The organism is Parabacteroides sp. merdae-related_45_40 (assembly GCF_001915675.1).
Genome location: NZ_MNQY01000044.1, coordinates 1 through 113282 on the forward strand (window position 1 = coordinate 1; position 113282 = coordinate 113282).

At 48.1% G+C, this 113282-nt stretch carries 101 protein-coding genes and 3 pseudogenes; 80 read left to right on the forward strand and 24 right to left on the reverse strand.

From position 1 onward, the window contains the following. From BHV83_RS04990 to BHV83_RS05000, 3 genes are all read left to right on the forward strand, one after another. A partial coding sequence (locus tag BHV83_RS04990) for a sugar nucleotide-binding protein (protein ID WP_286756600.1) occupies positions 1-598 on the forward strand: 598 nt, incomplete at its 5' end. Positions 599-601: 3 nt separating this feature from the next. Beyond that, positions 602-1588, forward strand: coding sequence for an MraY family glycosyltransferase (locus tag BHV83_RS04995; protein ID WP_022322711.1), 987 nt, complete (start codon positions 602-604; stop codon positions 1586-1588). Positions 1589-1615: 27 nt separating this feature from the next. Further along, the gene (locus BHV83_RS05000; protein ID WP_286756603.1) at positions 1616-2032 is read left to right on the forward strand and encodes a WbuC family cupin fold metalloprotein; all 417 of its coding nucleotides are present in this window, start codon (positions 1616-1618) and stop codon (positions 2030-2032) included. Positions 2033-2049: 17 nt separating this feature from the next. On the opposite strand, the gene BHV83_RS05005 is transcribed toward BHV83_RS05000, so the two are convergent. The 3 genes from BHV83_RS05005 to BHV83_RS05015 all read right to left on the reverse strand — a co-directional run bounded on the left by BHV83_RS05005 (position 2050) and on the right by BHV83_RS05015 (position 3371). After that, positions 2050-2340: a hypothetical protein gene (locus tag BHV83_RS05005; protein ID WP_082430206.1), complete on the reverse strand. Its 291-nt coding sequence runs from the start codon at positions 2338-2340 to the stop codon at positions 2050-2052. Positions 2341-2343: 3 nt separating this feature from the next. Beyond that, the gene (locus BHV83_RS05010; RefSeq protein ID WP_005642864.1) at positions 2344-2811 is read right to left on the reverse strand and encodes a glycoside hydrolase family 73 protein; all 468 of its coding nucleotides are present in this window, start codon (positions 2809-2811) and stop codon (positions 2344-2346) included. A 101-nt stretch (positions 2812-2912) separates the two neighbouring features. After that, positions 2913-3371: an HU family DNA-binding protein gene (locus BHV83_RS05015; RefSeq protein WP_055284502.1), complete on the reverse strand. Its 459-nt coding sequence runs from the start codon at positions 3369-3371 to the stop codon at positions 2913-2915. Positions 3372-3734: 363 nt separating this feature from the next. Between BHV83_RS05015 and BHV83_RS05020 the strand changes: the two genes are divergently transcribed. The 27 genes from BHV83_RS05020 to dapA all read left to right on the forward strand — a co-directional run bounded on the left by BHV83_RS05020 (position 3735) and on the right by dapA (position 32909). Further along, positions 3735-4202, forward strand: a complete 468-nt coding sequence (locus BHV83_RS05020) for a hypothetical protein (RefSeq protein WP_005638265.1) — start codon at positions 3735-3737, stop codon at positions 4200-4202. A 325-nt stretch (positions 4203-4527) separates the two neighbouring features. Next, positions 4528-5034 (forward strand): hypothetical protein, encoded by a 507-nt coding sequence (locus BHV83_RS05025; RefSeq protein WP_055284504.1) that lies wholly within the window; start codon positions 4528-4530, stop codon positions 5032-5034. Next, positions 5031-6422, forward strand: a complete 1392-nt coding sequence (locus BHV83_RS05030; protein ID WP_005642867.1) for a replicative DNA helicase — start codon at positions 5031-5033, stop codon at positions 6420-6422. The genes BHV83_RS05025 and BHV83_RS05030 overlap by 4 nt, the downstream gene beginning before the upstream one ends. After that, positions 6419-7630 carry a DNA primase gene (locus BHV83_RS05035; RefSeq protein ID WP_195528133.1) on the forward strand — a complete coding sequence of 404 codons (1212 nt, stop codon included), beginning with the start codon at positions 6419-6421 and terminating at the stop codon, positions 7628-7630. The genes BHV83_RS05030 and BHV83_RS05035 overlap by 4 nt, the downstream gene beginning before the upstream one ends. After that, the gene (locus BHV83_RS05040) at positions 7627-7869 is read left to right on the forward strand and encodes a DUF4248 domain-containing protein (RefSeq protein WP_005638259.1); all 243 of its coding nucleotides are present in this window, start codon (positions 7627-7629) and stop codon (positions 7867-7869) included. Before BHV83_RS05035 ends, BHV83_RS05040 begins: the two co-directional genes overlap by 4 nt. Before the next feature lie 9 nt (positions 7870-7878). Beyond that, complete coding sequence (locus tag BHV83_RS05045; protein WP_005638258.1) at positions 7879-9423, forward strand: YjbH domain-containing protein; 1545 nt, start codon at positions 7879-7881, stop codon at positions 9421-9423. Positions 9424-9502: 79 nt separating this feature from the next. After that, positions 9503-10741, forward strand: coding sequence for a carboxypeptidase-like regulatory domain-containing protein (locus tag BHV83_RS05050; protein ID WP_286756613.1), 1239 nt, complete (start codon positions 9503-9505; stop codon positions 10739-10741). Between the two features lie 51 nt (positions 10742-10792). Next, complete coding sequence (locus BHV83_RS05055) at positions 10793-11566, forward strand: polysaccharide biosynthesis/export family protein (RefSeq protein ID WP_005638256.1); 774 nt, start codon at positions 10793-10795, stop codon at positions 11564-11566. Between the two features lie 13 nt (positions 11567-11579). After that, positions 11580-13952, forward strand: a complete 2373-nt coding sequence (locus BHV83_RS05060) for a GumC family protein (protein ID WP_286756615.1) — start codon at positions 11580-11582, stop codon at positions 13950-13952. Positions 13953-13961: 9 nt separating this feature from the next. After that, positions 13962-14684: a tyrosine-protein phosphatase gene (locus BHV83_RS05065; RefSeq protein ID WP_055284515.1), complete on the forward strand. Its 723-nt coding sequence runs from the start codon at positions 13962-13964 to the stop codon at positions 14682-14684. 102 nt (positions 14685-14786) lie between these two features. After that, positions 14787-16166 (forward strand): cytochrome c peroxidase, encoded by a 1380-nt coding sequence (locus BHV83_RS05070; RefSeq protein WP_122204540.1) that lies wholly within the window; start codon positions 14787-14789, stop codon positions 16164-16166. A 62-nt stretch (positions 16167-16228) separates the two neighbouring features. After that, entirely contained in the window at positions 16229-16690 is a 462-nt protein-coding gene (locus tag BHV83_RS05075; protein WP_005638250.1) for a septal ring lytic transglycosylase RlpA family protein, read from the forward strand. A 49-nt stretch (positions 16691-16739) separates the two neighbouring features. Beyond that, on the forward strand, positions 16740-17417 hold the full coding sequence (locus BHV83_RS05080; protein WP_216953752.1) for a response regulator transcription factor: 678 nt from the start codon (positions 16740-16742) through the stop codon (positions 17415-17417). Then, positions 17414-18592, forward strand: coding sequence for a sensor histidine kinase (locus BHV83_RS05085; RefSeq protein ID WP_022322181.1), 1179 nt, complete (start codon positions 17414-17416; stop codon positions 18590-18592). The genes BHV83_RS05080 and BHV83_RS05085 overlap by 4 nt, the downstream gene beginning before the upstream one ends. Positions 18593-18959: 367 nt before the next feature. Beyond that, positions 18960-19958 carry a 2-hydroxyacid dehydrogenase gene (locus BHV83_RS05090; protein WP_122131401.1) on the forward strand — a complete coding sequence of 333 codons (999 nt, stop codon included), beginning with the start codon at positions 18960-18962 and terminating at the stop codon, positions 19956-19958. A gap of 93 nt (positions 19959-20051) precedes the next feature. Then, positions 20052-20918, forward strand: a complete 867-nt coding sequence (locus BHV83_RS05095) for a patatin-like phospholipase family protein (protein ID WP_005638241.1) — start codon at positions 20052-20054, stop codon at positions 20916-20918. Between the two features lie 134 nt (positions 20919-21052). Continuing rightward, positions 21053-21868 (forward strand): 3'(2'),5'-bisphosphate nucleotidase CysQ, encoded by an 816-nt coding sequence (cysQ, locus tag BHV83_RS05100; RefSeq protein ID WP_005642898.1) that lies wholly within the window; start codon positions 21053-21055, stop codon positions 21866-21868. 189 nt (positions 21869-22057) lie between these two features. Further along, positions 22058-23611 carry an SLC13 family permease gene (locus BHV83_RS05105; RefSeq protein WP_005638239.1) on the forward strand — a complete coding sequence of 518 codons (1554 nt, stop codon included), beginning with the start codon at positions 22058-22060 and terminating at the stop codon, positions 23609-23611. Positions 23612-23645: 34 nt separating this feature from the next. Then, the gene (locus BHV83_RS05110) at positions 23646-24011 is read left to right on the forward strand and encodes a four helix bundle protein (RefSeq protein WP_005638238.1); all 366 of its coding nucleotides are present in this window, start codon (positions 23646-23648) and stop codon (positions 24009-24011) included. Further along, positions 23995-24660 carry an adenylyl-sulfate kinase gene (cysC, locus tag BHV83_RS05115; RefSeq protein ID WP_005638237.1) on the forward strand — a complete coding sequence of 222 codons (666 nt, stop codon included), beginning with the start codon at positions 23995-23997 and terminating at the stop codon, positions 24658-24660. The genes BHV83_RS05110 and cysC overlap by 17 nt, the downstream gene beginning before the upstream one ends. Before the next feature lie 110 nt (positions 24661-24770). Further along, complete coding sequence (cysD, locus tag BHV83_RS05120) at positions 24771-25679, forward strand: sulfate adenylyltransferase subunit CysD (RefSeq protein WP_005642903.1); 909 nt, start codon at positions 24771-24773, stop codon at positions 25677-25679. Between the two features lie 93 nt (positions 25680-25772). Next, positions 25773-27236, forward strand: coding sequence for a sulfate adenylyltransferase subunit CysN (gene cysN, locus BHV83_RS05125; RefSeq protein ID WP_005638235.1), 1464 nt, complete (start codon positions 25773-25775; stop codon positions 27234-27236). 3 nt (positions 27237-27239) lie between these two features. Beyond that, the gene (locus BHV83_RS05130; protein WP_005638233.1) at positions 27240-28343 is read left to right on the forward strand and encodes a cholesterol-responsive sulfotransferase; all 1104 of its coding nucleotides are present in this window, start codon (positions 27240-27242) and stop codon (positions 28341-28343) included. A gap of 63 nt (positions 28344-28406) precedes the next feature. Continuing rightward, positions 28407-29369, forward strand: coding sequence for a PCMD domain-containing protein (locus BHV83_RS05135; protein ID WP_005642906.1), 963 nt, complete (start codon positions 28407-28409; stop codon positions 29367-29369). Positions 29370-29453: 84 nt separating this feature from the next. After that, positions 29454-31454: an NAD-dependent DNA ligase LigA gene (ligA, locus tag BHV83_RS05140; protein WP_005642908.1), complete on the forward strand. Its 2001-nt coding sequence runs from the start codon at positions 29454-29456 to the stop codon at positions 31452-31454. Beyond that, complete coding sequence (locus BHV83_RS05145) at positions 31451-31966, forward strand: DUF6913 domain-containing protein (RefSeq protein ID WP_005638228.1); 516 nt, start codon at positions 31451-31453, stop codon at positions 31964-31966. The genes ligA and BHV83_RS05145 overlap by 4 nt, the downstream gene beginning before the upstream one ends. Before the next feature lie 49 nt (positions 31967-32015). Further along, complete coding sequence (gene dapA / locus BHV83_RS05150; protein WP_005638226.1) at positions 32016-32909, forward strand: 4-hydroxy-tetrahydrodipicolinate synthase; 894 nt, start codon at positions 32016-32018, stop codon at positions 32907-32909. Here the strand turns inward: dapA and BHV83_RS05155 are convergent. Beyond that, complete coding sequence (locus BHV83_RS05155; protein ID WP_005638224.1) at positions 32906-33457, reverse strand: TlpA family protein disulfide reductase; 552 nt, start codon at positions 33455-33457, stop codon at positions 32906-32908. The genes dapA and BHV83_RS05155 overlap by 4 nt on opposite strands. Positions 33458-33583: 126 nt before the next feature. Between BHV83_RS05155 and BHV83_RS05160 the strand changes: the two genes are divergently transcribed. Continuing rightward, positions 33584-33949 (forward strand): GtrA family protein, encoded by a 366-nt coding sequence (locus BHV83_RS05160; RefSeq protein WP_005642918.1) that lies wholly within the window; start codon positions 33584-33586, stop codon positions 33947-33949. An 18-nt stretch (positions 33950-33967) separates the two neighbouring features. On the opposite strand, the gene BHV83_RS05165 is transcribed toward BHV83_RS05160, so the two are convergent. After that, a complete protein-coding gene (locus BHV83_RS05165) occupies positions 33968-34855 on the reverse strand; it encodes an AraC family transcriptional regulator (RefSeq protein ID WP_036657699.1) in 888 nt (295 codons plus the stop codon). A gap of 101 nt (positions 34856-34956) precedes the next feature. On the opposite strand from BHV83_RS05165, the gene BHV83_RS05170 reads away from it, so the two are divergent. The 7 genes from BHV83_RS05170 to BHV83_RS05200 all read left to right on the forward strand — a co-directional run bounded on the left by BHV83_RS05170 (position 34957) and on the right by BHV83_RS05200 (position 46418). Further along, positions 34957-36435 carry a rhamnulokinase gene (locus BHV83_RS05170; protein ID WP_286756629.1) on the forward strand — a complete coding sequence of 493 codons (1479 nt, stop codon included), beginning with the start codon at positions 34957-34959 and terminating at the stop codon, positions 36433-36435. A 4-nt stretch (positions 36436-36439) separates the two neighbouring features. Beyond that, a complete protein-coding gene (locus tag BHV83_RS05175; RefSeq protein WP_022322174.1) occupies positions 36440-37696 on the forward strand; it encodes an L-rhamnose isomerase in 1257 nt (418 codons plus the stop codon). A gap of 44 nt (positions 37697-37740) precedes the next feature. Beyond that, positions 37741-38766 (forward strand): L-rhamnose/proton symporter RhaT, encoded by a 1026-nt coding sequence (gene rhaT / locus BHV83_RS05180; protein WP_022322173.1) that lies wholly within the window; start codon positions 37741-37743, stop codon positions 38764-38766. Between the two features lie 167 nt (positions 38767-38933). Continuing rightward, complete coding sequence (gene rhaD, locus BHV83_RS05185) at positions 38934-39734, forward strand: rhamnulose-1-phosphate aldolase (RefSeq protein WP_005638209.1); 801 nt, start codon at positions 38934-38936, stop codon at positions 39732-39734. Positions 39735-39841: 107 nt separating this feature from the next. Then, the gene (locus BHV83_RS05190; protein ID WP_286756633.1) at positions 39842-41593 is read left to right on the forward strand and encodes an alpha-L-rhamnosidase-related protein; all 1752 of its coding nucleotides are present in this window, start codon (positions 39842-39844) and stop codon (positions 41591-41593) included. A gap of 17 nt (positions 41594-41610) precedes the next feature. Continuing rightward, the gene (locus BHV83_RS05195; RefSeq protein ID WP_005638205.1) at positions 41611-44190 is read left to right on the forward strand and encodes a family 78 glycoside hydrolase catalytic domain; all 2580 of its coding nucleotides are present in this window, start codon (positions 41611-41613) and stop codon (positions 44188-44190) included. A gap of 11 nt (positions 44191-44201) precedes the next feature. Further along, positions 44202-46418 carry an alpha-L-rhamnosidase-related protein gene (locus tag BHV83_RS05200; RefSeq protein WP_005638203.1) on the forward strand — a complete coding sequence of 739 codons (2217 nt, stop codon included), beginning with the start codon at positions 44202-44204 and terminating at the stop codon, positions 46416-46418. Positions 46419-46593: 175 nt separating this feature from the next. Here the strand turns inward: BHV83_RS05200 and BHV83_RS05205 are convergent, their stop codons facing one another. Both BHV83_RS05205 and BHV83_RS05210 read right to left on the reverse strand, forming a co-directional pair. Continuing rightward, entirely contained in the window at positions 46594-47913 is a 1320-nt protein-coding gene (locus tag BHV83_RS05205; RefSeq protein ID WP_122205584.1) for a M56 family metallopeptidase, read from the reverse strand. A 20-nt stretch (positions 47914-47933) separates the two neighbouring features. Beyond that, on the reverse strand, positions 47934-48293 hold the full coding sequence (locus BHV83_RS05210) for a BlaI/MecI/CopY family transcriptional regulator (protein WP_122205583.1): 360 nt from the start codon (positions 48291-48293) through the stop codon (positions 47934-47936). 288 nt (positions 48294-48581) lie between these two features. Here BHV83_RS05210 and nspC point away from each other — a divergent pair, with 288 nt between their 5' ends. From nspC to BHV83_RS05295, 17 genes and pseudogenes are all read left to right on the forward strand, one after another. After that, positions 48582-49721, forward strand: a complete 1140-nt coding sequence (gene nspC / locus BHV83_RS05215) for a carboxynorspermidine decarboxylase (protein ID WP_122205582.1) — start codon at positions 48582-48584, stop codon at positions 49719-49721. A gap of 149 nt (positions 49722-49870) precedes the next feature. After that, entirely contained in the window at positions 49871-50824 is a 954-nt protein-coding gene (ftsY, locus tag BHV83_RS05220; RefSeq protein WP_005638194.1) for a signal recognition particle-docking protein FtsY, read from the forward strand. Positions 50825-50844: 20 nt separating this feature from the next. After that, positions 50845-52140 carry a 30S ribosomal protein S12 methylthiotransferase RimO gene (gene rimO / locus BHV83_RS05225; protein WP_122205581.1) on the forward strand — a complete coding sequence of 432 codons (1296 nt, stop codon included), beginning with the start codon at positions 50845-50847 and terminating at the stop codon, positions 52138-52140. A gap of 83 nt (positions 52141-52223) precedes the next feature. After that, positions 52224-52514: an HU family DNA-binding protein gene (locus BHV83_RS05230; RefSeq protein ID WP_119215884.1), complete on the forward strand. Its 291-nt coding sequence runs from the start codon at positions 52224-52226 to the stop codon at positions 52512-52514. After that, on the forward strand, positions 52507-53613 hold the full coding sequence (locus tag BHV83_RS05235; protein WP_122205580.1) for an HU family DNA-binding protein: 1107 nt from the start codon (positions 52507-52509) through the stop codon (positions 53611-53613). Before BHV83_RS05230 ends, BHV83_RS05235 begins: the two co-directional genes overlap by 8 nt. Positions 53614-53771: 158 nt before the next feature. Next, positions 53772-54767, forward strand: a complete 996-nt coding sequence (locus BHV83_RS05240) for an AAA family ATPase (RefSeq protein ID WP_005638186.1) — start codon at positions 53772-53774, stop codon at positions 54765-54767. A 105-nt stretch (positions 54768-54872) separates the two neighbouring features. After that, positions 54873-55727, forward strand: a pseudogene (locus tag BHV83_RS05245) (DUF58 domain-containing protein); the annotation flags it as partial. Positions 55728-55753: 26 nt separating this feature from the next. Continuing rightward, positions 55754-56716, forward strand: coding sequence for a hypothetical protein (locus tag BHV83_RS05250; RefSeq protein WP_502687957.1), 963 nt, complete (start codon positions 55754-55756; stop codon positions 56714-56716). Position 56717: 1 nt separating this feature from the next. After that, a complete protein-coding gene (locus tag BHV83_RS05255) occupies positions 56718-57704 on the forward strand; it encodes a vWA domain-containing protein (protein WP_055284523.1) in 987 nt (328 codons plus the stop codon). Between the two features lie 13 nt (positions 57705-57717). Next, entirely contained in the window at positions 57718-58737 is a 1020-nt protein-coding gene (locus BHV83_RS05260) for a VWA domain-containing protein (RefSeq protein ID WP_005638177.1), read from the forward strand. Between the two features lie 15 nt (positions 58738-58752). Continuing rightward, positions 58753-59505, forward strand: coding sequence for a tetratricopeptide repeat protein (locus tag BHV83_RS05265; RefSeq protein ID WP_005642944.1), 753 nt, complete (start codon positions 58753-58755; stop codon positions 59503-59505). 55 nt (positions 59506-59560) lie between these two features. Further along, positions 59561-61375 carry a BatD family protein gene (locus BHV83_RS05270; RefSeq protein WP_022322161.1) on the forward strand — a complete coding sequence of 605 codons (1815 nt, stop codon included), beginning with the start codon at positions 59561-59563 and terminating at the stop codon, positions 61373-61375. A 4-nt stretch (positions 61376-61379) separates the two neighbouring features. Beyond that, positions 61380-62147 carry a tetratricopeptide repeat protein gene (locus tag BHV83_RS05275; protein WP_005648908.1) on the forward strand — a complete coding sequence of 256 codons (768 nt, stop codon included), beginning with the start codon at positions 61380-61382 and terminating at the stop codon, positions 62145-62147. A gap of 75 nt (positions 62148-62222) precedes the next feature. Next, positions 62223-62915, forward strand: coding sequence for a phosphatase PAP2 family protein (locus BHV83_RS05280; protein WP_122342865.1), 693 nt, complete (start codon positions 62223-62225; stop codon positions 62913-62915). Positions 62916-63030: 115 nt separating this feature from the next. Then, entirely contained in the window at positions 63031-63306 is a 276-nt protein-coding gene (locus tag BHV83_RS05285; protein WP_008153583.1) for a hypothetical protein, read from the forward strand. 113 nt (positions 63307-63419) lie between these two features. Beyond that, entirely contained in the window at positions 63420-64535 is a 1116-nt protein-coding gene (locus BHV83_RS05290) for a universal stress protein (RefSeq protein ID WP_005638168.1), read from the forward strand. A gap of 317 nt (positions 64536-64852) precedes the next feature. After that, positions 64853-65038, forward strand: coding sequence for a hypothetical protein (locus BHV83_RS05295; protein WP_055284529.1), 186 nt, complete (start codon positions 64853-64855; stop codon positions 65036-65038). A 30-nt stretch (positions 65039-65068) separates the two neighbouring features. Here BHV83_RS05295 and BHV83_RS05300 read toward each other — a convergent pair whose 3' ends face one another. After that, complete coding sequence (locus BHV83_RS05300) at positions 65069-65521, reverse strand: NanQ anomerase/TabA/YiaL family protein (RefSeq protein WP_005638166.1); 453 nt, start codon at positions 65519-65521, stop codon at positions 65069-65071. 187 nt (positions 65522-65708) lie between these two features. On the opposite strand from BHV83_RS05300, the gene BHV83_RS05305 reads away from it, so the two are divergent. The 7 genes from BHV83_RS05305 (at position 65709) to BHV83_RS05335 (ending at position 75577) form a co-directional block, all read left to right on the forward strand. After that, positions 65709-67919: a heavy metal translocating P-type ATPase gene (locus BHV83_RS05305; protein WP_005638165.1), complete on the forward strand. Its 2211-nt coding sequence runs from the start codon at positions 65709-65711 to the stop codon at positions 67917-67919. A gap of 79 nt (positions 67920-67998) precedes the next feature. Continuing rightward, positions 67999-68205, forward strand: coding sequence for a heavy-metal-associated domain-containing protein (locus BHV83_RS05310; RefSeq protein ID WP_005638164.1), 207 nt, complete (start codon positions 67999-68001; stop codon positions 68203-68205). Between the two features lie 4 nt (positions 68206-68209). Further along, complete coding sequence (gene trhA / locus BHV83_RS05315) at positions 68210-68863, forward strand: PAQR family membrane homeostasis protein TrhA (protein ID WP_195286052.1); 654 nt, start codon at positions 68210-68212, stop codon at positions 68861-68863. A gap of 172 nt (positions 68864-69035) precedes the next feature. Beyond that, the gene (locus tag BHV83_RS05320; protein ID WP_046452111.1) at positions 69036-70028 is read left to right on the forward strand and encodes a DNA/RNA non-specific endonuclease; all 993 of its coding nucleotides are present in this window, start codon (positions 69036-69038) and stop codon (positions 70026-70028) included. Positions 70029-70176: 148 nt separating this feature from the next. After that, complete coding sequence (locus BHV83_RS05325; RefSeq protein WP_036723672.1) at positions 70177-71226, forward strand: efflux RND transporter periplasmic adaptor subunit; 1050 nt, start codon at positions 70177-70179, stop codon at positions 71224-71226. A gap of 11 nt (positions 71227-71237) precedes the next feature. After that, positions 71238-74279, forward strand: coding sequence for an efflux RND transporter permease subunit (locus tag BHV83_RS05330; protein WP_278662600.1), 3042 nt, complete (start codon positions 71238-71240; stop codon positions 74277-74279). Positions 74280-74284: 5 nt separating this feature from the next. Continuing rightward, positions 74285-75577, forward strand: coding sequence for a TolC family protein (locus tag BHV83_RS05335; protein WP_036723673.1), 1293 nt, complete (start codon positions 74285-74287; stop codon positions 75575-75577). Between the two features lie 170 nt (positions 75578-75747). Here the strand turns inward: BHV83_RS05335 and BHV83_RS05340 are convergent, their stop codons facing one another. The 6 genes from BHV83_RS05340 to BHV83_RS05365 form a co-directional block, all read right to left on the reverse strand. Beyond that, complete coding sequence (locus tag BHV83_RS05340) at positions 75748-76254, reverse strand: flavodoxin (protein ID WP_005642969.1); 507 nt, start codon at positions 76252-76254, stop codon at positions 75748-75750. Between the two features lie 162 nt (positions 76255-76416). Beyond that, a complete protein-coding gene (locus BHV83_RS05345; RefSeq protein WP_286756661.1) occupies positions 76417-78453 on the reverse strand; it encodes an alpha-ketoacid dehydrogenase subunit alpha/beta in 2037 nt (678 codons plus the stop codon). Positions 78454-78986: 533 nt separating this feature from the next. Further along, entirely contained in the window at positions 78987-80348 is a 1362-nt protein-coding gene (locus BHV83_RS05350; protein ID WP_005648928.1) for a dihydrolipoamide acetyltransferase family protein, read from the reverse strand. A 16-nt stretch (positions 80349-80364) separates the two neighbouring features. Continuing rightward, positions 80365-81105: a lipoate--protein ligase family protein gene (locus tag BHV83_RS05355; protein WP_122203152.1), complete on the reverse strand. Its 741-nt coding sequence runs from the start codon at positions 81103-81105 to the stop codon at positions 80365-80367. A gap of 2 nt (positions 81106-81107) precedes the next feature. Further along, on the reverse strand, positions 81108-82457 hold the full coding sequence (gene lpdA / locus BHV83_RS05360; protein WP_286756664.1) for a dihydrolipoyl dehydrogenase: 1350 nt from the start codon (positions 82455-82457) through the stop codon (positions 81108-81110). A 12-nt stretch (positions 82458-82469) separates the two neighbouring features. Beyond that, complete coding sequence (locus BHV83_RS05365; RefSeq protein ID WP_022322673.1) at positions 82470-83072, reverse strand: nitroreductase family protein; 603 nt, start codon at positions 83070-83072, stop codon at positions 82470-82472. A 168-nt stretch (positions 83073-83240) separates the two neighbouring features. Here BHV83_RS05365 and BHV83_RS05370 point away from each other — a divergent pair, with 168 nt between their 5' ends. From BHV83_RS05370 to BHV83_RS05435, 14 genes and pseudogenes are all read left to right on the forward strand, one after another. Next, positions 83241-84503 carry a glycosyltransferase family protein gene (locus BHV83_RS05370; RefSeq protein ID WP_286756667.1) on the forward strand — a complete coding sequence of 421 codons (1263 nt, stop codon included), beginning with the start codon at positions 83241-83243 and terminating at the stop codon, positions 84501-84503. Between the two features lie 170 nt (positions 84504-84673). Continuing rightward, the gene (gene rpmB, locus BHV83_RS05375) at positions 84674-84913 is read left to right on the forward strand and encodes a 50S ribosomal protein L28 (protein WP_005638129.1); all 240 of its coding nucleotides are present in this window, start codon (positions 84674-84676) and stop codon (positions 84911-84913) included. A gap of 19 nt (positions 84914-84932) precedes the next feature. Next, entirely contained in the window at positions 84933-85121 is a 189-nt protein-coding gene (rpmG, locus tag BHV83_RS05380; RefSeq protein ID WP_005638127.1) for a 50S ribosomal protein L33, read from the forward strand. Between the two features lie 14 nt (positions 85122-85135). Then, the gene (locus BHV83_RS05385; RefSeq protein WP_005638125.1) at positions 85136-85288 is read left to right on the forward strand and encodes a DUF4295 domain-containing protein; all 153 of its coding nucleotides are present in this window, start codon (positions 85136-85138) and stop codon (positions 85286-85288) included. A gap of 205 nt (positions 85289-85493) precedes the next feature. Then, positions 85494-86618 (forward strand): DNA polymerase III subunit beta, encoded by a 1125-nt coding sequence (gene dnaN, locus BHV83_RS05390; protein ID WP_005638111.1) that lies wholly within the window; start codon positions 85494-85496, stop codon positions 86616-86618. A 10-nt stretch (positions 86619-86628) separates the two neighbouring features. Beyond that, positions 86629-87399 (forward strand): 3'-5' exonuclease, encoded by a 771-nt coding sequence (locus tag BHV83_RS05395; protein ID WP_005638110.1) that lies wholly within the window; start codon positions 86629-86631, stop codon positions 87397-87399. Between the two features lie 5 nt (positions 87400-87404). Further along, positions 87405-88556: an iron-containing alcohol dehydrogenase gene (locus BHV83_RS05400; protein WP_286756711.1), complete on the forward strand. Its 1152-nt coding sequence runs from the start codon at positions 87405-87407 to the stop codon at positions 88554-88556. A 117-nt stretch (positions 88557-88673) separates the two neighbouring features. Continuing rightward, positions 88674-89876, forward strand: coding sequence for a bifunctional phosphopantothenoylcysteine decarboxylase/phosphopantothenate--cysteine ligase CoaBC (gene coaBC / locus BHV83_RS05405; RefSeq protein WP_122205574.1), 1203 nt, complete (start codon positions 88674-88676; stop codon positions 89874-89876). Beyond that, positions 89873-90778 (forward strand): type IX secretion system protein PorD, encoded by a 906-nt coding sequence (gene porD / locus BHV83_RS05410; protein ID WP_036657359.1) that lies wholly within the window; start codon positions 89873-89875, stop codon positions 90776-90778. The genes coaBC and porD overlap by 4 nt, the downstream gene beginning before the upstream one ends. 12 nt (positions 90779-90790) lie before the next feature. Beyond that, entirely contained in the window at positions 90791-92455 is a 1665-nt protein-coding gene (recN, locus tag BHV83_RS05415; RefSeq protein ID WP_122205573.1) for a DNA repair protein RecN, read from the forward strand. Positions 92456-92520: 65 nt separating this feature from the next. Beyond that, positions 92521-93297: a hypothetical protein gene (locus tag BHV83_RS05420; protein ID WP_005638104.1), complete on the forward strand. Its 777-nt coding sequence runs from the start codon at positions 92521-92523 to the stop codon at positions 93295-93297. Between the two features lie 2 nt (positions 93298-93299). Then, on the forward strand, positions 93300-93740 hold the full coding sequence (locus BHV83_RS05425) for a hypothetical protein (RefSeq protein ID WP_122205572.1): 441 nt from the start codon (positions 93300-93302) through the stop codon (positions 93738-93740). Between the two features lie 108 nt (positions 93741-93848). Next, a complete protein-coding gene (gene rlmB, locus BHV83_RS05430; protein WP_022322679.1) occupies positions 93849-94598 on the forward strand; it encodes a 23S rRNA (guanosine(2251)-2'-O)-methyltransferase RlmB in 750 nt (249 codons plus the stop codon). Between the two features lie 21 nt (positions 94599-94619). After that, a pseudogene (locus BHV83_RS05435) lies at positions 94620-94983 on the forward strand (RidA family protein). 146 nt (positions 94984-95129) lie between these two features. Here the strand turns inward: BHV83_RS05435 and BHV83_RS05440 are convergent. Then, positions 95130-96944, reverse strand: a complete 1815-nt coding sequence (locus BHV83_RS05440; protein WP_122205005.1) for a YgiQ family radical SAM protein — start codon at positions 96942-96944, stop codon at positions 95130-95132. 205 nt (positions 96945-97149) lie between these two features. Here BHV83_RS05440 and BHV83_RS05445 point away from each other — a divergent pair, with 205 nt between their 5' ends. Next, positions 97150-98151 carry a malate dehydrogenase gene (locus BHV83_RS05445; protein WP_122205004.1) on the forward strand — a complete coding sequence of 334 codons (1002 nt, stop codon included), beginning with the start codon at positions 97150-97152 and terminating at the stop codon, positions 98149-98151. 103 nt (positions 98152-98254) lie between these two features. On the opposite strand, the gene BHV83_RS05450 is transcribed toward BHV83_RS05445, so the two are convergent. From BHV83_RS05450 to ispE, 4 genes and pseudogenes are all read right to left on the reverse strand, one after another. Continuing rightward, a complete protein-coding gene (locus BHV83_RS05450; RefSeq protein ID WP_122205016.1) occupies positions 98255-98887 on the reverse strand; it encodes a chloramphenicol acetyltransferase in 633 nt (210 codons plus the stop codon). A gap of 11 nt (positions 98888-98898) precedes the next feature. Continuing rightward, positions 98899-101391, reverse strand: a complete 2493-nt coding sequence (locus BHV83_RS05455; protein ID WP_122205003.1) for a S9 family peptidase — start codon at positions 101389-101391, stop codon at positions 98899-98901. Positions 101392-101404: 13 nt separating this feature from the next. Next, the gene (locus BHV83_RS05460; RefSeq protein ID WP_122205002.1) at positions 101405-101989 is read right to left on the reverse strand and encodes a class I SAM-dependent DNA methyltransferase; all 585 of its coding nucleotides are present in this window, start codon (positions 101987-101989) and stop codon (positions 101405-101407) included. Beyond that, positions 101986-102766, reverse strand: a pseudogene (ispE, locus tag BHV83_RS05465) (4-(cytidine 5'-diphospho)-2-C-methyl-D-erythritol kinase). Before ispE ends, BHV83_RS05460 begins: the two are co-directional and overlap by 4 nt. A 412-nt stretch (positions 102767-103178) precedes the next feature. Here ispE and BHV83_RS05470 point away from each other — a divergent pair. Continuing rightward, positions 103179-103616: a DNA-binding domain-containing protein gene (locus tag BHV83_RS05470; RefSeq protein WP_122205570.1), complete on the forward strand. Its 438-nt coding sequence runs from the start codon at positions 103179-103181 to the stop codon at positions 103614-103616. Positions 103617-103728: 112 nt separating this feature from the next. Next, the gene (locus BHV83_RS05475) at positions 103729-107082 is read left to right on the forward strand and encodes a T9SS type A sorting domain-containing protein (RefSeq protein ID WP_286756718.1); all 3354 of its coding nucleotides are present in this window, start codon (positions 103729-103731) and stop codon (positions 107080-107082) included. Positions 107083-107141: 59 nt separating this feature from the next. Here BHV83_RS05475 and BHV83_RS05480 read toward each other — a convergent pair whose 3' ends face one another. From BHV83_RS05480 to rbp, 3 genes are all read right to left on the reverse strand, one after another. Then, positions 107142-108584, reverse strand: a complete 1443-nt coding sequence (locus BHV83_RS05480) for an MFS transporter (RefSeq protein WP_122204999.1) — start codon at positions 108582-108584, stop codon at positions 107142-107144. A gap of 21 nt (positions 108585-108605) precedes the next feature. Beyond that, a complete protein-coding gene (locus BHV83_RS05485) occupies positions 108606-109913 on the reverse strand; it encodes a bifunctional folylpolyglutamate synthase/dihydrofolate synthase (RefSeq protein WP_122115743.1) in 1308 nt (435 codons plus the stop codon). A gap of 142 nt (positions 109914-110055) precedes the next feature. Beyond that, positions 110056-110301 carry an RNA-binding regulator gene (gene rbp / locus BHV83_RS05490; protein ID WP_119216047.1) on the reverse strand — a complete coding sequence of 82 codons (246 nt, stop codon included), beginning with the start codon at positions 110299-110301 and terminating at the stop codon, positions 110056-110058. A gap of 301 nt (positions 110302-110602) precedes the next feature. Between rbp and BHV83_RS05495 the strand changes: the two genes are divergently transcribed. Beyond that, complete coding sequence (locus BHV83_RS05495; protein WP_005648949.1) at positions 110603-110860, forward strand: TIGR03905 family TSCPD domain-containing protein; 258 nt, start codon at positions 110603-110605, stop codon at positions 110858-110860. On the opposite strand, the gene BHV83_RS05500 is transcribed toward BHV83_RS05495, so the two are convergent. Continuing rightward, positions 110850-111533 (reverse strand): response regulator transcription factor, encoded by a 684-nt coding sequence (locus BHV83_RS05500; protein WP_005638078.1) that lies wholly within the window; start codon positions 111531-111533, stop codon positions 110850-110852. The genes BHV83_RS05495 and BHV83_RS05500 overlap by 11 nt on opposite strands. Before the next feature lie 5 nt (positions 111534-111538). Further along, complete coding sequence (locus BHV83_RS05505) at positions 111539-112975, reverse strand: sensor histidine kinase (protein WP_270758394.1); 1437 nt, start codon at positions 112973-112975, stop codon at positions 111539-111541. Between the last annotated feature and the right edge of the window lie 307 nt (positions 112976-113282).

Genomic DNA, 113282 nt, shown 5'->3' on the forward strand with positions numbered 1-113282 from the left:
TGCCGATCAGGTGGAGGGGGATATCCTGACCGAAGAGGTTGTGCCTTCGCCCAAAGGACCTTATGGCGAGAGCAAGATCAAGGCCGAGGAATATATTCAGGAAAAATGGCCGGCTGACAAATCAGTCTATATATTGCGTCCCTGTATGATTCACGGGCCGGGAAACAAAGGAAATCTGAATTTGCTCTATAATGTGGTGAAGAAAGGAATCCCATGGCCGTTGGGGGCTTTTGAGAATAAACGGACGTTTACTTCTATCGATAATTTGTGCTATGTTGTGGAAGGTCTGTTGACCAAAGAGGTGGCTTCGGGAGTCTATCATATGGCTGATGATGAAGCCTTGTCGACTAACGAACTGATCGCTGTGATTTGTGAGGCTATGGGACGGAGGGCGCATATCTGGCATTTGAACAAGAAGATGATGGAGATGGTGGCGAGTGCCGGAGGTTGTCTGCATCTGCCCTTGAACAGGGAGCGTCTGGCCAAGTTGACTGAAAATTATGTCGTTTCCAACCGGAAGATAAAGTCGGCTTTGGGAGTAGATAAGATGCCGGTCAGGGCTAAGGAAGGTTTGATCAAGACGATTAAAAGTTTTTGATATATGTTGTATCTGTTGATTTTTGTGGTTCTGCTTATGGCAGAGCTGATTTATTTCCGTATTGCCGACAAATGCAATATCATTGATAAGCCGAACCAGCGCAGTTCTCATTCAAAGGTGGTGTTGCGTGGGGGAGGAGTCATCTTTCTGGTCGGTACATGGGTGTGGAGTTGTCTCTATGGTTTCCAGTATCCGTGGATGTTGGCAGCGGTGACTTTAGCTGCTGGAATATCGTTTGTGGATGATATTCACAGTTTGCCGGACAGTTTGCGCCTTGTGGCACAATTTGTGGCGATGGGATTGATGTTCTATCAGTTGGATATCCTGCATTTGGATATGTGGTGGATCGTGCTTCTTGCATTGATCGTATGCGTGGGAGCGACGAACATCATCAATTTTATGGATGGGGTGAATGGAATCACGGGGGGATATTCGTTGGCGGTGCTTGTTCCGCTGCTGTTGATGAACCGGAAGATCCAGTTTATGGAGAGTTCGTTTTTGATTGTCGCGATCTTGTCCGTAGTGGTGTTTTGCCTGTTCAATTTCCGTCCGAAAAACCGGGCGAAATGTTTTGCCGGGGATGTCGGAAGTATCGGAATTGCTTTTATCTTATTGTTCTCTATCGGGAAATTGGTGATACAGACCGGAGATATAACATGGCTGTCTTTTCTTGTTGTGTACGGGGTGGACGGTTGTCTTACGATCTGCCATCGGATTATGCTTCATGAAAACTTGGGAGAGGCACACCGTAAACATGCATACCAGTTGATGGCGAATGAATTGAACATGTCTCATCCGGTGGTCAGCCTTGTTTATATGGTCTTGCAGTTGGCCGTTTCTTTGGTCATGGTGTATGCGTTACCGGATCGGGTGCTTGTTCATTGGGTTTATTTGGGAATAGTGATCGCTTTGTTGGCTGTGGTTTATCTCTTGTTCATGAGGAAATATTATCATCTTCATGAGAGATATCTTGAGTCATTGAAGAAGTAGGATGGTTGTTGAATAATCAAAGAAAGGATGGATATACAAACAATAGATAAGAATCTGCTTTCCGATCTTCATCGGAAAGCAGTTGCGAATGAGCGGAAGCGGATGAATTTTGATTTGCGTACTTCTGCTTTGGATCAGAGTCAGCGTATGCTGAATGCGTTGGAGCCGGGGACACAAGTACCTGTTCACCGGCATATGGAGACGGCGGAGACGACGATCTGTATAGAGGGATATTTGGAGGTTGTTCTATATGCCGAGGCTTCCGGTCTGGATGAAACGGGCGGGGAAAGGAAGTTCGTGGAGGTTTCCCGTGTTACGCTTTGTCCGCGCGAAGGCAAATATGGGGTACAGATCCCGTTAGGTGTGTGGCATAGCGTGGATGTGAAAGAACCAAGCACCATCTTTGAGGCCAAAGATGGTGCTTATGTGAGCGCAAGCAGATAGATTTTACCGAGGAGCTTTTATCCCGCCAGTACCTTATAAAGACTCCCGATCCCTCCTGCCAGCATCAGGGTGTAGCCGGAGAGGCCGAGCCAGTCGGCTTCGGGGGGCGGGGAGAGAGGAGGGAGAGAATCGCTCCGAGAGCGGCGAGGGTTACTTCCGTTTCCCCTTTCCACAGGGAGAGGAGGGATAGGAGGCTCAGGCAGAGGACAAGGACAAAGGTCGTCACCGGCAACCGGGCGTTTGCGCCGGGGAAAGATGATCCGGGCGAGGGTGGTGAGGAAGCTGAGGATGGTTTCAAGGACGTTCATGATTTATGAATTATGATTTATGGGGTGGGGAATGAGTTTACTGATTTTTCTGCAAACCTTGACCAACAACGCTTGATAGGCGGCACGGTTGTCGCCGTTGACTTCGCTGATGTATTTGCTGTAGGCGATCTTGCGGGCGAAGGCTTTCGGGTCGTCGCTGACGTCGGCGGCGAACGGGTAGACCGAACGGATCAGGCGGGCGTAGTCCATGAACGAGTCTCCGGGACTGTCGTAGGTACGGAAACGGAGGGAATGGGCGCCCAACTCGATGCTTGCGCCTTTCCACCAGACGTTGGAGCGGCCGTAGGCAGTGAGGCCGAAATAGTTGTGATGCTCGCTGGCGAGATCACTTTGTCCCCAGCCCGACTCGATAGCCGCTTGTGCCAGGATAACCGCCGGATTGATCCGGAATGCTTCCCCCGCCTTTCGGGCGAGGGGAAGGAGGGAGGAAAAAAATTCGCTTTGCTTCATTTTTTTTAGTTGAAAGGTGAAAGTTGAAAGTTGAAAGTTGAAAGTTGAAAGTTGAAAAATAGCAACGTGGAGTTACTTCCACCTTTCAACTTTCACTTGATTTACAGTTCTCCCGGGCGATCATCCGTGCCACCGCCACTGCCGGCCGATTCGCTGGAGGCGTCCTTTTTCGGTACGTAGCGTTCGAAGGAGACGTTGTTGACGAGGTTGATCAGCATCGTGCCGGGGTAAAAGACGATGTGGGCACGGTTGAACAGGGCGGTGGTGAAACCGTCGACGGTGGCCGAACCTTTGCTGCCGGCAACCATACGGAAGCTGCCGAATTCGCCCAAGTGAACCGATTCGCCGTCGGAAAGGGCTTCGTTCATGACTTTGATCAGGCCGTCGAGCACCAAGATGATCTCACCGCGGCTGGCGGTACAGATGTTTTCGATACGGGTACAGATCTTGTTCAGCGTCAGTTTTTTCGTGATGCTGGTCTGTGCATGATAAAGAGTTGCGCCTGAGGCTGCGTCTTTGCTCATGTCTTTGCGTTTGACGAGAGTGTAAATTAATGGCATGGGGATTGAAAAATTAAAAGTTAAAAATTAAAAATTAAAAGATTGAAAATTAGGGAGATGTCCCTTTTGACTATACAAAGATACGGCAGGGAAAAAACGCAAAGTCGATTAGAGTCGATTAGAGTCGAATAGAGTCGATTAATCTTTCGTATATTTGCATCCGATTGTTCAGTTTCAAAACACCGGTGTTTTGAAAACGAAACATAGGTGTTTTAAAATCAAAACATATATGTTTTGAAAGGAAGGGAAAAAAGGAAGAATGTCATATAATACTACGGTCTGAAAAACATTAGAATTAATGAAAGATCAAAAAAACAAAAGGGAAAATTTCATGAAGGATTTCCTAAGATGTGATAAAAAAAAGTGAGGGCGATAACGGGTAAATATCTGTCTTTTCCGCTTCTGCAGGATTATATCGCCAACTTGAAGGCGGACCGGGAGGTGGAGTTGTTTGCGCTCGCTTTCCTGTTCAAAGGGTTGAGGGGTGAGAAAAACGAATCGTGGAATCGTTTGGCGGATCGTTTTTTCAAAGTTTACAGTGACGAGTTGTACCGCTATTGCGGCTACGAGACGGAAACTCCGGGGTTTGCCCGGGTATGGGTGGCCCGTCCCGACTTGTTCATGGTCTATATGGGGGCGATGATGAGGGCCGGCATTATCGAGGACTGCTCGTTCGCCCGGATGGCCGGTCATGTGGACCGCATCTTCGACACGGGAAATACGGAAAACACCGTTTTGAACAAGTTGAAGGAGCAACTTCCGGAGGCCGATTCGATCGTGGACGGAATGAAAGCGGAATTTAAGAATTTCAAATCACGTAATAAAAAATAAACCGATCGGCGGTATTATATGGCTTCTTTTTAAAGGGTGAAAGGAATTGAAATTCTGCATAAAATAGTTTTTTTTAATAATGGATTTGACTCTACCTTTGTGATGGCTGAAAGTTGAAGATCGCTCTTCTGAAAAAAATGCGAAAATCGCTTTTTATAATTAGTTATAAGAAGTATGTTTTAGTTATTATATATTAGGGAACGGACAGGGCAAATGGACACCTGCTGTCTATTTGCTGTCGTAAATATTTGTTTATTAATCCGTTCGGACCGATTTGCAAAACGACAAGCCATAACAAATTTATTCATTATTAAATCCATCTATTATGGATCAGAATTTAAACAACGAAAGGATTGTGGGATTCCTGGGACAGTCATATGTCCTCATTCCGCGAAAAGTGTTGGAGATGTTATTTCGTGGCGAAGGCCGGGAAAGATCGGTCGGCATGGTGTACTTGGCTTTGTTCTCGGAAGTGTTTTTCAAGGACGGGAAGGTTTTTTTGAACAAGCGTTATTATGTCTGTAAGCGCGGCGAGTTTGTCGGACAATGTGAAGAACTGGCGAAAAGATGCGGGATGTGTACGAAAACTCTGAACCGAAGTCTTGTTTGGTTGCAAGAAAAGGATTTGATCGGACTGAAGCGACTTAACGGCGGGATTCGTGTTTGTGTCTGCGGATACGATTCGATCATGGGGATCCGTCGTAAGGAAGCAGGGAAGGATGCGCCGGAGCAATCCGCTTTCCTCGCCCTGGAAGAGGCCGAACGCCGTATGGGCGGACGAAGCATGCAGTTCGATTGTTGTACCGCAGACGGGGAAGGAGGCTTGCAATGATGAACGGTGAAGAAACGGACGGAGGAATCTCTTTGGGCGATATGGAAAAGGCGTTGGTCTGCCTGTTGATGACCTCGATGGAAGCGCCGGTGCAGGCGGAGTCTGCAGGGCTGACTCAGGAAATGTTTGCGGATGCTTCGTTGGGATTCGTCTATGAAGTGATCATGAAAATTTATGCAACGGGGGTACGGCCGGACATGGTGCTGGTGGAACGCGGAATGCGCGAAGCGGACGAGGAACTGGCTGCCAAGCTGGGCGGTTTGTCGTTCCTGTTGCCCTACATGCTGAATGTGCGCCACGACGGGAACGTGGCGGCCTATGTGGAAGGAATCAAGAAACAATATAAGCTGAGATGCCTCGTCACGTTGTTCGGGACGATGGCGTTCAAGGCAGGTAAGGTATCGTCCGTCCCGGAGGAACTGGTCGACGAGGCGGAGCGCCTTCTGATGCAGTTCCGCCAGAAGACGGCCGAGGGCGCTCCGGTGCGTACGATCGGCGAACTGGCTGCCGAGGCGGTGTCCTGGCATTATCGCCGCTTTGGCGGTGAGCTGGAGGCCGAACAGGTGAAGAGCGGGCTTGCCGAGTTCGATTATGTGACCGGAGGGTTCCACAATACGGAGCTGACGATCGTCGCCGGACGGCCGAGCGACGGGAAGACGGCGGTGACGTTGCAGATGGCCCTGAATGCGGCGCGTGCCGGGAAATCGGTCTGCTTCTTCAGCCTGGAGATGTCGAGCCTGCAAATGTTGAACCGTGTGCTGGCAGGGATGACGGACGTGAACCCGGATCACCTGCGCATCAACAAGCCGACCGGACGCGAGTTGGGACAGTTGGAAGAGGCTGCCCTCCGGTTGAAGGACTTGCCTTTCTATCTCGACTATACGGTAGGGGCTACCGTCGAGCAGATACGGGCGAAAGTGCTGCTGCAATGCCGCCTGGGAAAATGCGACCTGGTGGTCGTGGACTACCTGCACCTTCTCGGCGGCGACCGCCGGAAGGGGGAGACACAGGAACAGATGGTGGGACGGAATGTAAGGGCGTTGAAGCAACTGGCGTTGGACAGCAATTGTCCGGTGCTGACGGTTTCGCAGATGAATCGTGCCTGCGAGGCGCGTGCCGACAAAGCGTATCTGCCGGTGATGAGCGACCTGCGCGATTCGGGGACGATCGAGCAGGTGGCGGATTGCGTGGCGTTCATCTACCGTCCCGAACGCTATGGCTTCACCCGCGACGAAAAGACGGGGCATAGCCTGGTGGGGGTCGGCAAGATCTATATCGCGAAGAACCGTAACGGTTCGACGGGGATCGCCCGTTTCCGGTACAACCCTTCGTTCACCCGTATCACGGACTATATACAGCCTGGTACGCAAACCTCTTTAGGGTTATGACGAAGCAAGAGATACAAGAACTGAAAGCCTCCCTGTCGATCAGGGAGGTGATCGGGCGTTATACGAAACTGAACCGTGTCGGTCGCCGGTGGATGGGGCTTTGCCCGTTCCACGGGGACCGGCATCCTTCCCTTTCCGTCAATGAGGAGAAGGGGAGCTTTGTTTGCTATGCTTGCGGAGAGAGGGGAGATGTGTTCGCCTTTGTCAGCAAGATCGAGAACGTCGGCTTTGTCGAGGCGGCGAACAAATTGTCGATTGACAGTGGACAGTTGGCTATTGAAGGGAAAGACAATAAGGAGGCGAGGTTGTTGCCGGAACGGTTGGCAATCAAGGAGAAAAAAGAAAATAGCGACGCGGAGCAATTGCCCGTTGTCAATTCTCAATTGTCAATTGAAAACGAAGCTTTCCTGGCTTTGTTGCTGCCCGCGGGTAGCGGATGTTCGGAACTGACGCCTACCTGGTTGGATTTCGGGGTGGGGCAGTCGCCCTGCCTGGTTCCCGAACGCTGGAAAGCGATGCGGAACCGGCTGGTGTTCCCTGTGCGCGATGAGGAGGGCCGGTTGGCCGGGTTTGCCGCGCGGAGGTTGTCGGACGAAGATCGGGATAAACCGAAATATGTCAATTCGGAAACGAGCGGGCTGTATCGGAAGAGCGAACTGTTGTACGGGTTGTATGAGGCACGGGAGGCGATCCGCCGGGAGGGGAGCGTCTTTCTGGTGGAAGGATATAAGGATGTGCTGGCGATGCATGCGGCGGGGTTCAGGCATACGGTGGCGTTGTGCGGGACGGCGCTTTGTACGGGGCACATTGCTTTGTTGAAACGATATACGACATCTGTCCGCGTGATGCTGGATGCCGACAAGGCGGGGCGCAAGGCGGCGGATGCGATTGTCCCGGTACTTGCTGGCGAAGGGATGGATGCGGTGAGGATCGGGCTGCCGGAAGGGGACGATCCGGACTCGCTCTTTCGCCGGCTGGGGAGAGAGGCGTTTGCCGCTTACGTCCGTGAGGCGGTGCGGCAGACCCGGCCTTCGGAAGAACAGGTGTTGCTCGGACGCATTCGGAAAGGCATCGGGCTTTTGTCCGGTGTGGCGGAAGCGGAGAAACGGGAACGCTTGTTACGGGTGCTGGAGGATTGCCTGACGCAGTTGAAGGGCTTGTCCGTCGGTGCTTGCCGTCCGGCGACAATGGACTGGAGGTGGGTATGACCGGGACGTCGGATGATGAAGAAGGAAAATGGAAAAACCGTTCCACCACGCTCCGGAGGCTGGGACGGCAATATAGCCCGGATGTCACGCCCGAAGTGGCTTCCAGGCGATTGAAACAGTGGATCGTCGGTAATCCCGTCCTGCTCGGACTCTTGCACGAGAACGGTTGGACGGCTTCGCGGCGGGTGCTGACGCCAAAGCAGGTGGAACAGATTGTGCGGGTCCTTGGGGAACCTTGAAAACAGAATATGAAACATAAAATAATAAAGAAAACCCTATTGACAATCGGCATTTCATTGTCGATTGTCAATTCTCATTTGTCAATTGCCCAACGCTCGTTGGGTGTCTCTGGTCTGCTGAACATCCCTTCGGCCGATATGCAGGAGGACGGTACGTTCATGGCAGGAGGCAATTACCTGCCTCAGGAGATGCTGCCTCAGGAGTGGGGATATAATTCGGGAAACTATTTCGTGAACCTGACGTTCCTGCCGTTTATGGAGGTGGCCTACCGGTGCACGTTGCTGAAGGTCGAGAGTACCGGCAAATGGAACCAGGACCGTTCGGTCTCCCTGCGTCTGCGTCCGTTGAAGGAGGGGAAATGGTGGCCGTCGGTCGTGATCGGTTCGAATGACTTGCTGACGACCGGCGAATTGAATCCTTTCCTGGATTCGGGCGGAAATCGTTATTTCTCTTCCGTCTATGCGGTCGGGACGAAACATTTCGGTTTCTACGGCCATGATATCGGCGTGACGGTGGGAGGGCATGTGCCGTTTCGCAGCAGGAGCGAGAACAAGGGGGTGTTCGGCGGGGTGAGCTACCGTCCGGCGTTCCTGAAGCCGCTTGAGGTGATGGCGGAATATGACTCGAAGGTGGTGAACATGGGAGTGTCGGCACGGCTGTTCGACCATTTTTCCTTGTATGCCTATTGCTACGATTTCAAGACGGTGGCGGGTGGAATCCGGTATGAGCTGACGCCCCGTCAGCGTGTGTTTAACCCCGACGAGGTCCGTATGCCCTGGGACGGACGGGTGGAGCTGGTGCTGTATCCGCAGATCTCGCTGAGCAATTCGTGGCTGGACAAGATATACGGGGCGGTGATCAATATCGCTCCGGCGGTGGAGGCGCGGCTTTGGAAAGGGGCGGCTTTCACGGGGCAGGTGATCCTGCCGGTTTGGAACAATATGGTCGGGCAGATGGACTATATCCGGGCCGGGGTGCTGACCTTGAGTCAAGAGTTCGGATTGCCCGGAGGGGCGTTCGGACGGGTGACGGTCGGCAACTTCACGAACAACCGGATGGGGGCGGACCTGAAACTGCGCTATGCGACGCCGGACGACCGTTGGATGTTCGGCTTGGAAGGCGGTGTGACCGGATCGTCCACCTTCTACGAGGGCAAATGGCAGGTGTCGAATTGGAAGCGGGTGAGCGGGGCGGCGGAGGTTCGTTTCCGCGAAAGGCATTTCAATATGGATTTCAACTTGGGCGTGCACCGGTATATCTATGGCGACTATGGGGTGCGGGTGGACTGCATCCGCCATTTCGGACGGACGACGGCCGGCTTGTATGCCATGTACACGGGGGGCGAGGCGAACGGCGGTTTCCATTTTGCCGTCCCGTTGCCGCAATGGGGCAAGTCGCGCAAGGTGAGGGTGCGCCTGCCGGAATATTACCAGATGGAATATTCGGGACAGAGCGGCCTTGAATATTTCCGCCGGAAACTCGGACAGGACTACGAGACTCGGCCGGATGAGAGCAATAGTGTTCCTTATGATAGGAGGAGGGATGATTTATAATTTATGAATTATTGCTGAAAAGAGAGATGGGGGATGAATATTGTATAATAAATAATATAATGTTTTATTTTTAATGAGTATGAAAAAGAAAAATTTCTGGAGCGCAGTGCTGGCTATGGGCTTGGCTGCGACATTGAGTGTGGGATTTGTAGGATGTAGCGATGATGACGAACCGACACCTGAAATCGTGACCGATAATCCATTGGATAAGGAGGTCTACTATATCGCAGGTAAGGTGACGGAAGGAGGCAAGTCGCTGGAAGGTGTCGAGGTCAGCACGTCGGGCAAATCGGTCAAGACGGCTGCCGACGGGACGTACCAGTTGGCGATGGACAAGGTCGGAACCTATGTTGTGACGTTTGCAAAGGATGGATATGTGACAGTTACAGCCGATGCGGTAATCCTTTCGGGCACGCCGAAACATGGCAGTGTGGCTTTGTCGCAGACATTGACATCTTTGGCTGCTTCGGTGACCGTATCGGCTGATAAGGACGCGGTCGTATATGATGAACGTACTCATGTGGCCGAACTGCATATCCCGGCCGGGGCAGTTCCGGAAGATACCGATATCACGATGACCGAGTATGTGAAAGGGGTAAAAGTGGAAGGCGATCATGCCAGTCTGTCGACTATCAACTGCACGCCTGACGGTCTGGAGTTTGGAAAGGATGTGGAAGTGGTGATCAAGAACACGACCAGCAATGCGATCAGCTTCGCCGACGTGAAGCATTTCGTGGAAGAAGGCAATGACTGGAAAGAAATAGGAACGGCTGATTTTGATGCGGACCGCAACGCTTATGTCTGCTCGTTGGACGGTTTCTCTAACCACTCTTTCGGAACGGTTTATTCGGAATCCGCTGCCGGAAGCTCGACGGAAAACTTGTCTACCGTCACAATCGACAACCTGGGCAAGATGGAAGCTGCCGAGCAGGAAGTGAACGGTAAGCAGAAGATCGGTTGGGAGATCGAAGGTGACCTGAAACAGCAGTTGGGCAGCACGTTCTCTGCTTTGAGCAGTTCTGATGTTGACAAACTGGCAAGCCAGCTGAACGCGGCTATCACGTCTACCAAAGGTTCGACTGCCGGTGTGGAAGAAATTCCTTTCTCTTTAGGTACGGCCAAGGCTGATGGCGACCAGAAAGTGACGATCGACATGAAGGCCAAGAAGAACCTCTCTTCCTTCTCTGTCAACTTCAACTACCAGGGCCGCGTCGTTCCGTTTAGCGTGAAGGTGGCAACTTATGCCGGTGTAAGCACGACGATCACCAAGGAAGGAGGCGCAAGCCATCCGGGACATTCCGGCGGTGTTATCCAATAAACCGTAATTACTTATTTTAATCAGGAAAGAAGAGTGAAAATCTGGAATTATATGTTGATGTGCGTGGTGGTACTCTGTACCTCCTGCGCATCTTCGAAGAAAGTGGTTTACTTGCAGGATGTCGTCCCGCTGAAGCAGCAGGATATCGAGCAGAAGTACGAGGTGTATGTCCATAACGACGATTTGCTGGCGATCATGGTGAACAGCAAGAACCCGGAACTGGCGTTGCCGTTCAATATGCCGATGGTATCGTATCAGTTGGGAAGTGGTTCGACCAATTCTGGAAGCCAGCGTGTGTTAGGCTATCTGGTGGATGGTAATGGGGATATCGATTTCCCGATCCTCGGCAAGTTGCATGTGGCGGGACTGACGCGTATGCAGTTGACGGAAATGATCAAGCAACGCCTGATAGAGGGAGACTTGATCAAAGACCCGATCGTGACGGTACAGTTCCTGAACTACAAGGTGTCGGTGATGGGTGAAGTGAACCGTCCGGGATCGTTCAATATCTCCGGCGACCGTATCACCCTGTTGGAGGCCTTGAGTATGGCGGGCGACCTGACGATCTACGGACGACGCGACCGGGTGGCCGTGATCCGCGAGAAGGACGGGAAGCGGACGATCCTGATGCATGATCTCCGTTCGTCCGATATATTCAATTCTCCTTGCTATTATTTGCAGCAGAACGATATCGTGTATGTCGAACCGAATAAGGCGAAGGCCGAGCAGACGGATATCAACCAGAACAAATCGTTGGGTGTCTGGTTTGGCGCGATTTCCGCTTTGGTTTCCATCGCGTCTCTGATTGTGACATTAACAAAGTAAAAAAAGAGAACCTATGAACACAGAACAAGAAACGAACATCCGCATGGAAGAGAACGAATTGAACCTGGGGGACATCCTGCAAACGGTGTTGGCTAACTGGTATTGGTTTGTTCTGTCCGTCGTGGTATGTGCCGGGACGGCGTTCCTCTATCTGAAGTGGGCGCCCAAGGTATATACCCGGACGGCTTCGGTACTGATCAAAGATGATGCGAAGGGCGGTGCGATGAGCGAGTCGGCCGCTTTCGAGGATCTGGGGCTTTTCGGTTCGAAGCGGAATGTGGATAACGAGGTGCTGGTATTCAAGTCTAGGCGGTTGATGACCGAAGTGGCGCGTAACCTGCATCTGGATGTGAGCTACACGGTAAAAGACGGGCTGCGGATGGTGGAACTGTACACTCAGTCGCCCGTACAGCTCTCTTTCCCGGATGCGGAAGAGGCACAGGCTTTTTCGTTGAAGGCGGTTCCTGTCTCCGGAAAGGAGGTGGTATTGTCCGGATTCACCCTCGGCGGGCAGGAGGTGGCGGACGGCAAGCCGGTGAAGGTGGCGCTGAACGACACGGTTACGACGCCTGTCGGTCGGGTGGTGGTGGTCCCGTCGCTTTATTACGGCGACAAGTATTTCAATACGGTCGTGCAGGTGACGAAATCGCCGTTGCAGGATGTGGCGCTCCGCTTCCAGGGAGGCTTGCAGGCTACTTTGGCGAACAAGGCATCGACGATCATCAACCTGACGCTTCAGGATGTCTCCATCCCGCGTGCGGAGGATGTGATCAACACGCTGATCTCCGTCTACAACACAGACGCGATCAACGACAAGAACCAGATCGTGATGAACACTTCCAACTTCATCAACGACCGTCTGATTGTGATCGAGAAGGAATTGGGGGATGTGGATTCGGATATCGAGTCGTACAAGCGGGAACACCAGCTGACGGATATCTCGTCCGAGACGGGCATGTACCTGCAGACTTCCAGCCAATATCGCCAGGAGGGATTGAGTCTGGAGAACCAGTTGAGCCTGGCGAAATACATCAAGAACTACCTGACGGACCCCGGCAAGAGTTCGGACCTGATCCCGGCGAACACGGGCATATCGGATGTGAACATCGAGTCGCAGATCGGGGAGTTCAACGAGATGTTGCTGAAACGCGACAAGCTGATCAGCAACAGCAGTAGCAAGAACCCGGTGGTGCAGGACTTGAACAATTCGCTGATCGCGATGAAGCAGACCATCATCCGTTCGGTGGATAACCTGATCGTCGGGCTGAACATCAAGATCAAGAATATCCGGGCGCAGGAGGAACAGACGAGCCGCCGTATCTCGGCTGTGCCGACCCAGCAGAAGGAGGTCCTTTCGGTGGAACGCCGCCAGAAGATCAAAGAGGAACTGTATCTCTACCTGTTGAACAAGCGTGAGGAGAACGAGTTGACGCAGCGGATGACGGAAAGCAACGCACGTATCATCGACCCGGCGGCGGGAAGCAATGCCCCGGTGGCTCCGAAGTCGATGATGATCCTGTTGGCTTCCATCGTGCTGGGATGTGCGATACCGGCAGGTGTCTTGTGGCTGTTGGCGGTCAGCGACACGAAGGTGCGCTCGCGGAAGGATGTGGAGGGGGTACTCTCCGTGCCGTTCCTGGGCGAGATCCCGATGCGCGACAAGAAGGACAAGAGCGAGGTGGTGGTGCATGAGAACGGCCGCGACTCGGTTTCGGAGGCGTTCCGTATCGTGCGTACCAATATGGACTTCATGCGGGTGAAGGATAAGAAGATGCAGGTGGTGATGTTCACCTCGTTCAATCCGGGAGCCGGCAAGACGTTCGTCTCCATGAACCTGGCGATGAGTTTCGCCCTTACGCACAAGAAGGTCGTTTTGGTCGACCTCGATATCCGCAAGGGAACGCTCAGTTCGCATGTCCATGTATCGGACAAGGGTGTCACCAATTATCTGTCCGGTCGTATCGACAATGTCGATGAGATCATCCGGCAGAACGAGTTGTGCGACAAGCTGGATATCATCCATGCCGGTCCTGTTCCGCCTAACCCGGCTGAACTCTTGCTGGGGGACAGGTTGGAGACTTTGATCGCCGAGCTGCGTAAGCGGTATGATTATATCATCCTGGACAACGTACCGGCCGGTGTGGTTGCCGATGCAGTGATCGTCAACCGGGTGGCCGACCTGACGATCTATGTCGTCCGTGCGGGCAGAATGGACCGCCGTGCCCTTCCCGAAGTGGAGAAACTCTACCAGGAAGGCAAGCTGCGTAACATGAGCCTGATCCTGAACGGGACGGTTTACAAGCATGGCGCGTACGGCTACCGTTACGGGTATGGCTACGGTTATTCCTACGGCTATGGGTATGGTTACGGACAACATAAAAAATAAATAGAAAAGATGTTTTCCCTACTTTTTCCAAAGAAGAACGCGGTTCACACCGATTTGTTGAGGGGGACGGCAGATGTGCATTCACATCTGCTGCCCGGTGTGGATGACGGTGTGCAGAGCGCCGATGATATGCAGGCGGCTCTGAATGCGATGCAGGAGGCTGGTGTGGAACGTGTTTTCCTGACTCCTCATGTAATGGCGGACCTGCCTGACAACCGGCGCAGTTACTTGCAGGATCGTTTTGCTTGTATGAAACAGTTTGCCCCGGAAGGGATCGAGTTGAGGCTGGCGGCGGAGTATATGCTGGATGCCGGTTTCCGTTTGCAGATGGCGGACGGCCTCTTGACGTATGCGGACAGGCAAGTCCTGGTCGAGACTTCCTATCTCTCGCCTCCTCCCGACTATCTGAACTTGCTTTACGAACTGAGCTTGGAGGGCTACACGCCTGTCTTGGCTCACCCGGAACGGTATATGTATATGACGAAGGAGGATTATTTCCGGCTGAAGGACAAGGGGTACAAGTTCCAGCTGAACCTGTTCTCACTTGCCGGCGTGTATGGCGCCCGTCCTGCCAAATATGCCGCATACCTGATGAAGGAAGGCTTCTACGATTATGCCGGTTCCGACCTGCATCATCCCGACGATTACAAGAGAAACCTTGCTCGCCTGAAACTTTCGGGCAAAATGCTCGACGGTCTCAGAGAGGTGCTGGAGAATAACAAGGGACTATAGTTTTTATTTATCATGCCATAGATAAAACTGATGAGCTTTCTACATGCCTCTTGATAATTCTGCATACCTTTGCATTTAACAAATCTAAATAAACCAATAATTATGCTTAACACTATTCTTTGTAAGAGGACGGCATTACCTTTAGGGCTGCTTTCATTGGCTCTGGTTCTGCCTTCGTGTGGTTCCTCCGAATACAAGAAGTATGCGGACAATCAGGCAAAACAGGTTGCTTCCATCCTTCGTGAGAACGGATGCATGCAGTGTCACTCGGCTACGGCGGCGACTCCTTTCTACGGTAATCTTCCTCTGATCGGTCCGACTGTCAAGGCGGATATGCGGGAAGGTACGCGTTATCTGGATCTGACGGCGATGCTGGAGGCGCTCGACAATGGCAAACTCGTTTCCGAAGCCGACCTGGCCAAGGTGGAAGATGCCGCTCTCTCAGGTTCCATGCCTCCCGCCAAGTATTCGCACATGCCGATGCACTGGGGGACAAACCTCGATAGCGACGAAAAGGCGGTCTTGCTTTCCTGGGCGAAGGATGTCCGTAAGAAGAACTATTCGACACCTACCGTCGCCGAAGAATTTGCCAATGAGCCTGTGCAACCGTTGATGGCTTCCATCCCGACCGATTCGGCCAAGGTAGCGTTGGGGTTCGATCTTTATCATGACACCCGTCTTTCCGGCGATAACACGATCTCGTGTGCTACCTGCCACGGGTTGGCGACTGCCGGTGTGGACCGCAAACAATATTCCGAGGGGATAGACGGACAGTTCGGCGGCGTGAATGCTCCGACTGTGTATAACTCGGCTTTGAATATCCTGCAGTTTTGGGACGGACGTGCTGCCGACCTGAAGGAACAGGCTGCCGGGCCTCCTTTGAACCCGGTTGAAATGGGCAGCCACTCGTTTGACGAGATTTCGGCCAAGCTGGCGGAAGACAAGGAGTTGAGCAAACGTTTCCTCGAAGTGTATCCGGAAGGTTTCAACCAGTCTACGATTACCGATGCTATCGCCGAGTTTGAAAAGACGTTGCTCACGCCGAGCCGCTTCGACAAGTATCTGATGGGTGATAAGACGGCTCTGACTGCCGAGGAGGTCGCAGGCTACGAATTGTTTAAGGAGAATAAATGCGCTACTTGCCATACGGGGGTGAACCTGGGTGGACAGTCTTTCGAATACATGGGTATCAAGGATAATTATTTCGATTATCGCGGCACAGGGCTGACGGATGGTGACAACGGACGTTATTCCGTCACGAAGAACGAACAGGATCGCCATCGTTTCAAGACGCCGACTCTGCGTAACGTGATGCTTACCCCGCCGTATATGCACGACGGTTCGATCGCGACGGTCGAAGATGCCATCCGCATCATGCACCAGTTCCAGATCGGTAAGAACATCTCGGACGCGGATACCAAGAGCCTCGTGGCGTTCCTGAACACGCTCACCGGAGAATATAAGGGCGAGTTGTTACAATAAAATCGAACTGCTACAATAAAATCAAGAGCCTTGCGTTATTGTAAAGTAAAACGATAACGTGTATGCCCTTCCGCCTGGTACATATCATCCTTCTGTTGGTCGCTTTCGCGGGCACGGGGGATGTGTGGGGCCAGGAGGAAGGGCTTGCTTCTTATTACCACAACCGTTTCCACGGCCGTAAGGCCGCCAGCGGGCGGGTCCATGATGCGGATGAGCTGGTTGCTGCCCACCGCACATATCCTTTCGGCACTTTCCTGCGTGTCACCAACCTGTCCAATATGAAGCGGGTGATCGTCTGTGTCACCGATCGCGGTCCTTTCCGCAAAGGACGTATCATCGATGTCTCTGCCGGTGCGGCCGAACTTCTGGATTTTAAGAAGAAAGGTCTTGCCCGTGTCCGTATCGAGGTCGTTCCGGGCAAGATAGATCTTAGCCTCCTCGACCTTCTCTATCCTAAGATTCCTTTTTTGGAAGTGGATCATCTTCGGGTGAGGCCGCCTTACAGGATCGGAAAGAACAAATGATCTGATGATTTTTATCCTATATTTGTAGTCCGATACACAAAAACATGTAATGGCAAAGATATTATTAGTAGAAGATGAAATAAACATCGCCTCTTTCATCGAGCGGGGCTTGCAGGAGTTTGGTCATGAAGTCCGCGTGGCCAATGACGGGCAGGCCGGCTGGGAGTTGGTTCAGCAGGAGGATTTCCAATTGTTGATACTCGACATCATCATGCCGAAGATGAACGGTCTGCAACTCTGTAAACAGTATCGCCAGACGTATGGCTACCAGTCACCCGTTATCATGCTGACCGCCTTAGGGACGACGGACGATATCGTGAACGGACTGGATGCCGGTGCCGACGACTATCTGGTGAAACCTTTCAGTTTCCAGGAACTGGAAGCCCGTATCAAAGCCCTTTTACGGCGTACGGGGGCGGAACCTGCCGTACCGCTTCTGAGTTGTGGAGACCTGACACTCGATCCGTCCAGCCACCGGGCGATCCGTGGCAAAGTAGTGATCGACCTGACCGTAAAGGAGTACCGCCTGCTCGAATATCTGATTCGGAACCAGGGGACGGCACAGAGCCGGCTGACCTTGCTGAAAAATGTCTGGGACAAGAACTTCGATACGAATACGAATGTGGTGGATGTCTATGTCAATTACCTGCGTAGCAAGATCGACAAGGATTTCGACCGCAAACTGATCCGCACCGTAGTGGGAGTGGGCTATATGATGGAAGCATGAAGACCGGGAATAAGATTGCTCTTTTTTATACGGCTATCACGATCGGCATTATTTCGATGGTGACAGTCGTTTTCTATTTTGTGGCGACCGACTATATCAGCCGCCTCTACTATTCCTATCTGACGGAGAAGGCATACGCGACGGCACAGAAGCATTGGGAGAAGGATGAGTTGGACGAGGAAGATTATGCCCGTATCCAGCAGCATTATGAGGAGACGTTGCCTGTTGCAGCGGAAATCTTGCTGAACGCCGACAGCATCGCAGAGGCGCATAGCGTCTTGTCCCGTTACCTGACCGATGAGAAGATCGCTTCCCTGTATGCAGGCAATGTGGTTCGTTTCCATGAAGGGAAAGAATTAGGAGCGGCTGTCTACTATCCGGATAATGAGGGCAATTTTATCGTACTGGTTGTGTCGAGCAACCAGTACGGCGGGGATATCCAGCACCGGATCGGCTGGCTGTTGCTGGGGATGCTGGTGATCAGTGCCGTCCTGGTCTATTTCGTCGGCCGTTTGTATGCGACCCGCATGGTCGACCGTATCGATGCGGCTTACCAGAGTGAGAAGTCTTTTATCAGCAATGCATCTCATGAACTGAATAATCCGCTTACGGCCATCCAGGGAGAATGCGAGATCAGCTTGCTGAAGGAACGTACGTCGGCCGAATACCAGGCAGCATTGGGGCGTATCGCTTCCGAAACGAAACGCATCATCCTATTGATGAAGAACCTGCTTTTCCTCTCTCATGGGGATAAGGAGATCCTGAAGAATGCACGTGAGACGGTTTTGCTGGCCGACTTCCTGATGCAGTTCGTGGGTAACCGCGTTCGTTTTACAACCGACCATTTCGCTTTCGCTATCGAGGCGAATCCGCATCTGCTGAAGATCGCTATCGGCAACATTTTGAATAATGCATGTAAATATTCGGGAGAAGCGCCTGTCGAGATGCAGCTGAAAGGTTCTGTCCTGACCATTACGGACATGGGGATCGGTATTCCGGAGGAGGAGATCGCCCGTGTGTACCAGCCTTTCTATCGTGCCTCCAACACACGGGAGTTCGCCGGGCATGGTATCGGACTTAGTCTTTCCATGCGTATCCTAAGAAGCTACGGGGCGGAAATCACGATTACGTCCGAGGTCGGGAAGGGAACGACGGTGGAAATCGAATTCCCGTAAGTTTTAGATTGTTACGCTTGGACGGATGGAAAGAATGGCTATCTTTGTTTTATTAGATAACACAAACACAAAACAGAAAGGAGAGACTGTATGAATATTATGAATATGATGTGGTTTATGGGGATGTGCTTATTATCGACAGTTATTATAGGTGGCTTTTTATTCATCGGGATAATAAGCATAATGCAGCTGCGAATAAAAAAGGACAGTCTTCAAAGGAAGGCTGAACGATATACTTCATTATAAAAACTATATATGGGTAGAGGTCCGGTTAAGCACTCTTTAGCCGGACCTTTCCTTTTCTACTACCCACCTTTTCTTTTCAACATTTAGGCCGTTTTGATTGTTAGATATAAAAACAAATAATATGGCATACAAAATTGCATTCTTTGGAGCTAAACCGTACGATATAGCTTCATTCGACAAAGTAAATGAAAAGTACAATTACGACATTCGCTACTATAAAGGACATTTGAATCCGAACAATGTAGTCCTGACGCAAGATACGGACGCGGTCTGTATCTTTGTCAACGACACCGCCGATGCCGCTGTGATCGATGCGATGGTGGACAATGGTGTCAAACTGCTGGCCCTTCGTTGTGCCGGTTTTAATAATGTGGATCTGAAAGCGGCCAAAGGAAAGCTGCCGGTCGTTCGCGTACCGGCCTATTCGCCTTACGCCGTAGCCGAATATTCGCTTGCCCTGATGCTGTCGCTGAACCGTAAGATACACCGTGCCTACTGGCGTACGCGAGACGGTAATTTCTCGCTGAACGGCCTGATGGGGTTCGATATGCACGGCAAGACGATCGGTATTATCGGCACGGGAAAGATCGCCAGGATCCTGATCCGCCTGTTGAAAGGGTTCGGAATGCGCATTCTGGCTTATGACCTTTACCCGGACATGAAGTTTGCCGGAGAAGAAGGTATTTCTTATGTTTCGTTAGACGAACTGTATCGCGAGTCGGACATCATCTCCTTGCATTGTCCGCTGACCGACCAGACAAAATATATGATCGACAAAGACTCCATCGACAAGATGAAGGAAGGCGTAATGATCATCAATACAGGCCGGGGCCAACTGATCAACACCAACGACCTGATCGAAGGCCTGAAGGAAAAGAAGATCGCGGCGGCCGGTCTGGACGTGTACGAGGAGGAGGGCGAATACTTCTATGAAGACAAGTCTGATAAAATTATCGACGATGATGTATTGGCCCGTCTGCTTTCTTTTAATAATGTGATCGTTACTTCGCATCAGGCTTTTTTCACGAAAGAGGCCCTGCATAACATTGCAGAGACCACCCTTCAGAATATCGAAGACTTCCGCTGCCACCGTCCTTTGGTGAACGAAGTTATTCTGTAAAAAGACGATGTTTATATCGCTGATTTATTATATTTTTGTAGCCATTGTCCGGTGTGAGCCAGGCAATGGCTATTATTTTTATGGTAAACAGATATGGATATAGATAGTCGCACAGGTCTGGTGCTTGAAGGAGGAGGGATGCGTGCCATCTTCACCGTCGGAGTGCTGGACTGCTTTATGGACCATGACATTTGGTTCCCTTATACGATCGGTGTGTCTGCCGGGGCGAGCAACGGTATTTCGTATGCCTCCCGGCAGCGCGGGCGTTCCCGTTTCAGCAATATCGACCTGCTGGAAAAATATGATTATATCGGTTTCAGGCATTTCCTTCGGGGGCGGGGATATATCGACATGAAATACCTTTTTTATATTTATCCGGAAAAATATTATCCGCTCGACTACGAGACGTATTTCAAGTCGCCGAACCGCTTCGTCATGGTCACCAGCAATTGCCTGACGGGTAAAGCCGAATATTTCGAGGAGAAGCAGGATGCAGACCGCCTGGTCGATATCTGTTGTGCCTCCTGCACGCTTCCGGTGCTTTGTCCGGTGGCGTATGTCGACGGTGTCCCGATGGTCGACGGCGGTGTCTGCGATGCCATCCCGATCCGGCACGCCATCGACGACGGTTTCCGCAAGAACGTGATTATCCTGACCCGCAACAAAGGCTACCGTAAGGAAGAGAAGGACTTCTGGCTGCCCGGCTTCATCTACCGCCGGTATCCCGCTATCCGCAAGCAGTTGAAGCTGCGCTACCGCAACTATAACGAAGTGCTGGATTATATCGACGAGCTGGAAGCGAAAGGAGACGCGATCGTCATCCGTCCGCAAAAGAAAATGGAAGTCGGCCGCACCACCAACGACCGCAAGAAGCTGTCCGCCTTGTATGACGAAGGCTATGCCGTCGGCCGATCCATCGTCGAAAACAACCGGTTCGATTTCAAAACACCGGTGATTTGAAAACGAAACACCGGTGATTTGAATTCAAAACATATATGTTTTGGACATCGAGTGAAAATGAGGGCTTAAAATTCGGATTATTCGAGGAAATTGACTATATTTGTATATTAACACAACTAAAAGAGTAAGTGATGATGAATAATTATGCAAATTACCTGTATATAGCTATTCGCGCCGCCCTCGATGCAGGCAAAGCGATCATGGATATTTATACCGATCCGGAATCCGATTTCGGCATCGAACGTAAAGCCGATAACTCCCCGTTGACAAAAGCCGACAAGAAGGCCCATGCGATTATCTCGATGGCCCTGTCCGTGACGCCTTTCCCCGTGTTGAGCGAAGAAGGAAAAGAGACGCCTTTTGCCGAACGTTCAGGCTGGGACATGCTCTGGATCGTCGACCCGTTGGACGGGACGAAGGAGTTTATCAAGAAAAACGGCGAATTTACGGTTAATATCGCCCTTGTGAAGGAAGGGGTTCCGGTATTGGGCGTGATCTACGTGCCCGTGCGGAAAGAGCTGTATTTCGCGGCTGACTCGTTGGGAGCGTTCAAGCTGGCGGAGATAGACTACGGATACCAGCCTTCGATGGACGAGATAAAAACGAAAGCCATACGCCTGCCTATGCCGATGGGACACCAGGGAGTCGTGGTGGTCGCCTCGCGTTCGCACCAGACGGAAGAAACGACGGCCTTTATCGAGAACCTGCGCAAGCAGGGACAGCCGGTTACCCTGATCAGTAGCGGCAGCAGCTTGAAGATCTGCCTGGTGGCGGAAGGAACGGCCGATGTTTATCCCCGTTTCGCACCGACGATGGAGTGGGATACCGCCGCCGGACATGCGATTGCACGGGCGGCCGGATGCGAAGTTTATCATATCGATGGCAAAACACCTTTAAAGTACAATAAGGAAGACCTTCATAATCCGTGGTTCATCGTCAAACCGCTCTGACGGGCGGTTTGTTCCGTTTGCTGAAACTTTTGGTCTGTAAGCAAGATTATCCCTAAAATTGGTTATCGTAGTAAGATTAGATTTAATATTCTTATTACATTTGCAACCCTAACAGATAATTGACAATTGATAATTAATGGTCTCTGTTCTTAATTGTCGATTGTCAATTGTCAATTGTCAATTGAAAGGATGAACTTTGAAATAATATTTGTATTGCTGGCATTGGTCGGCATGATCGGGGCGTTGATATGGGATGGGCTGAGGCCCGGAATGGTGTTACTCACGGTTGTGGTGCTGTTCCTCTGTGTTGGAATATTGACGCCGAAAGAAATGCTCGAAGGTTTTAGCAATAAAGGGATGATAACCGTCGGAATGCTTTTTCTGGTAAGCGAGGGTATTCGCCAGAGCGGAGCATTGGGACAACTTATAAAGAAGTTGTTGCCGGAGGGGAAGACAACCGTTTTCAAGGCGCAGTTGCGTATGCTTCCGCCTGTCGCTTTTGTATCCGCTTTTCTTAACAACACGCCTGTTGTCGTTATTTTCGCTCCTATCATCAAGCGTTGGGCGGAGTCGGTCAAGCTGCCGGCGACGAAATTCCTGATTCCTCTTTCGTATGTGACCATTTTAGGCGGCATCTGTACCCTGATCGGGACATCGACCAACCTGGTCGTACATGGCATGATCCTCGATGCCGGATATGAAGGGTTTACGATGTTCGAGCTGGGAAGGGTGGGGATCTTTATCGCGCTGGCCGGCATCATTTACCTCTTCGTGTTCTCCAACAAGCTGCTGCCCGATTCCCGCACCGATCGCTACGAGGAAGAGGAGGAAGACGGCAACCCCGGTAACCTGCACCGGGTGGAAGCGGTGTTAGGCTCCCGTTTTCCGGGTATCAACAAGACATTGGGCGAGTTCAATTTTACCCGTCATTACGGTGCGATCGTGAAAGAGGTGAAGAGCGGGGGACAGCGGTTTACCCGCGATCTCGATAAGGTGACGTTGCACGAGGGCGATACGCTGGTTCTTTGGGCGGACGATACGTTCGTGCCGACATGGGGCGAATCCAGCGTCTTCCTTTTGCTTGCCAACGGCAAGGACGGTACGGAACCTGTTTCCCGCAAGAAACGCTGGCTGGCATTGGGCTTGCTGATCTTTATGATCGTAGGCGCCACGATAGGGGAGTTGCCTGTGGTGAAAGAGGCGTTCCCTGAAATACGGCTGGATATGTTTTTCTTTGTCTGCATTACGACCATCATCATGGCGTGGACCAAGATTTTCCCTCCGAAAAAGTATACCAAATATATATCCTGGGATATTCTGATTACGATTGCCTGTGCCTTTGCTATCAGCAAGGCGATGGAGAATTCCGGTTTCGCCGCTTTGATAGCCCGCCATATTATCGGTATGTCCAGCAGTATGGGACCGTATGCTTTACTGGCGATAGTCTTTATCATCACCAATATCTTTACGGAACTGATTACGAACAATGCGGCTGCGGCGCTCAGTTTCCCGATCGCCTTGTCGGTCGCTACGCAGCTCGGTGTGGACCCGACGCCGTTCTTCGTGGTGATCTGTATGGCGGCATCAGCCAGTTTCAGTACGCCGATCGGTTATCAGACCAATCTGATCGTGCAAGGTATCGGTAGTTATAAGTTCACGGACTTCGTGAAAATCGGTTTACCCCTTAACCTGATCACTTTTTTGATCTCGGTGTTCGTGATACCGATGATCTGGAAATTCTAAACAGGTGAAAGTTGAAAGGTGAAAGTTGAAAGTGATGGGGAAGAGTTTGACGGCAGAAAAGTCCTTTGGTTTTGCGATCCGTATCGTTAGACTATATAAGATATTATATGAAAGAAAAGAATTTGTTCTGTCAAAACAGATGTTGCGTAGTGGAACTGCCATTGGCGCTCTTTTGAAAGAAGCTGAGCATGCGCAGTCCAAAGCCGATTTTATAAGCAAAGTGAATATTGCTTTGAAGGAAGCAAATGAAACGGAATATTGGATTATGTTATTGAAAGAAACGGATTATTTATCTGAAAAAGAATACGAATCGATTATAGAAGACTGCCGTGAATTGATTAAACTGACGGTCAGTATTGTGAAAACAAGTAAACAAAATATGAATGGAACAAGTAAATAATAATAATATCGAAGAGAAACTTTCAACTCTCAACTCTCAACTTTCAACTAACATCTATCCTATTTTCGATAGGATGATGACAAGGGAGGATAAGGAGCGTTTGTTGAAGCAGCGCAGTGTGATGGTGTGGTTTACCGGGTTGAGCGGTTCCGGGAAGAGCACGGTGGCGATAGCGCTTGAGCGCGAGTTGCACAAGTGCGGTTTGCTGTGCCGCATCCTGGACGGCGACAATATCCGCAGCGGGATCAACAACAATCTCGGCTTTTCGGCTGAAGACCGGGTAGAGAATATCCGCCGTATCGCCGAAGTAAGCAAACTTTTTATCGATACGGGAGTTATCACGATAGCGGCTTTTATCAGCCCGAATAACGATTTGAGGGAAATGGCGGCATCTATTGTCGGGAAGGAGAACTTCCTGGAAATATATGTCAGCACTCCGATCGAAGAGTGCGAGCGGCGCGATGTCAAAGGGTTGTATGCGAAGGCACGCCGGGGCGAGATCAAGGATTTCACGGGCGTTTCCGCTCCTTTCGAAGCACCCGAACATCCTGACCTGACGTTAGACACTTCCGTGTTGAGCCTGGAGGAATCCGTAACCCGTTTGCTTGAACTGATATTGCCGAAGGTTTCCCTTGGCGGGAAACAATAGTTTCCCCGGCATGAAATTTTTGTTTCTGCAGCATGAAAACATAGTTTCATGGGCATGGAACTATATTAGAATAGAAAGGTAAGAATAATAACAACATTAAATAACATACAATGTCAGATTATAAATTAAGCCATTTACAGGAGTTGGAAGCAGAGTCTATCCATATCATCCGGGAGGTAGCTGCCGAGTTTGAGAATCCTGTGATGCTTTATTCTATCGGAAAAGACTCTTCCGTCATGGTTCGCCTGGCAGAAAAGGCTTTTTCTCCGGGAAAAGTTCCTTTCCCTTTGATGCACATCGATTCCAAATGGAAGTTCAAGGAGATGATTCAGTTCCGCGACGACTATGCGAAGAAATTCGGATGGAACCTGATCGTGGAATCCAATATGGAGGCATTCAATGCCGGTGTAGGGCCTTTCACGCACGGAAGCAAGGTGCATACGGACCTGATGAAGACGCAGGCGTTGTTGCATGCGCTCGATAAATATAAGTTCGATGCCGCTTTCGGAGGCGCTCGTCGCGATGAAGAGAAGAGCCGGGCGAAAGAACGTATCTATTCGTTCCGCGATAAGTTCCACCAGTGGGACCCGAAGAACCAGCGTCCGGAGTTGTGGGACATCTACAACGCCCGTGTCCATAAAGGGGAGAGCATCCGTGTGTTCCCGCTGTCCAACTGGACGGAGCTGGATATTTGGCAGTATATCCGCCTGGAGAATATTCCGATCGTACCGTTGTACTTTGCCAAGGAACGTCCGTGCGTAGAGATCGACGGCAACCTGATCATGGCGGACGACGACCGTCTGCCGGAGCAGTACCGCGATCAAATCAAGATGCGCATGGTGCGCTTCCGTACCTTAGGCTGCTGGCCGTTGACCGGGGCTGTGGAAAGCAATGCCGACACGATTGAAAAGATCGTCGAAGAGATGATGACGACGACCAAGAGCGAACGCACGACACGCGTGATCGACTTCGACCAGGATGCAAGTATGGAACAGAAAAAGAGAGAAGGATATTTTTAATTAGTTGAAAGTGGAGAGTTGAAAGTTGAAAGTGGCTTCGCGTCACTATTTTCAACTTTCACCTTTCATCTTTCATCTTTCACCTTAAAATATATGGCAACATTAAATATAAAAGAATACCTCGATAGAGATGAACAAAAGGATTTGCTTCGCTTTCTGACTGCCGGATCGGTGGATGATGGCAAATCGACGCTGATCGGTCGTTTGTTGTTTGACAGCAAAAAGTTATACGAAGACCAGCTGGATGCCCTCGAACGCGACAGCAAGCGCATGGGGAATGCCGGCGACCATATCGACTACGCTCTGTTGCTGGACGGCCTGAAAGCCGAACGCGAACAAGGGATCACCATCGATGTGGCTTACCGCTATTTCAGTACGAATAACCGTAAGTTCATCATTGCCGACACTCCGGGACACGAACAGTACACCCGCAATATGATCACCGGCGGTTCGACTGCCAACCTTGCCATCATCCTGGTGGATGCCCGCACGGGAGTGATTACGCAGACGCGCCGCCATACCTATCTGGTTTCGCTCTTAGGTATCAAGCATGTGGTGCTGGCGGTCAACAAGATGGACCTGGTTGATTTCGACAAGAATATTTTCGACAAGATCGTTTCCGATTATAAGGAGTTTGTCGCTCCGTTGAATATCCCGGATATCACCTGCATCCCGCTGTCCGCTCTGGATGGCGACAATGTGGTGGAGAAGAGCGACCGTACGCCTTGGTACGAAGGGCCGTCGTTGTTGGACTTCCTCGAAACGGTTCCGATCGACCAGGACCGCAACTTCGAGGATTTCCGCTATCCGGTGCAATATGTCCTGCGTCCGAACCTGGACTTCCGCGGTTTCTGCGGAAAAGTGGCCAGCGGCATCGTTCGTAAAGGCGATACGGTGATGGCTTTGCCTTCCGGGAAAACATCCAAAGTGAAAAGTATCGTGACATACGACGGAGAGCTGGATTATGCATTCCCTCCCCAGTGCGTCACCATCACGCTGGAAGACGAGATCGATGTTTCACGCGGTGAGATGCTCGTCCATCCGGATAACCTGCCGATTGCGGACCGTAACTTCGAGGCTATGCTGGTGTGGATGGACGAAGAACCGATGGACGCAAGCAAGCAGTTTTATATCAAGCATACGACCAATCTTACACGCGCCCGTGTGGACAGCATCCGTTATAAAGTGAATGTCAATACGATGGAACAGTTGTCGGTTGACAATGGAAAACTGACAACTGACGATTTGCCGATGAAGCTGAACGAGATCGCCCGTGTCGTCTTCACGACCGGAAAGGAACTGTTCTTCGATCCGTATCAGAAGAACAAACAGACAGGCGCCTTTATCCTGATCGACCCGATCACGAACAATACATCGGCTGTCGGTATGATTATCGACCGGGTAGATGCTCGCGACATGGTGACGGAAGACGCGTTGGCTGTACTGAATCTTCCGGAATTGGGTATCGGCCCCGAGCACTACGAAGCTATCCGTTCCGTTTGTAAAGAGCTCGAACGGCAAGGGGTTTCCGTCAAGTGTATAACAGAAAATAAATAAGGTATGGGATTACTGGAATTTGACAAACTACCGATCAATACTTTAGTGGGTGCTGACTGGAAAACGTTCAAGGCTGTGACAGCCAATAAAACGATCGACAAAGGATTTCGTAATAAATATTTCCTGACTAAATCCGTTTGCCGCCTGCTCAGCCTGTTGCAACCCTTCGAAGATGCGCGTTACCGTAAGATTGCGGACAAGCCGTTGGAGATGGACCCGGTGTTCATTCTCGGACATTGGCGTAGCGGGACGACATTCATGCACAATGTCTTCTCGTGTGACAAGCATTTCGGCTACAATACGACCTATCAGACCGTATTTCCGAACCTGATGCTTTGGGGACAGCCTTTCTTCAAGAAGAACATGGCGTTCTTGATGCCCGACAAGCGTCCGACCGATAATATGGAGTTGAAGGTGGATCTTCCCCAGGAAGAGGAATTTGCCTTGGCAAATATGATGCCTTACACGTATTATAATTTCTGGTTCTTCCCGAAGCATATGCTCGAATATTGCGACCGTTATCTGCTTTTCGACAATATCAGCGAACATGAGCGGGAAGTGTTTAAGGAAACGTTCCTCAAACTGATCAAGATTTCCCTCTGGAATACGAAAGGAAGTCAGTTCTTGAGCAAGAATCCGCCTCATACGGGACGTGTGAAGACCTTGGTGGAAATGTTCCCGAATGCTAAATTTATCTATCTGAAACGAAATCCGTATACGGTGTTCGAGAGCACGCGCAGCTTCTTTACCAATACGATCCAGCCACTCCGCTTGCAGGACATCTCCAACGAGCAGATCGAAAGCAATTTTATCGAAGTATACCGCCGTTTGTTCTATAAATATGAAGAACAAAAGCATCTGATACCCGAAGGAAACCTGGTAGAGGTGAAGTTTGAGGATTTCGAACAGGATGCTTTCGCCATGACAGAGGATATATACAAGAAATTAAACCTCCCCGGCTTTGAAGAGTCTAAAGCTGAAATCGAGAAATACCTCGGGAAAAAGAAGGGCTATAAGAAGAACCAATACAAGTATGACGACCGCACGGTACGGCTTGTGGAAGAAAATTGGGGAATGGCTCTCAAGGAGTGGGGATATTCTTTATAATTGACAATTGTCGGCTCTGCCGGCTTTGCCGACTTAGGGATTTTAGAAAAAACAGAATTTGAAATGAAACAGAAAGCAAAATTCCTCTTTCTCTTGGGAATTGTCAATTGTCAATTGTCAATTGTCAGTTCCCAAGAGCACGTAGTGCCGTTCAGTTTTGGAGATATGGATCATTGGGTCGTTCGCGAGATACATGAATCCGGCATTATTGGAGGAAATACGAAGCATCTTTACGAGCTGGGGCCGACAGATACGATCATCGGCAATACAGCCTATACGAACCGAGGCGGTTCGCCGTGGGCGAACTCCAACGTGATGGCGAAGGTGGCAGGTGTGGTGAAGACGAATACATCTGTCTTCCCTGAAAGACGGGATGACGGTTGGTGTGCACGTCTGGAGACACGCATGGAAAGTGTGAAGGTTTTCGGCTTGGTCGATATCGAAGTGGTAGCCGCCGGTTCTGTTTTTCTCGGAACGGTGCACGAACCGATCAAGGGGACCAAGAACCCGCAGGCCATGTTGAACAGCGGAGTGGCGTTTACCAAGAAGCCAAAGGCTTTGCGTTTTGACTATAAGGTGAAGCTGGCTCCGGAAAAGGACCGTATCCGCAGTACCGGCTTCAGCCGCAAGACGACCGTTGCCGGACAGGATTCGATCGCAGCCATTCTTTTGCTCCAGAAACGTTGGGAAGATAAAGATGGAAATATTTATTCCAAACGTGTCGGGACAATGGTGCAGCGTTATACGGAATCCAGCAACGGTTGGGTGAACGATGCGACCTACCCTATCTTGTACGGCGATATTACGAAGCATCCGGAGTATAAGCCTTATATGCGGATTCAGGTGGAAGAGCGTTATGCCTTGAACAGCCAGGGTAAAAGCGTCCCTATTCAGGAAGTGGGCTGGGCGGCGGAAGGTGAATTGCCGACTCATATCGTCCTGCAGTTTACTTCCAGCCACGGCGGAGCCTATATCGGCTCACCGGGCAATACGATGTGGATTGATAATGTAGAACTAATATATTAGTTGAAAGTTGAAAGGTGAAAGTTGAAAGTGATGAATTTTTCTTTTCAACTTTCACCTTTCAACTTTCACCTTTCAACTGAAAAAATGGTGGTAAAAGATAAAATAAAAGCACTTCGCGAAGCGCTGGAGCAACATAATTATAATTATTATGTGCTCTCGGCACCGACGATATCGGACCGTGAGTTCGATGAGATGATGAAGGAGTTACAGGTCCTTGAAGAGGCGCATCCCGAATATGCCGATCCTCATTCGCCGACCCAGCGGGTGGGGAGTGACCTTTCCAAAGAGTTTGAACAGGTAGTGCATAAATATCCGATGCTTTCGTTGGGCAATACCTATTCGGAAGATGAAGTGAAGGATTTTTACGAGCGCATAGCCCGTGACCTGAACGAGCCTTTCGAGATTGTTGCCGAGTTGAAATATGACGGAACTTCCATTTCCCTGACATACGAGGACGGACGTCTGGTCCGAGCCGTGACGCGTGGCGACGGGACACGTGGCGACGATGTGACGGCCAACGTGAAGACAATCCGTTCGGTCCCTTTGAAACTGATGGGCGACCGATACCCGGCAACATTTGAGATAAGGGGGGAGATCTTGCTTCCCTGGGCCGAGTTCGACCGCTTGAACAAGGAACGTGAAGAACAGGAGGAGCCTCTTTTTGCCAATCCGCGCAATGCTGCTTCGGGTACGCTGAAGCAACAGAACCCGGCTGTCGTGGCGGCTCGTAAGCTGGATGCCTATTTCTATTATTTGTTGGGAGAGGAGCTGCCGGCGGAAACGCATTTCGATAATTTGGAGGCGGCCCGTTCATGGGGGTTCAAGATCCCGAATGTGATCCGCGTATGCAACAGCTTGGAGGATATATACGATTATATCGCCTATTGGGATGTCGAACGCAAGAACCTGCCGGTTGCAACAGACGGGATCGTTTTGAAAGTGAATTCATTGCGCCAACAACGCAATTTGGGATTCACGGCCAAAAGCCCACGTTGGGCGATTGCCTACAAGTTCCAGGCCGAACGTGCCGTGACGCGCCTTAACTCCGTGTCTTTCCAGGTCGGGCGGACAGGAGCCGTCACTCCGGTTGCCAATCTGGAGCCGGTATTGCTGGCCGGAACGACCGTAAAGCGTGCTTCCCTTCACAATGCGGATATTATCGAAGGGCTCGACCTGCATTTGGGTGACAAGGTGTTCGTGGAGAAAGGCGGCGAGATCATCCCGAAGATTGTCGGTGTCGATGTCGAAGCCCGCGGTTTGCTGGTGGGCGATAAGGTCCGTTTCATCCGTTCCTGTCCCGAATGCGGGACACCGTTGATGCGTCCTGAAGGAGAAGCGGCTCACTATTGTCCGAACGAAGCCGGCTGTCCTCCCCAGATCAAGGGAAAGATCGAGCATTTCGTCACCCGGAGGGCCATGAACATCAATATGGGGCCGGAGACAGTCGAAGATTTGTACGAAGCCGGCTATATCAAGGACACGGCCGATCTCTATACGTTGGAAATAGCCGATCTGCTGCGCTTGGAACGTTGGGCTGACAAGAGCGCCCGTAACCTGATGGCGAGCCTCGAAGAATCCAAACAGGTTCCCTTCGAACGGGTACTTTATGGATTGGGGATTCGTTTTGTGGGTGAAACGGTGGCAAAACGCCTGGTATCCGCTTTCCATTCGATGGAGCAGTTGGAACAGGCTTCTTTCGAAGACTTGACTGCCGTGGACGAGATCGGTGAGCGGATCGCCCGAAGTATCATCGCTTACTTTGCCGACGAGCGTAACAGGACGTTGGTGAACCGTTTGAAGGAGTATGGGTTGCAGATGTCCGTGGCCGAAGAAAAGCTGGCCAACCGTTCCGAGAAGCTGAAAGGCTTGAGCATCGTTATCAGCGGGACATTCGCCAAGCATTCCCGTGACGAGTACAAGGCCATGATCGAGCAGCATGGCGGGAAGAACAGCGGCTCGGTGTCCGGTAAGACCGATTATATCCTGGCGGGAGATAATATGGGACCGGCCAAGCTCGAAAAGGCGGCCAAGTTGGGTGTGAAGATTATAAACGAAGACGAATTCTTAAATATGATAGCGGAATGAGACTGACGAATTATTTTATTAAAAAGAAAGTGCAGTCTTTAGCTTCCGGGGCTGCCGGCCGCAAGCATGAGTTTTGTGCGCTGGAAGACGCAGGCCATATCCTGGTCCTTTATCAGGCAAACGATCGCGAGCTTGTCGAGCCTTGTCTGGACGTCCTGCGTAAGAAGAACAAGAAGGTGCAGGCCTGTGTCTATGTAACCGGCGATCCGGAGGCAGATGCCTCGTGCATCCCGGTCCATGCCAAGAAGGATGTGAACGTCTGGCAGGTTCCTTCCGATGTCGTCCTGGAACGGTTCAAGACGGTCAAGGCAGATATCCTGATCGATCTTACGCGCCCCGATTGCTACCCGATGCAATATCTTATGCTACAGCATCCTTGCAGATTCAAGGTGGGAGTGAAGCATGCCGATATAGATTTGTATGATTTGTCCATATCGGTAACAGAGCGTGAAGATATCAAGCATTTATTCGAACATATATTATTTTATTTGCAGGCGATACGCTCAAAATGATATAAATTCCTTATTTTTGCAGCACCGTTGACAATTGACAATTATTATCATGGCAGACATAAATTTAAAAGGAATGGGTGTGGCGTTGATCACTCCCTTTAAAGAAGATGAAAGTGTAGACTATGAGGCGTTGGCCCGGCTCGTAGATTATCAGTTGCAGAATGGAACCGATTATCTGGTTGTGTTAGGTACCACCGCTGAAACCCCTACACTCACGGAAGAAGAAAAGAAGGATATAATCAATTTGGTCGTGACGAAGGTAAACGGACGCATTCCCATCGTGTTGGGGGTTGGCGGAAACTGTACGCGTTCGGTTGTCGAGAAGTTGAAAAACGATAATTTTGACGGTATAGATGCGATCCTGTCTGTCGTACCTTATTATAACAAACCATCCCAGGAAGGAATCTATCAGCATTATAAAGCGATTGCGGAGGCGACTACGTTACCGATAGTCCTGTATAACGTTCCGGGACGTACCGGTGTGAATATGACGGCCGAGACTACGCTGCGTATCGCCCGTGAGTTCAAGAACGTGATTGCAGTCAAGGAGGCTTCCGGCAATATCACCCAGATGGACGATATCATCAAGAACAAACCGGCGAACTTCAATGTGATTTCAGGAGACGACGGTATCACCTTCCCGCTTATTACGTTGGGAGCTGTCGGCGTGATTTCCGTAATCGGCAATGCTTTCCCGCGTGAGTTCAGCCGTATGGTGCGTCTGGCATTGGCTGGTGATTACGATAGCGCTCGCACGATCCACCATAGTTTTACGGAGCTGTTCAGTTTGCTGTTTATCGACGGTAATCCGGCGGGAGCGAAGAGCATGCTGAATGCGATGGGCTTTATTGAAAATAAATTACGCTTGCCTTTGGTTCCGACCCGTATCACCACATTCGAAAAGATTCGTGATGTATTACGTCAGTTGAGCATTAAATGTTAAGATTTTTCAGGCTTGTAGGGGTGGGGTTCTACTCCGCCCGATATCAGTAATCCCGCATCTACTTTTTCCGTTTGCGTCAGGATAATCGTACCGTCCTTGTCGGCAAGGAATACGCGGGGTATGGTGTTGTCGGCAAAGAGGGAGTAGACGTTCAGGTCCGGATCGGCGAAAAACTTCATATTGTACTGATGTTCCCGGAAATAGGCCGCTACCTGCTCTTCGGTTTCTCCACGTGCGATCAGAAGCACACAGACGGAGGGATCGTCTTTGTATGTATGATATAAAGTGGAAATATCCGGGAAGGCCTTCTGGCAGTCGGAACAGGTCGTACTGAAGAAAATAATCAGGGCAAATTTATTTTCCAAGTCTTTTTTCGATACCGTTCCATCCGGATTGGAAATGCTGAATTCGGGTAACGGGTCGCCTTCCTCCAAAGCAAAGCCACCCTCAGGCGGCAATTCCTCGTGGATGCAGGCGGTGAGAGATAACAGACTGATTATGTAAAACAATAAATATTTCATGGGGTAAAGATACGGGTTGTTCGCCATACTTTGTGACTTTTTGCATGGATATTTGCATATTATCCTGTATATTTGTACCGGAATTTCAGATATCAAAGAACAAAACAGCAAGAAATACACTTGGTCATACAATCTAAAAATATGGTGCGCGTGATGCGGTTTATACTGGTCGGTACGCTGAATGCGTTAATTACGGTCTTGATTGTCTGGCTGATGATGGACAAGCTTGGTTGTAACTATATCGCTACCAATATCACCGCTTATGTGATTGCGCAGATCAATAATTTCTTCTGGAGCAAATATTGGATATTTTCATCCCGCACCGGTAAGTTTCGCCGTGAGATTCCCCTTTTTCTGATCGCTTTCGGATGTGCTTATTGTTCCCAATTCCTCGCTTTGCTTATCATGGTGGAAATCTTTGACTTGAACGAATATCTCGCCCAGTTCTTAGGATTGTTTATCTATGGTGCAGTCAACTATATGATGAACAAAAAAATCACCTTCCAACTCACCCCTTAATTCTTAATTTTTAATTCCTCAGTGCGCCCGTTCACGAAACTCCGACGGTGTCACGCCCTCTTTCTTCTTGAAGAAGGTGGAGAACTGTCCGGCATTCTCGAATTTGAGACTGTAGGCTATTTCCGAGATATTCATGCTGCTGCTGGTAAGCAGTTCCTTTGCCTTCAGGAGTTTTTGCTGCAATTGATATTGGGCGGGCGATACGCCTGTATATTCTTTGAACATACGGCGGAACCAGGAGTAGCCGAGCCCCAGGCGGGAAGCTATTTCTTCCGGTGTCAGCGGGTTTTCCACCTGCTCTTTCATCAGGATGCGGGCTTCGTTGATCTTATCCACAACGTAGGTATTCGTGAAGGAGTTGTTTCTTCTTTTATAATAGACCGTACCCAATATATGAAGGACGATACTCGAAATCATCTCCTGGTAGCCCGTCTTTTCCTGAGAGGCGAATTTCAGTATGTCTTCATATAGTCCGACGATCGTCGCACTGAGCCCGATGTGCTGTAACGGTTCCTCGCGGGTAAAAAAGCGTTTTTCCACGCGCCGGTCGATGTGGACACCGCGGAAACCGACCCAGTATTCGTCCCAGCCTGTCTCGCTGTCGGGATAGTAGCTGTGCCATTCTCCCGGAAAAAGCAGGATCATCGTGCCGGCGTTTATCTTTTGCATCTTGCAGGATTGCGAAGAGAAGTAACCGCTTCCCTTCGTGATATAGACCAGTTGGTATTCGTTCAGGATTCGTCCGGTCTGTGGCTTGAAGTTATAATTGTCCGGATGCTTCGAAAGAGGATAGTTCCCTTTCGGGGGAATAAACTGGTAACCGACGGTCGTGACGACAATTCCCCACTCTTCGTCTATCGCACTTATCGTCAGGTATCTCAATTGATCGCTTAGTCGTTTCTCCATCTCCTCTGTCAGATTTGAAAGGTTTAAAATCATTTTCAAAAGCAAAGATAGTAATTTACCGTTTACTTTTGCAATCATAAAACAAACAACTTTGTTGTACCATGAAGAAATATAACTTTTTAGCCTTTGATATAGGAGCGACCAGTGGACGTGCCGTGTTAGGCACTTTGGTTGGTGACAAATTTGAAATGCAGGAACTTCACCGTTTCCCGAATGCGATCATGGAGTTGCATGGGAAATATTACTGGGACATATACCGGTTATATGATGCCTTGAAAGAAAGCCTTACGATTTGTGCACGCCGGAACCTGCTCCCGGACTCTATCGGGATCGATACTTGGGGGGTGGATTTCGGGTATCTGGCGGAAGACGGCACACTGTTGGGGCTACCGCGTGCGTATCGCGATCCTTATACGGACGGTGCGCCGGAAGAATATTTCCAGCGTGTTCCCCGGTCGGAAGTCTACCGGCTTACCGGTATACAGATCATGAATTTTAATAGTGTTTTCCAGTTATTCAGGGCTAAAAAGGAAGGTTTCGGGCCGTTGGAGGCTGCCGAAGAGATACTGTTTATGCCCGATCTGCTTTCTTACCTGTTGACGGGTAAAAAGGTTTGTGAATATACGGATGCTTCCACTTCCGGACTGTTGAATCCGGTGACGAAGGAATTTGAAGCGTCCTTGTTGGAAGCGGCAGGGGTAGCTCCGTCCATTATGCGTCCGGTAGTGATGCCGGGAACTTTTGTCGGGGAGCTGACCGATGCGCTTGCACGGGAAACGGGGATCGGCAAAGTGCCGGTCATAGCAGTTGCCGGCCACGACACGGCTTCGGCTGTCGCGGCTGTTCCGGCGGCGGACCGGGAGTTTGCCTATCTTAGCAGCGGCACATGGAGCCTTATGGGGATCGAAACGGAAGAACCGATTATCTCGGAAGAATCCTTCCTGCATAACTTTACGAACGAAGGCGGTATAGACGGGACGACCCGTTTCCTGAAAAATATTACCGGGATGTGGTTGCTCGAACAGTGTCGGAAAGAGTGGGAGAAGGCCGGGCGCGACTATTCCTATCCGGCGATAGTCAAGATGGCGGAACGGGCGACGCCTTTCCGTCGTTTTGTGAATCCTGACGATCCGCGTTTTGCCAATCCGCCGAGCATGACGGAGGCAATCAAGGCTTATTGCCGCGAGACGGAGCAGCCCGAACCGGTCGAGGACGACGAGTTTATCCGCTGTATTTTTGAAAGTCTGGCATTCCGGTATAAGGAGGTGCTGGCATTGTTATCCGAAATGGCTCCTTTCCCGATCCGCAAATTGCATGTGATCGGGGGAGGCTCGATGAATAATCTTCTCAATCAATTTACGGCAAATGTAATAAACATGCCGGTTGTGGCAGGGCCTTCGGAGGCGACGGCAATCGGCAACTGCATGGTGCAGGCGAGGGCGGCGGGATTGGTGGCCGACCGTTGGAAGATGCGCCGTTTGATCAACTCTTTCCTTTCGCCGGCTGTCTTTCTGCCGGAAGGTAGTGGAGAGTGGGAAGAGGCTTTTAGGAAATATAAATCTGTAACCTCAAAAAAATAAGACCATGACAAAAGAAAACATTATCAGACAAGCGTATGAGGCAGCTGTTGAACGCTATGCAGCTGTCGGTGTGGATGTAAGGGAGGCAATGGACAAATTGCAGAAGATATCTCTTTCGATGCATTGCTGGCAGGCGGACGATGTGAGTGGTTTCGAGAACCAGGGCGGTTCGCTGACGGGCGGAATTCAGGTGACAGGCAACTATCCGGGACGTGCCCGCACGATCGACGAAGTGCGTGCCGATGTCTTGAAAGCGGCTTCTCTGATCGCTGGTAAACATCGCTTGAACCTGCATGAAATATATGGCGACTTCCAGGGCAGGAAGGTCGACCGTGACGAAGTGGAACCTGCTCATTTTGAGAGCTGGATGCAGTGGGCGAAAGAGAACGGGATGAAGCTGGATTTCAACAGCACTTCTTTTTCGCATCCGAAGAGCGGCGACCTGACGTTGGCGAATCCCGACGATGCGATCCGCAATTTCTGGATCGAACATACGAAACGCTGCCGCTGGATCAGCGAGGAGATGGGCAAATACCAGGACGATCCCTGTATTATGAACCTGTGGATTCACGACGGCAGTAAAGAAGTTCCCGCCAGCCGTCTCAAATATCGTCAGATACTGGAACAGTCGCTCGACGAGATTTTTGCAACTGAATATAAGAACATGAAGGATTGTATCGAGGCAAAACTGTTCGGCATCGGTCTGGAAAGTTATACGGTCGGTTCCTATGATTTTTACTTGGGCTACGGTGCGAAGAAGAATAAGATTGTGACGCTCGACACGGGCCATTTCCATCTGACGGAAAGTATCGCCGACAAGGTTTCGGCCCTGCTTCTTTTTACACCGGAGATCATGTTGCACGTGAGCCGTCCGATTCGTTGGGACAGCGACCATGTGGTGATCTTGAGCGACGATCTGCTCGATCTGGCACGCGAAATCATCCGTTGCAAGGCATTGGACCGTGTGCATATCGGCTTGGACTACTTCGATGCAACGATCAACCGTATCGGGGCGTACGTGATCGGTTGCCGTGCAACGCAGAAGGCCTTTATGCAAGCCCTTCTCGAACCGTCGGCAACTTTGCAGCAGTACGAAGCCGAAGGTAAATATTTCCAGCGTTTAGCTCTGCAGGAGGAAATGAAGAGCCTTCCGTGGACAGCCGTTTGGGATATGTTCTGCCTGCAAAACGACGTCCCGGTAGGTGAGGATTATATCGCCGAGATAGAAAAATACGAAGCGGAAGTAACAAGTAAACGTTAACCTTAGGGGCGAACACACAGGTTCGCCCTCTAAAAATAACATATATGGAAATAATCATCGGATTGATCATAATCGCAATCGGTAGTTTCGGGCAGAGCAGTTCCTACGTTCCGATCAACAAAGTCAAGGATTGGAGTTGGGAAAGTTTTTGGTTGGTGCAAGGCATTTTTGCCTGGCTCGTCTTCCCATTCTTAGGAGCGCAGCTTGCCATTCCCAATGGGAGCAGCCTCTTGGAACTGTGGAGTGCCGGCGGAGCTGCGGGGGCCGTTATCTACGGAATCCTGTGGGGGATCGGCGGGTTGACCTTCGGGTTGAGCATGCGTTATTTGGGGGTTGCGCTCGGCCAGAGTATCGCGCTTGGAACGTGTGCCGGTTTCGGGACGCTTTTCCCGGCAGTTTTTGGCGGAACGGATTTGTTCCATGGCGATGGCCTGGTCTTGCTGATCGGTGTGTGTATCACGCTTGCCGGTATCGCCGTGATCGGGTATGCTGGAAGTCTTCGCGCCCATAATATGACCGAGGAGGAAAAGAAAGCGGCTGTAAAGGATTTCGCGTTGACGAAAGGTTTGCTTGTCGCTCTTTTGGCCGGTGTGATGAGTGCCTGCTTCAATCTGGGCCTGGAATCCGGCGCTCCGATCCTTGAGAAGGCGAAACAGTCCGGCGCAAGCGAATTGTTCGCACTGAATCCGGTCATCCTGTTGGTGACGATCGGGGGTTTTATCACGAACGCCTCTTATTGCCTTTTCCAGAATGTAAGGAACGAGACGGGGAGAGATTATTTCTCCGTATCAGGCGGTACTTTGCTGAATAATGTCTTATTTTGTGCGCTGGCAGGTGTTTTGTGGTATTCGCAATTCTTCGGGTTGGGAATGGGAAAGAGCTATTTTGCCGAATCTCCGGTGATGCTGGCCTTTTCATGGAGCATCTTGATGTCGCTGAATGTGATCTTCAGCAATGTGTGGGGCATTATCTTGAAAGAGTGGAAAGGGGTGAGCCGGCAGACGATCGTCGTTTTGGTTTGCGGCATGTGTCTCCTGATATTCTCACTTTTGCTGCCTAATTTGATTTAAGATAATGATCGGATTGGAAATGGATAGGCATGGGACGTTAGTTCGATAGGTATGGAACTTAATTTCCATAGGTATGAAATTAAGCTCCCGTGCTTGTCTGTTTTTGCCGGGTGAAGAACAATTTTGAGCTGGGGGCGTGTCCCTCATAAAAAAGATATATAAGTAAAATGAAAACAATCAGAAACAATGAAAAATTGATGGCCGAGATTGGCCGTATCGCTGAAGTGGCCGGCTATCTTTGGACAAAAGGATGGGCGGAACGTAACGGTGGTAACATTTCCGTAAACCTGACCGACTTGATGAACGATGTCGAAAAAGCACTTCCCGCACTGGGACCGGCTATTCCTTTACAAGAAGCGATGACCGCTCTTGCCGGACATATTTTCTATGTCACCGGTACAGGAAAGCGGATGCGTTATGTAGCACAGGAACCGTTGGCCAACGGTTCCCTGATCCGTATCGCCGGGGATGGAAAAAGTTATGATATTATTGCTGAACAATTGATTTTGCCTACTTCCGAGTTGCCTTCGCACTTGATGATGCATAATTATCTGCGTGGCCTGGGCCGTGATAACAGAGTCGTTTTGCATACGCACCCGACCGACCTGATCGGCATGACGCATTGTAAACCGTTCTTGGATTCGGATGTCATCACCCGTACGTTGTGGAGCATGATTCCCGAATGTCGTATCATTGTCCCGAAAGGAGTCGGTATTGTTCCCTATGAAATACCTGGGACACTGGATTTAGCACGTGCAACCATTAAACAATTGGAAAAGCACGATGTCGTATTCTGGGAAAAACATGGTATTTTGGCAGTCGGTGAAGACCTGATCGAATGTTTTGACGCAATCGACACGCTAAGCAAGTCCGCCCAAATCTATTTCAGCGCACGCATGGCAGGATACGAACCCGCCGGCATGACTGACAAGCAGTTGGATGATTTGGTTCCGGCCTTCGGTTTGTGATAGGTTACGATCGTAAATGATGATTTATAGGTGTGTTTATAGCAACGAGGTATAGCTTTGTTTGTCACTACACCGGTAAATCATCATTCATATAAATACCATATACCATGAAAACATTATTTATTCTTATATCTCTATTCTTTGCCGTATCATTGTCCGCCCGGCAGCGCGATAGTCGTGTACGCGAATATCTACCTCCCGCACGCATTGTCTGGCAACAGGAAAGCCAGTTGATACAGGGTGCAAACCATTTGCTTCTTTCTGGAAACGGACAATCCAATCTTGTGAATCATAACATCTGTAAGCTTTCGAGCACCGACCGGCAGCATCCTGCCATCCTTCTTGATTTTGGAAAAGAACTGCAAGGCGGCTTGCAAATAGTAACCGGCATGCCGGCTTCGCACGAACCAGTCGCCGTCCGGATCCGTTTGGGTGAGTCGGTAAGTGAAGCCATGTGCGATATAGATGGGGTGAACGGTGCTTCCAACGATCATGCCATGCGCGATTTTACTATTCGCCTACCCTGGTTGGGGGTTATGGAAGTGGGTAATTCTGGGTTTCGGTTTGCTCGGATTGATCTTTTGGACGATTCCGTCGAATTGCATATTAAAGAAATACGTGCCATTTCCGTTTTTCGGGACATCCCATATAAAGGCTCATTTCGTTGCAACGACGAACGGCTGAACCGGATTTGGCAGACTGGTGCTTATACGGTACATTTGAATATGCAGGAGTATATTTGGGACGGCATCAAACGTGACCGTTTGGTCTGGATTGGTGATTTGCATCCGGAAGTGATGACGGTCAACACTGTTTTCGGATATAACGAGGTGATACCGAAAAGCCTTGATTTTATCCGCGATGCAACGCCGTTGCCTGGCTGGATGAACGGGATGTGCAGTTACTCCATCTGGTGGTTGCTGATCCAGCGCGACTGGTATTACTATCAGGGGAACTTGGCTTACTTGAAGGAACAGAAAGACTATTTGACCGGTTTGCTCCGTCTTTTGATCTCCAAAGTCGGTGACGACGGCGTCGAGAAGCTCGACGGAGGAGGACGTTTCCTCGATTGGCCGTCCAGTGAAAATCCGGTTGCCATCGATGCCGGCTTGCAAGCCTTGATGCTACAGGCGATGAAAGCCGGAAACGAACTTTGTAAGGTGTTGGGCGAAGATGCGTTGGCGGCAAAATGCGAGGCTGTAGGAAACAGGATGACCAAGGCCGCTTCGAAGGTGATAAAACCTTTCCTGAAGTCAGGTGTTGCTCCGGATGCTCCTGGATCGAAACAGGCAGCTTCCCTGTTGGCGTTGGCCGGACTGATGAAGCCGGAAGAGGCCGATCGGAGATATCTCGCAGTTAATGGAGGGCATGGATTCTCTACTTTTTATGGTTATTATATGCTTCGAGCGATGGCTGCTGCCGGCAATTATCAAGGGGCGATCGACGTGATACGTCAATTCTGGGGTGCGATGCTCGATTTGGGTGCAACTACTTTTTGGGAAGATTTCAACTTAGACTGGTTGCCCGGCGCTTCTCGCATCGATGAATTGGTTCCGGTAGGCAAGAAAGATATTCATGGCGATTACGGGGCTTATTGTTATAAAGGTTTCCGCCATAGCCTTTGTCACGGTTGGGCTTCTGGTCCGACTTCCTGGCTGAGTGAATATGTGTTGGGTGTCCAGGTTGTGGAGCCGGGTTGCCGCGTTGTCCGGATCACACCGCATTTAGGTGACTTGGAGTGGGTGGAAGGAACGTTCCCGACTCCTTACGGTGTGATCACTATCCGTCACGAAAAAGGCGCTGACGGGAAAGTACGGAGTCGGATCGATGCTCCGTCCGAAGTAAAAGTTGTACGATAATCAAATCAGATAAAGATATGGTAAAAAAAAACACGCTGTTGATCTGCTCACTTGCCTTCTTCTCGCTGATGGGTTGCAAAGGTAAAAACGAGCTTACGGTTCCGGTGAACCTGCGAACAGAATACCTGCGCGAACCGATCGGTTTGGATACGAAAAGTCCCCGTTTCACTTGGGAATACAAAGGAAGTGAGAAGAACTTTTTGGCTTCCCGTTCGGAAATCCGTATCGGGACCTCGCCGGATAACCTGCAACCGTATACCGATAATATGACATTGGAACCGCATACCCGTTACTATTGGAATGTGACGGTATGGGATCAGGATGGAGACATTTGCGAGACTTCGGAAACGGCTACTTTCGAGACTGCCAAATTCAAGTCGTCCGACTGGTCGGGAAAATGGATAACCGACAGTCACGATAAGGAGTTCGAGCCGGCCCCCATGTTCCGCAAAGCTTTTACATTGGGAAAAGAGATTGAAGAAGCCCGCGTGTATGTGGCTGCCGCTGGTTATTACGATTTGTTTATCAACGGTAAGCGGGTAGGAGAGAACTATCTTGATCCGGGCTATACGCATTTCGACAAACGTATCCTATATGTGACACATGATGTAACCTCTCTTTTAAAACCGGGTGGCAACGCTATCGCTACCGTTTTGGGTAACGGCTGGCACAATGTACAATCCAAAGCTGTCTGGAATTTCGAGACTGCCCGTTGGCGTAACCGTCCCCGGATGCTCTGTGAATTGCGCCTACGCTATACCGATGGTACGACTGAAGTCATCGCCACCGATGAAAGTTGGCGTACCGCGACCGGTCCCTATACCTATAACAACATCTACAGCGGTGACAAATACGATGCCACGTTGGAAGAAAATGGTTGGAACGCGGAAGGGTTCGATGACAGCAAGTGGGATCCGGTACAAGTTACGGAAGCTCCGGCTCCCTTATTGGCCGCCCAGCAGATGCCGGGTATCCGGATTACGGAAGAATTGCAGCCTGTCTCGATGAAGAAGTTCAGCGATAAACTTTATGTATTTTCATTCGAAAAGAATTTTGCCGGTCTGTCCCGATTAAAGGTGAAAGGTGCTCCCGGTACGCGGATCACTTTGAAGCATGGAGAGTTGCTGAAAACAGACGGTCGTCTGGAACAGGGAAATATAGATGTCTATTATCATCCTGTGAAACCGGGAGAGGTTTTCCAGATGGATGTGTTCACACTGAAAGGAACAGGTGAAGAGGAAATCTTTATGCCTTCATTCGCCTATCATGGTTTCCAGCATGTGGAAGTTGAAAGTTCGGCTCCCGTAGTCCTGACAAAAGAGAGTCTGACCGGACTGTTCATGCACACAGCGGTAGAGCCCGTAGGCTCCTTCTCCTGCTCCGATCCGTTGTTGAACAAGATATGGAAGGCGACAATGGAAGCCTATCGTAGCAACCTGCACAGTATTCCGACCGATTGCCCGCAGCGTGAAAAGAACGGCTGGACGGCCGATGCACATGTAGCAATCGACCTCGGCCTGTTAGGTTTCGACGCCATCACCTTGTATGAGAAATGGATGAACGACTTCATTGATAACCAGCGCGAAGCCGGTGAGATCTCCGGTATTATCCCCTCCAGCGGCTGGGGATATGGTGAATGGCCCGGCCCGGTATGGGATGCCGCCATGTTTATCATCCCAAATGCTTTGTATAATTATTATGGTGAGACACGCAGTATCGAGAACCTGTATCCTACGATGTTGCGCTATTTGGATTATTTGAAAGCAAAAGAGAAGGACGGTGGTTACCTGACCTTCGGTTTAGGAGATTGGGTGTACTGGAAGTCTACGACCAATAACACTTATACCTCTACCGCTTATTATTATTTGGATTACACCTTGATGGCCCGTTTCGCCGGACTGTTGGGTAAAGATGCCGCCCCTTATCGGCAGAGAGCCGACGAGTTGAAGGCCTTGGTCAACCGTAAGTTCTTCAATCCCGAAACGGGGGTCTATGCTGAAGGAACCCAGACGGCACAGGCGATTGCCCTCTATTTAGGAATCGTACCGGAAGGTAAGGAGCAGTTGGTCGCCGATAAACTTTGCGAGGTCGTGCGTGCCAACAACCATTTCCTCGATTTCGGCCTGCTCGGAAGCAAGTCTGTTCCGGCCATGCTGACCCGCTACGGCTATGTCGAGGATGCTATGAAGATGATTACGAAGACGGAAGCTCCCTCTTGGGGCTATTGGGTGGAAACGATGGGATATACGACGTTGCCTGAAACCTGGACGTTAAGTCCTGAGTTCCGCGACGCCTCCCTGAATCATGTCTTTATGGGAGATGTCTCTGCTTGGATGATGAATCAGCTTGCTGGTATCAACTACGATGCTGTTGAACCAGGTTTCCGCCATATTCTGATTACGCCTCATTTCGTGGAAAGAGTGAATTGGGCGAAAGGTGAGTATCATTCTGTACGGGGCTTGATTTCGAGCGAATGGAAACGGGAGGGAGGCAAAGTTACTCTTACCGTGACGATCCCGTCCGGCTGTACGGCGGATATCCGTGTCGGCGATAAGACGGAAACAGTCGGGTCTGGTACACATGTGAAAACTTATTAAACGAGAATACCATGAAACATTATTTTCTGTTGTTACTGTTAATCGGATGTATCGCTTCCGGCCATGCTGAATCCGGCTGGAAAGCCCATTGGATCAATACGGAACGTTGTCAGAGCGAGACGAACACCTGGTTGGCTTTCCGTAAAACCGTCCATATAGACAAGGTTCCGCAAACTCTTACCGCTCGCATCGCTGCCGATAGCAAATATTGGTTGTGGATAAACGGTCGCCTGGTCGTCTTTGAAGGCGGGCTTAAACGGGGACCTTCTCCGTATGACACCTACTACGATCCGGTAGAGATAGCTCCTTATTTGCAAAATGGCGAGAATACGATTGCTGTGCTGGTCTGGCATTTCGGTAAAAGCGGATTCAGTCATGTGAACAGTGGTCTGGCTGCCTTGCTGTTTGAAGCTGTCGCTCCTGGTGTCGAGATCGTTTCCGACAAGAGCTGGCAATGCACCGTATATGATGCCTATCAGGATACTGAGGCGCCCTATCCGAATTATCGTTTGCCGGAAAGCAATATCCGTTTCGATGCCAGGATGGAAATGTCCGGCTGGAATCAGCCCGGCTACACAGGCAAGATGCCGAATGCCGAAATTATTTCGTCTGTCGGGGTCGCCCCTTTAGGTAAATTGGTCGAGCGTCCGGTACCCCTATGGAAAGACTATGGCTTGAAACCGTATGTCAGTGTCCGCCGGTCGTCTGCCGGCGATACGCTTTATTGTCGCCTGCCTTATAACAGCCAAGTGACTCCTTATCTGAAAGTGGAAGCTCCTGCCGGCAAGGTGATCCATATCCGGACGGACAACTATGAGGGCGGTTCTCAATACAACGTCCGCGCTGAATATGTCACGCGCGACGGCGTGCAGGAATATGAGAGTTTAGGCTGGATGAACGGTCACGAGATGCAATATATCCTGCCGGAAGGCGTGAAGGTGCTGGATGTGAAATTCCGGGAGACCGGTTACGATACCGAATTTACAGGTTCTTTCAGTTGCAATGATCCGTTCATGAACGAACTTTGGAAACGTTCGGCCCGCACCTTATATATAACGATGCGCGATAGTTATATGGACTGTCCGGACCGCGAACGGGCGCAATGGTGGGGTGACGAGGTGAACGAATTGGGCGAGGCTTTCTATGCCCTTTCTCCCTCTAGCCATAAACTGGCGCTGAAAGGCATCTACGAACTGATGAACTGGCAACGCGAAGACGGTGTGATTTTCGCTCCGGCCCCGGCTGGTAACTGGCGGAAAGAGTTGCCATTGCAAATGTTGGCTTCGGTAGGTTGGTACGGTTTCTATACCCAGTATTATTATAGTGGCGACAGTAGCTTTGTCGCCGGTATTTATGACCGAATGCACCACTATCTGCACGAAGTATGGCAAGTAGATAAGAGCGGCCTGGTTATCGAGCGTGACGGCGATTGGAGCTGGGGTGACTGGGGAGAAAACATCGATATGGGCGTGTTGGTAAATTGCTGGTATTATTTGGCCTTGAAAGCAGAGAAAGCTTTTGCCCTCCAACTTGGAAAAACAGCCGATGCCGATGAGATCGGCCGTATGATGTACAGTATAGGGAAATGCTTCGACACAAAGTTTTGGACAGGATCAGCATATCGCTCTCCCGGCTATAAGGGAGAAACGGACGACCGTGCACAGGCGATGGCTGTCGTTTCCGGTTTAGCTTCCGCTGATAAATATCCTGCTCTGGTAAAAGTCCTGAAGAAGGAATGCCATGCCAGTCCCTATATGGAAAAGTATGTGCTCGAAGCCTTGTTCCAAATGAATGAACCGGCCTTTGCTTTAGAGAGGATGAAGCAACGCTATGCGAAAATGATGGATTATCCTGAATATACGACCTTGTTCGAAGGATGGGGAATCGGTCCGGACGGTTTCGGAGGTGGTACGATCAACCATGCATGGAGTGGTGGCCCTCTTACGTTGCTGAGTCAGAAAGTGTGCGGTATAGAACCTACCTCTCCAGGTTTTCGTTCCTTCAAGGTTTGTCCCCAAATGGGCACTTTGACCGAAGCCTCTGCTACAGTAGATACGCATTTCGGCAAGATAGAGGTGTCGCTGAAACGCAAAGGTAAAAAGATACAGGCCACCCTTTCCGTTCCCGAAGGAACGACTGCCGAAGTCATCTGGCCCGATGGCTCCCGCAAGAATTTCGATCCGGGGCGTCATCAGGCGAAACATGTAGGCCTTAAAGGAAAAAAATAGTACTTTTGTATCATTCTTTCTATTACTCCTCTGCGGGTAAGCCGTGGTAATTTATAAAAACATCTCCCTCTTCGAGAGGAGCGTGGGGCATGTGATCTTCGTTTATCGCCTGGCAGCATTTTTGAAGATTGCATGCCTTTTTTGTGTCCTGCTCAAAAAGGGAAATACTGTCAGGCTACTGCAATCGGTAAGTTAACGGGACTGTGTATTGTACGCGGACGGCTTTCCCACCTTTCATCTTTCCCGGAGTCCATTTGGGCATCGACTTGACAACCCGTAAGGATTCTTCGTCCAATGAGGGATATAAAGCCTGTGTCACTTTGGCGTTTGTAATACTTCCGTCTTTTTCGATAACGAATGTGACGACTACTTTTCCCTGTTTTCCCTGTTGCTGGGCTTCTGCCGGATATTTTATGCTTTTAGCAAGAAACTGCAATAATGCATTTTGCCCACCCGGAAATTCCGGCATGATATCACATGTGTCATAAATCTTGTCTTTTTCCGGTGGAAGCGGATTAGCTGCTTCCATTTTGGAAACAGTAGTGGTGGCGAGAGCAGTCGGCTGTTGGATAACCTCTGCTACCTTTTCATTCAAAACACGTGCCATTGCATCGATATTATTGAGCAATAGCAAGCCTGCGGCCATTGGAACCAGTGCCAGGTATTTCACTTTTCTGGCGTTGTTCGTCCTTTTTTTGTTTAACATAGTAATTCTCTTTTTAAGTGGTAAGACACTGAAATTGTTATATAAATTTGCAATAGCCGTATTGGGATGTTTTACTCCGATCAGATGGTACTGGTATTCTTTTTTGTCGAATCCGGCAAGCATGACCTGTTCATCTGCGATAAATTCATGATTTATACTGATCTCTTTCTTTAGCCACCAGGCAAACGGGTTTAGCCAGCAGGCGATACAGATGATTTCACCAGCCATCATGTCGATCGAATGCCATTGGCGGACGTGTGTTTGTTCATGGATCAAAATGTCATCAAGCCTTTCCCGTTGATGCGGATCGGATGAAATGAAAATCCAGCCGAAAAAGGAGTAGGAGGCTTCCGCTTCCGGAAGGATACAGACTTCAGTGCCGTTCAAAGTAATTTTCCTGCATTTCCGGTGTAAGCGGCAAACAGTGAACAGCTCTGCCAGACATCTGGATAGCAACAGGCCGGCTCCTGCCAGCCAGATAACTTGCATAACCTTGAGCCCGGTTTCTTTCCAGTCGGAGGCGGCTATTTCATTGCTTGCTGTCAGGACTGTTTCTTTAGGTAGCAACCCTGAATAGTAGCCGACTATACCTGCTACGCTTGTCTGGGTGGATAACCAGCCGCTTAAATCCGGTAAAGGGTAAAGGAACGCGATCAGGTAAATCGACAATAACACCCCTCTGCGTAACCTGAAGAACGTATCGTCACGGAATAATAGGCGATAACAGATATATAAAAATGCCAACGCCAGATTTACCTTTAGAAAATAGATTAGTATCGGAGTTATCATATTGATATCTTTATAATTGATTATTCTTCCTTTTCGATCTGATCCATCAAGTCCTGCAAATCGCTTTTGAATAATTTACGATCGCGGACAAAGAAGGAAACCATTTCTTTATAAGAACCGGTGAAATAATTTTGTACGACATTCGACATGAAAGTACGCTTGTATTCCGCTTCTTTCACACGTGGAGAAAAGAGTGTGATCGTTCCGAATTTCTTCGGGGTGACGTACTTCTTTTTTTCAAGGTTCCGGACCACCGATGCCACGCTGGTGTAGGGCGGTTTCGGATCGGGCATTTCGTTCAGTATGTCACGGATGAAACATGATCCTAATTTCCAGATATACAACATTACGCTTTCTTCTTGTGCAGTCAGTCTTTCCATTGTCTTGTTGTTTTTTTGAATTTCAGATTACTATCTTTTCGCAAATCTACTTTATTTTAGTAGATAAGGGTACGTGTCTTATGGTAATAATTGTTAATGAGGAAAAAAGGGCTTCTTGCTTCCGGTGTTGTGGAGGATTTCATTTTCATGCCTGTGTGTTTTGATTTGGACTAACGGATCTTTAGGAAAAAGTACGATAAGAAGAAGGGAGGCGATAAGCCCTGTTCTTGTTTTTCGCTTTTTATTATGTATCTTTGCCCGACAGAATCAAAGAAAAATACTTACCGGATGATAGACTTCAATATGATACCATCTCCCTGTTATGTGATGGAAGAAGAGTTGCTCCGCCGTAATTTGTCACTGATCAAGAGCGTGAAGGAGAGGGCGGGAGTTAATGTAATCCTGGCTTTTAAGGCGTTTGCGATGTGGAAAGCATTTCCGATCGTGCGTGAATATATTCCGTATTCGACAGCAAGTTCGAAGTTTGAGGCCAGGCTGGCTTTTGAAGAGATGGGTAGCCGGGCACATACCTATTCGCCGGCATATACGGAAGCGGATTTCCCGGAGATTTTAAGATACAGTAGTCATGTGACGTTCAATTCGCTTACGCAATTCGAACGTTTCTATCCGATGGTGCAGGCGGACGGAAACCGGGTATCGTGCGGTCTGCGCATCAATCCTGAATATTCGGATGTCGAAACGGATTTGTATAATCCTTGCGCTCCGGGCTCCCGGATGGGAGTGGTTAGCGACCTTTTGGATGGTCTGTTGCCCGACGGTGTCGAGGGCTTGCATTTTCATACGCTTTGCGAATCGAGTTCGTATGATCTGGAAAAGACGTTGGGAGAAGTAGAAAAGCGTTTCGGCCGTTTCCTGCCGCATATCAAATGGTTGAATATGGGAGGCGGGCATCTGATGACACGAAAAGACTATGATACGGAACATCTGATCGGGCTGTTGCAGGCGTTCAAGGCCAAATATCCGAACCTCGAAATCATCATGGAGCCGGGAAGCGCATTTGCGTGGCAAACCGGATTTCTGCTGACGACGGTGGTGGATATCGTGGAGAATCATGGTATCAAGACCGCGATCATAGATGCCTCTTTCACTTGCCATATGCCGGATTGTCTGGAGATGCCCTATAAACCGGTGATTCGCGGGGCTATAGAGCCGGAAGAAGGAAAGCCTGTTTATCGTATCGGAGGAAACAGCTGTCTGAGTGGTGACTATATGGGCGATTGGTTTTTCGAGCAACCCTTGAAAGTGGGTGATAAATTGATATTCGAAGATATGATCCATTATACCATTGTCAAAACGACCATGTTCAACGGAATCCCGCATCCATCCTTGGCTTTGTGGAGCAAGGAGGACCGGCTCGTGATGTACAAGGAGTTCGGCTACGAAGATTACAAGGGAAGAATGGACTGAATCAATTGACAATTAATAAAGAAGAGGAATGTCTGGATTGTAAATCAGGTTGTGCAAATAAAATTGTCGATTGTCAATTGTCAATTGTCAATTATTTAGTAATTTAGCGCACTCATTCAGAAAAGAAATAATTAAGCAATAATTAAGGTATGGGTATTTTTAGCTTTTTCAGTAAGGAAAAAAAGGAAACTCTGGACAAGGGGTTATCTAAGACAAAAGAAAATGTATTTTCTAAGATTACCAGAGCCATTGCCGGTAAAAGCAAGGTGGACGACGAAGTGCTGGACAATCTGGAAGAAGTACTGATTACTTCCGATGTCGGAGTAGATACTACACTGAAAATCATATCCCGTATCGAAGACCGCGTAGCCAGAGACAAATATGTGACGACCAGTGAGCTGACAGCGATCCTGCGTGAAGAGATCGCTTCCCTGCTTACAGAAAATCATACGGAAGACCTGGAGTCGTTTACGGTTCCGGAAGACAAGAAGCCGTATGTCATCATGGTCGTAGGCGTGAACGGGGTAGGCAAGACGACCACGATCGGCAAACTGGCTTATCAGTTCAAGAAGGCCGGTAAAAATGTGTATTTGGGAGCAGCCGATACGTTCCGCGCCGCAGCTGTAGAGCAATTGGTGATTTGGAGCGAACGGGTAGGAGTGCCTATCGTGAAGCAGAAGATGGGTTCCGACCCTGCTTCGGTGGCATTTGACACGTTGAGTTCGGCAAAGGCGAACGGGGCGGATGTGGTGATTATCGATACCGCCGGTCGCCTGCATAACAAGATCAATCTGATGAACGAGCTGACCAAGATCAAGAATGTGATGAAGAAAGTGGTTCCCGATGCACCGCACGAAGTCTTGTTGGTATTGGACGGTTCTACCGGACAAAACGCATTTGAACAAGCCAAGCAGTTTACGGCTGCAACCGAGGTGAATGCTTTGGCGGTTACCAAATTGGACGGAACGGCCAAAGGTGGCGTCGTGATCGGTATTTCGGATCATTTCCGTATCCCTGTCAAGTACATCGGCTTGGGAGAAGGAATGGAGGATCTCCAGGTTTTCAATAGAAAAGAATTTGTAAACTCCCTTTTCGGAGAATAAAGGGAGTTGTACCATAATATATGAGGAAAAATAAGGTAGATATTATAACGCTGGGATGTTCAAAGAACCTGGTGGATTCGGAGCAGCTTATGCGCCAGTTCGTGGCGAACGGGTATACCGTCGAACATGACCCCCATAAGATTAATGGTGAAATCGTTGTTGTGAATACCTGCGGTTTTATCGGAGATGCTCAGGAAGAGTCGATTAATATGATACTCGATCTGGGAGAGGCCAAGAAGAAAGGGAAGATCGGTAAATTGTTTGTCATGGGATGTCTTTCCGAACGGTTCTTAAAAGACTTGGAGAATGAGTTGCCGGAAGTTGACCGTTTCTATGGAAAGTTCAATTGGAAAGAACTGTTGAACGATTTGGGTAAATCCTACCACCGGGAATTGGCTGCCGACCGCGTCTTGACGACTCCCCGGCATTACGCCTACCTGAAGATCGCCGAAGGGTGTGACCGTACCTGTTCGTATTGTGCCATTCCGATCAGTACGGGGCGTTACCAGTCCATACCGATGGAAGAGATCGAGAAAGAGGTTCGCCTGCTGGTGAAACAGGGTGTGAAAGAATTTCAGGTGATCGCCCAGGATTTGACTTATTACGGTTTGGATTTGTATAAACGCCATGCGTTGCCGGAACTGGTGGAACGCATCTCCGATATTCCGGGAGTGGAATGGATCCGCTTGCATTATGGTTATCCGTCCCATTTCCCTTATGATCTGCTCAGGGTGATGAGCGAACGCGATAACGTTTGCAAATACATGGATATCGCCCTTCAGCATATCAGTGACCCGATGTTGAAGAAAATGCGTCGTAACATCACGAAAGAAGAAACATATGCCTTGATACGCCGGATGCGGGAAGAAGTACCCGGCATCCATTTGCGTACGACCTTGATGGTTGGCCATCCAGGGGAAACCGAGCAGGATTTTGAAGAACTGGTCGAATTCGTAAAAGAAGCCCGTTTCGAACGTATGGGCGCCTTTGCTTACAGTCATGAGGAAGGGACCTATTCGTTTAAACATTATACCGATGATGTCGATCCGGAAGTCAAACAAGACCGTTTGGATTATCTGATGCGTATACAGGAAGGCATTTCGGCCGAAGTGAACGGTTCCAAGATCGGAAAGGTATTCAAGGTGATGATCGATCGGGAAGAAGAAGATTTCTATGTCGGCCGTACGGAATTCGACTCGCCGGAGGTCGACCCGGAAATACTTGTTTCTAAAGAGAAGCTGTTGATTCCCGGAATGTTTTATAACGTGCGGATTGACGATGCGCAAGCTTTCGACCTGTATGGAAGCGTACTTTAATTTGACATAAAAACTGCAAAGATGTTTGTCGGTTTACGAAAAAATAACTAATATAGCTGCATAATCTATTAATGGACGCGGATATGAAAAATAAGGAACTGGTTACTGAACTTGCCGCCCGTATGGGTTGGACTGCGCAGGAAGTTACTGAAACGCTTTCTGTCCTGAGTTCCGTCGTCAGTTCGCGTCTGGTAGATAACGACACCATATATTTGCAGGGCTTCGGTCAGTTTGAGGTGAAAAAAAAAGCGGAACGGATCTCTGTCAATCCTTCAAACGGAAAACGGTATTTAGTCCCCCCAAAACTTGTCCCGGTGTTCAAACCCGGAACGACCGTCAAGAATAAACTTAAAGAATTAGGCGACCATGAATAACCGGCTGGCGATACAGGATCTGGCCGGTCTGTTGGCCGAATATACAGGTAAGGACAAGAATAGTTCCGAGCGCTTTTTGAGAGAATTCATAGCGGTCGTGTCGGAAGGTGTCTATACGGATAAACTGGTAAAGGTCAAGGGGCTCGGTACTTTTAAGATCATTCCGGTGGAGAAGCGTGAAAGCATTCATGTGAATACGGGTGAACGTTTTGTAATCCCGGAACATTACAAGTTTTCCTTCCTGCCGGACAAGGAACTGCGGGAGCTTGTTAATAAACCGTTCTCTTTTTTTGAAACGACCGAACTGCGGGAGAATGTCGATTTTACCGATATGGATGTCGTGTTGGACGAACCGGACATAAAAGAGACGGAAGACGAATCGATTGAGGAGATGATACCGGAAGAGAAACATCTTCCCGAAGAAGAACCTGTTGTCTTTTCAGAAGAAGAACCTGCCGGGCAGCCCGAAGATGAAGGGATGGATACCCTTGAACCGGTTGTGGACGAACGTTCAGATAGTTCCGGACCTGACAGTCCGAGCGAAGAGGTAGAAACTGGTCCGGATGCGGAAAGAAAGAAGCCCCGCACGAAGCGGATTGCCGTTGTTTCTATGTTTGTATTCCTTCTTATGCTATTCAATATCGGGCTTTACCTGAATCGCACGTACTTTTTCGAAAAGGAAAAAGAGCCCTTGAGGATTGATACGGTCTTTCCCAAAGGAGAGACTGTTGCGACCGAAGCCGTTCCGGATACGACAATCGTTTTTGCCAATGAAGATTCCTCCCAGACTGTGGGTGAAACAACGGTGGAAAATCCGGAAGTTGAACCCGAAGCCGTTTCGCCTAAAGTCATTGCCCGTGTCAAGATCGAGCCGGGAAGCCGCCTGACGCTGATCTCGTTGAAATATTACGGAAGCAAATTGTTCTGGGTATATCTGTATGAATATAACAGAGCTGTCATAACGGACCCGAATAACGTGCCTATCGGCACTGTGATCGAGGTGCCTGCACCGGAAATGTACGGCATCGACCGTCGTGATCGTTCTTCCATTGAAAAAGCCGCTGCCCGCCAGACTGAGATACTGAGTGGCAAACTGTAATAAAAACTCTCTCTTTTAAGTAAAATAAAACAAAATAGTTCTGTGCAGGTTAGTATTATTTAACTGCGAAAGTGCAGAATACGAATTTAACATTTCTAATTTTGTGCATCTTAAAAAAAGCAAGTAAAAAATAGTAACAATATAATTGAAAAAAATCTATGAGTCAGACAGTAGACATTCGTGAGTTGAACGAGCGAATTGAAAGTAAAAGTTCGTTTGTGAACATGATTACGATGGGTATGGACCAGGTAATTGTTGGACAGAAACATTTGGTTGAATCATTATTGATCGGTCTGCTTTCAGATGGCCATATCCTGCTGGAAGGTGTGCCGGGATTGGCAAAGACATTGGCCATTAAGACACTGGCATCATTGATCGATGCGAAGTATAGCCGTATCCAGTTCACGCCGGACTTACTGCCGGCTGACGTGATCGGTACGATGATTTATAGTCAGAAAAGCGAAGAATTCCAAGTCAAACAAGGTCCAGTCTTCGCTAATTTTGTATTGGCGGATGAAATCAACCGTGCTCCGGCAAAGGTGCAGAGTGCCCTTCTGGAAGCAATGCAGGAACGCCAGGTGACAATCAGCGAAAATACATACAGGTTACCGTCTCCTTTCTTGGTAATGGCGACCCAGAACCCGATCGAGCAGGAAGGAACCTATCCGCTGCCTGAAGCACAGGTAGACCGTTTCATGCTGAAGGTCATCATCAACTATCCGAAGAAAGAAGAAGAAAAGTTGATTATCCGTCAGAATATCTCCGGAGTGAAGCCGGACATCAAACCGATCCTGACGAAGGAAGAGATCCTCGAAGCCCGTAAGGTTGTCCGTGAGGTTTATCTGGACGAAAAGATCGAACGCTATATCGTAGACATTGTGTTTGCTACCCGCTTCCCGCAGGAACATGGTTTGGCAAACCTGGCTAACATGATCTCCTTCGGAGCCTCTCCGCGTGCGTCCATCAGTTTGGCGCTGGCTGCCCGTGCGTATGCCTTTATCAAACGCAGAGGATATGTGATCCCCGAAGATATCCGTGCCGTATGCCACGACGTGATGCGTCACCGTATCGGTTTGAGCTACGAAGCGGAAGCCAATAACCTGACCTCCGAAGAGGTGATCAGCGAAATCCTGAACAAAGTCGAAGTCCCTTAAATAGTTGAAAGTTGAAAGTTGAGAGTTGAAAGTTGCGTAAGCAGCCCGTTTTTAGCTCTCCTTATTAACTCTCAACTTTCAACTCTCAACTTTCAACTGAATAATATGGAAACAAGTGAACTATTAAAGAAGGTTCGACGGATTGAGATAAAGACGCGCGGCTTGTCACGCAATATTTTTGCTGGGCAATACCATTCGGCGTTCAAAGGGCGCGGTATGGCGTTCAGCGAAGTGCGCGAGTATCAATACGGAGACGATATCCGTGATATTGACTGGAACGTGACCGCACGTTACGTCCGCCCATACGTGAAGGTGTTCGAAGAAGAACGGGAGCTGACGGTGATGTTGCTGATCGACGTGTCGGGCAGCAGGGACTTCGGTTCCGTGAATGTAATGAAGAAAGAAGTCATTACGGAGATCGCGGCGACACTGGCTTTCTCGGCTATCCAGAACAACGACAAGATCGGTGTGGTGTTCTTCTCCGACAAGATAGAGAAATTCATTCCTCCTCAGAAAGGGAAGAAGCACATCTTGTATGTCATTCGCGAACTGATCGACTTCCAGCCGGATAAAAAACAGACCAACATTGCACAGGCATTGAAATATCTGACTAATGCGATTAAGAAGCGCTGTACGGCTTTCCTGATCTCCGACTTTATCGACAAAGACGGTTTCAAGGAGGCCTTGACCATCGCCAACCGCAAGCATGACGTGGTGGCCATACAGGTGTATGACCGCCGCGAGACGGAACTTCCGGCTGTTGGGCTGATAAAGATCAAGGATGCGGAAACCGGACAGGAGCGCTGGATAGACAGCTCGTCCGCCCGTGTACGGGCCGCCTACAAGGAATGGTGGGACCGCCGACAGGCTGCCATGAGCGATTCATTCAAGAAATGTCGTGTCGATTCGGTCTCCATCCGTACGGAAGATGATTATGTGAAAGCATTGATTGCTCTTTTTGACGACCACTTGCCGGTGGAACATTCCTGTCCGGCGGGAAAGCATATGCGCAGCAGACGCTCGTTGACGTTCGTGTCGACTCTGCCGCCATACTGATCGGAGAGCAGACTGTTTTACATTTGACGGTAACGGCAGACAAAGATAAGGCCGTCCAGCTTGTCATCCCGCGTGACACGTTGATGGCAGGAGTGGAGGTGCTGGAAATTCCGAAAGCGGACTCCACCTTGATTGAAAACGACCGCCTGCTGATCGAGCAGGACTTGCTGGTGACCTCTTTCGACTCTTCTCTATATTTGTTGCCCCCGTTTATGGTGATCGACGGGGCGGATACCGTTTACTCCAACCAAGTGGCCTTGAAGGTGTCGACGGTTCCTGTCAATGCCGACAAACCGGAGGAGTTTTACGATATTAAAAACGTCTGGAAGCCGCCTTTTGTATTGGCCGATTACTATCCCTGGATATTCGGTGTGTTGCTGACTCTGTTCCTGATCTGTGTGGTTGCCTATGTGATCAAACGTATGCGTAACCGTCAGTCCATCCTGCCGTTCAAGAAGCCGGAACCAAAACTTCCGCCTCACGAACAGGCGATCAAGGAACTTGACGAGATCAAGCAGCAGAAGCTCTGGCAACAGGGGCGTAGCAAGGAGTATTATACATTAATTACGGATACGTTGCGTCGTTATATTGTGGATCGTTTCGGTATCAATGCTATGGAAATGACTTCCGGTGAGATACTTGATATCATCCGTAAGCAGCAGGAGGCGACTTCTGTCTATGAAAGCCTGAAGCAGATCATGCAACTGGCCGATTTCGTGAAGTTCGCGAAGATGAATCCGCTACCCGATGAAAACGACTTGAGTTTGATGAACGCTTATCTGTTCATTAACCAGACGAAGGTGGAAGAGATTCCCGTTCCCGGAGAAGGTGAAAAGGCTGAAGGTGAAGTAAAGTCTGTAGAAAAGAATGATTCAAATATAAGTAAAGAATAAGATGATATTTGCAAATCCTACATATCTGTATTTGTTATTGTTGCTGATCCCGATGATCGGATGGTACGTCTACAAACTGAGCAAGAATCAGGCGAGTTTGCAGGTGTCGTCTACGGAAGGTTTCGATGCTCCGGGAGTAAGCTCCTGGAAAGTCTGGCTCAGGCATGTCCCTTTCATTTTGCGTATGGCGGCGGTAGCTGTCCTCGTCGTGATATTGGCGCGTCCGCAGTCGACCAACAGTTGGCAGAACTCTTCGACGGAAGGTATCGACATCGTGCTGGCAATGGATATCTCGACCAGTATGATGGCGCAGGACTTGAAACCGAACCGTCTGGAAGCATCCAAAGATGTGGCGTCCGCTTTCATCAACGGCCGTCCGAACGATAATATCGGTTTGGTCGTGTTTGCGGCGGAGAGTTTCACGCAATGCCCGTTGACAACCGACCATACGGTCTTGCTGAACCTCTTCAAGGATGTCCAGCCGGGTATAATCCAGGATGGGACGGCGATCGGTCTGGGGTTGGCGAATGCTGTCAGCCGTATCAAGGATAGCCAGGCCAAGTCGAAAGTGATTATCTTGTTGACGGATGGTGTGAACAACCAGGGCGAGATCGCTCCGGTGACGGCTGCCGAGATAGCCAAGACGTTCGGGGTCCGTGTCTATACGATTGGTGTCGGAACGCAGGGCAAGGCTCCGTATCCGTTCCAGACAGCCTTCGGTGTCCAGTATATGGATGTCGATGTGGAGATCGACGAGCCGACCCTGAAGCAGATTGCCGCTACGACCGGCGGACAGTATTTCCGTGCGACGGATAATGCCAGCCTGAAGGAGATCTATTCGGAAATCGATAAGATGGAGAAGACGAAGATCAGCGTGCAGGAATACAGTAAAAAGCAGGAAGAGTACAAGAATTGGGCGATCCTGCTGTTCTCGCTGTTGCTGGTCGAGATATTATTGAGAAATACATTGTTAAGAAATATACCGTAAATATAAAAGGCTTATGTTTCGTTTTGCACATCCGGACTTTTTATACTTGCTCTTCTTGCTTCCCGTACTGGTTGCATTCTATGTGTATGCAATCGTCTTGAAAAAGAAGGCAATCAAGAAATATGGTAATCCCGAATTGTTGGCAGAGTTGATGCCGGAGGTTTCTCCCAAGCGTCAGCATCTGAAGTTTTGGCTGTTGTTCGGAGCCATCACGATGGTTATCATAGTTATGGCCGGACCGCAGTTCGGCTCCAAACTGGAGACAGTGAAGCGTCAGGGAGTGGAGATCATGGTTTGTCTGGACGTATCCAATTCGATGTTGGCAGAAGATGTCTCGCCGGATCGCCTGTCCAAGGCCAAGCAGATGTTGTCCAAGCTGACTGACGGCTTTTCTAATGATAAGGTCGGACTGATCGTTTTCGCAGGAGATGCTTTCACGCAGCTTCCTATCACTTCCGATTATGTCTCGGCCAAGATGTTCCTTTCATCCATCAACCCGTCGATGGTGTCGACACAAGGTACGGCTATCGGCGCAGCTATCAACCTGGCGATGCGTTCCTTTACACCGAGCGAGACATCGGACAAGGCGATTATCCTGATCACCGATGGCGAGAACCACGAAGACGATGCCGTGAAAGCCGCTGCCGCAGCAGCAGAAAAAGGCATTCATGTAAACATTGTCGGCATGGGTGATCCGAAAGGTTCTCCGATCCCGGTGGACGGTAGCAACAACTACATGAAGGATAAGGATGGGAATGTGGTGATCACGAAACTAAATGAAGAGATGTGCCAGGAGATTGCGGCTGCCGGCCATGGGACGTATGTCCGTGCCGACAACACCAATTCAGCGCTTCGTGCACTTCAAAAAGAGATCGATAAAATGAATAAATCGGAACTGGACAGCAAAGTCTATTCGGAATATGACGAACGTTTCCAGACGTTTGCCTGGATCGCATTGATTCTGCTTTTAGTGGATTTCATGACGCTGGACCGCAAGAACCGTGTATTCAAAAAAGTAAAATTATTCTCTTAAAATGCTATGGATAAGATGAAACGTATGCGAAAATCGATTATATGGATGGCGGCATTCATGTTCTGCTGCGGGGCTGTGTTTGCCCAGAAGGCGGAACGTAAGAATGTGCGGGAGGGGAATAAACTTTATGAGACGGAAAAGTTTACCGAGGCGGAAATCGCCTACCGGAAAAGTTTGGAAGTGAACCCGCGTTCGTCCGAAGGAACTTATAACTTGGGGAACGCTTTGTATAAGCAGAAGAAATTCCCTGAAGCTGCTGAGCAGTACCAGTTGCTAGCCGGACAGGGGGAGAAGATGATCGAAACGCCCGAAGGTAAAGCCCGCTTGGCTGAGATTTACCATAATGTCGGAAATATTGGCATGCAGAGTAAAGAGTATGCCAAAAGTGTCGAAGCTTACAAACAGTCTTTGCGCCTGAATCCGAAAGATGATGAAACACGTTATAATTTGGCTTTGGCACAAAAGTTGTTGCACGATCAGCAGAATCAGCAGAATGAAGATCAAAATCAGGATCAGAACGAGGACAAGAAGGAAGATCAGGATAAACAGGATCAACAGCAGCAGAACCAAGATCAGCAACAACAGCAGGATGATAAGAAGCAGGATAAGACACAGGAACAACAGCCGCAGCAGCAGGAACAGATGAGCAAGGATAACGCTCAACAGATGTTGGATGCCTTCCTGCAGGATGAAAAAGACACTCAGGAGAAGGTGAAGAAAGCGCAGGCTCAACAGCAACAGCGTCGTCGCACGGATAAGGAGTGGTAAACGGAAATTGAAAATTAAGAATTAAAAATTAAAAATTAAAAATAAGGATTGAGGAATGAGGAAATTAGTTTTCTTATTTGTTCTCTTTGCAACTTTCGGAGTGGTAGCCAGAGCGGCGGATGTGACGTTCAAGGCTTCTGCTCCGGAAGCTGTTGTTATGGGAGAAACTTTCAGATTGTCGTACACGGTGAATGCGGAAGGTAAGGATATACGTGTACCGGAAATACCGGACTTTGAGGTATTGATAGGTCCGTCTACTTCCACAAATATGAGTACCCAGATCATTAACGGTAAAATGACAACCGAAACGTCATTGACGTTCACCTATATTCTCCAACCGAAGAAAGAGGGTACTTTCAATATCGCACCGGCAACAATCAAGGTCAAAGGCGCCAATTACACATCTAACGCATTGGTGATAAAAGTGCTTCCTCCCGATAAGGCGGAAGAGGCAACCAAAGGCGGTTCGACCGGTACCGGTATCAGTAAGGACGATGCTTTTCTGACAATCGATGTTTCTAAACGGAATGTATATGAACAGGAAGGTATTTTGGTTACGTTTAAATTGTATGTAAGAAAAGATATCGGAGGGATCGACCAGCCTAAGTTCCCCGAATTTACAGGTTTCCTTGCCCAAGAGGTAGAACTGCCGCAAAATAAGCAGCTGGTAATGGAGAACTATAAGGGAAAGAACTACGGGACTGCCATTATAAAACAGACGGTGCTGTACCCTCAGCGTTCAGGGAAGATTACGATCCCTTCCGGGAAATTGGATATTGTTTTGCGTGTGCCCGGACCGGCCAGACAGAGAACCAGCGTATTCGATGATTTCTTCGGTTCGTCGTCTTATATAGATGTAAAGAAAGAATTGACAACGCCCCCTGTAACGATCGATGTCAAGCCGTTGCCGTCGGGTAAACCGGCGTCATTCTCCGGTGCGGTAGGCAATTTCACAATGACCTCCAGCATCAGTTCCAATAATGTAAAGACAGATGATGCCGTTACCGTGAAGGTGAAGATTTCCGGTAATGGAAACATCAAGCTGGTAAAGAATCCGGAAGTCGCTTTCCCGAACGATTTCGACGTTTATGATCCGAAGGTGGAAGTGGACATCAAGACTACCGCGGCAGGAACTTCCGGTACGAAGACGATCGAATATATGGCCATCCCGCGTTACGCAGGCGATTTTGAAATTCCGGCTATCGCATTCTCTTATTTCGATACGAAGACCGGTTCCTATAAGACGATTACCTCCGAACCATACAAACTTCACGTAGAGCAGGGCAAGGGGGGTGGAACATCTTCTCCTGTCGTTTCTAACTTCAGCAACAAGGAAAGTGTTAAATATCTGGGTAAGGATATCCGTTACCTGAAAGTGAACGGCATTCATTTCGTTCCGAATAATGAACTGTTCTTCGGTTCATTCATGTACTATATGTGCTATCTGATTCCGGCAATCCTGTTCATTGTTTTCTTCTTCATCTACCGCAAGCAGGTGAAGGAAAATTCCAACTTGGCATTGGTCCGTACGAAGAAAGCCAATAAGATGGCGGTAAGACGTCTGAAAAATGCCGGCAAGCTGATGAAGGAAAACAAGAAAGAAGAATTCTATGACGAAGTGCTTCGTGCCTTGTGGGGCTACTTAAGCGACAAGTTGAGTATACCTCAGGCCAACCTGACAAAGGATAATGTCGAAACGGAACTGGCAAAGTATGGTGTGGATGACGCTTTGATTAAAGAATTTATGGATATCCTGAACACTTGCGAGTTTGCCCGCTATGCTCCGGCACAGGCTTCGGATGCAATGGATAAGCTATATGAACAGACAGTGGATGCCATTGGTAAAATGGAAAATACAATTAAAAAGTAACGCGATGAAGATGAATATAAATATGAAAAAGATCGTATTCTTTCTGCTGGTTCAATTCGTTACCTTAGGGGCATTTGCTCAAGAGGCGACGATTAAAGAGGCGGAAGTTGCCTATACGAAAGAAGACTATGGCAAGGCTATCGAACTCTACGAAGGGCTTCTGAAAACGCATGGCGAATCGGCTGAGATTTACTATAACTTAGGGAATGCCTATTATAAGGAGAACAAGATTGCCCCGGCCATCCTGAATTACGAGCGGGCTTTGCTGTTGGATCCGGGAGACGGGGATATCCGTTTCAATTTGCAGCTGGCACGTCAGAAGTCTGTAGACAAGATCGAGCCGGTGGGCGATTTCTTCCTGCACCGTTGGTTCGACAAGGTTCAGAACATGGGGGCTGCCGATTCGTGGGCGCAAATCGGTATTGTTTGTTTTATCCTTTTTATCGGCTGTCTGATCCTGTTCTTCTTCTCCAAGTGGATTCATTTGAAGAAGATCGGGTTTTATCTGGGGCTGGTATTCTTGGTGTTGGTCATCTTTGCCAATATCTTTGCCGGCAACCAGAAGGACGAGCTGATAAACCGGAAGAGCGCGATCGTGTTTGCTCCGACAGTGACAGTGAAAAGTTCTCCCGATGCAAGCGGAACCGACTTGTTTATTCTGCATGAAGGAACGAAGGTCTCTATCAAGAGCAAGTTGGGAGACTGGAATGAAATAGAAATGGAAGATGGAAATGTAGGATGGATGCCCAGCAAAGACATGGAAATCATTTAGGATTTGTGATTTATAACTTATGATTTATCATTGACGCATAAATTATAAATCACAAATCACAAATCTCCTTTTTCAATGGTTGAGAAAATACTAATTTACGAACGCGACGCGTTCTTTGCGCTTAACGGCAGCGACTCTGCTTTTCTGGATCGTTTTATGTGGATTTTCACAGGAAAGGCAGTTTGGCTGCCGTTAGCCTTTCTGATCCTGTTGGTTCTGATCTATAAAAAGAACTGGCGCGAGTCATTATTGATCCTGCTGGCGATCGTATTGGTCGTTACGCTGTGCGACCAGTTTGCCTCTCACGTCTGTAAGCCTGTCTTCACCCGTTTCCGCCCGACTCACCATCCTGATTTTATGGATCAGGTGAAAACTGTTTTCGGATACCGGGGAGGACTTTACGGATTTATTTCCAGCCATGCTGCGAACGCTTTCGGTTTCGCGACTCTTATGGCATTGATCATGCGGGATAAGTTGTTCGGCTGGACAATCTTTTTCTGGGCGGTTCTTACTGCTTATACACGAGTTTATCTCGGGGTTCACTTCATTTCGGATATCGTGCCGGGTGCCATTTCGGGTGTGTTCTTCGGTTATCTGGTCTACAGGCTCTATTCTTTCAGCCGTTCGAAGTTGCTTCCTGTGCAGGTGAATAATGAGGAACCACTGTACTCGAAGAAACGTATCCGTCTCATCGTCTATGCAATATATGTGACGATCCTGATTATTATCGTTTTTAATGTACCGCTTGCGGCTTGTTTGCAAAAATGATACATGTCGTAAAGCATATTTATTTATATGGAATAATTTTGTTGCTGTAATTTATAATGACTAAGTTAGTGGCATGAAATTAAACAAAGTAATTAACCTTCAAAATAAGGAAGCCATGACAAAAACTATTACATTTAATGAACTTCGCAGACTGAAAGACAGCCTGCCTGACGGAAGTACTCACCGTATTGCTGATGAACTGGGAATCTCTGTTGAAACAGTTCGCAACTATTTCGGCGGGCATAATTTTAAAGATGGCAAAAGTTGTGGAATACATATTGAACCGGGACCAGACGGAGGCTTGGTAGTGTTGGACGATACCACAATATTCGAGCGTGCTTTGCAGATACTTGCTGAAAACGAGGAAGTGTCGGAAGCACAGCAAGCGTAAAGAAATTCATTTTACAAAGAAATCCCATAGCTGAATCTGAAAAGACGCTGTGGGATTTTTTTTTCTCAACATTTAGTGATTTCCGATTGTTTAATTTATAAAAACACACGAGTATGGAAGATAAATTAGTAACGTTAGCGATTCACACGTTTGAGAAAGCTCAGATTCTCAAAACGATGCTTGAAACAGAGGGGATTGAAGTTTACATACACAATGTGAACCAAATCCAACCGGTAGTTTCGGCTGGTGTACGTGTGCGAATTAAAGAAAGCGATCTGCCTCATGCCTTGCGTATCATCGAAGACAGTAAATGGCTTAGCGAGGATGCCGAACAAGAGGAAAAAGCCGGTCATCAGGAAAAGAAGATATTGATACCGATAGACTTTTCCGACTATTCTATCAAAGCGTGTGAATTGGGAATCAACTATGCCCATAAAGTCGGAGCCGAAGTGATGATCATGCACGCTTATTTCAGCCCTTATTTCCCGTCTGCTATTCCGATGGGCGACACGTTGGCTTATCAGGTGAACGAGGAAGAGACGGCGCAGAATGTCCTGAAGCGTGTCCAGATCGATATGGAAAACATCTGTACATTGATCAACCGCAAGATACATTCTGGTGAACTTCCTAAAGTGAAATACAATTATGTGCTCCGCGAAGGTTTGCCGGAAGAAGAGATCATTGCCTATAGCAAGGAATATCATCCGTCATTGATCGTGATGGGGACTCGTGGAAAGAGCCAGAAAGATATGGACCTGATCGGCAGTGTCACGGGTGAAGTGATCGAGGTGAATAAGGTTCCTGTCCTGGCCATTCCCGAAAATGTGCCTTTTGAAGATTTGAGCGAAGCTAAAAATATAGCTTTTGCCACTTCCTTCAATCAACGCGACTTGGTGGCATTCGATGAGTTTATGGAAATCATCAAACCGTACAATGCCCACATTCATTTGTTCAATATCTCGACAAGTAAGAACGAATGGAATGAAATACGGCTGACCGGAGTCAACGAGTATTTCAAGAAGCAGTATCCGCAAGCACATATCACCCATACGGTGCTGGCCGACGGCGACCTGTTGCTGGCAATCGAAAAGTTTGTGCGGGACGAACATATCGACGTGATAGCGCTCAGTACCTATCGCCGGAATATCCTGGCACGTATGTTCAATCCTTCGATCGCCCGTAAGATGCTGTTCCATACCGACACGCCGTTGCTGGTGATGCATGCATAGGTCATGGTGAAACAGTCGGTGTTTACTACTAAACGGTAGATGACACGGGACACCCGGATAAACGTAGATTTTAGGGATCTACGTTTATCCGGGTAATCTATATAAAAGTTTTGCAAAACAACTGTCATACTATCATAATTGAATTTATATGCTTGTAAAACAGTAGGTTATTTTATGATAGTTCCTGTTTTCAACTATCATTCATCTATCATAACCATCATAGTTAAAAACAATAAAGCATTATATGTCAATCTTCTATCAAATTCCAGATATCTTCTGAAGCTGATACAAAATAGATTAAATAGGCTTGTTTTTTCATGAAGACAAGCTGTTCTTTTACCAAAAACAACTTGAAAAGTTTCTTCAGACCCGGGTGGAAGGGCATGGGAGATCCGGGTGTGGAAGAGGTGGAGACCCGGATCTGCGTGAAACCGGGACGGGGATGTGGAGCTGTTTATCTGCCTTGTTTGAGGAGATTTTATGCACTGTTTCTCAAAAAATGAAGCCGACTCTTTTAAGGGTCGGCTTCATTTTTATTCTTCCACTTGCACCTTTACAATCACTTTGCGGATATTACCTTGGCCGATACCGGGAGCATGGCCATCTTCGGGGAAATAGATGGCGAACTGTCCCGGATAGATCTTGGTGTAGGCTGTAGGACGGTCGATATAGAAAGCGATGTCTTTTTGCTCGTTATAAGGAGTTGATTCTTCCTGCAGCTCACATCCCGGTTTCCAACCGATTTTCTCCACACCTAACAGAGGCATTTGGATGTCGATGTATTTTTTGTGTGTTTCGATAGCGGCATCTTTCTTTTCCTTGCCAAAGATACTGACAACGCTTACATATAAGCGAGAACCATCCAGTTCATGCTTACCATCTTCCACTTTAGAGAAGTCTGTAGATTTTAGATAGTCGAATGCTTTTTTGAATAGAGGATGCAGGCATTCGATTTTTTTTGTGTTGTTTAATGAATCAAGTATCATACGTCTTATTATTTAATTCGTTCATTCGTTTGATTATTGGCAAAGGTCGTATATTCGAATGTTAAATAATAGCCTTTATCTGCAAATAATTCTATTAAAATCAAAGAATATTTATTTGGCTACAAAATAACCGAATAAACCGTATCTTTGTTATACTAATGAAACAAATTTGACATTTAAACACGATATGAGAGAAACAGAAACGAAGGTATTGCCTGTTCTTGAAATGAGTTGTGCCGTCTGTGCGGGCAACGTGGAGAGTACGGTGCAGGCATTATCTGGTGTGGAGAAGGCAAGCGTGAATTTCGCTGCTGGTACATTGACGGTAACTTATAATCCGTCCGTTATCACTTTGGAGGTTATGCAAGCTGCTGTGCAGGCTGCCGGATATGATCTGATAGTCGAAGCCGAGGACCCTGTAGCCATGCAGGAAGAGAAAGCTCGAATGCATTATAAGATATTGAGGAGGAATACCATAGGAGCATGGACGTTGTCTATCCCGTTGGCGCTTTTAGGGATGGTGTTCATGCATGTACCGTTTGGAAACTGGATCATGATGGTGTTGGCTTTGGCTATTATGATCTTTTTCGGACGTTCGTTCTATGTGAACGGTGTGCGGCATGCCCTCAAGGGAAAAGCCAATATGGACACATTGGTCGCACTTAGTACTTCGATAGCTTTCCTGTTCAGCCTTTTCAACACCTTATGTCCCGGATTTTGGCTGGGAAAAGGACTGGAACCACATGTTTATTATGAGGCTTCAGGTGTGATCATCGCGTTCGTCTTGTTAGGCAAACTGATGGAGGAGCGGGCTAAGAACAGTACCTCTTCAGCCATAAAAGGATTGATGGGATTACAGCCTAAAACAGCTCGTTTGGTAACGGACGGTAGAGAAGAGGAGGTGCCTATTTCGAATCTTCAGGTCGGTAATGTAGTCAGTGTACGGCCGGGCGAAAAGATTCCAGTGGACGGGACGCTTTTACAGGGGAGCTCTTCGGTGGACGAAAGTATGCTAAGCGGAGAGCCGATTCCGGTGGAGAAAAATGCCGGTGACCGAGTGTTGGCCGGAACGATCAACCAGAAAGGCGCTTTTACGATGGAAGCGACAAGTGTCGGAGGTACGACCGTATTGGCCCAGATCGTGCAGATGGTTCAATCGGCGCAGGGAAGTAAGGCCCCCGTTCAGCGGATTGTAGACAAAATAAGTGGTATATTTGTACCGGTCGTCGTATTGCTTTCGTTTCTCACCTTTGTTTGTTGGTTGGTGATAGGAGGAGAAAGTTATTTTTCATATGCATTGCTATCTGCCGTTTCGGTGCTGGTTATTGCTTGCCCGTGTGCGTTGGGATTAGCTACGCCGACTGCCTTAATGGTCGGAATGGGAAAAGGGGCCGAACAGCATATCCTGATTAAGGATGCCTTCGCTTTGGAAAATCTATGCAAGGTCGATACGGTTGTTTTGGATAAGACCGGAACATTGACGGAAGGTGTGCCGGTTGTCACGGATTCGTACTGGATTTCAGATGACAATATCCGTTATTTGGACGTCTTGTACACAGCGGAGCAGAAATCCGAACATCCTCTGGCATCCGCTATTCTCTGTTGGTTGGAAGAATCCGGTGCAAAGGTCTGTGAGGCAGAAAATTTCGAGAGTCTGACGGGACGTGGCGTACGCATTCAGGTCGAAGGAGTTACCTACTGGGTGGGGAGCCAGGGATTGCTTGACATATTTCAGGCTGGTATTCCGGAAAAGGTACGGAAGCAAATCGGGCAATGGCAGGAAGATGGGCAAAGTGTTGTTTTTTATGGTCAGGAAACCCGCCTATTGGCAGTTCTGGCGATCTCGGACCGTATCAAGCCGACTTCTGCAGAAGCCGTTAAGGAACTGAAAAAGCAGGGAATAGAAGTACATCTTCTGACGGGCGACGGTGTCCGGACAGCCGAACGGGTTGCCGCAACATTGGATATCGGTTATTATAAGGCGGAAGTGATGCCGAACGATAAGGAGGAATATATCATATCTTTACAGCAGCAAGGTAAGAAAGTGGCGATGGTCGGCGATGGCATTAACGACTCGCAAGCGCTTGCACGGGCCGATGTCAGCATCGCGATGGGAAAAGGAACTGATATTGCAATGGATGTGGCTATGGTTACGCTTATCACGTCCGACCTGTTGCTGCTTCCCGGTGCGATCCGTTTGTCCAAACAGACAGTCCGCCTGATTTATCAGAACTTGTTTTGGGCATTTATATATAACGTAATCGGTATTCCATTGGCTGCGGGCGTTTTGTTCCCGATAAACGGACTGCTGTTGAATCCGATGCTGGCGAGTGCAGCAATGGCTTTCAGTTCCGTCTCAGTGGTATTGAATAGTTTAAGATTGAAATTCATGAAATGAAAAAAATTATGATTTATGAATTATAATTTCATGGCAATATCCCTATTTTTGTATTCATAAATCATAAATCGTAACAGCTATGGCAACAATAAAATTTAAAACGAATGCAAAGTGTGGTGGATGTGTAGCGGCAATAGGTGCAAAGCTCAATACATTGATGGCTTCGGATGACTGGTCGATTGATTTGGCCGATCCGAATAAGGTGTTGGAAGTGAAAGTTGATCTTGCTCCTGCTATTGTGATTGCAGCAGTAAAAGAGGCCGGGTTCAAGGCCGAACAATTATAAGCGGATGGCTGCCAGGCAACGACAAACATATGGTGAAGAGGTTGCCAATGTCTTGACACATGGTGCCGGAATGCTTTTTGGAATGACCGCTATCATTATTTTGATGATGGCGGCTATCCGAAGTGGAAATCCTTGGGCGATCGGTAGTTTTGCTGTTTATGCCGTTTGTATGACACTTTCGTATGTGACCTCTACATTTTACCATGCTTCGACCCATGCACGACAGAAAAGACTCTTGCGGCGGTTCGATCATGGTGCGATTTATTTGCATATTGCGGGAACTTATACGCCCTTTACGTTGCTGGCCCTCCGGCAGGAAGGTTATTGGGGTTGGTCACTATTCGCCGTCATATGGATCGCGGCAGTGGCAGGTGTCTGGCTGAGTTTCAGGAAGATGAGAAAGAAAGACCATCTGAAAACAGTTTGTTATCTGGCAATGGGTTGGGTAGTCATAATTGCTTTTAAACCCTTGTTGCATGTCTTTCGTGAAACCGGTTCGATGGATGTTCTGTATTGGTTGATCGGAGGAGGGCTATTTTATACGGTAGGATGCCTGTTTTTCTTTTTAGACAAATATAAATATATGCATCCAGTATGGCATTTCTTCGTATTGGGCGGTAGCATCTGTCATTTTATATCGATATACTTGTTGGTATAATATGTTCCATCTTTACTTAGGATTGATTTGAAAACATGCTTATAGAGGATTGTGTGCATTGGGGCACTTTTTTCTAACAATTCAAACCAATACATTCCCTCCATATGTGTTGTATAGCATCTTTATATTGTCTACTTTTGCGCCTAAGTAGGAATAGGTTTTATCAAGAGAGATGGCAAAGAGAAAAAGCGCAAGGAAACCGCGGAAAAAAGTTCAAAAGACTTCGTCTTTCCTTTCCACAGTGAAGCGAATGTTTATTGGCGCCTTTATTGTAGTGGCTTGTTTTATAGGGGTTCTGTTTATATATGATTATTTTGTTCCGATGGCCGGACACAAACCGACGGCTCTGGAGAAAAAGGGACAGGAAGTCGTTTCTTCAAAAAAGGCTGCAACCGCTCCGAAACAAAAGATACAGGACAAAACATCTGCCAATAAGACTCTTGCCAAGTCTTCCACAAAAACATTTAAAATCCCCGCAAATACAGAGATACCCCGCCTAAAGGAGAAACGCCAGGAGCAGGTTATCAAGCACGAAGGATATACGGTTTCTTATAATTCCGAGTACCGTATAGCTAACTGGGTCGCGTACGAATTGACGGCAACGGAAGCCAAAAGCAAAAAGACGGAACGTTCTAATAAGTTTGTACCCGACCCGCAGGTGAAAGGTTCGACGGCGATGAACGAAGATTATACGCGTTCCGGCTACGATCGTGGCCATTTAGCTCCGGCAGGCGATATGAAATGGTCTGCAAAAGCCATGCGCGAGTCTTTTTACCTGAGCAATATCTGCCCGCAAAAACCGAAATTAAACCGGGGCATATGGAAAGACCTGGAGGAACAGTGCCGCTTGTGGGCGTTGGATAACGGTTCGCTTTTGATTGTTACGGGCCCCGTTATTACAGGCGATATGAAACGGTTGGGAAAAAACAGGGTTGCGATACCCAAAGCCTTTTATAAGGTATTGTGTTATCATACGGAGAAAGGCTATAAGGGTATCGGATTTCTTTTCGAGAATAGGGATTATAAAGATAATTCGCTGAAATCGATGGCGATACCTATCGACAGCGTGGAGAAGGCAACAGGTATTGACTTCTTCCCGTCTATCCCCGACGATCAGGAAAACGAAATGGAAGCGGCGGTTGATTGGAGCCGTTGGTCATTTTAATGCGTATATCCGAAAAATTATCGGAGGGTACACTTTGAAATCCGGTCGGAACCGGAACAATAGATTTTAAAAGAATGTTGTATTCTCTGGGTATGCAATTAATAGTCAGAATATAATAGTAATAATAAATAACTAAATGCAAGTTATCATGAATGGTAAATTAATCCCTGTTTTTGTATTGGCAGCATTGATGTCGTGTAGTCAGCCGCCGGTGAAGGAGCAAGGTCCCCGTCCGGTAAAGTTGGCGGAAGTGACCTCATTGAATCTTGTGGAAAAGTCGTTTAGCGGTGTCGTATCGCCGGATCAGTTCAGTGATCTGGCCTTTAAAATGTCCGGACCGCTGATTTCGCTGAAGGTGGATGAAGGACAAAAAGTCCGTACGGGACAGGTCGTGGCAGAGATCGACCCTCAGGATTTCAAATGGGAATATGAAGCGAAAAAAGCCTCTTTTCAAACAGCCGAAGCACAGTTGCAACGTGCGAAGAAGCTGTTATCCAAACAGGCTATTTCGAAGCAGGAATATGAAACGACCGAAGCTTCCTATTCGAATGCAAAGGCTGCATTCGAATATGCGCAGAATCAGCTGGAACAAACGAAACTGCGTGCTCCGTTCGATGGATTTATCCAGAAGAAATATGTCGAGAATTATCAGAAGGTACAGGCCGGGCAAGGGATCGTTTGCCTGATTAACCCGAACAAGTTGCAGATCCAGTATACGATGCCTGAAACGAACATTACCTATTTCTCGACTCCTTATCAGATCTATGTGGAGTTTGATAACTACAAGGGAATCCGTTTCAAAGCGAAAGTGAAGGAATATGTGGAAGCGTCTCCCGATGGTTCCGGCGTTCCCGTTTTCCTATATATCGACGATCCCGAATTTAATCTGAACAAATACAAAGTGGCTGTCGGCTTCTCCTGTCGCGTGGTGCTGCATATTGAGAGTGCAAGCTTTAACGAGGGAGCGGTGTTGGCGCCTCTTTCCGCTATTGTAGCGAGTGAAGAAAATAACGACAAATTTGTCTTTGTCTATAATGCCCAGTCGCAAAAGGTGGAACGTCGCCAGATCGAAGAATCCGGACTGGTAGGAAAAGACAATGTTATAATAACCAAAGGGCTGAAAGCCGGTGACCAGGTCGTTTCCGCCGGGGCTACCCGCCTGGTTGAAGGACAACAGGTAAAAGTATTAACAGATTAAGCTGATAAATAATGAATCTTCCAGTATATTCTTTAGAGAATAAGAAGATTATATATTTCTTTTTGGCTATCATGCTGATAGGAGGTATATATTCTTTCTTTAAATTGCCGAAGAAGGAGGACTCGCCTTTCGTAATCAAGCAGGCTGTTTTGGTTACGCAATATCCGGGTGCTACTCCTCAGGAGGTAGAAAAATTGATAACGGAACCTATCGAGAGGGAAATTCAGTCCATGTCGGATGTTTTTCAGATCAAGTCTGAATCTTATTTCGGCATGTCGAAGATCTCGATTGAGTTGCAGCCGACTTTGGCCCCGGATTATATGCCGGTCAAGTGGGACGAATTGCGTCGTAAGGTGGCTAACATACAGCCTCGCCTTCCGAGTGGCGCCTCTGCCATCAATGTGAGTGATGATTTCGGGGACGTGTTCGGTATCTATTACGCCCTGACAGCCGACGAAGGTTTTACCTACGACGATATGCGCGATTGGGCGCAGAAGATCAAGACCGAGCTGACTCCTATTCAGGGTGTGCAGAAGGTCTATCTGTTTGCGGAACAGACGCAGGTCGTGAATGTGCGTATCTCGGTTCCCAAGTTGGCGAACTTGGGGATCGATCCGAATTCGATTCAGCAAGTCCTGCAAACCCAGAACCTGTTGGTCAATACGGGTGAGATCATGACCGGGACCTACCAGCTTCGTGTACGTGCCGAAGGTACTTATAAAAGTATAGAGGATATACGCGACCAGCTGATCGTGACAAAGGGTGGAGGCGAAGTACGCCTGGGTGATATCGCAACCATCGAACGAGGCTATATGGACCCGCCTTCCAACCTGATGCGTGTGGATGGCAAACGGGCCATCGGTATCGGTGTGGCTACGGGTGCGAAAGATGATGTGGTGGCTGTCGGTGACGCTGTTGCCGAACATTTGAAAGAGATGGAACAGCTTTTCCCGATCGGTATGGAACTGAAAACCATCTATCCGGAAAATCAGATTGCCAACGAGGCGAATAACGGATTTATCCTGAATCTGATCGAATCGTTGCTCATCGTTATCGTGATTATCTTCCTTGTGATGGGATCGCGTGCAGGTATGCTGGTGGGTAGTTCACTGCTATTCTCGGTTGGCGGAACGTTGCTGATTATGCTGATCTGGGGTGTCGGGCTGAACCGTACGTCTCTTGCTGCTTTCATCATTGCGATGGGTATGCTGGTGGATAACGCGATTGTGGTGACCGATAATGCGCAGGTCGGTATCAAGCGCGGTCTGTCACGCTATCAGGCGTTGGTCGATGGGGCCACCAAACCGCAGTGGGCGTTGTTGGGTGCGACCTTTATCGCTGTTTGTTCTTTCTTGCCGATGTATTTGGCGCCAGCTTCGGTGGCCGAGATTGTCAAGCCATTGTTTATCGTGCTTGGTGTATCCTTGGGGTTAAGTTGGATATTGGCTTTGACGCAAACGACGACTTTCGGGAATTTCATCTTGAAGGAGGCGAAACCGGGTGAATCCAAAGATCCCTATGACACCAAACTGTACCATAAGTTTGAAAATGTGCTGGGACGTCTGATCAGACGTCGTTATCTCACGCTTACTTCGGTGGTGGCAACCTTGTTCTTGTCTTTGTTCATCATGAGCATTATGCCGCAGAGCTTCTTCCCGATCATGAACAAGCCCTATTTTCGTGCCGACCTGATCTTCCCGGAAGGGTATGGGATCGACGATGTGGAAAGGAATGTGATCAAGATAGAAGAGTATCTCAAGAATAATGATAAGATCAAATCCTATTCGTTCACGCTGGGAGGTTCGCCGGTACGTTATTATCTGGCAAGTTCGTCTATCGGTCCGAAGCCGAACTTCGCCAATGTCCTGATCGAAACCAAGGACGCGAAAGATGCACAGAGCGAGGAAAACAAGTTCTATGAATATATGGTTGCCAACTATCCGGATATTTTGACTCGTTCAGCTTTGTTTGCTTTGTCTCCTGTGCCTGATGCGGCAATTGAAATTGGGTTTGTTGGTGATAATATCGATACGTTGGTGGCTCTGACACAGCGTGCACAAGAAATCGCCCGCAAGAACGACATGGTGATGGAAGTGCGCAACAGCTGGGGAAACAAGGTTCCGGTATGGAAGCCGTTGTACTCGCAGGAAAAAGGTCTCCGTTTAGGTATCACCCGTCAGCAGATGGCTTATTCGCTTCGTTCGGCAACCAATGGCGTGCCTTTAGGCGAATATCGCGAAGGAGATGTGTTTATGCCGATCCTGCTGAAAGATGCCGATCGCGATTCGATGAACCTGAACGATATCAAGACTTTGCCTGTCTACAGCGCCAAGGGGCGTTCTGTCAAAGTGGAGCAGGTGATCGACGACTTCTCGCTTGATTATGAGTACAGTGTCGTGAAGCGTTATAATCGTCAGCGTTATATGATGATGCAGTGTGAGCCGAAACGCGGAGCCAATACGATGGCTGCTTTCAGCCAGTTGTGGCAGGATATCCAGCAAGAGGTGCAGGTTCCCGAAGGATACAAACTGCAATACTTCGGCGAACAGTCTGAACAGGATAAAGGTAACAAGGCGATTGCTGCCAATATTCCGTTGATGTTCGGTCTGATCTATCTCACCCTGTTGTTCCTCTTCCCGAAATACTACCGGAAGCCGGTCTTGATTATGTGTATGTTGCCTCTGATCTTCATCGGTGTGGTATTGGGGTTGCTGGTGTTTGGCAAGTCGCTCGATTTCTTTGCCATGTTAGGTCTGTTAGGTCTGATCGGTATGAATATCAAGAATGCGATCGTGCTGGTGGACGAAATAGGATTGCAGCTTGACAGTGGCCTGGCGCCGGTCAATGCGGTGATCGAGGCAACCAAGACGCGTATCGTTCCGGTGACGATGGCATCAGGGACAACGATTTTGGGTATGTTGCCATTGTTGGGCGATGCCATGTTTGCCGGTATGGCGGCGACGATCATGGGAGGTCTGTTCGTTTCGACCATCCTGACCATCTTCGTGCTTCCGGTGACCTATTGTATATTCTTTAAGATTAAATCGGTATAATGAGTATGAGAAATAAAATAATTATCGGTTGTATGCTGTTGGGGGCTTTATCGGTGGGAGCACAGGAAAAGCCCGTCACGGCTGCGGACTACAAGCAGAAAGTGCTTGAATATAGCCGCCAGATCAAACAGAGTGCGGAAGAGCGTATTGCGATGCAGCATGCTATCAAGGCGGCCAAGACCGCTTTCTTCCCAGCTGTCGATTTCTCCGGCAGCTACCAGTACCGTATCAATAAGTACGATTTGGATTTCGGCCCCGGCATGGCTGTCGAAATGGATCATAACACCTATAGTTTGGGAGCTACCGTAAGTCAGCCGATCTATGCCGGCGGACAAATCTACAACAATTACAAGGCCGCCCAGATACAGGGACAGATCGCTTCCGAGGCGGAAGACCTGACGACGGATAATATCGTGTATGCCGCCGACCTGAACTACTGGTCTGCTGCTGCCCGTAAAGGCATGTACGATGTCATGTGCCAGTATGTCGATATTGTGCAGGAATTGGCAAACGTGCTGACAACCCGTTTCAATGACGGGCAGATCAGTAAGACCGACCTCTTGCAGGTACAGTCCCGTTTGAAAGAAGCGGAATTGAACAAAAGCGCTGCGTACAAAGATTATCAGATCGCCTTGCAGAACCTGAATGTGCTAATGGGTGTTCCTCCTATGACACCGGTGGAGATTGCCGATGCCATCACGACGGTGCAGCCGTTGCCGATGCACATAGGGGAAGAGGCCGCTTTGCAGAACCGGCCGGACTTTACGATCTCCCGATTGAATGTTGAATACCAGAAGCGGCAGATCAACTTGTCAAAAGCAAAGTATAATCCGACACTGGCTATCGGTTTTCAGGGAACCTGGGGCACTCCGATGTTGAACGTGAAAGGATCCGACCAGCTTTGGACACCTGCCGTGTTCGCCTCCCTGAAGATACCTTTGTTTCGTTGGGGAGCCCGTTTCAAAGAGGTGAATTCTCAGAAAGCTATCTTACGCAGTAAGGAATATGTTATGGATTACACCCGCGACCAGATTTCCCAGGAGGTAGCCAATTCCTGGACCAGCCTGACGGAAAACACGAAGCAGATCGATGTTGCCGAAGAAGCCTGCAAGATCGCTGAGGAAAATCTCGACCTGAATACGTTCAGCTATAAAGAGGGAAAACTTCCGATCCTCGATGTCCTTTCCGCCCAGCTTTCCTGGATTCAGTCCTATAGCAGCTTGATTCAGACTTGGTATCAGCAGAAAGCGTCTCTCGCCCAGTATAACAAGGCGGTGGGTATTCGTCGCTTGCAGTAATCGGAAAACACCTTTATCACAATCTTTTTAGGCACGGATTTCACGGATTTATACGGATGAATTTATTTTTTCCGTGTTTTCCGTGAAATCCGTGCCTAAATTATATCTATTAGTAAGCAAAATTTTGCTTCGACACAGCTCCCTGCCAAGAGCAGAAACAAATGCAAATATTATTGAAACTCCTTTTTCAGTTTCGCCACCCATTTCAGTATCCGTTCCTCCGTTTGTTCGGACTGGTTCTCGATATCGAGGGGAAGTCCCAGGAAATGCCCTTCCTTAACGGCCCTTGATTGGGTGAAATGGTAGTCGTTGACAGGCATGAAACCGATCAGTTCCGCATTGCTTTTGGTAAAGGCTTCCGCCAGAATGCCGATCCCATCGACGAAATTGTCGGGATAGCGTTCTTGGTCTCCGAGCCCGAATAGGGCGACTTTCTTGCCCGTCATGTCGATGGATTCTATTTCCGGCATGAACTCGTCCCAGTAAGTCGGCAGTTCTCCGTCGAACCAGGTGGAAGTTCCGGCAATAATATTGTCGAACGATTCGAACTCCTTGCGTGTCGCCCCTTCTATCGGGATCAGGATGACTTCGTTTTCTGCGAATGCTTCTTGTATTTTCAAGGCGACTACGGCTGTTTTAGCGGTTGTGCCACCATAGAATAAACCTATTTTCTTCATTTTGTATGTTGTTTATAGAAGGTGTGTCGAAACTATCCTGTTCCCGCGCCCCTCGCGGGATCGCATTAAAACCGGCCCTATAAAAATCTGATTGATAAGGTCTGTCCTTTTGCAGCCCCGCATCAAGTGCGGGGACAAGGAGATTTTAACATACCCTCTTCATTAATATTCCAATAATGCTTTTGCTGCGTTGTAGATCCGTTCTTCTCCGGGCAGGATCGCCTTTTCGAGGACCGGATGGAAACCGACAGGGGTAAAGGTAGAACCGACGCGTTGGATCGGAGCATCCAGGTATCGGAACATTTCCGTGCCGACGATACCGGCTATTTCCGCTCCGAAACCTGAGAACACTTTGTCTTCATGTACGATCAGCACCTTGCCGGTTTTTTTCACGGAAGCGAAGATCGTTTCCGTATCGAGTGGGATCAGCGAGCGGATGTCGATGACTTCCACGTCCCAGTTATGCTCTTTCTTCAGCTTCTCGGCGACACTGAGGCAGAAATGCGTGGTATTGCCATATGTGATCACGCTCAGGTCGTTGCCCGGCCGGCGGATACGGGCTTTCCCGAAAGGAACCTCGAAGTCTTCCGGCACGAAACCGGCTGCTTCGACCGAGTTATATTGCGCTTTCGGTTCGAGAAAGACGGTAAAGCCCTTCGAACGTATGCTGGTGCGCAACAGTCCTGCCGCGTCATCGGCAAACGAAGGATAGACGATGCGGGCTCCCGGAATGGAGGTCAGCGCCCCTTCGATCGTTTGCGAGTGGTAGAGCCCTCCGCCGATATAACCGCCCGATGCCAGGCGGAGTGTCAGGTTAGGGGTGAACTGTCCGTTGCTTCGCCAGTATTCGTGTGTACATTCGACATATTGCTCGATGGCCGGCCAGAAGTAGTCGGCAAATTCGGCTCCTTCCACCACGACATGTATTTTCGGGTCGAAGCGGCACATGCCGTTGGCCGTGCCTACAATGTAGTCTTCGGCAATGGGAGCATTGAAGATACGCTTCGGCCCGAACTCCTGTTGCATGCCTTTGGTGACGTTGAACACGCCGCCTTTGTCTTTGTTGGCCACATCCTGTCCCCACAGGAATGTATTCGGGTTATGGCGGAATTCTGCTTTCAGTGTTTCGTTGATTGCGGTTACCAGTGTTTTCTTTTCGCCATTTTCTTCTTTGTGCGTGCCGTCTGTATATTTCTGCGGCTTGTAAGGTTCGGGTAGGACATAGTCGTAGATCGTTGCAGGATCGGGTTCGGGAGCCGCCATCGCTTTGCGGTTGGCTGCGCTCAGGTCTTTTTTCGCCTGTGCTTCTATCTGCTTCAGTTCATCTTCGGTCAAGCGGTTGTAACGGAGCAGCATACGGCGGAATTTTTGCAGCGGGTCGGCTGCTTTCACGTAGGCAAGTTCGTTTTCATCGCGATACAAAGTCTGCTTGTCGGAGTTCGAATGGGAGCCGATGCGTACGCAATTTGCATGGACGATCACCGGATTATGCGTATTGATCGCATGTTCGCGGGCTTCGGTCATGGCGTTCATCGAGTCGAAAACGTCTTTTCCGTTGCAGTGGATGATGCGCAGGTTCTTGAAGCCTGAGAAGTTGTCGGCTACCTTGCGGTTGGCCGTCTGATCCTTTTTGGGGACGGAGATGCCGTAGCCGTTGTCCTGCAAGACAAAGATAACGGGGAGCTGCTCGTTGCTCGCCCCGTTGATGGCTTCGTAGACGTAGCCCTCGGAAGTGGCGGACTCGCCGTGCGAAGTGATCGCAACGCCTTTATGGTCGTAATAAACCATTGCACGGGCGACACCTACGGCGTGCAGGTCGTGTGTCCCGGTTGCCGAGGAGATGTTCTCGATATGCCACTCCGGCTTGGCGAAGTGGTTGGACATATGCCGTCCGCCGCTGGACGGATCGGTCGCTTTCGAGATGCCGTTCAGGATGATTTCTTCCGCCGTCATTCCGGCAGACAGGACGGTCAGCATATCGCGGTAGTAGGGAAAGAGGTAATCCTCTCCCCGGTGGAATACCTGCCCGATGGCGAGCTGGATGCCGTCATGCCCGGCATAAGGGGCATGATAGGACCAGCCTAAGGACTGGAGCAGGTAAGAAGGCGCCTTTTCATCGAGCGCCCTGCCGAGACTCATCAGGTAATACCATTTGCGAAGGGTCTCGGTATCGGTCGTTTTTATATCGTATCGTTTCATACTTGATTATTTTGTGTGTTGTTTTAATTGTTTTGTGATATGTTACTTTTGGCTTGACCCAAAAGTAACCAAAAAGTCAAGGCTTAACCGTCCGGTCTACTCCGGGCAAAGACTACGCTGTCGCCTACGAAACTCGCTTCGCTCAAACAGCGCAGGCTCCGGACGCTTCGTCTTTACCCTCCGCTTGACGCCCGTCCGCTTAGGCCTTTCCAAGAAAGCTACGCTTTCTTTTGGGATTGCCGATACTGATCGTTCTTTTGCGGCCCCGTGCGGGGCACGGGGACAAGCCTGTTTCCGCACTTGATGCGGGATCACAAAGGAGCAGGCAGCATTGGCAATCCCTGAAGAGCCGTCAGGCTCTATCTCCGGCCTAAGCTGGTGAGCGTAAAGCGCAGAGACCGTCCGGAGCGTCTGCTGTTTGAGCGAAGCGAGTTTCAGACGCGACAGCGAACGGAGGGAACGAAGTAGCGAAGCAGCTTAAGCCTTGATCTTTTGGTTACTTTTGGATCAAGCCAAAAGTAACAGATAAATTATCATTTATCCCAGTTCTCCAGATAATCCGCTACGCGTCGCAGGAACTCTCCACCCAGTGCACCGTTGATGATCCGGTGGTCGTACGACAGGGACAGGTACATCTTGTGGCGAATTGCGATCGTATCTCCTTCGGGTGTCTCCACGACGGCCGGTTTCTTTTCGATGAAGCCGACGCCTAAGATGGCTACCTGCGGCTGGTTGATGATCGGCGTACCGAACAGGCTCTTGAACGAACCGAAGTTGGTGATCGTGAAAGTTCCGCCTTGTATATCGTCTGGCATCAGCTTACCCGTGCGTGCTTTGGCGGCAAGAGTGTCGATGTTGGCAGCAAGGCCGTTCAGATTCAACTTGTCTGCATCATGGATAACCGGTACGATCAGGTTACCGTCGGGCAGCGACACGGCGATACCCAGGTTAATATGCTTTTTCAGAATGACTTTGTAGCCGTCGACCGAAGCGTTCACGTGCGGGAATTCAGCCAGTGCCTTTGCTGTAGCTTCCGCTATGGCAGGCATGAAAGTGAGTGCTACACCTTCACGTTTGAAAAATGCGTCTTTCGTGCGGTTGCGCCATTTTACCAGACGGGTGACGTCGGCTTCGACAACAGTTGTAACGTGGGGAGACACTTTTTTCGACATGACCATATGGTCTGATATGATACGGGCAACGCGGTCCATTTCGACCGTTTCGTCTTCGGTAACAGATGCCGGGTTGCGTCGATCGGAGATGGTGGGCTGCGTCGGTTGGTGATGGTGGACACCATCGACCGGAGATGGTGGGTTACGTCGATCGGAGATGGTGGGCTGCGTCGACGGTTGACGCAAGTTTTCGGTATCACTTTGTGGGGTGATGCCACTTTTCTTGGTCGTGATATAATCTTTAATATCTTTTTTACTGAGTCGTCCTTCGTAGCCGGTTCCCGGAATCGCGTCCAGTTCGGCTTGCGATATTTTGGCTTCCTGTGCTAATTTCAGCACGATGGGAGAATACCATCTTCCGTCTTCTTCCTTGGATGATTTGACGGGCTGGGCGGGTTCTGCCGGTACAGACTGTACCATTGTGCTTTCGTCGCTTTTAGCTGCGGCAGGAGTGGTACTTTCGGGTGCTTCTCCCTCTTCGCCTTCCAGCTGGATCAGGGCGACGGTTGTACCGACGGCCACCGTATCGCCTTCGGAAAACAGCAGTTCGAGCACCTTTCCTGCAACCGGAGAGGGTATTTCCGCACTGACTTTGGCGGTGCTCACTTCAAAGAGGACATCGTCTTCTTGAACAGCGTCGCCTACTTTGACGGACCAGGAGACAATCGTCCCTTCCGTGATGCTTTCGCCCAGTTTGGGCATTTTTATTTCAAATGTCGACATAGTTTAAATGTGTATTTTATGTTCTGATATTGAAGTTCCAGGCCGACGTCGCGTATTTGTTGTCACGTAGGGACCGGATGGCGTTCAAATCGTCTTCAGTGAATGAATAGGGACGGGTGTCCGTCTTGTTTTCTGTAAAATAGTTCAGGAGTGCGTCTCTGAATTCTCCGATAGATACCGCTTTACGGGTATAGGTGCATATGTTGGTGACCGGGCTTCTTACGGATTTGACATAAAAAGGAGCGGGCTTCATTTCTTTTCTTTCCGGTCTCCGTTCTGTACTTTTGAGGGCGGTCGTCAGGCGATACAGGTCGGTGGAGAAAAGGAGGGTGGCGTGGTGCAAGATCCTTCCTTTGTGGATGGATTGCGCACTGCCCGATATTTTCAACCCGTCGATCGTGAGTGCCTGCCGTTCGTCAGCCTCTGCCCGGATGCCGAATGTGGCAAGGAAGGCGATCAGCCGGGCTGTGAATGTGCCGGATGCGAGTTCCTTGCTGTTTTGTATAAAAGTGATATTCAGGTTGCCGGAATCGTGATAGACGGCTCCGCCACCGGAATAACGGCGTACGACTTTGATATGCTTCTCCTGAATATAGTTTCGGTTTATCTCGTCCCATACGTTCTGGTGCTTACCGATGATGACGGACGGTTCGTTCTGCCACAACATGAAGATGTCGTCCGAAAAGTTCTTGAGCAGATACTCCTCGGCTGCCAGGTTGAACCAGGCATCCGTGTATGGATTGTTGATATAAAGCATTATCAGAGGTAGAGACTTTCATGTATCGCCTCTCCGACAGTCGGATGGGGAAATACGGTTTTCTTGAATTCATCGACCGTATAACCGTGCTCGACGGCGATACCGGCAATGACGATGATCTCCGATGCCGGATTTCCCACCAGATGGCAACCGATGATCTGGCCGTTCACGTTTGTCAGGAGCTTGCATAGCCCGTTGCCGATTTCGTTTTCGGCGACAAAGCGGCCGGAATAGGTCATCGGTATCTTGACAAGGTTGTAATATTCTCCACTTGCCTTCAATTCCTCTTCCGTCTTGCCCACACCGGCCACTTCCGGATTGGTGTAGACGACGGCGGGAATAGCCCTGTAATCCATCCGTTCCTCATTCCCCAGGATATGGTTGACAGCAACCTCACCTTCCCGATAGGCCGTGTGGGCCAGTTGCGAGAATCCTGTGATATCTCCGGCTGCATAAACGTGCGGATGGGAGGTCTGCATATATTCGTTCACTCGGACGCCCCGGCGGTCCGTCTCGATGGAAAGGCTTTCCAGACCTAAATTTTTGGTAATTGCCCGGCGGCCTACGCTGACCAGGATTTTGTCTGTGGAGATCGCATTCGTCTTGCCGTCTTTTTCGACAATGACCTCTTTCGGGTTGACTTCGGTCACTTTTGTGTTCAGATGAAATTCCACCCCTTTCTTGGCGTATTCGCTCCGGAGCATGGCGGAAGCCTCTTTGTCCATCGCGCCGAGTATTTCCGGCATCATCTCGATCACCTTTACTTTTACTCCCATGCTGGTAAAGAATGAAGCAAACTCGATCCCGATGACACCGCCGCCTATGATGGCAAGTTCTTTAGGAAGTTCTTTGCTGTCGAGTGCTTCCCGCGAAGTCCAGTAATCTGTATCCGAAAGTCCCTTGATTGGAGGGATTACCGTTTCGGAGCCGGTACAGAGGAGGACGTTTTTGACGGTGAAAAGGGCGTTTCCGCATTGTATACGGATCATTCCATCCGTTTCCCCGTTCAAAACGGCTGTCCCTTCGACAATCGTGATTCCACTTGAAGTGAGCCGCATCTTCACACCGGATGTTAGCTTTTTGACAGTCCGGTTCTTCCGCCTGATGATCTTGTCCATGTCGAAAGACGGTGTTCCTTCCGGTGAAATGCCATATTTGAAGGATGTTTTGAAACTGTCCAATATCTTGGCGGAGTATAATAACGTTTTTGTGGGAATACAGCCTTCGTTCAGGCAGACGCCTCCAATGGCGTTCTTTTCAAAGAGGACGGTTTTCAGGCCTCCTTCGGCTGCCCGTTCGGCTGCGGTATAGCCGGCCGGTCCTCCTCCTATGATTGCAATATCGTAATTCATGCTTGTGTTCTTTTACTTGAAAACCAGGACTCTTTTGTCTAACGGTTTGATCTCTTTCGGTCCGGGTCCCTCCGTCGGCGTTCCGAAAGGCATCTGTGCCACCAGTTCCCATTTCGGGTCGAGTTTCCATTCTGCATATACCGTTTCGTCGATCAACGGATTATAATGTTGAAGGGACACGCCTAAGCCGGCATCTTCCAACATTGTCCAGATCGCCAGCTGGTGCATGGCAGATGTTTGCTGTGCCCAAACCGGAAATTTGTCGTAATAAGTAGGGAAGGAGTCTTGCAGCTGTTCAACTACCGTTTTGTCTTCGAAGAACAGGATCGTTCCGTAGCCGGCAGCCAGACTTCCGTCTATTTTAGCTTCCGTCCCTTTGAAGACTTCCGCTGAAACAAGCCTCTTCAATGTCTCTTTCGTTATCTCCCAAAGCTTTTTATGATTCTTGCCTAACAGCAATACGATGCGGGTAGATTGCGAGTTGAAGGCAGAAGGGACGTTCATGACTGCGAAGTCTATGATTTCTTTGATCTGTTCGTCTGATATCGGAGAACTGTTCGTGATGTGGTAATAAGTTCTGCGGTGTCTCAATGCTTCTTTAAAATCTCGTGTCATATTAAATGCGTTTTTATTTTATGTTTCTTTAAAAATGAAACCATCCCGAGTTTGATTTTGTTGCAAATACGTCCCGTTGTTTCTCGAATGTACAGATAGAATTAATTTATCACGGGCGGATTACCGGTGAAAAGGCTGTATCTTTGTCTCCCAAAAAGAGCAAAAGAAATGATAGGGAAAAAAATACCGGTCGTTTTTCGGATCATGTTTGTCATATGGGTGATCCTGCAGGTTTGCCTGGTAATAAAATACTGGGATATGCCCAACCACGATGATGCCCAAGCTTATGTGAAACTGGCTTCGGAATGCATCGCGAGGGGCACTTGGTATCCGGACGTGCATAACCAATATGAGGATTTTATTTTCGGTCCGGGGTATGTAAACCTTTTGATCGGGATCTATCATCTTTGCGGATCTTTCTCCTTTGTCCGATTGCTGAATTTATTGATGAATATTGCAATGGTATTTGAAATACGGAAGTTGGCCGGACGGATGTTTTCGAATAAAACGGGGTATTACGCTGCTATTTTATATATGTTGATTTTTTCGAACCTATATGCTCCGATAGCTGTATTGACTGATTTGCCTTTTACTTTCCTACTATTGACAGCCCTGCTGCTATGCAACGTTCGCCGGCTGTTTCCTGTGGCTGTCGCCGGCGTGCTGATCGCTGTGGCTAACTGGTTCCGTCCTCTGGCAATTGTCTTTTTATTCGTGATTTTGCTCCTTTTCATCGTGCAAAAGCGCCGGTGGCAGTCTTATGCAGCATTGGCCTTGCCGCTTGTCTTGACTGTTTTCCTGATCGGGCGGAGTGCGAAGGAGAGAACCGGCCATTTTGTCTATCAAGCGGTGTCCGGAGGCTATAACTTAGCGATGAGTTCTTTTGATGAAGCAAACGGTTTAGTCAATTTTAACGGCTTCGATGATCCGGACAATTATATTTGCCTTCCTCCCGGAGATTATACCTACATGGAGCGGGACAGCCTGCTGAAGCGTGCGTCAGTCCGCTGGATATCGGAGCATCCGTTTAAGTATGTTTCCCAACTGCCCTTCAAGTTGGCTGCTTTGTATTGTGAAGATACCTGGACGGAGCGTGTAAAGCCGGATATGGGATTTAGAGTAGTTCTTTCAAAGGTGGAGGGTAATAATATGAAGATGATGGAGTTAATCGTTTCCCTGGCGTTGAAAAGCATTGTCTATTACACGGTGCTTTTACTATTCTTTTATTACGTTTGGACGAACCGGCGCGATCTGTTACGAGAGCGGAATCTCTATCTTCTGATCCCTGTTTTAGGCACAGCAGTAACGGTTTTGTTCGTGATCACTTCCCGTTATCATTATCCTTATTTGTTTGCGATAACAATCTATGCGGCAGCGGGTCTTGACGCCTTTATACAGAATGAATTAAGGAAAAATAGCAGAAAGTGTTGATTTATTTGTAGATTTCTTGTGTGTGAATCAAAATAATTTGTACCTTTGTGCCCCGTAAAAGAAGAGAAACTCTATTAGAATCTTTGTTTTTGTTCGTGATGCAGTTCAAAAAGGGAAGACACATAGCAGGAGTTGACTTAATTTCGTAATATTAAAAAGTAAAATTAGCAATGTCGAAAATTTGTCAAATTACCGGAAAAAAAGCAATGGTTGGCAACAACGTTTCTCACTCTAAGAGAAGAACGAAACGTAAGTTTGATGTGAACCTGTTTACTAAAAAGTTCTACTGGGTAGAACAGGATTGTTGGGTTAGCCTGAATATTTCAGCCGCTGGCTTGCGTACTATCAATAAACTTGGTTTGGATGCAGCAATTAAGAAAGCTGCTGAAAAAGGTTATTTAAACGCTTAATTTGAGGAGGAAATAAGAAATGGCAAAGAAAGCAAAAGGTAACAGAGTTCAGGTGATTCTTGAATGCACCGAGCACAAAGACAGTGGTATGCCGGGTACATCTCGTTATATTACAACAAAGAACAGAAAGAATACAACTCAGAGATTGGAGCTGATGAAGTATAATCCTATCCTGAAGAAGATGACGTTACACAAAGAAATTAAGTAAGAGGAGATTAAACAATGGCAAAAAAAGCGGTTGCAACATTTAAGAAAGGTGACGGTCGTACCTACTCTAAAGTAATCAAGATGGTTAAGTCCCCGAAGACTGGTGCTTACATCTTCCAGGAAGAAATGATTCCTAACGAAGCTGTTAAAGATTATTTCGCTAAATAACGGAGCGTAATATCAAGATACGAAGAGAGGTCCTTTTCCATAGCGGGAAGGACCTCTTTTTTTGTCTTCATTCGGGTGGTTATATGGAATATTTTCATACTTTTGTGTGGGCGAATCTGCAGCTGTCCGATTGGGAGCAGTCTGTGAATCGAACCTACAACACGTTGATAAATAATAAATAGAAATAAATTAATAATTAAGAACCATGAGATTTGATGTATCCAGCACAGCGTTGTTATCACGTTTGCAATCTATTAGCAAAGTTATTGCTTCTAAGAATTCATTACCGATCCTGGACAGTTTCCTTTTCAACCTGGAAGGTAATAAACTTACTATAACAGCTTCGGATGCTGAAACACGTCTGGTTACATCCGTTGACGTGATGAATGCACAAGGAAGCGGACTTTTCGCGGTTTCGGCAAAAATCTTGCTCGACCCGTTGAAGGAGTTGCCCGAACAGCCGCTGACTTTTGATATTAACGACGATAACCTGGAAATCTTTATCCATTTCCAGAATGGTAAATATAATTTTATCGGACAGAAGGGAGATACATATCCGCAGCAGAAACCTCTGAATGAGAATGCAATCTCTATCATGATGGACGCGCAGATGTTGTTGAACGGTATCAGCCGTTCGTTGTTTGCAACGGCTGACGACGAGCTTCGTCCGGTAATGAACGGTATCTATTTCGATATTCACACGGACGATTTGACATTCGTGGCTTCCGACGGTCATAAGCTGGTGCGTCTGCGCAATCTTTCGGTAAAATCACCGGAAAGAGCTTCTTTCATCTTGCCGAAGAAGCCCGCGAACCTGTTGAAAGGCCTTTTATCAAAGGAAGGAGAGATGGTCAGCATCAAGTTTGATGATAACAATGCTTATATCAACTGTGCTAATTTCGAAATGGTATGCCGCCTGATCGAAGGTCGTTATCCGAATTACAACAGTGTGATTCCGCAGGAAAATCCTTTCAAGGTGACAATCGACCGTATCTCTTTCCTGAATGCCTTGAAGCGTGTTTCCGTTTTCTCCAATCCGGCCAGCAGCCTTGTCAAGTTGCAGCTGAAGGAGAACGAAATGCTTGTTTCCGCACAGGACATCGATTTTTCTACTTCCGCAGAAGAGAAAATTGTTTGCAGTTTTGACGGAACCGAATTAAGCATCGGTTTCAAGGCAACTTATCTGATTGAAATACTGAGCAACATCAATTCGGAAGAGGTGATACTCGAATTGGCTGATCCTTCGCGTGCCGGTCTGATCGTTCCTTCTGAAAACGAAGAAAACGAGGATTTGCTGATGCTGCTGATGCCTATGATGTTGAATGATTAAAATATAAGAAATGCAGTTAAACCTGAAAAATCCGTTAGTCTTCTTCGACTTGGAGACGACGGGTATTAATATTGTCAAAGATCGTATCGTGGAAATCTCTTTTGTCAAGGTTTACCCGAATGGAAAAGAAGAATCTAAAACGAGACGGATCAATCCGGAAATGCCCATTCCACCAGAGTCGACCGCTATTCACGGCATCACCGACGAAGACGTAAAAGACTGTCCTACCTTTAAAGAAATAGCCAAATCGTTGGCAGCCCAGATAGAGGGGTGTGATTTGGCAGGATATAATTCCAATCGCTTTGATATCCCTTTGTTGGCAGAAGAATTTCTGCGTGCAGGTGTCGATATCGATTTGAACAAACGCAAGTTTGTAGACGTACAGACCATTTTTCATAAGATGGAACAGCGTACGCTTGCGGCCGCTTATAAGTTCTACTGTGACAAGAGCCTTGAAAACGCCCATACGGCGGAGGCCGATACGATGGCGACTTATGAAGTGTTGAAAGCGCAGTTGGACCGGTATCCGGAGTTGCAGAATGACATTAATTTCCTTTCCCAATATTCGAGCTATACGAATAATGTGGACTTTGCCGGACGTATGGTATATAACGACAAGGGGGAAGAAGTGATAAACTTCGGTAAATATAAAGGCCGTCTGGTAGAGGAAGTGCTGAAGAACGATCCCGGATATTATTCCTGGATTATGAATGGTGATTTCCCTCTGAACACCAAGAAAATACTGACTGAGATAAAATTGAGAGGTTTTAATTCGAAATAAGGACCATGAATAATTTTGAGTTTTGTAACCCTGTAAAGGTTGTTTTCGGCAAAGGTTCCATAGCCCGTTTGTCCGCTTTGATTCCGGAAGGAAGTAAAGTGCTGATGGTGTATGGCGGCGGTAGCATAAAGAAAAACGGCATCTACGGCCAGGTGACGAAGGCGTTGGAAGGATTTGAAGTGACCGAGTTTCCGGGAATCGAAGCAAATCCGCATTACGAAACCTGCATGAAGGCCGTGGAGGTCGTCAAAGAGAAGAAGATCGATTTTTTGTTGGCCGTAGGCGGAGGTTCGGTGATCGACGCTACGAAGTTCATCGCGGTGTCTGTCGGTTTCGAAGGCGATCCGTGGGATATTCTTTCGAAAGGTGGCGAGATAAAGAATGCCCTGCCTTTGGGTACGGTACTTACATTGGCCGCGACCGGTTCGGAGATGAACGAACGTTCGGTCATCTCCCGTGTATCGACTTGTGAGAAACTGAATTTCGCCAGTCCGCTGGTATTCCCGAAATTCTCTGTACTGGACCCGGAAGTGACCTATTCGCTCCCTGCGCGTCAGGTGGCAAACGGGGTGGTCGACTCTTTTATTCATGTAGTGGAGCAGTATTTGACTTATCCGGTCAATGCAAAAGTGCAGGATGCCTTCTCGGAAGGACTGATGCGTGTCATTCATGAAGAGGGGGTGAAGGTCTTGGACAATCCGAACGATTATGATATCCGTGCCAACTTGATGTGGGCGGCAACCAATGCGTTGAATGTCTGGATCGGGCAGGGGGTTCCGCAGGACTGGTCTTCCCACCGCATGGGGTACGCGCTAACGGCGCAGTTCGGCCTGGATCATGCACAAACATTGGCGATTCTCTTGCCGGGTGTCATGACTTATATGTTTAAGGAGAAGCAGGTCAAACTGGCTCGTATGGGGGAAGTAGTTTTTGGTATTACGGATGGAACGGAAGAGGAAAGGGCGCGTAAGGCAATCGTCGCCTGCGAGGATTTCTTCCGCCGGATGGGACTGAAAACGCGCCTCGGTGAATGTGGCATTGCAGAAAAGGATTTGGATGCCCTTGCCGCTCCTGTGGACAAACAGGGGTGGAAATTGGGTGAACATCACAATATAGATAGCCGTGTAGCGCGTGAGATAATGGCGTTACGTTTGTAATAAAACATGGAACAAGGAACTTCTCTTTCAAAACATATATGTTTCGTTTTCAAAACACCTATGTTTTAAAATCAAAACACCTATGTTTTAAAAGAGGGGTACTACATATCGAATAAAATGCTGAAAGGTAAACATATCATATTGGGGATAACAGGGAGCATCGCTGCCTATAAAGCTGCCTATATTATCCGTGCCCTCGTGAAGAAAGGGGCGGAGGTGCAAGTTGTCATTACCCCTGCGGGAAAGGAATTCATTACGCCGCTTACATTATCCACGTTGAGCAGCCATCCGGTGATCAGCGAGTTTTTCTCGAATCGCGACGGCACGTGGAACAGCCATGTCGATCTTGGTCTCTGGGCTGATGCCATGCTGGTAGCACCGGCTACTGCTTCGACGATCGGAAAGATGGCGAATGGCATTGCTGACAATATGCTGGTCACGACATACTTGTCATGCAAGGCTCCGGTTTTTGTCGCTCCGGCGATGGATTTGGATATGTTCGCACATCCTTCCACAAGGCAGAACTTAGACCGGCTCCGTTTGTTCGGCAACCGTATTATCGAACCTGCCGAAGGGGAACTTGCCAGTCATCTGGTGGGTAAGGGGCGTATGGAAGAACCTGATAAGATCGTGGCGGTCCTGGAAAATTTCTTCGCTTCCCAAACCCGACTTGAAAAAAAAAAGATTGTAATAACAGCCGGTCCGACATATGAAAAGATAGATCCTGTGCGTTTTATAGGTAACTATTCTTCTGGAAAGATGGGGTTTGCATTGGCGGAAGCGTGTGCGGAGCAGGGAGCGGAAGTGACATTGATCGCAGGACCGGTGTCTTTGACGGTAGTTCATCCGAATATCAAACGGATCGATGTCGAGTCGGCCGAAGAGATGTATCAGGCGGCCATAACTGCTTTTCCGGAGGCGGATGCCGGTATCCTTTGTGCCGCTGTGGCGGATTATCGCCCGGATGAGCAGGCAAGCGAAAAGATCAAGAGGGAAACGAAAGGAGAAATGTCGCTCCGTCTGGTTCCGAATAAGGACATCGCAGCTTCGTTAGGGGCGATCAAGCGTGAAAACCAGATCTTGGTAGGTTTCGCATTGGAAACAAATAATGAAATGGCCCATGCGGAAGGAAAGATGAAGCGGAAAAACCTCGATTTTATCGTGTTGAATTCTTTAAAGGATGCAGGTGCCGGTTTCCGTTGCGACACGAATAAGATCACGATCATCGACAAGGAAGGCGAGACGATTGCTTATCCGTTGAAGAGCAAACAGGAGGTGGCCGTTGATATTGTAAATAAATTGGCAACATTATTAAAATGAGAATGATTAAGAAATTGTTATGCATATGCTTGTTGGGAGCTGCTCCCTTTATAGGTAAGGCGCAGGAGCTGAATGCCCGCATCACTATAAACAGTGATAAGGTACAGAGTACGAATAAACAGGTATTCAAAACCTTGCAGGATGCATTGAATGATTTCGTCAATAACAAAAAGTGGACGGATGCTACTTTTGCCATGAACGAACGTATCGACTGTTCCATGACTCTCATCATCAACGAAATGGTATCGGACAATAGTTTTAAAGGCGAGATACAGGTGCAGGCCCGCCGTCCGGTATATAATTCCAGCTATACGACTACGTTGCTGAATTATCGTGATACGGAACTCTCTTTCGACTATACCGAATTCGAACCGTTGGAATATACGGAAAATACATTGAACAGCAATCTGATTGCAACGGTTGTTTTTTATATCTATACGATCCTCGGACTGGATTTCGACAGTTTTTCTCCGAAAGGTGGCACTGCTTTCTTCGAACAGGCCATGCAGATTGTGAGCCTGGCACAGGCGCAACCTACATGGACAGGGTGGAAAGCTTTTGAAAACGACCGTAACCGCCATGCTTTGGCAACGGCTCTGACGGACAATACTTCGGAACTGTTCCGGGACATGTGGTATAATTATCATCGTAAGGGGCTCGATGAAATGGCTGCAAATCCGGATCGTGGACGTACGACTATAATCGGTCTGCTCCCGGTTCTGGAACAGGTGAAAAGTGCTCGGCCGACATCTCCGTTACTTCAGATGTTCGCTGATTCCAAACTGGATGAAGTCGTTTTGATCTATTCGAAAGCAACTACGCAGGAAAAGCAGGAAGGTTATAAAATGTTGTCCAATCTGTATCCTGCTCTCACGACGCGTATGGAATCGCTTAAAAAGTAATCTGGAATAGCTATGCTGAAGTCTTTATTTATACGTAACTTTGTTCTGATAGACAGCTTGGACATTAAGTTTGATAAAGGTTTTTCTGTGATAACCGGCGAGACGGGTGCAGGAAAGTCTATTATATTGGGGGCCCTATCCCTGGTCTTGGGACAGCGTGCGGATGGAAAGAGCATTAAGAACGGTTCTGAAAAGTGTGTGATAGAAGCAGTCTTTGATGTCTCCCGATATAAATTGGAAGAATTTTTTCTTACGAATGACTTGGAGTATGATGCGGAGATTTGCATTCTTCGCCGGGAATTGTTTGCATCAGGTAAATCCCGTGCTTTCGTAAACGATTCGCCTGTCCCGCTTTCTGTAGTGAAGGAACTGGGAAGCCGGCTGATCGATATCCATTCGCAGCACCAGAATCTTTTGTTGGGAGATAACCGGTTTCAGCTGAAAGTAATCGATGTAATGGCCGAAAACGATATTCTGCTGATTCTTTATCGGAAGGAATACAGCCGATACCTGTCTCTGAGAAAGGAACTGAAAGAACTGACCGAAAAGGCTCTCCAGACCAAGCAGGAAGAAGACTATGTACGTTTTCAGTTGGAACAGTTGACCGATGCCGGTTTGGTTGCCGGTGAACAGGAAGAACTGGAACAGGAGCTGGAAACCCTTTCCCATGCCGAAGAGATAAAAGGTTCTCTTTATAAGATAACCCGATTGCTGGACGGGGAGGAACAAGGAGCTGTCCAACTGATAAAAGAGGCCCTTTCCACCGCAGACAGTCTGGAACGTTATTATCCGAAAGCGAAAGAAATAGCCGAGCGTCTGCGTTCTGCCTATATCGATATGAACGACCTGGCTTCCGAAACGGAAGTCCTGAAGGAGGACATAGAATTTAATCCCGAGCGCTTGGATTGGGTGAACGAACGTCTTAATACGTTATACACCTTGGAACAGAAACACCGGGTTTCCAAAGTCGAAGAGCTGATGGAGTTGCTGGATAAATATAATAAGCAGCTGAAAGAGATCGATTCTTTTGATGAACAGATCGAATCGTTGAAAAAGCAGTTGGAAGTCTCTCACCAGGAACTGCTTCAACAGGCAGCCGTATTGAGCGAGCAGCGTAAGATCGCCTCGAAAGCCATCGCTTCCCAATTGGTAGAAATGGTTGTCCCGTTAGGAATGCCGAATACGCGATTTGCGATCGATTTCGTACCTAAACAGGAACCGGAAAGCGATGGAATGGATGAAATCCGGTTTATGTTTTCCGCCAATAAGAGTGCGGAACTGCAACCGGTGGCCCAGACGGCATCCGGAGGCGAAATCTCCCGCCTGATGTTATGTATCAAGGCGATGATTGCCGGATTTACGGCGTTGCCTGCCATTATCTTTGATGAAGTGGATACGGGGGTTTCCGGGGATATAGCCGATAAAATGGGGGATATCATGCAGGAACTAGGTACGAAGATGCAGGTTTTTGCCATTACCCATCTCCCCCAGATCGCAGCAAAAGGGAAAGACCATTATTTTGTTTATAAGGAGGATACGGATGAAAGGACCGTAACCCGTATCAGGAAAATGAATAAAGAAGAGCGTGTAAAAGAGATTGCGCGTATGCTGAGCGGTGCTTCGTTGACCAGTGCTTCTATTGCAAATGCGAAAGAGCTGTTGAAATCAAAGATTTAAACCTTTTCATCGCGATCCGGTCATAATAGCAACAGAATGTAAGTGCTAATTTAAAATTGAGAGACATGAAGAAATTGAGTATTCTATTAATAGCGATCCTTTTTTGCAGCTTGCAGGGACATGCACAATTTTGGATCAGTTTCGGATGGAATGAACCTCATTGCCAGAACTGCCTCTGGATGGAACAGGCAATCCGCATGACGAACCGTCAAGCTGCCGAGTATCATAAGATCATTCATCGGTACGGAGAGAAGATCGAGCGTGAAGCACGCAAGCATTATCGCTATTGGGATCAGTCTGCCCGGAAGATATATAAGTTGCGTATGGAACGGGACCGGAAATTACAGCGTATCCTTTCGCCTTCGCAGTTTCGTTTGTATGTGCGTTTCGTCCGTGAGGCACCGACACGCATCCATGACTGGAGAGGTTGGTACAATAATCCGCATTATCCGCACTACCGTCCGTCCAATGCATGCCATCGTTATGAAGATCATTATTGGCATTGCCAATGGGAATATACGAACAATAGATGGTTTGACCGTTTCGATGACGGCAAATGGTATCCCGGTAAATATGATCGTCCTCAACCACATCATAACAATGGCCGTCCACATCATGACAATGGGCAGTGGAAGCCCGGCAAATACGATCGTCCGAGCCATCAGGGAGGCCGTCCCGGTTCCGATCATCACAAGAATAAGCACGATAAGGACAAATTTGACAAGAAACGTCCGGATCGGGATAAAGACAGGCATTACGATAGGGACAAACGGTCTGACAAGGATCGTACGAATAGCCGCCAACGTACGAGTGACAGGCGGAGCATAGAGAAAAGTATCTGATAATGGAATTTAGAGTAAACCGACGCACCCTGCTTTTGATAGCCGGATTCGTTTGGATCATAGCTGGCATCAATATCTTAAGGATCGGCATCATCACGTGGTTGAACGATGCCCATTACTGGCTGTTTAAAGTCGGAGAGGCAATTGTTGTTTTTCTGCTTTTCTTCCAGTTTGTCTTTCGCCGTTTGTTTGTTAAACATTCCGAGCGGATTTCCCAGAAAGGGGAAAAGAACTGTCCTTTTTCATTTTTTGATGTGAAAGGCTGGATCGTGATGATCTTTATGATTACTTTCGGTGTTACGATCCGTCATTTCCAATTGCTTCCTAACTCTTTTATTTCGGTATTTTATACCGGACTTTCATCTGCTTTGATTATTACCGGTATTTTATTCTTGATCCGGGCTTATTCATCGTCACGGCATAAGCTGAAAAGCAATAGCTAATATATACGAGAGTATATAATAAAAGCGTAAATCTTTTGTATCTTTGTCCGCATAAAGCCGGGAAAAATCGAAATAGTCCGGTGATGAAAACGGAAAAGATATAGAATAATGAAAGAAAACGAAATGGTGTTCGGCATCCGTGCCGTGATCGAGGCAATCCAGGCCGATAAGGAGATTGATAAAATATTGGTGAAACGTGAACTGCAGGGAGACTTGTCTCGTGAATTGTTTGAAGTTCTGAAAGGACGTGATATACCTGTACAGCGTGTGCCTGCCGAACGTCTCGACCGTTTGACACGTAAGAATCATCAGGGAGTAATAGCTTTTATCCCGGCTATCACATACGAGCGGCTGGAGAATATTATTCCGTTTGTGTATGAACAGGGAAAGAATCCGTTTATCGTGTTGTTGGATGGGGTTACGGATGTCCGTAACTTCGGTGCGATTGCCCGTACCTGCGAATGTGCGGGTGTGGATGCGATCGTGATTCCTTCAAGGGGAAGCGTAACGGTGAATGCCGATGCGATTAAGACCTCGGCCGGTGCGCTCCATGTATTGCCTGTCTGCAAGGAAAAAAGCATTACGGAGGCCATCCGTTTTTTACAGGCGTCCGGAGTAAAAGTCTATGCAGCCAGTGAAAAAGCTTTTGAGAATTATACGGCTATTAAATATGACGGACCTGTGGCGATCGTGATGGGAGCCGAAGATACGGGAGTTTCGATGGATAATCTTCGTATCTGCGACAGCATGGTGAAGATTCCGCAGTTCGGTACGATCGGTTCGCTGAACGTATCGGTCGCCTCTTCCATCCTGATCTATGAAGTGGTTCGCCAGCGGATGAATGAACAAGCACAATAACGTTATTAAAATAAAGAAACAATGAAGAAAGTTATCGCAACAAAAAATGCACCTGCCGCTATCGGTCCGTACAGTCAGGCTGTGCAAGTAGGAAATATGCTGTTTGCTTCCGGTCAGTTGGGGCTTGACCCCGCAACAGGCAATTTCGCAGAAGGAGGAGTGAAAGAACAGACCGTACAGGCATTCAAGAATGTACATGCAATTCTGGAAGAAGCCGGCCTTAGCATCAACGATGTCGTAAAGACAACCGTATTCCTGGCCGATATGAGTGATTTCGCTGCTATGAACGAAGTATATGCTTCTCAGTTCGAAGGCTGCTGTCGCAGTCAAGACATTGCCGAAGAATGGCCTGGTGGAAATCGAAGTGATTGCCGTAAAGGAATAAAACAATTGTCTTTGATTACGAATATAACTGCTTTTGATTTCAAAGACAGTTATATTCGTAATCAAAGACAACTTTTGTTAAATGTATTTCGTGAACTTGTATCGGTCACGCAATTTTTTTGTTCCTCTTCGCTCAAAGAAGTGAAATTACTTTCCGAATAGCTTTCCGATCAAGTCTTTCTTTCCTATCTTCTGCAATGCTTGTGTGATTTGGCGGCGGAACTCCGGTTTATACCAGAAAAAGAACTGACGTTGTGCCAGTTTTTGTTCTTTCGTATGAGCCGTATATACCTTTTCCAATGTATAGGGATGATACCCTGTGTAGTACATCTCCGTTGCCAGTGTCATGGGGGTAGGTGTAAAATCCTGTACCTGTTCGAGTTGGAAATGCAGCTTCTTGGTCTGGATAGCCAAGTTTGCCATATCCGCCTCGGTACAACCGGGGTGGCTGGATATGAAATAAGGGATTAATTGCTGGTTCAATCCGTGTTGTTTGTTTACACGGTCGAATATCTTTTTGAATTGCCCGAAAAGCTCGAATGAAGGTTTGCGCATCATCTTCAGGACATTGTCTTCCGTATGTTCGGGTGCGACTTTGAGACGGCCGGAGACATGGCGAGCTATCAGTTCCTCCATATAGGTATGGGCTGCCTTGTTCAGATTGTCATCCGCATACCGGTGCAAGAGCAGGTCATAGCGAATGCCGCTACCGATAAACGAACGTTTGATTTCCGGCATGCTGTCCACTTCTTTGTATATATCTAACAACGGCGTATGATCTGCATTCAGGTTTTTGCAGATGACAGGGGAGATGCAAGAAGGTTTCTTGCACTGGGCGCAGATATCAGGATTCTTCCCTTTCATCCGGTACATATTGGCCGAAGGGCCGCCCAGGTCACTCAGATATCCTTTGAAGTCCGGCATTTGGGTGATCTCCTTAACTTCTTTCAATATGGACTCTTTACTTCGTGAGGCGATAAACTTTCCCTGATGCGCCGAGATCGTACAGAAAGCACAGCCCCCAAAACATCCCCGGTGGATGTTTACCGAGAACTTGATCATCTCGAAAGCCGGTATCGTCTTCCCTTTGTATTTAGGATGGGGCAGGCGGGTGTAGGGCAGGTCGAATGACGCATCTATCTCTTCTTCCGTCATAGGCGGGAAAGGAGGATTGACGACTATCGTCTGTTTGCCTACCTTTTGCAGGATGCGGGAAGCCTGCTGCTTGTTGGATTCTTCCTCTATATGTTTGAAGTTCTTGGCCTGTTTTAGCTTGTCGCGCAGACATTCTTCATGGGAAAAGAGATTGATATCGTCAGGTAGCGGCTCTACCGTATCAGTTAAATAGGCGGTCTGCCGTATATCTTTAATCTCATGGAAGGGAGTTCCGGCTTGTAACCGACTGACCAGTTCTTTCAGGGGAAGTTCTCCCATGCCGTATATCAGTAAATCCGCCGGGCTGTCTTTCAAGATTCCGGGGAGCAGCTTATCCTGCCAGTAATCGTAATGCGTGACTCGGCGCAGGGAAGCCTCTATACCTCCTAATACGACGGGAACATCCGGGTAGATTTCTTTCAGTATCTTCGTGTAAACGATGCTGGGATAATCCGGGCGCATGCCGGCACGACGGTCCGGAGTATAAGCGTCGTCACTGCGTAGGCGTTTGTTGGCCGTATAGTGATTGATCATCGAATCCATCGCTCCGGCAGAAACTCCGAAGAACAGGCGAGGGGCTCCTAACTTCTTGAAATCCCGGTAGTCTCCACGCCAGTCCGGTTGCGGAACGATTGCTACACGCAGTCCCATCGCTTCGAGTGTCCGCCCGATGACGGCGGCTCCGAATGAAGGATGGTCCACATATGCGTCACCGCTGAAAAGTATCACATCTATATAGTCCCATTCGCGGGCTTCAACTTCTTTCTTTGTTGTAGGCAGCCATGCCTCCGGTCTGAATGTTCTCATGACTGCAAAGATACAAATTATATTCTGTCTGTCATGACGGGCTCAAGTTATAACTTTTGCTTATGGGTGATAGGAATTAATGATGTACAAGGGGTATGGAAATCTTTTACCTTTGCAAATAAAAGGAAAAATAAAGTTTGCAAGCGAACTTTATAGTAGCCGGAAATGTTTTAATAGAAAACATATCATTAAAAAACAATACAATATGAAAACATTGACAGACGAAAAGCTCACGATCGTAGGGGCAGCAGGTATGATTGGTTCGAATATGGCTCAGACAGCCATCATGATGGGACTTACTTCTAATATTTGTTTGTATGACCCGTACGCTCCTGGTTTGGAAGGGGTGGCTGAAGAGTTGTTCCATTGCGGTTTCGAAGGTGTTAATATCACTTTTACTTCCGATACCAAAGAAGCGTTGACTGGTGCTAAATATATCGTAAACTCCGGTGGGGCTGCCCGTAAGGCAGGAATGACCCGTGAAGACTTGCTGAAAGGAAATGCCGCTATCGCCGAAGAATTCGGTAAGAACGTAAAGGCTTATTGTCCGGATGTCAAGCATATCGTAGTTATTTTCAATCCGGCCGATATCACCGGTTTGATCACACTGTTGTATTCAGGTTTGAAACCTTCGCAGGTGACGACTTTGGCTGCTTTGGACTCTACCCGCCTGCGTAGCGAACTGGCTAAACATTTCGGCGTATCTATGGATGTTGTAGAGAACTGCCGTACGTACGGCGGCCATGGCGAACAAATGGCTGTTTATGCTTCTACTGCGAAAGTGGAAGGCAAACCGTTGGCTGGCATGATCGGCACGGATGCCTTGACTAAAGACCAGTGGGCTGAAATCCAGACGAAGGTGACGAAAGGTGGCGCCAATATCATTGCTTTGCGCGGCCGTTCTTCTTTCCAAAGCCCGTCTTATGTTTCCATCGAGATGATTGCTGCCGCTATGGGCGGTAAACCGTTCCGCTGGCCTGCCGGCGCTTATGTCTCCAATGGCAAGTTCGACCATATCATGATGGCGTGGGAAACTTCCATTACAAAAGACGGCGTAGCATTGAAAGAAGTAAAAGGAACTCCGGAAGAAGAAGCTGCTTTGGAAAAGAGCTACGAACATCTTTGCGCATTGCGCGACGAAGTGATCGCAATGGGTGTTTTGCCTCCGATCTCCGAGTGGCACGCATTGAATCCGAATATTAAATGAAGGGATAGGTAAAAAGATTTAGGTTATCAGGTTATAGATATTTATTAAAAGAGTATGCCGAAAGGATTTTCCATTCCTCCTTTGGCATACTCTTTTTTATTGATTACAGTGCAGTTTGATTATCCGATAATTTCCGGATAAGTTCAGCAACGTTTCGTCCGTCCATAAGTCCATGATGTGCACAGACCGAAATGGGCAACAAGTATTTGCTATCCTCCTGCATCAATTTCCCTGTAGAAATACGCGGAACGGAATCTCCGTTCTTAAAAGATGTGGCATGCTTCATTTCGGAAAAAGCGAACCAAGGTAATGCCGAATAGCGAATAACATCTTGTCTACCTGTATTTTTGGAAAAAGACAATCCTGTTCCGTTCTTAACCCTTTCTATTTCCTGTGTTGCTTTTTGGATAAACAGATCGATATCCGGATCGTATTCAAAAAAGCCGAAACCGAAAGTCCCGTCTTCACGCCCAATAGTCGGAGAGATATGGATCGTATCATAACGGACTACCGAGTCTTTTTCTATTCGTAATTTGAATGCATCGGTTTCGTTTACACACTTCAGTAAGAAATGAAGGGAATAAAGGAAAAAAGAAACATTCTGTTCTTTACTTTGTCTGTAGACATCAGTAAAATCCACAAGAGTTGTAACCCCGAAAAAAGGGTCGTCGAATGCAGAAAAGAAAGCGAAATGCTCTTTTCTGTTCCAATTGTCTAAATCGATAACTTGCTTCATCTCATTCTGTTTTATAAATGCCTTTCCGGATAAAGCGCATCCCACCATTGCGGTTCGTCTTTCAGGTATTTGGCGAACCAGGCAAAGATGGTGTTCTGCCATTCGAGACGTTTCTTATAATCCGCAACGCCGTGATCCTCTCCGTCTACCTGTACGAACTCGACTGTTTTTCCAAGTAGTTTCAGAGCCAGGAACATCTGGATGCTTTCCCCGACGGGCACGTTCGTGTCTGCATTTCCGTGAAGCAAGAGGAGAGGTGTTTTTATCTTGTCGGCATTGAATAACGGACTATGTTTGGTATAGAACTCCGGATTATTCCACGGATAAGTGCCTGTATTGGCAACCGAGCAATATCCATATCCCCAGTAACCTTCACCCCAATAGCTACTCAAGGCACTGATGCCCGCATGACTGACAGCGGCTGCAAACAGGTCGGTCTTTGTTTGCAGGTATTGTGTCATGAAACCGCCATAGCTGGCACCGGCGCAACCGATTTTCTTAGGGTTGACGAACGAATGTTCTTTGCAGAACTGTTCTGTTCCCTGGATGATTTCATCGGCGGTCTTGTCTCCCCAGGCGTTTACGTGACGGGCGGCGAACTCTTGTCCGAAGCCGGTCGTGCCGCTTGGGTTCAGAGTGTAGACCACATAGCCGAGGGCTGCATACATGTGCATGGAGTAGCTGAATTCCAACGCACGGTTAGTGGGAGAGGTTCCGCCATAATAATAGACGATCATCGGATATTTCCGGGATGCGTCGAAGTTGGGCGGGAGATAATAGCGCCCTTGAATGATGGTCCCGTCGGTAGAGGTGAAATTCCAGTCGTGCACTTCTCCGAATTGGATGTCTTTCAGTTTGTCAGCCGACAAGTCGTAGATCAGTTGTGTCTTCTTACTCTTGGTGTTGTAGCTGTACAGGCGGTTGGCGTTGGATACGCTCTGTCCGTAGTAATACATGACCGGAGCGGCTTCGGCTAGCGAGTAATTGTAAATGACGTCTTCCGGCAGGTCGAGGCGGCGGATTTTCCCGTTGGCCGGATTGCAGGTATAGACACGCTGGTAATCCTGGTCTTCCGTCAACATATAGATCTGTCCGTCGAATTTGTTCCATTGTGCACTTGTGACGTTCGGGTTGAAGTCTTTGGTAAGCGCTTTCGCTTTCCGCGTTGCCGGATCGTACAGGAAAAGCTGTCCGTCGTAGGTGTTGGATATCTGCCCCTCTTTGATGTTCAGGCCGATATTGTCGAAGGCATTGCCGGAACCGAATACCATCAACCGCTTGCCGTCCGGTGAGAAGGTCGCCCCATTGATGTATTTGGCTCTTTCCCATAAGGTGTCGACCGCCATGCTCTGCAAATCCAACTTATACATGGAATTGCTGGAGTGGGGCAGTGAAGTGTAATCCTGCTCATTGGTACTGAACAGCAGGTAACGGCTGTCGGCACTGACATCATTGATAAAGGTATTGTTATGCCCGTATGTCAACTGCTCGTATAAACCGGTTTGAAGATCGTAGCGCCAGATCAAGTAACGGTTGCGGAACCCCGGCAGACGATCGTTCGGTTCCAGAATACGGAGCATATCCGGTCCGTCTTTAGGTCCCTCTTCCTGGATGGTATAGAGCAATGTCTTTTCATCCGGAGTAAAGCTGAAGCTGCCTTCCGGCAGATTTTCCGCCAAGATTTCCTCCTGCATGGTAGCCGGGTCAACGGTTACCAACTCTTTCCCGTTCATTCCGGTACGGGTGAAATACATCTTGCTGCTCGTCGGCATCCAGTCGGCAGTTAAGATAAACCCTTTGTCCTGCAATAAAATCCGTCCGGTCGCAGCATCCCGCAATTGGGCGTATTGTTCGCTTTTCCCACCTTCCATACGGGTGTAATATTTTACCAATACATATTTTCCATCAGGTGAAACGCTCGTTCCCCGGAATTGCGTTCCTTCCAGGATATCGCGTGGCGTGTACCGCTTTTCAGGATCGAGGGAGGCTATGACCTTTGCTTCCTCTTCGCTCTTAAATTTGGCTGTCAGCGTGGACGGACAGGTATCGGTGTCGGCTGTCAGATATTTGATTACCACTTCATAACGGTGCGGTTCCAAAGCCAACTCGGAAGTGGCGCCGACCGGTTTATTGTTGACGAACACTTCGAATGTACCCGCCCCGGAAACCTCCAGCGAACCTTTCGTGTAACGGTCGCTGTTTAGGTAGAACGAATAGAGATGCAAGGCATATCCTTTTTCGGGCGTCGGGACGGTAATCAGTCCGGCGGTATCCGCGTCGATAACGGCTGCATTGCCGAGGGCACGGCCGAACGGGATAGTCGACTTGACCAGGTTTTTCGCTTCGAAAGGTTTGCCATCGACGTTCAAGCTGTCTGTCAGGATCGGTTTGTTGACCGTAATCGGCCCGGCATGGAGGTACTGCATCACTTTAACGTCTTTTGCCGCTTGTGTGGCGAAAGACGAAAAGAGGAGTAACGGGATAAGTTTAATCTTCTGATTCATGTATCATGTATATTTAGAATGTCTGTTTGCGGGTGGCGCTAATCATATAGAGTCGGTCACTGTCTTCCATCGTGTTGACAGTGAAGAAAGGGGATAACATGCGTGCCAATTCTTCCACGGGAGGCAATCCTTCCGAGAGTTTTCCGGCATGCTTGTCATGGTGTCCGTTGATCCTGTCGCGGCTTTCGCTGTGGCAGACCACCAGTTTGCCGCCAACCGGCAGTAGTCCGGCTAAATGGGAGATCAGTTTCTCTGGTTCCTGGAAATGGGGGAAAACACTGTAGGCGATGATATAGTCGAAAGATTCTCCCCGTATGTCCCGTACGTCCTGGCAACGGAAGTCGACGATAGGTGTCGCGTATTTGCTTCGTGCCTTTTCGATCATCCCCGGAGAGATATCCACTCCCACGATTTGTAAGGGGGAATAGGGCAGGAGATAACTTTCCAATACGCCTGTCCCGCATCCTATGTCCAATATACGGAGTCCTTTCCGCAGGCCGGTCCGTCGCAGGATGTCGTTCAGCTTTTCCGGATCATGGTAGCAAAGCTCGTCCCACCGGTCGGCAAGGGTGTCGAAGAAGTCCGCTACCTTGTTCATGGCAGTTGTCCCTCCCAGACAAAACAATCGGCAAACAAGCCTTTGAGGTCTGTCGCCTCTTTGAACAGTCCGAACACGGAAGAGCCGGAGCCGGACATAGATGCATAGACGGCTCCCAATGACTGGATGTTTCGGGAATACGCTTTTTTCAAAATCGTTTACCATCAATTCTTTCCATTCTCCGACAGGTCTCCGGATGATTTCTTTCAAAGAGATAGCCGGAGCTGCGGGCGTCACCATCGAATAGGCTTCCGGTGTCGAGACGGCGACATCCGGCTTGACTAGACAGAGATGGTAGTCTGCCAGCGACAATTCCACCGTTTCGAAGATATTTCCCGTGCCGGATGCGAATACCGGCGTATTGCGGATAAAGAACGGACAATCCGCTCCTATGGAGAAGGCAAGTTCTTCCAAGCTGTCTTCCAGGATATGAAGTCCGCAATAGTCGTTCAGCAACTTCAGCATAAAGGCAGCATCGGCCGAGCCTCCGCCAAGTCCGGCTCCGAAGGGAATAGCTTTCAGTAGATGGACTTCCAGTTCCGGGATTTCGTACTGTGACTTCAGCAGATTCAGTGCTTTGACAACCAAGTTTTTTTCTATTGGAGCATCTATCGGTATTCCCGTTTGTGTGAAAGAGAATGTATCGGCTCTGACTATTTCCAGCGCATCTTTCACCGGGATCGGATAGAAGATAGTTTCGATATTATGGTAGCCATCGGGACGTTTGCTAACAACATTCAGCCCCAGATTTATTTTGGCATTAGGAAAACTGATCATACGTTTCTTTTTTAATGATTGGCAAATGTAAGTATTAATACAAACTTTTCCATACAAATCAAGTGGTAACTGTGGCAAATTATGGTTGATAGAATGTGAATCTGACAAGTTTGCAGAAGAGGGGAATACTGACTTAGTTCGTTATGAACTACGGTCATACTGTTGGCAAAGATACTAAATATCCTGTAACAGCTTATATATAGTTGTTATTTATCAGGGATTTTCTGTGTTTATTTTGCCTGTGGACGGATTAAATTATACTTAGAATCTCCGGTTAGGGTATAAACAAGGGTGACTAACCGCTGGTATTTTATCGTCTTTCCCTTTATTGTAGCCGATTTCAAGAGACATATCAGGTCTTGATTTTTAGTGATCGACTTAGTTCATAACGAACTAATTAAATTAAAATATCATGGTAAACGGACCTAAAAAGCGCAGTATCACAGGCAAATTGGTAGCCAACGTACTGACCGAACGTGAGGATGACTTCACATGCAATGTAACCTATGTCGCAAACCACTCTATCAAAGACCTTTGCCGGATAAGGGCAGCCAAAGGGAGCAAGTACACTGCTGCCGAGTATGAGAGCATGTGCAACGATCTAGAAGAGACGGCGAAAGAAGAGATGTACTCTGGTTCTACCGTGGAATTAGGCTTTATGAACAACTCCCTCGGAGTCGACGGGCCGTTTATCGGGCCGGGAGCCACTTTTGATCCTGCAAAGGAGGAAAATCTACCCACAATCACTGCCGTTACAGATGTCGTGACCGCAAAGGTCAACTCGCAACTCACCTCGTTAGTAAAACCGTCCTTAAAGAGGTACGCCGTAATCGCTTCCCTTATAAACTGAGGGTAGGTGAGGATGAAGAAAGGCCGGGCGAACTCTGATGTTCCCCTTTTTATACGATGGCCGTAATAAAACAAGTAACACGTATTTATAAACTACATAATAATTATAGCATATGAAAAATAGGTACTTAAAGAGTTTGACAGCGCGTGTGACGATATTGATGCTGTCTTTTTTATGTCTGGCAGGAAGCCAGGGAGCTGGGGCACAAATCCCGATGGAGAGAAGGAACAGCTCTTCAACCAGTGTTGTGTCGTCACAAAAGCCGGTAATGCCCCGTATGACTAAAAGCGGAGGTAATGCTGTTTCGGTAAATGGTACGGAATACGATACTTGGGCTAATGCTGTTGCGGCGATCAATTCAAATGCGACAGAGACTTCGTTCGATATCGTATTGTTGAATCATGTAATGGATGCAAAGATAATGCCATCTAAAGCGTGTACGATTAGTGGGAGTACGTCTTTGATCAATTTCGCCTACATTAATGAAGATAGCTATCTTACGAGATTGCAAATGTTGGCTCCATTGACGTTTAAGAACATTACGCTTCAGGTATGGCAGATAGCTGCGAACGGGCATGTGTTAACGTTTGACGAAGGAGTTACTGTTGTGAGTAAATATACTTCTGGAGGAAATGATATTGCCGGTATTCGGAATATCTGGGGAGGAACAGATTCATCGAGTGATGTGGCAAGTTCCGATATTACGATCAAAAGTGGCCAGTTCGGCTGGATATGTGGCGGTAGCGGTTCTACCGGAGCAGTCATTGGAACTGCTAAAATAACAATGAGTGGCGGAACGGTTAACGGATCTATTTTCGGAGGGGGGTATGAAGGTGCATGTGGCAATACGGAAGTCGTTATGTCGGGAGGTACTACCTGCTGGATTTATGGAGGGGGTGAAAAAGGGAATGTGACCGGCATTTCCAAACTGACTATTTCCAATACGGCTGCCATTACTGAAAATATATTTGGAGGTAGTGATTCCGGTACTTGTGGAAATACGGAAGTAAATGTTTCCGGTGGAACTTTTGCGTATGGCATATATGGAGGTTGTTTTACTGGGCAGGTAACAGGACTTTCTAAAGTGATCGTGACCGGAGGCAATTTTTCCGGTACGATTTACGGAGGGGGATTTGGGAAAAAATGTGGGCAAGGCGATAGCAGGGATGCGAATCTCGGCAAAGTCGGAAAAACGGAAGTACATGTGTCTGGGTTGACGAATGGAGAAGTTTCGGTTTTTGGAGGAGGTTTGTATGCGGATGTGACAGGGAATACCCAAGTTACGATAAATACAGGAAAATACAATCATATATATGGTAGCGGGTATGTGGAAAGCCCTTATAATCCAGCCCATATCGGAGGTGATGTGACTGTCACGTTCAATGATGGAGAAACACAGATCTTAGGAGCGATAAATGATCAAATTGCAGGTGCTTTGGATGGCGTTGTTGCAGGAAGTATGAATATCGTCATAAAAGGAGGTACGGTCACGGCTGGCCTTCAGTCTGGGAACAGAGCTTCTGTTTCAGAGAATGTCTACGAAAGCTGTACGTTGACGTTTGATGGAGTAGGGAATGAAAGCACTCCATATGTAACTCCTATGATTGAGGGTTTTACAGATATCGTCCTCAATAATTCGGTTGTCAACTTTAAAGAACCTCAGGCCATAGAGAACGGAATGTTCCTTTTGCATGGTTTTAGTCTTGATCCCGCACATCCGGTAAACATAAGCGAGAATGGCAAATTGGTCGGGACCGGAATCCTGCTTCACAAAATCAGGGAGGATTTCTCGGCTAACACACCGTTGGTAATTGCAAGCAATCTTCCCAAAACCACTACATTCGCCAAATATGTAAAGATGGAAGCTGGCAGTGTCATTACTGCCCCTGTCTACAAAGCCGGAAAAACCTATCGTCTGAAAAAGGATGGCGAAACCCTTTATACGGTAAACATCACGGAACCGGACCGGAAACTCGGAACTTTGTCTGTCATATGGGATAAGTTTAAAGAGCAAGATGTCAAGCTGGAAGATGGCGACCAGGCTCCGGAGAATACCCAGTTGACCGTTACTGTCGCTCCCGCGGATGCGGGTATTACTGCCATTCTCAAAAATAACGGTCAAACGATAACGAGCGGTGAAAAACTGACCTTGTCCGCTGATGCTGATATAACGGTGGAAACAGAAGTCCAACCGTTGGATTTGTCCCAGCGGAGCAATGATGTCACGATCTCGAAGGATGGTGATGATTGGAAATATACGGAAGCCGCCATTACAAAAAACGCTACGGCAGCAACCTCTTTCAACGGTACAATCAAGAACACCCTTGCCGATGGTAAACGCATGTTGATCGATAACACCTCACAGGGTGTTTTGATCTTCGAGAGCGCAAAGATCAACTCGACATCGACCGCAGCTCCGGCTCTGACAATCGAGAACGGAGCGAACGTCTCTTTTAGCGGCAACTTGGAAGTAAAGACAGGAAATGCCGACCAATACGCTATCCGGAACGACGGAATCCTGACCATTACAGGTGCATCGACAACGATCACATCGACCAATACGAATGGAAGTAGCGATAAAGGGATTCAAGTCGGCAATGGTGCGGTCATTGTGTCCGAGACAGGCACTACTCTTACCACTTCCGGCCTGAGTAATGAAGGGACTGTTGTCGTGAAAGAGGGTGCGGAAGCCAAAACCGATGGAGGACAGGATTTACAAAAGACCTACCTGGTTACGGTCGTCGATCCGGGCAACGGCCATACCTTTACGGTAAAAGCCGGAGATATCGAAGTCAAGTCTAACGACAAAGTAGCCGATAAGACGGTATTGGCAGTCCAGGCAATCCCGGCAAATGGCTATCGGTTGGAAACAATCACTGCCATTCCCAAAGATGGACTGACTGTGGTATTGGCAAACAACGGAACCTATGTGATGCCTGAAAATGAAGTGACCTTCAAGGCTACCTTTAAAAGTACGTATGTTCCGCCTGCCCCGACTTACTATACCGTTACCCTCCCCGAAGTGGAAGGTGTCACCACCAATCCGAAAGCCGGTACACGGACCGTCGAGGAAGGCTATTCGTTCAGCTTTGCCCTGACGCTTCATGAAGGTTACGAAAGTTCACAGCCAGTAGTAAAAGCCAACGGCATAGTTGTGGAACCTCGTGAAAGCGATGGCAAATACATCATCCGGAATATAGAGGAAGATACGGAAATAACGATCGAAGGCATCATAAAAGACGATCCGACGGGCAATGCAACGATTGAAGGAGAGACAAAGGTTCAAGCTATCGGTTCTACCCTGCATATCTATCTCCCGAAAGCGGAAACCATCAGCGTCTATACGCTTTCCGGACTTCTGTACGAGCAACAGGATGTATCCGCAGGAAGTACGCAGATACATTTGAGTAAAGGTATGTATCTTGTGAAGATCGGAGAGGGTACGTATAAAATCGTAATCCGGTAATAAAAAAGGAAGGTGTTCCAAAACACCTTCCTTATAATCTTTTAGATAAGGATTTATCCTTATCTCTGCCCTTCGCCAATCATTTCTTCAGCCAACACTTTGTCTGCATCTTTCTGAATGTTAGGGAGTTCGAGTCCGTATCCTTTGATACGGTCTTCACGTTTCAGCAACAGGGAGATTACGAGTGCCAGGACTCCGAAACCAGTGAAGATCAACATCGGGATCGTATAGTCGTAGGTCGGTTTACCGTTGATCTCTCCGGAAATACAATATTGATCCAAAACGATACCGATTATATACGGAACTCCCATCAATCCCCAGTTCTGTACCCAGAATATCAGCGCATAGGCTGTTCCCAATTTGTTTTCCGGGATGATCTTTGGAACGGAAGGCCACATGGCGGAAGGAACCAGTGAAAATGCGATGCCCAACAGCAGGATCAGTATCAGAGCGACCAGCCAGTTGTCCAGCATCGGAATGGAGAATGTGAAGTGGATAAATATCAGCATAATGGAACCGATAATCATGATAGTGGCTCCTTTTCCCTTACGGTCGTACAAGTTTCCGAAGAACGGAGTTAAGAGAATATTGCCGAATGGCAGCAAAGCCGGAATAACACCGGACCATTCGGGATCAATACCGAATTTGTTAATCATCAGGTTCGGGGCATATTTCAAGAAGGGGAAGACGGCTGAATAGAACAGTACGCAAAGGAGTGCCATATACCAGAAGCCTTTTAATGTAATAATATCCAAGATATCACCGAAACGGAACGGCTCTTCTGCTTCTTCTTCTCCGGTAGCACCGGCTGCATCTTCTGCATCACGTTTCTTGTCCATGATTACGAATACGATGAAGGATAACAGACCGATACAAAGCAGAATCAGGCCGATGAAGATCGGCATGCTGATGGAATTGCCGAATGCGCGGCTCAACAAAGGCGTAACACCAATAGCTAACCCCGTACCGATACGGGCACAAGCCATTTCCAACCCCATTGCCAGGGCCATTTCCTTGCCTTTGAACCATTTTACAATGATCTTGGAAACGGTGATACCAGCGATCTCAACGCCTACGCCGAACAAAGCATATCCTAATGACGCAATTACCAATGGATATCCGTACTCCGAACCGAAAACGGTAACGGTTGCACCGTCAAAGTTGTGTGATATACCGAACCATTTGATGAAAACGCCGATAAGCATGATGCTGGTCGCCATCAAACCAGTGAAGCGTACGCCCATCTTGTCCAGGATCATACCTCCGAAGATCAGCATCAGGAAAAATACATTGAACCAACCGTAAGCACTGGTGAATTTACCGTATTCATTGGCTGTCCATCCCAGTCCGCCGCCTTCGACGGGGGTTTGTAGTAAGTCCTGTAGCGGAGCCATCATGTCCGTGATGAAGTATCCGCAGAGCATTGTGAATGCGACGAGCGCCAGTACGGACCATCTTGCCGTCTTCGATTCGCTCAGTTTTCTCTGAATTTGTTCTGTCATGATATTTGTTTTTGAATTATGTTATTTGTCTCTTTTCAAGAACAAGGGTAGGGCGTCCGCCACGACGAAAGTGCTTCCGCCAATAAAGATGATGTCGTCTTGTCCGGCTCGCGCCAATGCTTTTTCCACGGCTTCCTGCACGGAATCGCAGATTGTGCCCGATAAACCGTGGAAGATTGCTTTTGTTGCAAAATCTTCCGCAGGCATTGCCCGTTGCACGGATGCTTGCGTGAAGAAGTAAAAGGCTTTTTCCGGCATCAGGTCCAACACGCCGTCGATATCTTTGTCGTTGACCATGCCGACGATCATAAAGAGGTGCTTATGCCGCTTCAGTTCTTCTTCCAGTTGGATGTTCAGATATTGCCATCCTCCGACGTTGTGCCCAGTGTCGCATACGACTTTCGGATTCTCCTGCAAAACCTGCCAACGCCCCATCAGCCCTGTCAATTCGACCACATGTTCGAAACCTTCCCGTACTGCTTCGGTCGGAATGTTTACACCTATTGTATTCAGCAAATTAATGGCCCCCAATACGGTTGTGGCATTCCTGAACTGCACGACGCCACCCAGTTCACCGAATAGCTGTCCGTATTCTGCAGAATCCAGATACCATTCGCCTGTATCCATCAGATATGACTCTTTCAGCAGCCCTTCGTCCTGAGCGAAATAAACCAATGTGCCGGCTTTGACTGCTGCGTCTGCAAAAACTTGTGCCACACTGTGCCGGTCTATTTCTCCGACCAACGCCGGGACATCCTTTTTGATGATTCCGGCTTTCTCAAAGGCAATCTTTTCGACCGTATCTCCTAAGAACTGGGTATGATCCAGGCTGATGTTCGTAATGATACTTAGGATGGGAGTGATGATATTGGTACTGTCCAGACGGCCGCCCATGCCTACTTCGATTACGGCATAATCCACCTTCTCGGCACGGAAATAGTCGAATGCCATGCTGGAAGTCAGTTCGAAGAAGGAAGGATCGAGAGTCTCAAAGAAAGAACGATGGCGTTCTACGAAGTCGATGACATATTCTTCCGGTATCTTTTGTCCGTTTACCCGTATCCGTTCGCGGAAGTCGACCAGGTGCGGAGAGGTGTAAAGCCCGACCTTATATCCCGATTGGCGCAGGATCGCGGCCAAGAGATGGCTGACGGAGCCTTTCCCGTTCGTACCGGCTACGTGTATTGTTTTGTATGCTTTATGCGGATTGCCTAAGTGATCGTCCAGTGCAATGCTGGTTCCTAATCCGGGTTTGTAGGCTGAAGGTCCGGCATTCTGAAAAACGGGAATACTGGTATATAGATAGTGTAGCGTCTCTTCGTATGTCATGCTGTTGTTATTTATTTTCGCAAAGTTAGGTACAAATCTTTTAGGAAAAAAGGAATTACTTAAAATGATAGATGGAATAAACAAGAAAAGGATATCCGGTTCCGGGTATCCTTTTTGATTTAACTTTTATAATTCTGTGAATTTAATTTCTTGGAAGTGCTTCTTTTACAACCATCTGACGGCCTTCGTAAGTGGCTCCGTTCAAATCTCTGATTGCGTTTTGTGCTTCGGAATCTTCCGGCATTTCGACAAATGCAAAACCTTTAGACCTTCTTGTATCGCGATCGATGATAAGTTTTACAGAATCAACTGTTCCAAACTCTTCCATTACATCTCTTAAATCCGTTTCCCTAACGTTATAGCTAAGGTTACCAATATACATGTTCATAAATATAAAAATAAAAAAATTAATAATTCAATAATCGAATGTAAGGAAGTTATTTATCAGAGATGAAAATGCTCAATATGTAATTGAGAAGATACATGTGAAAAATCAAATCGATATAATCTCTCATTGTTTGTTGGTACAAAGGAAAGCATTCTTTTCGGATAATGCACTATGCTTCCCGATATATATTGAATAATTTATTTCTTTTGTGAAATTAGGTCAATACTTAAGGATTGGTAGTTGTCTTAAATTTTCCTATCTTTGTGCCCCGTTACATGAATTATAATGGAAGTAGAAAAGGATGAATAGACAACGTGTTACTTATACTCCGACTGGTGGGGTATGTTCTAAAATGATGATTGTCGACTCGGAGGACAACGTGATTAAAAATGTACAGATCATTGGTGGTTGCCAAGGAAATACACAAGGTTTGTCCAGACTGCTGGTCGGAATGGAAATCGGCGAGGCTATCCGGCGTCTGGAAGGCATTGATTGCCGCGAGCGTGGAACGTCATGCCCGGACCAGTTGGCACAGGCATTGAAGCAGATCAGTCGATGATCAGCTTATAACCGATCCCGCGTACGTTCAGTATTTTGATTGATTCGTCTTTCGACAGTTTATGTCTTAACTTAGTAATGAATACGTGCAGGCTGCGGGCATTGAAGAACGAATCGTCTCCCCAAAGTTCCAACAGGACGTCTTTCATGGGCAGCACATGGTCTTTGTTTTCACATAGGCGTTTCAGTATTTCGGATTCGCGGTTGCTCAGCAATTGCTTTTCTCCGCAGTACTGGAGCGTTTGTGTGATGGAATCGAATGTATATTGTCCGAGCGTGAAGTTGCTGCTTTCTTCCTTACGGACACTTATTTTGTTCAATAATGCCTTGATACGGATAATAAGTTCCGCCATGCCGAACGGTTTTTTCAGGTAATCGTTACCCCCTAGTTCGAAACCTTCGACCACGTCGTTGGCTGCGGAACGGGCGGAAAGAAAAAGAACCGGTATCTGTCGATCCGTTTTCCGGATGTGCCGGACCATCGTGAAGCCGTCGATTTTCGGCATCATGATGTCTGTGACGATGATGTCCGGCTTTGCTTCTCTATATCGTGACAATCCTTCTTCTCCGTTTGCGGCGAGAATCACTTCAAATTCTTCACCGTCCAAAGTGTCTTTTATAATCATGGCGAGTGTCGGCTCGTCTTCTACCAATAATACTCTGATCTTATCCATTGTCGTTAATTTTTAAAATGAAGGGTGAATGTGGAACCTTTCCCCAGCTGGCTTTTAACCGTTACGCTCCCGTTGTGTTTAGACATCATGTCGCTGACGTAGTACAAACCTAGACCGAAGCCTTTCACGTCATGCAGGTTGCCGCTGGGCACGCGGTAGAACTTATCGAACACCCTCTTTTGGTTAGCTTCGCTAATACCGATCCCTTCGTCTGTGACCGAGAGAGCCATTTCCTGGGACGATACTGTTCCTTTGAGGATAATGCGGCAGGTCTTTTCTCCGGAATACTTGATTGCATTCCCGATCAGGTTGCTGAGCATGTTATACAGATGGGTACGGTCGGCCGTTACGGTCATATGCTCCGGTACTTCTGTCGTGATGTCGATCGGTTTATCTGTTTTTAGCTTGAACTGTTCTATAAGCGGAGTCAGTAGCTCTGCAACCTGTATCGTTTCGAGATGAAGGCGGAAAGTACTTCTGTTCTCAACGGAAAGAGTGAGGATTTGTTCGACCAAACCGGATAGATGATTCAATTGCTCCCGCACGATATCCAGATATTTCTTTTGCTTCTCGTTTGTCGTACTGCTGTAGTTCAGCAATACATCATTGGCGGCATAGGCAATGGAGATCGGGGTTTTCAGCTCATGCGTCATATTATTGGTGAAATCCGTTTTAAGTTCTTCCACCGTCTTTAGTCTCAGTATTGTGTAGAGCAAATAAACGAAAGCGACCAGGATAACCATAAAAAGCAGGAAAGATGAAATCAATATACCTGCCATCTGCCGGAATACAACCCGGTCAGGAGATTGGAGTTCCAATTCGTAATAATATTCCGGTTCGATCACATGTGTGAAGTGGACAGCGTCTTTCCAGGATTCCTCTTTTTCGGAAGCATCCGTATAGGCATATAATACGGAGTCTTTCGCTTCTTTCCGGATTACCTGCAGGCGGTACGGGACGGTGATGCCCTGTTTCTTTAATCCGTTCTTTAATAGTGTATTGAATTGTGCGTAATTGACGGGAAGTAACGTGTCTATCTTTTGATGCATGAGCATCTGCACGTTCCTTTCCAGTGTACCGATAATCTGCAAATATTCATTTAGAGTTTGGGCTGCTTCTATATATTGGATTGTCGAATTCGGCGATGATATCGGCATATTATCTGTTGAAAGGGAATCTTTCCTCTTTTCCCATGCCGTGTCTTGGCTAAAGCTGAATTGAGGATTTATCTGGCTGTGAAAATTGTTATTGCTTAGAGAGTCCAGGCGCAGGAACAGTTCCATATAGTCGGCCATCCGCATGGCTTCCTCTATATTATCCCACGTGCTTTTCTTACTAGACACATATAAACCTTTCAGCCAGTATCCTTGTGAAATCAAGAGTCCGACAAGCGAAAGGCAAATAAGCACAGCTATTATCTTAAATCGGAGGCGCGTTTTCATATCCTTTTATATTTACAACAAAAGTATATGTTCCGATTCAATTTATTGCGAATCCGATAAGACTAAATAACACTTAGAGCCTGTTTAAATTTCTCTGAAATAAATTTTGCATAGCCCTCATCGGCCTGCTTTATCTCTTTATAGGATTATTTTGAAAAACAACTGTCATACTATCACTAATTTCCTTTTATCAATTGAATATCAATAAACACAAGCAATGATAGTAGGTATGATGGATGCCTATTCCATCTATCATACTATCACTAACCGCCTGTTTAAGATTCTTCTTCACATGACTTATTTTCAA

Bases quoted from the DNA above. Each gene is read 5' to 3' on its own strand.
- BHV83_RS04995 (WP_022322711.1), top strand. From the start codon at position 602: ATGTTGTATCTGTTGATTTTTGTGGTTCTGCTTATGGCAGAGCTGATT.
- BHV83_RS05000 (WP_286756603.1), top strand. From the start codon at position 1,616: ATGGATATACAAACAATAGATAAGAATCTGCTTTCCGATCTTCATCGG.
- BHV83_RS05005 (WP_082430206.1), bottom strand. From the start codon at position 2,340: ATGAACGTCCTTGAAACCATCCTCAGCTTCCTCACCACCCTCGCCCGG.
- BHV83_RS05010 (WP_005642864.1), bottom strand. From the start codon at position 2,811: ATGAAGCAAAGCGAATTTTTTTCCTCCCTCCTTCCCCTCGCCCGAAAG.
- BHV83_RS05015 (WP_055284502.1), bottom strand. From the start codon at position 3,371: ATGCCATTAATTTACACTCTCGTCAAACGCAAAGACATGAGCAAAGAC.
- BHV83_RS05025 (WP_055284504.1), top strand. From the start codon at position 4,528: ATGGATCAGAATTTAAACAACGAAAGGATTGTGGGATTCCTGGGACAG.
- BHV83_RS05030 (WP_005642867.1), top strand. From the start codon at position 5,031: ATGATGAACGGTGAAGAAACGGACGGAGGAATCTCTTTGGGCGATATG.
- BHV83_RS05035 (WP_195528133.1), top strand. From the start codon at position 6,419: ATGACGAAGCAAGAGATACAAGAACTGAAAGCCTCCCTGTCGATCAGG.
- BHV83_RS05040 (WP_005638259.1), top strand. From the start codon at position 7,627: ATGACCGGGACGTCGGATGATGAAGAAGGAAAATGGAAAAACCGTTCC.
- BHV83_RS05045 (WP_005638258.1), top strand. From the start codon at position 7,879: ATGAAACATAAAATAATAAAGAAAACCCTATTGACAATCGGCATTTCA.
- BHV83_RS05050 (WP_286756613.1), top strand. From the start codon at position 9,503: ATGAAAAAGAAAAATTTCTGGAGCGCAGTGCTGGCTATGGGCTTGGCT.
- BHV83_RS05055 (WP_005638256.1), top strand. From the start codon at position 10,793: ATGTTGATGTGCGTGGTGGTACTCTGTACCTCCTGCGCATCTTCGAAG.
- BHV83_RS05060 (WP_286756615.1), top strand. From the start codon at position 11,580: ATGAACACAGAACAAGAAACGAACATCCGCATGGAAGAGAACGAATTG.
- BHV83_RS05065 (WP_055284515.1), top strand. From the start codon at position 13,962: ATGTTTTCCCTACTTTTTCCAAAGAAGAACGCGGTTCACACCGATTTG.
- BHV83_RS05070 (WP_122204540.1), top strand. From the start codon at position 14,787: ATGCTTAACACTATTCTTTGTAAGAGGACGGCATTACCTTTAGGGCTG.
- BHV83_RS05075 (WP_005638250.1), top strand. From the start codon at position 16,229: ATGCCCTTCCGCCTGGTACATATCATCCTTCTGTTGGTCGCTTTCGCG.
- BHV83_RS05080 (WP_216953752.1), top strand. From the start codon at position 16,740: ATGGCAAAGATATTATTAGTAGAAGATGAAATAAACATCGCCTCTTTC.
- BHV83_RS05085 (WP_022322181.1), top strand. From the start codon at position 17,414: ATGAAGACCGGGAATAAGATTGCTCTTTTTTATACGGCTATCACGATC.
- BHV83_RS05090 (WP_122131401.1), top strand. From the start codon at position 18,960: ATGGCATACAAAATTGCATTCTTTGGAGCTAAACCGTACGATATAGCT.
- BHV83_RS05095 (WP_005638241.1), top strand. From the start codon at position 20,052: ATGGATATAGATAGTCGCACAGGTCTGGTGCTTGAAGGAGGAGGGATG.
- cysQ (WP_005642898.1), top strand. From the start codon at position 21,053: ATGAATAATTATGCAAATTACCTGTATATAGCTATTCGCGCCGCCCTC.
- BHV83_RS05105 (WP_005638239.1), top strand. From the start codon at position 22,058: ATGAACTTTGAAATAATATTTGTATTGCTGGCATTGGTCGGCATGATC.
- BHV83_RS05110 (WP_005638238.1), top strand. From the start codon at position 23,646: ATGGGGAAGAGTTTGACGGCAGAAAAGTCCTTTGGTTTTGCGATCCGT.
- cysC (WP_005638237.1), top strand. From the start codon at position 23,995: ATGGAACAAGTAAATAATAATAATATCGAAGAGAAACTTTCAACTCTC.
- cysD (WP_005642903.1), top strand. From the start codon at position 24,771: ATGTCAGATTATAAATTAAGCCATTTACAGGAGTTGGAAGCAGAGTCT.
- cysN (WP_005638235.1), top strand. From the start codon at position 25,773: ATGGCAACATTAAATATAAAAGAATACCTCGATAGAGATGAACAAAAG.
- BHV83_RS05130 (WP_005638233.1), top strand. From the start codon at position 27,240: ATGGGATTACTGGAATTTGACAAACTACCGATCAATACTTTAGTGGGT.
- BHV83_RS05135 (WP_005642906.1), top strand. From the start codon at position 28,407: ATGAAACAGAAAGCAAAATTCCTCTTTCTCTTGGGAATTGTCAATTGT.
- ligA (WP_005642908.1), top strand. From the start codon at position 29,454: ATGGTGGTAAAAGATAAAATAAAAGCACTTCGCGAAGCGCTGGAGCAA.
- BHV83_RS05145 (WP_005638228.1), top strand. From the start codon at position 31,451: ATGAGACTGACGAATTATTTTATTAAAAAGAAAGTGCAGTCTTTAGCT.
- dapA (WP_005638226.1), top strand. From the start codon at position 32,016: ATGGCAGACATAAATTTAAAAGGAATGGGTGTGGCGTTGATCACTCCC.
- BHV83_RS05155 (WP_005638224.1), bottom strand. From the start codon at position 33,457: ATGGCGAACAACCCGTATCTTTACCCCATGAAATATTTATTGTTTTAC.
- BHV83_RS05160 (WP_005642918.1), top strand. From the start codon at position 33,584: ATGCGGTTTATACTGGTCGGTACGCTGAATGCGTTAATTACGGTCTTG.
- BHV83_RS05165 (WP_036657699.1), bottom strand. From the start codon at position 34,855: ATGGAGAAACGACTAAGCGATCAATTGAGATACCTGACGATAAGTGCG.
- BHV83_RS05170 (WP_286756629.1), top strand. From the start codon at position 34,957: ATGAAGAAATATAACTTTTTAGCCTTTGATATAGGAGCGACCAGTGGA.
- BHV83_RS05175 (WP_022322174.1), top strand. From the start codon at position 36,440: ATGACAAAAGAAAACATTATCAGACAAGCGTATGAGGCAGCTGTTGAA.
- rhaT (WP_022322173.1), top strand. From the start codon at position 37,741: ATGGAAATAATCATCGGATTGATCATAATCGCAATCGGTAGTTTCGGG.
- rhaD (WP_005638209.1), top strand. From the start codon at position 38,934: ATGAAAACAATCAGAAACAATGAAAAATTGATGGCCGAGATTGGCCGT.
- BHV83_RS05190 (WP_286756633.1), top strand. From the start codon at position 39,842: ATGAAAACATTATTTATTCTTATATCTCTATTCTTTGCCGTATCATTG.
- BHV83_RS05195 (WP_005638205.1), top strand. From the start codon at position 41,611: ATGGTAAAAAAAAACACGCTGTTGATCTGCTCACTTGCCTTCTTCTCG.
- BHV83_RS05200 (WP_005638203.1), top strand. From the start codon at position 44,202: ATGAAACATTATTTTCTGTTGTTACTGTTAATCGGATGTATCGCTTCC.
- BHV83_RS05205 (WP_122205584.1), bottom strand. From the start codon at position 47,913: ATGATAACTCCGATACTAATCTATTTTCTAAAGGTAAATCTGGCGTTG.
- BHV83_RS05210 (WP_122205583.1), bottom strand. From the start codon at position 48,293: ATGGAAAGACTGACTGCACAAGAAGAAAGCGTAATGTTGTATATCTGG.
- nspC (WP_122205582.1), top strand. From the start codon at position 48,582: ATGATAGACTTCAATATGATACCATCTCCCTGTTATGTGATGGAAGAA.
- ftsY (WP_005638194.1), top strand. From the start codon at position 49,871: ATGGGTATTTTTAGCTTTTTCAGTAAGGAAAAAAAGGAAACTCTGGAC.
- rimO (WP_122205581.1), top strand. From the start codon at position 50,845: ATGAGGAAAAATAAGGTAGATATTATAACGCTGGGATGTTCAAAGAAC.
- BHV83_RS05230 (WP_119215884.1), top strand. From the start codon at position 52,224: ATGAAAAATAAGGAACTGGTTACTGAACTTGCCGCCCGTATGGGTTGG.
- BHV83_RS05235 (WP_122205580.1), top strand. From the start codon at position 52,507: ATGAATAACCGGCTGGCGATACAGGATCTGGCCGGTCTGTTGGCCGAA.
- BHV83_RS05240 (WP_005638186.1), top strand. From the start codon at position 53,772: ATGAGTCAGACAGTAGACATTCGTGAGTTGAACGAGCGAATTGAAAGT.
- BHV83_RS05255 (WP_055284523.1), top strand. From the start codon at position 56,718: ATGATATTTGCAAATCCTACATATCTGTATTTGTTATTGTTGCTGATC.
- BHV83_RS05260 (WP_005638177.1), top strand. From the start codon at position 57,718: ATGTTTCGTTTTGCACATCCGGACTTTTTATACTTGCTCTTCTTGCTT.
- BHV83_RS05265 (WP_005642944.1), top strand. From the start codon at position 58,753: ATGAAACGTATGCGAAAATCGATTATATGGATGGCGGCATTCATGTTC.
- BHV83_RS05270 (WP_022322161.1), top strand. From the start codon at position 59,561: ATGAGGAAATTAGTTTTCTTATTTGTTCTCTTTGCAACTTTCGGAGTG.
- BHV83_RS05275 (WP_005648908.1), top strand. From the start codon at position 61,380: ATGAAGATGAATATAAATATGAAAAAGATCGTATTCTTTCTGCTGGTT.
- BHV83_RS05280 (WP_122342865.1), top strand. From the start codon at position 62,223: ATGGTTGAGAAAATACTAATTTACGAACGCGACGCGTTCTTTGCGCTT.
- BHV83_RS05285 (WP_008153583.1), top strand. From the start codon at position 63,031: ATGACAAAAACTATTACATTTAATGAACTTCGCAGACTGAAAGACAGC.
- BHV83_RS05290 (WP_005638168.1), top strand. From the start codon at position 63,420: ATGGAAGATAAATTAGTAACGTTAGCGATTCACACGTTTGAGAAAGCT.
- BHV83_RS05295 (WP_055284529.1), top strand. From the start codon at position 64,853: ATGAAGACAAGCTGTTCTTTTACCAAAAACAACTTGAAAAGTTTCTTC.
- BHV83_RS05300 (WP_005638166.1), bottom strand. From the start codon at position 65,521: ATGATACTTGATTCATTAAACAACACAAAAAAAATCGAATGCCTGCAT.
- BHV83_RS05305 (WP_005638165.1), top strand. From the start codon at position 65,709: ATGAGAGAAACAGAAACGAAGGTATTGCCTGTTCTTGAAATGAGTTGT.
- BHV83_RS05310 (WP_005638164.1), top strand. From the start codon at position 67,999: ATGGCAACAATAAAATTTAAAACGAATGCAAAGTGTGGTGGATGTGTA.
- trhA (WP_195286052.1), top strand. From the start codon at position 68,210: ATGGCTGCCAGGCAACGACAAACATATGGTGAAGAGGTTGCCAATGTC.
- BHV83_RS05320 (WP_046452111.1), top strand. From the start codon at position 69,036: ATGGCAAAGAGAAAAAGCGCAAGGAAACCGCGGAAAAAAGTTCAAAAG.
- BHV83_RS05325 (WP_036723672.1), top strand. From the start codon at position 70,177: ATGAATGGTAAATTAATCCCTGTTTTTGTATTGGCAGCATTGATGTCG.
- BHV83_RS05330 (WP_278662600.1), top strand. From the start codon at position 71,238: ATGAATCTTCCAGTATATTCTTTAGAGAATAAGAAGATTATATATTTC.
- BHV83_RS05335 (WP_036723673.1), top strand. From the start codon at position 74,285: ATGAGAAATAAAATAATTATCGGTTGTATGCTGTTGGGGGCTTTATCG.
- BHV83_RS05340 (WP_005642969.1), bottom strand. From the start codon at position 76,254: ATGAAGAAAATAGGTTTATTCTATGGTGGCACAACCGCTAAAACAGCC.
- BHV83_RS05345 (WP_286756661.1), bottom strand. From the start codon at position 78,453: ATGAAACGATACGATATAAAAACGACCGATACCGAGACCCTTCGCAAA.
- BHV83_RS05350 (WP_005648928.1), bottom strand. From the start codon at position 80,348: ATGTCGACATTTGAAATAAAAATGCCCAAACTGGGCGAAAGCATCACG.
- BHV83_RS05355 (WP_122203152.1), bottom strand. From the start codon at position 81,105: ATGCTTTATATCAACAATCCATACACGGATGCCTGGTTCAACCTGGCA.
- lpdA (WP_286756664.1), bottom strand. From the start codon at position 82,457: ATGAATTACGATATTGCAATCATAGGAGGAGGACCGGCCGGCTATACC.
- BHV83_RS05365 (WP_022322673.1), bottom strand. From the start codon at position 83,072: ATGACACGAGATTTTAAAGAAGCATTGAGACACCGCAGAACTTATTAC.
- BHV83_RS05370 (WP_286756667.1), top strand. From the start codon at position 83,241: ATGATAGGGAAAAAAATACCGGTCGTTTTTCGGATCATGTTTGTCATA.
- rpmB (WP_005638129.1), top strand. From the start codon at position 84,674: ATGTCGAAAATTTGTCAAATTACCGGAAAAAAAGCAATGGTTGGCAAC.
- rpmG (WP_005638127.1), top strand. From the start codon at position 84,933: ATGGCAAAGAAAGCAAAAGGTAACAGAGTTCAGGTGATTCTTGAATGC.
- BHV83_RS05385 (WP_005638125.1), top strand. From the start codon at position 85,136: ATGGCAAAAAAAGCGGTTGCAACATTTAAGAAAGGTGACGGTCGTACC.
- dnaN (WP_005638111.1), top strand. From the start codon at position 85,494: ATGAGATTTGATGTATCCAGCACAGCGTTGTTATCACGTTTGCAATCT.
- BHV83_RS05395 (WP_005638110.1), top strand. From the start codon at position 86,629: ATGCAGTTAAACCTGAAAAATCCGTTAGTCTTCTTCGACTTGGAGACG.
- BHV83_RS05400 (WP_286756711.1), top strand. From the start codon at position 87,405: ATGAATAATTTTGAGTTTTGTAACCCTGTAAAGGTTGTTTTCGGCAAA.
- coaBC (WP_122205574.1), top strand. From the start codon at position 88,674: ATGCTGAAAGGTAAACATATCATATTGGGGATAACAGGGAGCATCGCT.
- porD (WP_036657359.1), top strand. From the start codon at position 89,873: ATGAGAATGATTAAGAAATTGTTATGCATATGCTTGTTGGGAGCTGCT.
- recN (WP_122205573.1), top strand. From the start codon at position 90,791: ATGCTGAAGTCTTTATTTATACGTAACTTTGTTCTGATAGACAGCTTG.
- BHV83_RS05420 (WP_005638104.1), top strand. From the start codon at position 92,521: ATGAAGAAATTGAGTATTCTATTAATAGCGATCCTTTTTTGCAGCTTG.
- BHV83_RS05425 (WP_122205572.1), top strand. From the start codon at position 93,300: ATGGAATTTAGAGTAAACCGACGCACCCTGCTTTTGATAGCCGGATTC.
- rlmB (WP_022322679.1), top strand. From the start codon at position 93,849: ATGAAAGAAAACGAAATGGTGTTCGGCATCCGTGCCGTGATCGAGGCA.
- BHV83_RS05440 (WP_122205005.1), bottom strand. From the start codon at position 96,944: ATGAGAACATTCAGACCGGAGGCATGGCTGCCTACAACAAAGAAAGAA.
- BHV83_RS05445 (WP_122205004.1), top strand. From the start codon at position 97,150: ATGAAAACATTGACAGACGAAAAGCTCACGATCGTAGGGGCAGCAGGT.
- BHV83_RS05450 (WP_122205016.1), bottom strand. From the start codon at position 98,887: ATGAAGCAAGTTATCGATTTAGACAATTGGAACAGAAAAGAGCATTTC.
- BHV83_RS05455 (WP_122205003.1), bottom strand. From the start codon at position 101,391: ATGAATCAGAAGATTAAACTTATCCCGTTACTCCTCTTTTCGTCTTTC.
- BHV83_RS05460 (WP_122205002.1), bottom strand. From the start codon at position 101,989: ATGAACAAGGTAGCGGACTTCTTCGACACCCTTGCCGACCGGTGGGAC.
- BHV83_RS05470 (WP_122205570.1), top strand. From the start codon at position 103,179: ATGGTAAACGGACCTAAAAAGCGCAGTATCACAGGCAAATTGGTAGCC.
- BHV83_RS05475 (WP_286756718.1), top strand. From the start codon at position 103,729: ATGAAAAATAGGTACTTAAAGAGTTTGACAGCGCGTGTGACGATATTG.
- BHV83_RS05480 (WP_122204999.1), bottom strand. From the start codon at position 108,584: ATGACAGAACAAATTCAGAGAAAACTGAGCGAATCGAAGACGGCAAGA.
- BHV83_RS05485 (WP_122115743.1), bottom strand. From the start codon at position 109,913: ATGACATACGAAGAGACGCTACACTATCTATATACCAGTATTCCCGTT.
- rbp (WP_119216047.1), bottom strand. From the start codon at position 110,301: ATGAACATGTATATTGGTAACCTTAGCTATAACGTTAGGGAAACGGAT.
- BHV83_RS05495 (WP_005648949.1), top strand. From the start codon at position 110,603: ATGAATAGACAACGTGTTACTTATACTCCGACTGGTGGGGTATGTTCT.
- BHV83_RS05500 (WP_005638078.1), bottom strand. From the start codon at position 111,533: ATGGATAAGATCAGAGTATTATTGGTAGAAGACGAGCCGACACTCGCC.
- BHV83_RS05505 (WP_270758394.1), bottom strand. From the start codon at position 112,975: ATGAAAACGCGCCTCCGATTTAAGATAATAGCTGTGCTTATTTGCCTT.